This window comes from Paenibacillus sp. SZ31 (genome assembly GCF_012912005.1).
Classification (GTDB): Bacteria; Bacillota; Bacilli; order Paenibacillales; family Paenibacillaceae; genus Paenibacillus.
Map to the genome: position 1 here is coordinate 1 of NZ_JABBEA010000016.1, position 115,343 is coordinate 115,343.

Here is a 115,343-nt window from a genome sequence, read left to right on the forward strand (position 1 = left end):
ACGGAAGTGGCACAAGCTATGCGGCAAATGCAACGTTCGGCATGGGAGCGGCGAACGTGACGCTGTACGCGCAGTGGGCGGTCAACCCGACATACACCGTAACGTATAACGGCAATGGCAGCACGGGAGGAACCGTGCCAACGGATAGCAATCCGTACGAGCAAAGCGCAACGGTAACCGTATTAGGAAACACGGGAAGCTTGGTGAAGACAGGCAACACGTTCGCAGGTTGGAACACGGCGGCTAACGGAAGTGGCACAAGCTATGCGGCAAATGCAACGTTCGGCATGGGAGCGGCGAACGTGACGCTGTACGCGCAGTGGACGGCCAACCCGACATACATCGTAACGTACAACGGGAATGGCAGCACGGGAGGAACCGTGCCAACGGATAGCAATTCGTACACGCAAAATGCAACGGTAACGGTATTAGGAAACACAGGAAGCTTGGAGAAGACGGGCAACACGTTCGCAGGTTGGAACACGGCGGCTAACGGAAGCGGCACAAACTATGCGGCAAATGCAACGTTCGGCATGGGAGCAGCGAACATGACGCTGTACGCGCAGTGGACAGCCAGTCCTGGTGGCAGCGGCAGTGGCAGTAACGGTGGTGGTAGCATCCCAACACCACCAGTTGACAGCAAAGTAATTTCAGAGAATGGTGAGTTATCGCTTCCCGCAGGCAAAGCGGGTAAGGTTAGTTTGGGAGATAAAATCGCAATAGATATTCCGGTAAATGCAACGGTCAAAGAACTGAAATTAACGATTGAAGTATTTAATGGAACTCAAGTTCTTCTAACGGATGAAGACGTTCTCGCTAGTCCGATCTTCGAGATTCTGAAAAATTTCTCAGAGAACTTCAGTAAACCGGTAACACTGACCTTTAAGTTCGATCCGACAAAATTGAGCGGTAATCAAAGAGCAGCCGTGTTCTATTATGATGAAGTGCAGAAGAAATGGGTGGAAGTTGGCGGTATTGTTAGGGGTAATCAGATTACCGTAGAAGTAACCCACTTTACAAAATATGCGGTAATGGTTGTAGGGCAAGCGGCAAGTGCGCCAACACCAGACACAAAACCAACGATTAACTTTGACGATATATCTGCACACTGGGCGAAGGCAAGCATCAAGCAAGCGGTAAGCAGCGGAATCGCCACTGGTTATCAGGACGGCACGTTTAAGCCGGACAAAACCGTGACTCGCGCGGAATTTGCCGTCATGCTGATGAATGCGTTGAAGACGCAAGGAGCGGGAGCGGCGCTGACGTTCACAGATACAGCGAAGATCGGAAGCTGGGCGCAGAAAGCGGTCGCGCAAGCGGTGCAAGCAGGCATTATTAATGGCTATGAGGACGGTACTTTCCGTCCAGCTGGGGAAATTACACGTGCAGAGATGGCAACGATGATTGCGGGTGCTTTGGGTAAATATAGCGAAGCGAATGCCACAGCAACTAGCTTCGCAGACGACAAGGACATTCCAGCGTGGGCAAAAGCTGCGATTGCTTATGTAAAGCAAGCAAGCATCGTGCAAGGGAAAGGCGACAACAAATTTGCCCCTGGGGACTATGCAACAAGAGCAGAGGCCGTAACGGTTCTGTTGAACATGCTGGCTCAAAAGAGCAAGTAAAGTAAAAATCGTCAACCCAAACTGATTTTTAGATGTAAATAACAAGGGTTATCCTTAAAGTGGTAAAATTAACTACTTAGGGATAGGGTAAAGTATTCAACAATCCGAAGACTGAGTAAGGATGCGTTACAGGATATATATCCGATAATTAAAGAAATCGGGAATTTTGAACAAATACCTTGTCACGTAAAAGCGGCTGATATAAGATTGCTTGAATAGGTGAATGTAGCCACATCGTATTAGGTTATTGTACCGTCAGCATTCATCTCATGTGGAGAGTGTTGCGATGTTGGTCAGAAGCTAAACATAAACATAAGGGTTCGAGAATTTATACTTTTCTCTCGAACCCCTTTTTGTCTTTGTTCCAATACCATCCATTAACTACAGTAGTCTATAACTCCCCATCATCCAGACGGTAATTAATATACGTGCACACCCGTACCAAGCACGGATTTGTTTTGTACGGAATTACCGGATAGATATACCTTTTGCAGATCAGGTAGCTGGCTTAGGGTCTCTATATTGGAAATGGCATTGTTCTCGAGATGAAGCTCTTCTACGGCCTGCCATTTACTCATAAATTCGAGAGAAGCCAAGTTGTTGTCTTGCAGAGTGAAGGAACGTAGAGCGGACATGTTGGCAAAGTAAGGCATCATCTGATCAACTTCAGCAACAGAGGTGTTGTTTATGCTGAAATATGGCTGCTCTAAGGTCAAATGTTCAAGCACACTGTTCGTTGCGGCAACCTTTTTTTCGAAATTCAGCCTGCATTCGGAGCACACCAGAGATTTTACCTGCTTCAAACGAAATAAGGCATCGCTTTCTTTGAACAGTGACGAGTCGTAAATGTTTAAGGTCTCTAGGCGGGACAAGCCGTCCAGGGCGGCAAGTTGGGTTATTTCATCGATCTCCCAGAGCGAGAGTTGTTCCAGTTTCGGGAATTTCCTCAGCGCAGTCAAGTTCAACTCGCTACTTCCGCCACGGAGCGTCAGACTGGTTGTAGCCGCGGCCTCTAGCCCGGTGAGAAAGGAGCTTGGTATTTCAACCCGCACTACATTAGGCAATGTCAGCGCCTCTGCATCCTTGTAATAGCCGGACAACGTTAATTCCCGCAAAGAGGACAGGCTATTGATAGCCTTTACCGAACCAAGTTGACTTAGAGAAGCCAGGCGCAGCGTAGTAATAGAGTTTTTGCCGGTCAAGCGCTCCAGACTGGAGAAGTTTATATTTTCGATATCTAACGTTTGTAGAGCAGGCATATTTTGCACAAAGTCGATGGACTTTACATTCGATAAATAGGACAGCTGAAGCTCCTGAAGCTGGGTCAGGGCGTACAGCGGCTGCAAGTCGGTGGCTTCACTGTAATGTATGGACAAGGATGACAGCCCGGTCATGGACGACAACCATCCGAGTTCATCGACAAAGGTGAGCGACAGGGACTTGAGCGGCAGTTTATTCAAGAGAAAGAAATCCGTTACGGACTCATCCACATAGGTAATGGATAAAGAACTTAGATTGGGGAATTCCAGTAGTAGGGCCAATTCCTGATTGCTGCGAAGCTGAGTGGTAAGCTCCGTAATGTTAGACTTGTCGCCAAAGTAGCCCGAAAATGTACTGAAGGATTCGTTAAAAGCGCCTCCATAACTTTTTAATCCGGGCATATGGGCCAGAGTGGTTTGGTCCGTCTGGGAGATTTCATAGGTATTCGTCAGGTCCAATGCCGTTAGTCCCTTAAAAGCTTCAAAATCTCGCTGATCAATCCGCAGGCTATTCAGTTTCTTGTCCTGAGTAATATAATTGATCTTCTCGGCCTGTTCATCGCTGAAGGGATCGGAGAGGCTATATGTAAACTTCCACTGATCATTCTCCGAATGCTCTACGGTTAAATAGCGAATACGAGCCAATTCCTCCTCTGTTGGCAAGGCAGCCCCTTTATCGAAGATATCTCGCAAAAAGGAGAGCAGAACCTCGCTTTCGGGCATCTTTCGCACAGGCAGATTGGCTTCTGTTTTTGAATAGGTGGAGCTGTTGCTATAATAAAAATATGTACCGATGGCGCCAGTTAGGACTAACATCAGTATTAGCATTAGCTTTACGGAGAAAGCCTGCTTCGTCGTTGCCTTGGGAGGCGTTCCGTGGTAATGGTTAATGGTCTGATCCACATAATAGACATGGTTTTGCTTCAATAAAAGCTCTGTTTCACAATAGGGACACTTTAAAACCTCATCCTTCTTGTATTCAATTCTTCCGTTGCAATTGGGGCAGTTTAGCGGAATAAACGCCACGGATGTCCCCTCCTTCATTATGATGGTCATAAGATCATGCTGAACGGTCATCTGATTTCATTATACCTTGTGAATTTACGTTTGATGAGAGAAAGAAGTTTCACATAAAGAAGGAGCAGGGAAATCCTGCTCCTTTTTGGTCTTATTTAACTATGGTGAACTCAAGCAGTTCATGAAGCTGGATGAACTGACTTCTGAGATGGTACATAGGTTTATTGATAAATTGAAGTACAGACGGACGGCACATTAAACATTCATAATAAGTTTACTGCCACCGCCCTTCTTACGGCTTAATATATAGTGACCGACACTCAAAGTCATGTCGAGAGTGTAGCGATGTTGGTTAGAAATTAAATAGAGATGTAAACAGAACAAAGCCCGCTGACCTCTATCTGGTCAGCGGGCTTTGTTCTGTTTATTATTCCCCTGTACTATATTCATCCACTTCGAATGAAAGGATGTTTTTAAAGATCACATAATCCTTACGGCTAGTGAAGGGTCCTTTGTTGTTCTCATGTTTGTCAATTGCGTAGGAGGCTGTTCCTGTGCCAGCCTCTTTGTCTTCGTACCACGCAATGAATTTATTAACTTCTACCATGGAGAGGTCGAATTCTTTTACTAGACCAGTTGTCAAGATAACGGTGAAAATGGCTCTATCCTCGTTACCTGATTCTGGTGTTGGATCTGGGCTTGGAGTGCTTTCGTTTTCAAATGTATACATCTCTACGTTTTTTAAAGTGCCGTTTGCACCAAGGCTAGTTCCGCCTATGATGTACAGATTATTATTAATTACAGCCGAAACAAGTTGTGATCTCGGAGAAGTTAAGCTTCCGAGTGTACTAAACGTATTTGTTTTGGGGTCATAAACATCAAAACTATTCAAAGCACTTAGTTGGGAACCGGAAGAAAACGTCCCACCTCCTAATAAATAAATTTTGTCATTATAAACAGCTATGCCGCTTGAATCTCTGACAGTAGTGTTTTGTTTGAGCGTCCAAGAATCTAAAACTGGATCATATTCATAGATACCGCCTATTGATGAAGTTAAAAGGTTTGCCCCTCCGAACATATAAACTTTGCCATCAACGGATGCAGTAGCAGCAGCATTAGCGGCGATAGGCATTTTGTTTTTTAAGGACCAGGTGTTTGAAATGGGATCATAAGACTCTACAGAAGACAAAGAAGTTGAGGTACCATTAACAAGTGCCCCGCCTCCAAAAACATAAATTTTACCATCTAGCGCTACTGAGCTTGCCCATGATCTTGCCGTTAACAAGTTAGCGGCAGTCGACCAATTGTCGGTAGAAGGATCGTAGACTTCTACTTTATTAGTTCTTAGCACTGAAGTACCGACGTTATAGTATCCACCAATAGCATAGATCTTATTGTCATAGACTACTGCAGTTAATCCAGCACGGGCTGTCGGCATATTTGCCTTAACAGTCCAAGTATCATTTGTAGGGTCATATTCATATGTAGAATTTTGCTTTATACCCGAAGCTGCATGATCTGAGCCTGATGCACCTCCAAAATAATAAATTTTCCCATTAAGTGAAGCTGTTGCTCCACCAGTACGAGGCTCTAATAAGTCAGCTTTAGTGACCCATTCAGAAGCAGCAGAAGCGGATAAAGTTAATAGTACGGATGAGAAAAGTAGAATTAGGCTAAACAAGAAAACTATTTTTTTTTTCAATACTTACATCTCCTTATTATGTATTTTCATGAATTATATTAAATAAAAATCCAATGATTGTCTAAACGTTATTCACCAAATATGTTATTTTGTGTTGAAAGGATAATGAGAGTTTAATTCAATTTACTACAAAAAGGGAACCAGAATGATTATCCATGTTATCCTGTCTTACCAAAGTTTTTGTTGCAATTTTTCAAGAGTGATGAATGAATTCCGAATATTGCAGATTGATGTGAGGGCTGGGCATTCGTTAAGTCAGAGGAAGTAAAGGTCTAACGCAGAGCGCATAATGTCCATTATCTTCAAGAATTATTTTGAACTGGAAATTTTTGCTGACTCTTCACCAAAAGAAGATTTAAGCCGATATAACTTATATAAAAAGTGAATTTCGTGTATGTGAAAATTTAGGATATGACAAAGAATATAACAAGCATACAGGGGCGGGAGTTTAATGAGAAAGCACCAACAAGAGAAGATTCAGAATTTAGTAACAACACTGTATGAGGCGACGGATGAAATCAAACGACAATTTTTGCGAACAAATATCCCAACTGTAGTTGAACTGTTGATTGAATGCCAAAATATGGCTGTTCATATAGGCGAGTTTATAGAGAGTGTAAAAGGTGAAGATACACGAACGGTTGAATTGTTAACCCAGTACCACACAAGTCTTTATCATATTGCCGTGGATATCGAAACTTCTAATGTGAATTTCGTAGAGCAATTAAAAATAGAACTTAGAATGATTGATAATAGCATTCAAAATGAACTCAAGCCAAATAAAATTGAGGTTGTATTTTTCCCTTACAAGGCATCAATGTGGGACTCACTTGAATCGATTTGGCTTGCGGCAAAAGAGGATCCGCAATGTGATGCTTACGTAGTTCCAATCCCTTATTTTGATCGAATTCCCGGTGGTGAGCTAGGAAGAGCGCACTATGAAGGGGATCAATTTCCTGATTATGTACCAATCTTAGATTGGAAAAACTATAACTTAGAGGAACATCGCCCGGATATTAGCTTCATTCATAATGCTTATGACAGTGGTAATGTAATCACTACCGTTCATCCAGATTATTACAGTAATAACTTAAAAAAATACACTGAGTTACTATGTTACTCTCCCTATTTTGTGACATTCGATGAAGTGGAGAAACATCTTGCTCTCTCAGCAGGTCTTGTTTATTCTGACAGAGTATTTGTGCAGTCTGATCGGGTGCGTGATGGTTACGTCAATGCAATCCAAGCATATGAAAAAGAACAAAACTGCGTGGGTGGTTTCGGGAAACTGGATGAAAAGATTGTGGCATCTGGTTCTCCAAAATTTGACAAGATAATAAACTCCAAACCAGACGATTTTACACTACCAGATGAATGGAAGAAGTTGATTGAGAAGTCTGATGGTTCTTGGAAAAAAATAGTGCTCTACAATACCTCAGTGGGTCCTATCCTTAAAGGGAATGAAAAGTATATAGCTAAGTTGCGGTCTGTATTTGACACCTTCCGTAAGCTGGATGATGTCGTTCTTTGGTGGCGGCCTCACCCTTTAAGTGAGGCTACCTACAGCTCAATGCGTCCGTTGCTCTTGGATGAGTACACACAACTTATCAATGAGTACCAGTTGGAGAACTACGGAATTTATGATAATACTGCAGATTTACATAGGGCTTTGAACTTAAGCTCTGCTTTTTATGGAGATGCTACTTCACTAGTGCCGATGTACCAATGCATGCCAAAACCTCTAATGGTTCAAAATGAAGATTTAAGCGATCATCTTTCAATCGGAAGTGTATGCGATACAGAGAAATATTTATATTTTCTAACATTGCATATGAACGGTTTCTTTCGATTGGATAAGAAGACATGGAATGTGGAGCATATGGGGAATTTTGTGAATGAGAAAATGCTGGACTGGAGAGTGTATCACTCTATTCATCAAAGTGGCAATAAACTTTATTTTTCTCCACATTCTGCTGCGGCGATAGCTATATATGATATAACAAAGTCTACTTTTGAATATATTGATTTACCAACACCAAAAGAAATGAACTATAACGTTCATAGTAAATTCTCAAAGATTATTGAATGCGAGGGCTCGCTCTACTTTATTCCATTATACTATCCGGGTATTGTCAAACTCAATATGGAGGATAATAGTACAGAAATTATAGACGAATGGGTGGCTTCTACTAAAGAGATTAGTAATCTAGATATGGGGTATTTTTCTAATGGTGTTTATGATGAAAGACGAGGCTCATTAGTGTTATCTTTTATGAATGCTGATGCAGTAATGGAAATCAATTTAAGTAATAAAACTACCAAATTAAATATTTTAGGAAATGATAAATACGGATATGCGGATATAGTGATAATTAATGGGCACTACTGGCTGCTATCATTGGAGAGTCCACGTTTAGTTAGCTTCAATATAGAAGATGATACAACTCTGGAGTACAAAATAAATCTTGAAGGCATACCTGCAGATAGATTTGGTCAATTCCAAAAACTATTATTTTCCGAAAAAACTTTATATTTGGTACCTGCTGATTCACAACAGATGGTCAAGTTTAACTTAAAAAACTATTCGTACTCTTATGTGGTTGATTTTTGTCCAGGTAGCTTGCTAAGCAGTGATCCACTATCCAAAAATATTCATACTGGATATTATAATGTGTCTTCAAGTGCTACAGATAAAATTTATGTTACTGAAAAGCAAAGTAATCGGTTCATCGAATATGATCCGAATACGGGTTCTCTGCATGAAGAGAACATCACGTTAACAGCTAGTTCAAGTAGCATTCAGAATTTCTCAATGCATATGCAAGGAAACGAGTTTAAGGACACTAACAGTTGTGCATTTTGGGAACATTCCTATTTTGCCACACTTGAAAACCTGCTTGAGATGATTTCGCAGCCGGTTCCCGAGCCATGGTTGTACAAACGACTTGAGCAGCAGGTTAAACTCCGCCTTGCAGAGATCTCACATTCTAATGGAAAAGCGGGGATTGAAATCTATGAAAATTCTAAGAAAGCGGTGCTGGGCTAATGAAATATGATTATTTAATTGTGGGCGGAGGACCATTTGGTGCAGTGTTTGCATACGAGGCGACGAAACAGAATAAAAAATGCCTAGTGATCGATAGGCGTGATCATATTGGGGGCAACATTTATACCGAGCAGGTTGAAGGTATAAATGTACACAAATATGGAGCACATATTTTTCATACTAACGATAAGGAAGTATGGGAATACGTCAATCGTTTTGCGACCTTTAACCGTTATACAAACTCTCCCATAGCCAATTTTAAAGGTGAGATATACAACCTGCCTTTTAATATGAATACCTTCTATCAATTATGGGGAGTTACTGATCCAACAGAAGCAGCTAAAAGAATAGAATCACAGCGCTTGGAGTGCGAAGATCCAAAAAATCTTGAGGAGCAGGCGCTCTCATTAGTTGGGCGTGATATATATGAAAAATTGATTCAAGGGTATACAGAAAAACAATGGGGGCGTAGCTGCAAGGAACTTCCAGCATTCATTATTAAGCGTCTGCCTGTTCGTTTCACTTGGGATAATAACTATTTTAATGATCAGTATCAAGGAATACCTGTTGGAGGATATACGCCGATCATCGAAAAATTGCTTGAAGGCAGCGAAGTTAGATTGAATACGGACTATTTTGCCCAAAGAGAATACTTTGATCGGATTGCCACGAAGATTGTTTATACAGGAATGCTTGATGAATTCTATGGCTACCAATTCGGATCACTTGAATATCGTACGTTGAATTTCGACTCGGAAATTCTGGACAAATCGAATTATCAAGGGAACGCTGTTGTGAATTATACAGATCGGGAAACGCCATTTACCCGTATAATTGAACATAAACATTTTGAATTTGGTACTCAGCCTAAAACAGTCGTTACACGCGAGTATTCAAAAGAGTATGAACAGGGGGATGAACCCTACTATCCGGTTAATGATCAAAAAAATAATAAGAGTTACTTGAGTTATAAGGAGCTTGCAGATCAAGAGGTAAACGTGATCTTTGGCGGTAGACTAGCTGAATATAAGTATTATGATATGTGGCAAATCGTCAGAAATGCGCTGGATACAGTAAGAAATGAACTGAAATAAACTTAGATCAGATCAGCGGTTTAAATTACGATTCCATAAATAGGGCCAGAAACGAGAGCGGGGGATGGAAAGCTTTGAAGATTTCATTGATGGGTTTAGCAGGGATGAAGATACGGGCAGGCGATGGCCTGCAAGAACTGGGATACCCGGAAATGCTGAGTACTCCTGTATTTTATCTCGCACAGCCCGGCGATCAGATAAGGCTCATCGATTTACAGTATAAGTTTAATGTTGCAACGTATACACCCAAGATCGAAGATCGTTGGATTTATACGTATGATTATGCCCCCGAAGAGAGCTGGACGGTTTATCGACAGGATTTGAATGGGGACACTTACAGGCAAGATCATTATACTTTTTCAGGGTGTGTTTATTTTCGAATATGCCTGCGGAAGATGGATGGAACAGAATTTGAAGGCCGTGAGGATATCGATCATATTCTTTCTTTTGAGAGAGAAAAGCCTTACTTGTATGAAATGAAGGCTTGGTTGAAAAACGAAATAGAACGGGTGTCGAAGTGTATTATGGATATACAGGAAAAGGGTGAACTATCCTTTGTGCTGTTGACAGATACACATTATACAGTAAATGGGACTTGGGATGATACATCTGCTTCCATCCAAGGACTGCATAGAGAACTAGGGTTTGATGGAATTATTCACCTTGGTGATTTCACGGACGGTATGACAACACGTGAGGTTAGCCGACATTATGTAGAGCAGGTCTTTAATGATTTAAGAAAATGTGAAATTCCTGTTTGGGCAGCGCTTGGCAATCATGACACAAACTACTTTAAAAATAATCCAGAACCGTTTTCGTTAAAAGAGCAGTGCGAGCTTTATTTAGGCAGAGATGAACCAAGATATACTATTGATTTTGAGTCTCAAAGACTACGTTTCATATTTCTGGATTCTTTCGATCCAAATGAATCATTACGATATGGATACAATACAGCATGCATTCAGTGGCTATCTGAACAATTGAAAAACACACCTGATGATTGGAGAGTTATCGTATTTTCCCATGTTGCGCCTGTTCGCCGATTACAGTACTGGGCAACAGAAATACGTGGCGAAGAAGAACTGATGGCAGTATTACATGATCATTCGGCTAAAATTATGGCTTTCATCAATGGTCATAATCATGCGGATCTAATAGATAATACAGAAGGCGTTCCCATTTTATCGATATTAAATTCAAAATGTGAAGCTTTTACAGAATATAAGTCAGAAGGTTTTATCACTCCTAATCGCAAAATTGGCGATACTTCGCAAGAAGCATTTGACATTATGCTTGTGAACACAGATAAAAGACAGATACGTTTTGTGAGATTTGGCGCGGGTAAAGACAAGATCGTTACACACGGAAGGGCGGAGTGGCTTATATGAAAATATGGGGACATCGTGGGGCCTATTCTTCCGCGCCAGAAAATACGCTTGCTGGTTTTCAAATGGCAGCCCAGATGGGCGCTGACGGAGTAGAACTTGATATTCAGCTTACCAAGGATAAAGAGGTCGTCGTCATTCACGACGAAACCATTGACCGAACGAGCAATGGCCAAGGGAGGGTAAAAGACTTTACCCTATCTGAAATAAAGAAGCTCAACTTCAATAAAAGCGGTCGAACTGAGCCTCTCTTTATGGAAGTGCCGACGCTGGAAGAAGTATTAGAATTATTGAACAGAACAGGAATGACGATCAATATAGAGTTGAAAACAGGTGTCATCTATTACGATGGCATTGAGTCTATTGCGTTAAAATTAGTAGAAAAGTACGGTATGAGCGATAGAATTATATGGTCGTCATTTAACCACTATTCTGTTCAAAAAATAAAGCTGCTTGAGCCAGATTCACAAACCGCATTGTTATGTGGTGGAGGGATATTAGTCACTGGTGAGCAATGCGAAAAGGTTGGAGCTGAAGCGTTACATCCGAGTGTGCATATGTTGCGGTATCCTTCTTTGGTGGAAGATTGCAACAAGAGGGGAATATTAATACGCCCGTGGACAGTAACAAATGATGAGGAAATTAAGCTTGCAGAAAATATTGAGGTAGATTCAGTAATTGTTAACCGAATTGACTGGGCAAAGGATGTTTTAGCATATGGAAAATCAGATGAAATTTAATCATATGAAAACAGGCCCACTTACTAAAGGGGATCTAAGAGCCGTTCAACTCATACAAATTGAAATGTTGACAGAAGTGGATCGAATATGCCGCTCGCACAATATTAATTATGCTATGATCGGCGGCACGATGCTTGGTGCTATACGCCATAAAGGTTATATACCGTGGGACGATGATGCAGATATTGGTCTGCTTCGAGCAGAATATGAGAAATTCCGCCAAGTTTGTGAAACGGATTTGGATCATAGCCGGTTTTACTTTCAAGACATGCGGGCAACTCCCGGTTATCGTTGGGGATATGGGAAAATTAGAAGAAAAGATACGTTCTTCCTCAGGGAAGGACAGGCTCACATGCCATACGAATCCGGGATTTTTATTGATATATTTCCGTTTGATAACGTCCCTGACGGGAAATTGGCTGAGAAGATGCATAATCTTCACTGTACAATAATTCGAAAAGTTTTATGGTCAGAGGTAGGCAAGAAAATAGACAAAAATTTACTCATGCGGGGTGTGTACTTCTTGCTTAGCAAGATACCTCTCAAAATGGTTTCCAGTCATCTATTGCGTTTTGCCGACAAGGGAAATCGTAATAAATGCCAGCGTGTAAGGACGATCACGTTTCCCGCTCCTGATAAGTATAGCGAGGGGATGGGTGAGTGGTTTGAGCAAACCGCGGAGTATTCATTTGAAAATCTTACTCTACTGGGACATCGTAATTATGATGCATACTTAAAGCATAAATTTGGTGAATATATGACACTTCCCCCTGAAAGTGAAAGAAAGTCGCATCCTGTTTCATATTATAGAATTTTGGATGAAACGTAATTTCAGTCAGTAAATCCATTCATAAAATAAGTAAAAGGTAGTGCATCCTATGTTAAGTAGTACATTAAGACAATACTATGAAAACTCTCCGTGGAAAGATTCAGTCTTCTGCTGGTATCCATTTGAAAATGGAGTTACCTATGAAATAGTCACGGATCCAAAGGATTTATCTGTTGAAGCTTTGGTAATGTACAAACAAAAGTTGGATTTGCACGGCCGCTTGCTCTTAGTGTATGAGAATCCCTTTGCTTTGCGATATTGGGCAGGCAAAAGAGCAACAAATACAGGAGTTCCTTATGATACGCTGTTTGGGCGTGGAGATAAGCCACTCCCTAGTAAGGCAGAACTGCAAACACGTTTGAAACTTGCTGGCTTTGAAGGACAAAAGTGGTTTTACCCGTTAACAGATCAATATTTTACAAGGGAGGTATACTCAGAAAACTACCTTCCTGATGAATTTTTAAATCAACGATTTGTTCCGTATGTAAGAGATGATATATCTTTACAATTTGACGAACGTCCACTCTATCGTGAGGTCATTCGCGGTGGAGCGTTTGAATTTATGTGCGGTGCATATTTCGTTGAGGCACGGGTTTGCAAAGATGATGAACCATGCGCAGTGGATTATGCGGCAGTCACGGTTTATCGTGAACCTGCAAAACGCTTTGCCACAACGGTTCGTGGTGACGGTACGGTACATAAGACGCCCCTTCATCCGGACGGCAAAGCAAGTATGCTGAGGACTTTGTGTAATCACGATGAACTGATGGGTCTTGGAGTAAACGTAATTAAGATGAAGATAGAAAACGGTTCGTTAATCATGCCGCGTTTAAACTTGCCTACACTGTGGGATTATTGGGCAAAGAAACTCTCAGATGGAACATTTGATTTCCAGGAGATGATTGCCCAGTTTGACCGAATTCAAGAAGCTATAACGAAGGCTGCAGAGACTGGTAAATGCTTCTGGGAGCTGGTTCCAGCAAATTGTTTTTATGACGAACGAAATGATGAAATGATTTTTATTGATCAGGAATATTACTGGGAAGATGTCTCACCTGAGGTTGCACTTACAAGGGCATTATTGTCACTAGTCTATTCTCCGGCGTTTAGTGCAGATGTACGTAGGGATACCTGGCTTGAAATCTTAAAAAAACGTTATGGTATTTCAGATCGATTTAATCTGTTGTCACACCAAGCTAGTTTCCAAACGTATACAGAAGTATTTGGAAATGAGACGCTCCCGCTTGAGCTTGAAACGGAGCAGTCGATGAAAAGGATAGAAAGAGTGCGCCGTTATAACCGTTTTCTTCCTGTTATTACAAAATTGGATGATATGGGGATAAAACGCTCAGCGATCTATGGATTTGGTAAACGGGGAATGGCTTTGAAGCAGGTTTTTGACGATAATGGGATCGTTGTGACAAATATATTAGATAAAAATCTAAATAATATCGAAGATATCGGCAAGAATCTTGCGTTGAGTAACTCTGAAATTTTAATTGTAAGTCTTTTAGAGGGCGAGGCAATCAAAAAGGATTTGCTTGAGGAATTAACTATACCTATATATACCTTGGGAGAATTAATCGGTGAACAAACTAAATGATTTACAGGCTGTCGAGCTAGATATTCTTAAAGAGTTTGCACGAGTTGCCAAACGTGAGGATTTAACTTGGTTTACTATGTTTGGCACACTTCTGGGTGCAGTACGTCATAATGGATTTATCCCATGGGATGACGATATTGATATTGCCCTGCCACGTAAAGAGTATGAACGTTTAAGACTTTCCCAACATTGGTTTAGTGAACCTTATTTCCTGCAAACACCGCAAAATGACCCTTACGCTGCTCCTCATTTTATAAGACTGCGGCGAAGTGATACGGCTGTTCTTGTAAACTTTCCTAATGGGCACACACGAGGTGGCCATATGGGAGCCTATATCGATATCCTTCCGCTTGATGATATGCCAAATGGTGATGTTGCCAAGGATGTTCAAGATACCGCTCTGAAAATGCAAAAGCAAATGTATGCTTCGGCTGCGCTTGATGAATGTGAGGGTGCTGAGATCTCTGAAGGTAAAGAATATTTCTGTTATGGTGCCGGGGGGATTTCAGGACAATACGATTTTCTTGCAGAGCGGTATGAGCGTTTCTGCTCAAAGTATTCTAACCAGTTATACTATGCAATCCCTGTTCTCGGGGGAGAGTATGGTAAAAGGGTATATGATAAAAAATGGTTTTCTGAAAGTATGGAAATGGATTTTGAGGACTTAAAAATTCCCGTACCCGTAGGCTATAAGGAAACATTAATTGCGTCTTATCCAGGGGGATTATATGAACCGGATTTGAAAGATCGCACCCCTAAACATGGGAAGTCTACTATTATAGATGTAAGTCGGCCTTACACGCATTATGTTCGCCGTTATACTGACATGTTGAATGGAATTGAAGATAAGAAGATTTATATTTTCGGTGCGGGCGATAGCCTTCGGATTTGGATGGAACGTTACAGTAAAGATCTGCAGGTCGTTTGTGCATTCGATAATAGAAAAGATGCATGGGGGAGTTGCGCATATGGTGTTCCTGTTCGTTCTCCTTCAGAATTGCCTGGGCTAATAGATGAGAATTCACGGCTTATTATCGCAAGTGTTTATCACAAAGAAATAGCCAAACAGCTTGAGCGAATGAATGTAAAGGAATACTTCTTTTTCATTGATGGATTAAAATATTGTTTCTGCTAGGGAAGTTAATGTATTCAGGAATTAAACAAATTCTGGAGGAGGTTATTATAAAAAATAAGCAACGGTACCTTTAAATAGAATATGTGGAAAAGGTATTTGAAGTCATTTGCCTTAGCGAGCTAATAATAGAATTGGAGGATTAAAAGTTGCTAGCATCAGAGACTAATAAACAGTGGGACGTAGGGTATATCTCAGGCTCCTTTGATATGTTCCATGTCGGGCATCTGAATTTAATCCGCCAAGCGAGGAAACGGTGCAACAAGCTAATTGTTGGCGTTCTTACAGATGAATTGGTATCCAAAAGTAAAAATAAATGGCCTACTATACCAATTCATGATCGCTTGCAAATAATTGCAGCGCTTAAATATGTGGACGAGGTTGACATCACGACTGAATTACTGCTTCATAAGCGTAATGCATTAGAAAAGTACGGATTCGATGCTATGTTTAGCGGTGATGATCATATTTCCGATGGTTGGGCTTTTGATGAAGATGAACTTAAAATGTTAGGCGTTGACTTAGTTTTCTTTCCGTACACCAAAAAAGTATCTAGCAGCCACTTGCAAGAGATTACATTGCCTCCCAGGGCTGAGCATGCGGGTAAAGTGAAAAAAATCGGTGATGGCATCCAATTTTTATTTCCCTTTGACAAGGTGGATAAGAACGAACGAATTATCATCTACGGAATTGGCAAGGTCGGTGAACAATATTACCGCCAGTTGTCTGAGCTGAATTTCTGCGAAATTGTCGCTTTTGCAGATACTTATGCTAAGCCTGGCGATTGTTTTAATGGACAACGCTGCCTGACAGCTGAGGAGGTACGTTCAATGGAACAGCACTATGATCGCATTGTGATTGCTTCTACAACTTATCATTCGCAAATTATATCACGTTTACGTTCAATAGGAATTGAACCGGGGAGAATTGTATGAAAAAAGTGATAACGTACGGAACTTTTGATTTATTTCATGAAGGCCACCGCAGGTTACTTGAGCGTGCAAAAGCACTTGGTGACTATCTCATCGTAGGTGTTACCACTGAGCAATATGATATTCAGCGTGGAAAAATGAATGTTGTTGATTCTTTGATGCGTCGTATAGACAATGTGAGAAGTTGTGGTTATGCCGATGAAATCATTGTGGAGGATCATGAAAGTCAGAAAATTGGAGACGTTCAAAAGTTCAATATTGATACTTTTGTTGTCGGATCAGATTGGCGTGGCACATTCGATTATTTAAATGAATATTGTGAGGTTGTTTATCTCGAAAGAACAAAAGATGTCTCTAGCACAGAGCTTCGTATTGAAAGGCACAGAAGTATTAGGCTTGGTATCGTTGGTAGCGGTCGTATTGCGGAGAGAACGATGTCGGAAGTGAAGTTTGTAAGTGGTATTACTGCGACCTCCGTATTTAATCCCCGTTTAAGTAGTGCGAAAGCTTTTGCAGAGCGATTTGATCTGGCTACAGCATTTGATAATTACGAGATTTTTCTAAATGAAGTGGATGGGGTTTATATTGCTTCACCTCACGAAACTCATTATGAATATGCACGTCAGGCTTTATTGGCAGGAAAGCATGTTCTTTGCGAAAAACCAATGGTTTTGAGGGGGGACGAAGCTCGTGAGTTGTATGATATAGCGCAGCAGACAGGTCTTGTATTAATGGAAGCCATTAAGACTGCATATGCCCCCAGCTTTCTGAATCTCTTGGCTATTGCCAAAAGTGGACGAATCGGAAAAATTTATGATGTGGAAGCGACATTTACAAAACTTGTACCGAATGACCCGGGTGCTAGGGAGTATCTCCCCACTGTTGGCGGCAGTTTTACGGAACTTGCAAGCTATAATCTTTTGCCGATCTTGAAGTTGCTGGGTACTAAGTTCAATGACCTACGGTTTGATTTTTTCAAAGGTCATAACGGTGTGGATATTTATACAAAAGGATATTTTCGCTTTGATGATGCAATTGCTACAGTTAAAACCGGTATAGGTGTTAAAAGTGAAGGGCAGTTGCTGGTTTCCGGTACGAAAGGATATATACAAGTGAAATCACCTTGGTGGCTGACAAAAACATTCGAGGTATGTTATGAAAACTTCGAGCACAATGAAAGTTTCTCTGCACCGTTTCCCGGCTTTGGGATGCGCTTTGAGCTTGCTGACTTTGTTCGTAATATAAGTGAAATGACAAGACGTAACTATAAACTCACTGCTGAGGAATCAATAACGATGGCGAGCATTATGGAAAAGTTTTTGCAGGTGACAAGGGATCCATCCAATTCATCTAAGTGCTGAGTCGAAAATATAAATTATATTTAAAGGGAGTTAGTAATATGCAAAGTAAAGTAAGTATGGTTATGCCTTGTTATAATAAAGTGAAGTATATAGGGGAAATGTTCGATTCTATTCTAGCACAGGAATGGGACAATATTGAGCTTATACTTGTAAACGATGGTTCTACGGACGGGACACGTGATGTAATAACAGAATATGAGCCTAAGTTCCGAGAGCGAGGATTTGAGGTCATCGTAGAGGATCAAAATAATGCTGGAGTATGTGCTGCTGCGAAAGCTGGACTTGGTCTGGTTACTGGCGATTATGTTTGCATGATTGATAGTGATGATGAACTTGATCCCAAATATGTTTCTTTGATGGCAGGCTGGCTCGATGAACATGCTGACTACGATTACTGTATTTGTGGTGGTGCTCACTATATGGGGAGTGGTAGTAATAAAAAGTTTGAACCAATAAATTTAAACAAAATAAAGGATAAGGAGGATTATTATACTGAGCGATATCTTCTGACGGATATTCGTCCTACCGTGTGGATCTACTTAGTAAGGGCAGAATATCTTAGAAAATGTAATGTAAAGGAAACTTACTTTACAGAGACGAAGGGCTCACATGAGCCAGGTTATATCATTCCGCTCACCATAAATGCGGGCAAGTATAAATACTTTCCTTTACCCTTATATCATTTTAATGCGGCAGATTTAGGACATTCACGTTATGACAATTTTGAGCAACAAAAAAAATTCTATGATGATTATTTTGAGTTATGCGAAATTGCAATAAACCTGTTACCGGATGATGTCGCTACTTTGGAAAGAAAAGAGAATTTAATTAAAACTGCGTTGATTTCAAGAAGCATAAACATAGTTCGTTGTGCTACAAACTTAGCTAATGGTGACCAGTACTTAAATAAATCTTTAGAGGATTTTATTGGAAATGTAAATGAAAGTGGGCTTTTGCCCTATAAAATAACTCTGGAAATTGTTGAAAATTTCGGCTTTAATGTGGTGAGTCGTTTTGTTAGTAATTTCTTGACTGGATACACTCCTGAAAAAGCGGGTGTTCTATCTTCCATTCGAAGCAATCCTGGAAGAGTTATTGCCTATGGGGCTGGAAGAGTAGCTAAACGTATATTACCAGATTTTAAAAATTATAATTTAATTCCCAATGAAATATGGGATATCAAAGCATGTCCGGGTGAACACTTCTATGAAATTCCTCTAAAGCAGCCTGATTTTAATTCACTCACGAAACAGGATTCGATGATTATATTGATGCACAGTAATAAAGATGTTGAATCTAGCTTAGAGCAGACAGAAGTGAATGTATTTTATTTTCAAGATGTCCTTGATGAGTTAGTTCTCGAACGCTTTTCAGAGCAACTAGTTAAGAATAATTGAAAAATATTAGAGGAGCAAACAAAATGCAATCAAAAGTTAGTATGGTTGTTCCATGTTACAATAAGGTTAGATATATCTCTGATATGCTAGATTCGGTTATTAAACAAAATTGGAATAATATTGAAATTGTTTTAGTTAATGATGGAAGTACGGACGGGACTAGAGAAACTATTAGTAAATATAAAAAAAAACTAGAAGCGCGTGGTTATAAGGTTATAATTCTGGATCAGGAAAATCAAGGCGTAGCAGCGGCAATTAAAAATGGATTAGAATTAATTTCAGGTGAATTCGTGTGTTTTCCAGATTGTGACGACTTATTACACACGGAGTATGTTTCAGCTATGGTAAATGCGTTAAAATCATTTCCTGAAGTTAATTGTGTAGTTTGTGATGTAGTGGGAAATGGCCGGGTATCATGGTCTCCTTCAGAAAATGAACTCTCTGTAGTTACGTTGCTCCAAAACGAGCAACGAATATTGTTGAAAAAATTTATTTTAGCTTCATTTTTTCAATCTGCGTGTGTAATGATGATGCGAACATCACTTCTTAGCAAGTTATGTATTGTTCAGAATTTTAAAACCAATGTAAAAACTACTCAAGAACAGCAGATATGGCTACCAATTTTGGCTTCGGAGAAGGCAATCATCCATCTGAATAGGAAACTGTATACCTATATTGAGCGTGATATGTCAATCGAAACCTCAGTTACGGACATAAATGCCATTTACGACTATGCAGAAGATCGATATAAATTGACTCAGAAAATTCTAAATCATTATGTTAGCTCAACAGAAAATCTGAATTATTTTGTTGAATTATCTAATATAGTTAAATATCTAATGATATTGGCTCGAATAAATAAACACGGGTTAGAAGAATATAAACAAATTAATATTGAACAGTATGTAAAGGATGTGAATGAAGGTGGACTCCTGCCCTTTAAATTAACAACGCAAATCGTAGATGAATTTAGTTTCGGCATGGTGTCCTCGGCGGTTAACTATTATTTGACTGAATATACACCCGAAAAAAAGAAGGCAGTACTATTTAATCGAGGAAAGCAAAATCGACTCATAGCCTATGGGGCTGGTAGGATAGCAAATAGATTATTACCAGTATGTATTAAATTGGACTTAGTTCCAAATGAAGTATGGGATATTAAGCTATGTCAGGATGATCATTTCTATGAAATTCCATTAGTAAAACCCAAGTTTGAGTCACTCACGATGAATGATACGGTTATTCTATTTATATACGATAAAAAAGAGGTTGAACAAAATCTGCAAAAAACAGAAGCCAGTGTTTTATATTATCAAGATCTACTAATTGAATTTTTTTGTAAGCTCAATTAAAACTTATGTAGACATATCTTTATTTCTTCACATAAGTTGATAATAAACTTATTATTTTGAGTTACTTTTGAAATGGGAGTGAACTCATGCAACCTAAAGTAAGTATGGTAATCTCATGCTTTAACAAAGTTAACTATATCTCGGATATGCTTGATTCTGTACTTACACAGAAATGGGATAACATTGAGATTATCTTGATTAATGACGGCAGTAATGATGGTACCCGAACTGTAATTGGTAAATATGAGGGGAAGCTCAGAGACCGAGGATATGAAGTTGTCATTGTAGATCAAGAGAATCAGGGAGTAGCAGCGGTGGTTAGAAATGGTCTAAAACTTGTGACAGGTGAGTTTGTCTGTATACCTGATTGTGATGATTTGCTGCATGAGGAATATGTTTCAGCTATGGTAAATGTACTGGAACAATTTCCTGACGTAAATTGCGTTGTTTGTGATGAAATAAGAAATCGTTGGGATGTAGGATTTGCTCCAGTAGTAAACATTTCTACAACCACGTTGGTATCTAATTATAACCAGAATTTATTGGCAAGTTATATTATGAGGAAAATTTCAACCTCTGTCGCAGTACTCATGTTTCGAAGTATATTAATTCATGAATTAGGCTTAATCAAAAATTTTATTACCCATCTAAGTCAGACTCAAGAGGATCAGATATGGATTCCAATCTTATCCTCAGAGAAGTCTATTATTCATCTACACAGACCCTTATACTCATATATTTTGCGGGCAAATTCCATCGTAACATCACAAATCGATATCGAACAGATCAGCAAATACGCAGAAACCAGAAGCTTATTGTCTCAGAATACTTTGAAAAACTGTATGGACTCTATGAATAAATTAGAATTACATCTATTTTTGTTAACTTTATGTAAATATTCTTTTGTTATAAGAAGGATAAGCCGTAATCAGCAGTTAGAAAACTATAAAGAATATTATGTTCATAAATTTGTAGAGGCTGTAAATGAAACTGACTTCCTACCTTGTAAATTAGATGAGTATGTTGATAGAAAAATAGGATTTTCCGTAGCTTTCAATGCGGTTAGTAATTATCTGACACAGTACTCTCCTGAAAAGAAGAATACTTTACCTACTGTTCGTGACACAAAAGGCCGTCTGATTGCTTATGGTGCAGGTTTCGTTGCTAAGAGTGCATTAGAGGATTTTGTGAAGTGTAATGTAGTACCAAATGAGATATGGGATATTAAAGCACAGCAGGGTGATCATCTTTTTGAAATTCCGCTTATGCCACCTGACTTTGATTCACTTAAAATAGAAGATACAGTTATCATATTCTTGTATGGCAATCAGAATGTAGAATATGAACTGCGTAAAACAAATTCAAATATATTTTATTTTCAGGATGTGCTCAATGATTTAAGTGCTGAGTGTTTCGCAGAATTGGTTGTGAAGCAGGAGGAATAATAAGAAAAGACATTCAAATTTCAATCCTAGAGAGTGTGATGACATGAAATTCGTCCTATTTGGCGCGGGCTTGCTGGGTAAGTCATACTATTCGTTGCTAAAAGATAAATACGATATCGCGTACTTTGCTGATAACCATCCTGAAAAACACGGAACAACTTTTCTGGATCTTACAATTATTAGCCCAGAAGAAATTTCTGAGAAGGGTATATCCGTTATTATAACGAGTAGTTATCATCTTGAAATAGCTCAACAGCTATATGAAATGGGGATTAAAGAGTTCTACATTCCCAGTAAATATGGCACCTCTGATCTGACACGTATAGATTTGAGTGAATACGGGCTCATACAGGAAATACCTAATAAAATTTGTGTTATTGGACATCATAACGCTGGTGCTGTTTCAAAAGCATTATTAGAGAGTAACACACATGATGATATTAAAGTTGTGCTTGTGAAAGATTCAAAGAGAAACAACGAGTACTATTACCATTATCTATCGAGTAGTCTAATTATCACACAATATAGTGAGCAATGCGGTAACAAGAAGTCAATAGAATTGTGGCATGGATTCACTATAAAAGCTCTTTACTTTATGAGCCAGGAAAAAAACGAGAGAAGCCTGGCTATGAGCAAACATGATATTTTCAATAATAAAAAAGCAGTTTGTTCAATGTCACACTTATATAGTGTTTTTATGGGTTACTGTCTACACTTGGATTTTAATAAATTCATTATAACGGGTTACCCACGTAACGATATGATCTTCAAATCCGATGGTAAAGAAATGCTGGAAAAACTGACAGGGCCTATAAAACAGTGTAAAATTTTATTCTATGTGCCAACCTACAGAGATTCGCTATACACTAAAAATGGTGAAAGTGCGGCTTTTATTAATGATATGCTTGGGTATGATGAGGAAGTATTCAATGATTTTTTGATTAAAAATGATATTCTCTTTCTATATAAACAACACGCTGTACAGCTTAATCGGAAAATGTTCAAAGGTTCAAAAAACATCATCGAAATTACCGATGATATGTTGCATACCAGTGATATGGATCTTTACGAAATTTTAAATGGTGTGGATGGACTGATTTCAGATTATTCATCCATCATTATAGATTTTCTGCTCACGGATAAACCAATCATTTTGACTCCGTTAGACCTTGATCAATACAGCAAAACAAGGGGATTAATGATGGAGCCGTATGATGCCTGGATGCCGGGGGAAATAGCTCTTGACTATAATCAATTTCAGCAAGCAGTTATTGACTCACTTTACGGTGAGGATAGGTTTAAGAAAGATAGAGAACGTTTAAAGCGCATAACTCATAAATATGCAGATGGAAACTCCTCGGAACGGGTGCTTGCTCTCGCGCGGAACTTGTTAGAACTGGATGGACAAGACACGAAAGTATTGGAGGATTCGGTTTAAATGAAGAAAATAAAGGTACTCCAATTTCCAATAGTTAATCAACGCGGTGGAATAACACATTATGCAATGAGAAACTGGGATTTTATAAATAAAGATAAATTTCAATTTGATTTTGTAACGTTTAGTAAATCCCTTGATTTCGAAGATGAATTAACTACACATGGGTGCAAAGTTTATTATGTATCATGCTATGCGGAGCAAGATCAAGAGCAATTTATATTAGAAATAAGAAGTATTTTATCCGAGGGTTACGATGCGATACATTTGCATACCGGTTATTGGAAAAGTTTCTTAGTTGAAGAAATTGCAATTGAATTGGGAATACCGATTATTATTGTACATGCGCATAACATGATGGTTGATATAAATGATCCGGGTTTAAGACAAAAGGCAATTGAGAGACATGAGAAACAAAAAAAACTGTTTATGCCGAACCATGCTACACATTTTTTGGCCTGTTCTCAGTTAGCAGCTAATTGGCTGTATGGATCTCAAATTCCAAGGGACAACATTCGTATACTAAAAAATGCTATTGATACAGATAAATATGCTTATAATACAGAGGTTCGTGAAGAATATAGGGAGAAATTAGGTCTACAGAACTCCTTTGTTATTGGTCATGTTGGAAGATTTGTCTATCAGAAAAATCATGAAATGTTATTAGAGATTTTCACGAAAGTGAGTAAGGTAATTCCAACTGCAAAGCTAATGTTGATTGGAGATGGTGAGGGGTTTAATTCCGTTAAAGAAGCAGTATTCACTCATGGAATGGAAGATCGTGTGTTGCTACTCGGGCGGCAACCAGATATTGAAGTTTCCAAGTTGATGCAAGCTATGGATATTTTTTGTAATCCTTCTAGATTTGGTGGGCTTGATCTTACGTTAGTTGAAGCACAAACCTCAGGTTTAAAGTGCCTAGTTACTGCCGATATTATGCCTGAATCAAAAATCACAGAAAACCTAGAATTCTTACCGCTAGAAGTTGACGTCTGGTATGATGCCATAATTGAATTATCCAAAGGGTATCCTCGTACCGATTGCAAAGATATTGTAGCAAATGAAGGCTATTCACTCACAAATCAAATTCATGAGCTTGAAAAAATATATTCTGCTCAAGTATGAAAAATGGTACGGTCTACTATTAGCATGCCTTTGTTTTGACGGATTTTCAATTCACGTGCGACAGTGCCTCTGAGAAAGATTTGTGAGTGGTATTCCAATCTAAGCATGTTTTGTTTTTGGCCTGTGATTGATTAATTCAAGTGATCCTCCAATTGAGCGAAATCAGTGCCCTTAGAGTGAGAATCTCAAATTACCTACTCGCATTTTCGTGGGAACTGCGTTGCCAAGACGGATGGTGATCAGCAAAATAAATGTGTAGGCTATGGATTATTTCCAGATTGGTGTAACATACAAAATTCTTGCTTCGGTCAGTCGTGGATGTCAGGAAGGCTCCCGTTGAGTACTAAGAGATTGCTACACCGATTGCAATCTCCATACACAAAGCAGTACGGTCAAATAAGAAACGGCGTGTATCGACGTGTTGTGTATTCAATCAAAGTCGCTACACAGCAGTTCATCTGAACATTCCTAAATATATACAGATGACTTACTTATTTCCTGATAAGTCCTCTGGGCTTGTTCTGACAAATAGGCTTTTAATGGCTCAGGTCTGCTCCAACTCACGACAAATGTTCGAAGGATGCTGTCCCTGCTCTTTTGTAATAGCTCGTGAACTCTTGCCTTGCTGTTTTATACGAATTAGGTCAGGGGCAATTTCTTTATTTTCAGTAAGTGTAGCTCCTCATATTACAATCTGAGACACATAGGGTTAAAGCATTTATTGATATCTAGCTCATGTAAGGTAAAAGTATTCTAGGCAATGAAACTATTGTAAAATGATGACATATTCATATCCACATCATGCCATATAATATGTTAGAAAATGAATTAGAGTAAATTCACATTTGTTCTTTGGATACATTAATTTTATTGTTTTAAGTTCTACTCGACGCATGGAGTGGGTGATGCTGTAGGTTAAACAGAATTTTTAATAAGAGAATAGTTGATTTCGGAGTGGAAAGAGACGCGAGTGAATTCGCGTCTTTCTTTTTTGACTGTTACACGGGATCACTTCAAATTCCTCGCCTGTCCATCAATCTACTGTAAAATGCATTACTGAACTATACAACATTTTATTGCGAATAGGGTCAAATGTGACTTGGTGCTGGACCAGCTTCACTCGTAAAAGCAGCGCTTTGTTGACGCCGATTCGTTCATCGATCGCTCGTTCCAGTTCTTGAAAGTCATAAGCTTGAAGGCATTCAACCTTGTCTTTGATCATATCCAGTGAAATTTCCATATGTGATTCAAACCTCCATTTTGTACAATTGGCAAATGAAATAACTCACCCGAGCTTCATTGTAGATGAGCTTATGGAGAGTAGCAAGTGAAAATGCTCCTGATCTACATATCAGGGGAACGTTCTGGTCGTAGCTGACCAATAACGGTAAAATGAGGTCACGATGCGAAAATCTACTGTAAACTAAGGCTGAAAATCCAATAAAGACGTGATAGAATCGGAAAAGGGCGAAAAGTCTCATCACTCAGTTCATGGTTCCAGATAATAGATGTATCTGGGACGATCTACTGATTCACTGAATATTTTACGGGCAACCACTGCCCTGATGTATAGAGGAGCTTTTGAGATGACAAAGGAAAACTTTTGGCGTGATTTGCCGCGACCATTTTTTATACTGGCACCGATGGAAGATGTGACGGATGTCGTGTTTCGGCATGTCGTAAGTGAAGCGGGCAGACCGGATGTGTTTTTTACGGAGTTTGCGAATACAGAGAGTTATTGTCACCCGGAGGGGCACCATAGTGTGCGCGGGCGGTTGACGTTTACAGCGGATGAACAGCCGATCGTGGCTCATATCTGGGGAGATAAACCAGAATTCTTTCGTGAGATGAGTATCGGTATGGCAAAGGAAGGCTTTAAAGGCATCGATATTAACATGGGGTGTCCTGTAGCGAATGTAGCGGAGAATGGAAAAGGAAGCGGACTGATCTGCCGTCCCGAAATTGCAGCCGATATCATTCAAGCTGCCAAAGCTGGGGGACTACCTGTCAGTGTAAAAACACGGCTCGGTTTCACAGCTGTAGACGAATGGCGCGACTGGTTAACCCATATCTTGCAACAGGACATTGTGAATCTGTCTATTCACTTACGAACGAGAGAAGAAATGAGCAAAGTAGATGCTCACTGGGAACTGATTCCGGAGATTAAAAAACTTCGTGATGAGATAGCGCCCAATACTCTTCTAACGATTAATGGGGATATTACTGACCGTGAGACAGGCCTCAAACTTGTGGAACAATATGGTGTGGATGGCATTATGATTGGACGCGGTATTTTCCAGAATCCGTTTGCTTTTGAGAAGGAGCCGAAGGAACATAGCAGTGAGGAATTGCTTGATCTGCTGCGGCTGCATCTGGATCTCCATGATCAATATTCAGGACAGGAGCCACGTTCGTTCAGCGCGCTTGCTCGTTTCTTTAAAGTCTATGTCCGTGGATTTCGAGGCGCAAGTGAACTTAGAAACAGCTTAATGAACGCCAAGTCGACAAGTGAAGTTCGTACGTTGCTTAATGAATTTGGGAGTAAGGATCAAGATGAGGAACGTGAAGAGGTCTCTCCAAAAGTAATAACTTGATTAACGGCATGACCAAACGATTCGATCTAATCAGAAGCTATTTCTCATGGAATGGAGGATTAGCTTCTTTTTTGTGTCTTTGTAAGGGCTTAATAATGATAGAATAAGAAGAAGCACGATGTACGGATTGGAGAGAGAATGGGTATGTCATTAGTAATGTTGAAGGAATTGATGAACGGAACTGAAATGAACATCACCTCCTTTTTAGATGTAGCAATAGGGTTGACTGAATCAGTACATAGGGCTCATAAGCAAAGTACATTTATGGGTCATTTGAATCCAAGCGGGATTCAAATTCAAATGGATCTGAATGTAGCTATTCTTACTGATCAACGATTGATAGATTACACGTACGTATCTCCCGAACAAACGGGAAAAATCAATCATATGCCGGACAAGCGCAGCGATCTGTATGTCCTGGGAATGATCTTTTATGAGATGTTAACCGGTCATCGGCCGTTCCATGCACAAAGTACAGAAGAATGGATACATGTACATCTTGCCGTTGTGCCCAAGCCTTTAAGCGACTGGCGTTCAAGTCTGGCAGGCTCGCTGGAGTCGATGATTATGAAGCTGTTGTCGAAGAAGCCGGAAGAGCGTTATCAGAGCGCATATGGTTTATTAAGTGACTTGAAGAGATGTGCTACATCGATGAAGGAAACGGGAGAGGTGGTTTCTTTCGAGATCGCACGTGCAGATGAGGCTAGTCGATTCAGGCTTCCTCGGACTCTCTTTGGTCGTGAGAGGGAAGAGAAGGCTCTCCAATATGCATTCGAACAGGCAAGAGCGGGCGCATCTTCGTTTGTCTTTGTTAGTGGAATGGCAGGCAGTGGTAAAACGGTGCTCGTTCGAGAACTTCAGATGGTAGTTAGAATGGCTGGTGGTCGGTTCGTTAGTGGTAAATGTGATGTGCTGAATCGAGATATTCCGTTTTCTTCATTGCTTGAGGCCTTGCGAAGTTTAATTCGGCAGATATGGAGCGAATCCCCTGACAGTGTGGCGAAGCTGAAGAAGAAATTAACAAAGGCATTAGGTACAGGAGCAGCTGTGATTGTGCAGATTCTACCAGAAGCTGCGGAACTGTTTGATGAGATTCCAGCCATAGAACCGCTGCACCCTGCCGAGGCCGCTATTCGCTTTAACCGCCTGGTACCTATTTTTATAAAAGTTTTTGTGGATACACAGCATCCTCTGGTTATTTTCCTGGACGATCTTCAATGGGCAGACCCCGCTACCCTGGATGTTCTTCGCACCATCGTACATGATCAGGCACGACCGGGCTTACTGGTGATCGGTGCATTCCGGGATGAGCTTGCTACAGGAACGCAAATTCATGAAGAAAATCAAGTGGATGCAGTCGCATGGATGAAGGACTCATTGCACTTGCAGGGTGAATCACAATTAACGGTTGATCATATCAAACTCGGGGCTTTGTCCTACATTGAAGTGAGACAATTCGTATCGCATGTTCTTGCGGAGAACTCTAGTCGAATTCGGTCGCTCGCAGAGGTATTATACCACCGAACAGGTGGTAATCCGCTGTACTTGAATCGTCTTCTGGACAACCTTTATCGGGAAAACAAGCTCTATTATAATGAGTTCGAGGCATCCTGGGCCTGGGATCCATCAGTCATCACACAGAAGCCTGTGAACCCGGACATTCTTCATTTGATAGAAGCTCGTATTCATATGCTGTCCCCCGAAAAAATCGAGTTACTAACGATTGGCGCAGCGATCGGACATCGTTTCTGTTCATCAACGCTTTCTTTAGTTAGTGGTTACACTGTGCTGTATGTCCGTCAACTGTTGCATGTGCTAGAGGAAGAGGGATTACTACGCCGAGAACATGATAATGATGAAGCAGACGGGGATGAACGTTATTATACGTTCTTGCATGACCGTATTCAGCAGGTAGCCTACAAGAGAATGTCTGATTCGGACAAAACGAGCTTGCATCTGACGATTGGCCGTGTGATCCGCGATCATCTGTCCAACCAGAGTGAATTTACGATATTTGATATGGTGTATCACTTGAATCTGGGCAATGAGAAGATGATGGATAACGCAGAGAAGAAAGAACTTGCTGAATTCAACTATCAGGCGGGTTTGAAATCTAAGGCGTCAACAGCCTATACGGGGGCTCTGCATTTTTTTGATATCGCTACACGTTTGTCTGGTGATGACTGGAAAGATACAGCCTCGCTTAACTACCGTATCATGGTTGAAGTGTCCGAATGTGAATATATGTGTGGTCATACAGATCGTGCGGAGGAGCTACTTGCAAACTTAATGTCTTGTACCACTAACGTGGTTGAACGTATTCATATTTACTTGATACGTATTGCCATGTATACGTATTTGAAAGAAGACGCAACAGCTGTAGATATTGGGAAGCAGGCACTAGCAGAATTGGACTGGCATTTACCGAACCGGCCTTCCAAAGCATTGGTTATAAAGGAAATCATGATGACACAGAGTGCCCTGTTCAACAGGCGTAATGATGTACCACATCTTCCCATTAATCGGGACCCCCATTATAAAGCATTATCAGATCTGGTTATGGCGATTTCGCTCTCGGTCTACGCACAGAGTCTCGGACTGTCCGCCGTGTTGTTCTCAAGATTTGTTCGTTATGGTCTCAAACATGGCAACAATGAAGCATTCTCCTACATGCTTGCCAGCTATGGTATGGTCGTTTATAAAATGTCTGGTTTCTATACGGGGGCTCAATATGTAGATCATGCATTCTACCTGGCATCTTCCTTTGACAGCGCTGACTTGCGAAGCAGATTATATTATCTTAGAGGTCTAATCCGAATGATGAATCCGGAGGAGGCAGCTAAGCAATTTGAGCAATCCATTCAATATGGGATGGAATCGGCTAATCTAAACTATGTTAGCATTGCGATGATGACGCATATCACCAACTACAATGGCGATCTGAACGCATTGTCTGCTCTGCTAAAACATTATGAAGAGATTTCGCAGCAGCTTGTGGACGGAGTCACGCTTAATATTTTTCGTATTACAAGAGGGTACATTGCACAAATGCAGGATGGGGCCGTGGAGAGCGATGAAGGGGTTACACCCTTAAAGAGAGAGCAATATAGAGAGATTTTGAACAACGAAGTGTATTATACATGCACCTGCAAAATCGAAACGGCTTATCTGTTTGGACGGTATCGGGAAGCCCTTGAATGGGTAGAGAGAGGAGAATGGAATACCTTTCTCCAGACTCGTGTGCATATTCGTAAACAAAGGATATACCACTCGTTAACCCTTGCTGCCATGTATCCAGAAGTATCCGTAGAAGAGCAGAAGGGGATCCGTCTCGTGCTGCGCAAGCACTTGCGTGCGATGAAGCGATGGTCCGGTTATTATGGTAAGGATTCGGCAACCTATGTGCTCCTGACAGCTGAACTCCATCGAATAGAAGGCAATTGGGCTGCTGCTGCCTCGGTATACGAGAAAGCGACCCGGTTAGCCCGAAATGCGGGCGAGGGGCTAATGGAAGCGATATCTTGTGAACGAGCATCCAGTTTCTATCGGCAGTTGGGAAGTGTAAACGGTGCGGAGGCTCTTATTGCCGATGCTTGCGATGCATATTCAAGATGGGGAGCCCATACAAAAGCAAGAATACTGAGAGCAGTGGATCAACATAGGAGACCGGATGTGATTAAGTTCGAAGGGGCAGCAGATCAGGGAATCATGGAAGAGAATATAACAGTGGATACCCTGCGTGAATCTCCGTCTGCTTTTACTGTAGAACATAGGAAAGATATGTCAAACCCGGAATGGGTGAGTTCGCTCGACAATTGTACAACACCGTCGGAATTCCTGGTATTGGCCGTTCGATATTCGGGTTCGGAGAAGGGATATATTCTCTATGGTGATGGTAAGAGGTTTTCTGTGAAGGAAGAAGCGGGTACTGTGAATCATGAAGGGGGCGTTTCATACGCAGAATCCATCGTTCGTTATGTGGTGAAAACAGGTGAACCCGTCATACTTGCGAATGCTGCACGCAGCTCTTATTCGGCGGACCCCTCTATTATTAGAAGTCAGTCTCAATCCGTGTTGTGTATGCTCATTCTTTTTCCTGGAGATGCATCGCCATCGATGCTCTACCTGGAGAACAATCTCTTATCTGATGTCTTCACGGAGGAACGGTTAGAGCTATTGGAGCGAATGATTGCTCGGATGATGTATGTGAAATCGTTGAAGGAGTCTCAGAGACAGCACAATGTCGTGAGTGCTTCAAAGGCACTGGTTGAACCGCTGACCAATCGTGAAAAAGAGATCCTGTACGCGCTGACGGATGGATTGACGAATAAGGAGATTGCCTATCGCTTCGGATTAACAGAAGGCACAGTCAAAAGTTATATACACAATGTATATGGGAAACTGGGAGTGAAAAGAAGAAGTCAGGCAATCGCCCGTGCTGTGGAATTAGAATTAATCCATTACCCATAGGGTCATACCTACGAGAAGTCAGGAATAGAGCCATGAAACGGCTCCATTCCTGACTTTTTTCTACATTATTTGCGGACCCCTAACTTTAGTTAGTGTTTTTTTTTATGGCTTAGTGCCTATACTTATGTCCGAATTCAATAGTGGTATGGAGGAGAAAACGACATGAGTACAAGATTTCGAGCAAGTAGGAAAGTAACATCTATCATCTTAGTAATGTTGATGGTACTAGGCGGATGGAACGGGCTGTTCGATAGAGGGAATCAAGTATCTGCTGCGTCAGGTGTAGAATTCGCAGGAGGAACGGGTACGAGCAATGAGCCTTATCTCATTGAAACGGCTGCCCAGCTCGACGAGGTCAGAAGGCATTTGGGCAACAACATACATTTTAAGCTAATCGCGGATATCGATTTGAGTGGTTATGCGGAAGAAGAAGGCTGGGAGCCAATAGGTAATGTTTACAGTTCGTTTTACGGAAATTTGGACGGCAATGGTTTCAAAATTTCAAATCTTACAATTAATCGACCACAAAGTACTGGTGTTGGGCTTTTCGGAGAAATTAATAGTCCAGGAACAATTACTAATATCGGATTGGAAGATATCGATATTGTGGGTGCAAGAGAAGTAGGAGGCTTGGCAGGGCGCAGCTCAGGAACAATTACCTCTAGTTTTACAACTGGAAGCATAAGAGGTGAAATAGAAGGTGTCGGAGGCTTGGTAGGGTATAATAGTGGGATAATCCGCAATAGCTACAGCAATGTGAGTGTGGAAGCGCGGCAGTACGCAGGAGGTTTGGTGGGGGTAAATTATTCTGCGATCTACAATAGTTACGTCTCAGGAACGGTAAATGCAGACTATTTACCTGGAGGCTTAGTCTCTAATTCTTATCATATAGTCCAAGATAGCTTTTACGACAGTGACACAACTGGGCAAACTGATACGGGCAAAGGAACAGGTAAACAGACTTCAGAGATGAAGAATCCAAGCACGTATGCAAATTGGGATGACGTATATTGGGGATTCGATCCGGATGTGAATGAAGGCTATCCCTATTTGAAAGCTTTCTACCGTGAAGTGAACTACGACGGTAACGGTAACACTGGTGGAGATGCACCAATTGACAGTAAACCGTACTCCAAAAATGCAACGGTTACCGTGAGTGTAGCTACCGATTCTTTAGTCAAAACCGATTACGTTTTCGGGGGATGGAATACGTTAGCGGACGGTAGTGGTACGAGCTATGTGCCTGCAGATACATTCTTGATAACCGAGAATACAACCCTGTATGCACAATGGCTGAGCACCAAAGCTACTTTGACATCTGGGTTTGGAATGGTGAGCACGGGCGAGACAGCGACTGAGACGATTAGGAACATTCCGGGCGATGTGACGTTAGAAGAGTTCAAGGCAGCAATCACACTGGCAGCGAATGCTACGTTCGAGATTTATGAGGCCGATGGAACCACGGTAGCGACGACATTGGCATCGGGCAATAAGGTCATCGTGACGGCTCAGGATGGAGCAACGAAGATTGCATATACTGTGACAGTGAATGCTATTAATGTAATTTCGACTGCAGCGATTAGTGGGGTACCTGCGCCAGTCGCGGGAGAAGTACCAGTTCGGGAGACAACTACAGAGGAATATACCACATCAATTGTTTGGTCTCCGGAGGTTGCTTCCCGATTTGCAGAGGGAGAGACCTACTCGGCAACGCTGACGATAACGCCTGAGAGTGGTTATGTGTTGACGGGAGTGCCTTCGAATTTCTTCACGATAGCGGGGGCAACAGAGGTAACGAATTCAGCGGATTCTGGAGTGGTAACCGCGACATTCCCGACAACCGATACGGTATTTTCCAGTGGATCGGGAACAACAGAAGATCCTTATCTCATTGCAACCGCGGCCGAGCTTAATAAGGTTAGGTATTACTTAGAAGCGAGTTTTAAGCTGACAGCGGATATCGATTTGAGCGGCTATGCGGAAGGCGAAGGCTGGATGCCCATTGGTGATGGGAATGGTGCATTTACAGGAAACTTCGACGGCAATGGTTATACGATTGCGAATTTAATGATTAGTAGGACTAATTCTGACGAACCTGTAGGACTATTCGGATTAATATCAGATGGGACGGTCCGAAATGTCATTCTGGAAAACATCGATGTAGGCGGTGGAACGTATGTTGGTGGACTAGCGGGAGCAAACTCAGGAACGATCACGAACAGCGGGGTCATCACAGGAAGCGTCAGCGGGAACTTTGCAGGCGGATTAGTCGGCGTGAACGGAAGCAGCATTACCAATAGCTTCTTTGCGGGAAGTCTGAGCGGAGCGACAAGATATGTAGGCGGATTAGTCGGCTATAACTATGGCACAATTAATGATAGCTTATCTACTGGAAGCATTAGCGGTCAACATCGGACAGCAGGCGGATTGGCAGGAAGGAATGATGGATCTATCAGCGACAGTTACGCCAATGGAAGCGTGAATGGGGAGCGTTTCGCTGGCGCATTGGTTGGCGAAAACTCGGATAGTACCGTCAACAACAGCTATGCTACGGGTGCCGTAACTGGCGAAGGAAGCTTGGGCGGCTTAGTTGGAACCAATGATTGGGCCACCAATAGCTTTTACGATAGCGAGACAACGGGACAAACGAGTTCGGGGACAAGTGGCGGTACGGGGCTAACGACAGCGAAGATGAAGCTGCAAACCAGCTATGCAGGTTGGGATTTCGTTCAAACATGGGCAATCGATTCCTCGATAAATAATGGGTATCCTTACTTGAGGAGCTCTCAGCTTCATAATGTTACCTATAACGGCAACGGTGAAACCGATGGAGAATTGCCGAGTGCCGAAACCGCCTATGTGCGGGGAACAACGGTAAGCGTTATCGGAAACACCGGCAATTTGGTCAAGACAGGTTATGCATTCGCGGGATGGAATACGCTAGCGGATGGAACCGGCAAGAGCTACTCGGCGGCAGACAGCTTCATGATTACGGAAAGTAAGACGTTATTTGCTAGATGGATCGGCACGAGTGCGACGTTAACCTCTACAATTGGAACGGTTAGCGCGGGCGGAACATTGCAAGAGACAATTACGAATATTCCGAGCACAACGACGTTAGAGGCGCTAAAGGCAGCGATCACGCCGGCAGAGAATGCTACGTTCGAGATTTATGAGGCGGATGGAACAACGGTAGCGACAACATTAGCGACGGGTAATAAAATCATCGTAACTGCTGAGGATGGAATGACCCAGGTTACGTACACCGTGACGGTGATCGCACCTCCAACGCCACCGAGTGGTGGAGGCGGTGGTGGAAGTGCTCCGGCTCCATCGAGTGGTGGGGGCAATAGCGGAAGCACTCCAGCACAGGCTCCAGGGAAAGTAACGTCCACAAACGGCAGCCTCACGCTTCCGGTGGGAACCCTGGGCGAAGTTAGTCTGGAAGATGGATTAACGATCACCGTTCCTGCGGGCGCAGTGAATCAGGAATTAAAAATAACGATGACAAAATTGTTGGATACGACAAATGTTGTCGTGAACCAAGAGGTTTTTGCAAGCCGGGTCTTCGAAGTATTGAAGAACGTACCAGGTAAGTTCACAAAACCTGTCACGTTAACCTTTGCCTTCGATGCGAGTCTGGTGAAGAGCGGCCAACGGGCAGGAATCTTCTATTTCGATGAAGTGAATAAGGTATGGGTAGAAGTGCAGGGCAGCAAGACAAGCGGGAATTCCATCGCTGTCGAGGTGGATCACTTTACGAAGTTCGCTGTGCTCGTTGTGGGCTCCGCGACAGAGCTTCCCGGCACAACACCTGCTGATACGGAAATTAGCGTAAGCGATATCGCAGGACACTGGGCTGAGGCACAGATCAAGCAAGCCATCCAGGATGGAATCGTGAACGGTTATACGGATGGAACGTTCAAGCCAGGTAAAACGATAACCCGTGCGGAATTCACGGTCATGCTGATGAACACATTGAACGCTCAGGAAGCAGGCGCAGAACTGGCGTTCACGGATCAATCGAAGATTGGGACTTGGGCACAGGCAGCGGTAGCACAAGCTGTGCAAGTGGGTATTATTAGCGGATATACGGATGGAACTTTCCAGCCGAATGCGAACATTACACGGGCAGAGATGGCAACGATGATTGGCAAGGCATTCGAGTTGTCCCTGGACGGTTCGGCGGTGACTTCATTTGCCGATGATCAGGCCATTCCAGTCTGGGCGAAACATGCGGTAGCAACGCTGCAAGCACGTGGGGTAGTCCAAGGTACGGGAGCGAACACCTTCAATCCTCGTGCGCAAACGACAAGAGCAGAAGCGGTCGTGATGCTTCTGAATATGTTGAATGTAGCCGAGGGACAAAACGTTCAGTAAGTAGAAGTATACGAAAAGTCAGGAATAGAGCCATGAAACGGCTCTATTCCTGACTTTTTTCTACATTATTTGCGAAACCCTAACTTTAGTTAGGGTTTCTTGCTTCTCAGTCCTGAAGTGCAGCGGACCGGCGTTCCTAGACCATCAGCGGGAATATGTCGGCTGTTCCATCGCGACCGGCTGAGGATTGGCAAGCACCCATAACACCGCTAACTCGGATAATCTGGCAGGTGCTTCGTAATCGGATCCATTGCGAAGCCTGTTTACCAAGTCTGCTGCCTCTTGGAGAAGTGCCGGGGCGAGTGGCGCACCAGTACCCAGGTGAAGAATCAGTGCATCCAGCATCTTGCGATACTCCGCATCCCAGTTTCCACCGCCATTATCCAATACTTCATGGGACACACGTCCTGTGATGCGGATAACCTCTCCTTGTACTGTTTGCGCATGTCCCTGGGCCGGGATAAGATATTCCCACAGCTCTTGGTGTTGCTTGGTCCAAGTGGTTGCCTTTACCTGAATAGGTGCAGTCCCATCGTGTATGATCCGATTCGCTATAGGCTCGACAGCAAATAGTCGGTACAGTTTGATCAGTGCGTCTGAAACGTCATCGACCTTGTCCTTATTGAACTTCTCTCGGACGAATTCAAAATCCTTACCGATCCGCTTCACCGATTCGTTCATATCCGGGGTGAGCGATGCTCCGGCATCCAGCAGAATTGCTGTAATCTCTGCCAGATTGACTATATCGCTATTCCTGCAATTGACTAACCCCTTAGCTAATGGGGTATTTCCCTGTTTATTTTCTACGTTAATAGTAGCGCCATGTTTTACCAACTCTTGAACCACTTTGGTTCGATACCCACTGACCGCTGCATGTAACGGTGTTTCATTTTGATAATCCACAGCGTCCAGATCCGCACCTAATTCAAGGAATAAGGGTACATTTCCTGACCAGTGTGAGGCATGGGCATGTAAAGGCGTACGTTGATATTTGTCGCGTGCATTAATGTCTGCCCCTTGCTCTACCAGCCAGCGGACCAATTCATCCGAAATATGCCGAAAGCTGAGGGCCGTACCTTTGCTGTAGCCCCCGCGGGCATCCCATTCGCATTGCTCAAAGACCTCTTTTACGGTAGTGATATCATTATCTTTAACGAGTTTTTCCATATGAGCAGGTAAGGTTGCTTCCTTCGTAGCCATTACACTCTTCCTCTCCTTTGTGAATAACAACGTATGTTCCAATGGTAGGCTATGGCGATTTAATAGTAAGTAGATAATTTTCTGCAATTTTATCACATAGGGGAATTTAAAACCAATAACTGGGTTTCTTGCATCGTCAATTTGTTTGGCTGTGATATAATTTAGGTGAATGTTGATTTTGGAGATTGGTTGAAAAAGTTAAAATGAACGCCGTAACTTATGCGGTAGTTTTTCGATAATAGGAGGATCTATGTCCTGGAGTAAATTAAAGCAACAACTGGAGAGTTTCCTTAGTCCGGCGTTAGTTGGAAGGGTGGAGTACCGTGCTACCAGCTATCGCTATTCACCTGACAAATCAGGCAATTGTTATATTACTGTAGATAAAAAGAATGTACTCAATATGAGTGATGCAACAACCTCAATCCGATGGTATCAGACGGAGCAGGAGATCAAGAACGACCCGGAGATCATGATCCCTGTGAACGATGAAGAGATTGAAGCTATTCGAAAAGATTCCAAAGGGCCTATTCCCGAGGATCGTCTTCAAGTCATGGCAAGAAGCAGAAAAATCTCTGTACATGCCAAAGAGCTTTTGTTGGCCCAGGCCGCACTCAGTAAATCGAATTTTACCGTTGCAGCAACGACTTATTTATCTACTTCTATAGAAGATAATCTGGAGAGCAATGATATCTTGTTTAATATTTTGGCTTTAATGGACCGACGCGTTGGCAAAAAGCGAATTCTGAACATGTCCGAGCAGGTGAAGTTAAAACATCCAGCTGTGCAGTATTTCTATGAAATACGGCGTAGTACGTTGTGAATTGAATAACTTTTGATATAGCTTTTAACTATAACCAGTTATGGTTTTTAAGTATCTCTTCTAACTCATATCCGCGTGATATGATATGGGTATACAACGAGGGGGTTTTTACATGACTGATAAGTTCCAGATCGTAGGAAGTTTATTGCGGCCGGATGAGCTGCTGAAATATAAAACGCAAATTGAACATAATGATGATATCCAGTATCCATTCTATGAAAATTACGAAGGATATGAGAAGTGCGAGACTGAGGCTATCAAACAAGTGGTCGCTAAGGAAATCGAACATAACCTGTCTATTATTACAGATGGCGAATTCTCCAAATCGATGTGGCATCTGGACTTTGTATGGGGATTTGGCGGAGTGAAGCGTTACATCGCGGATCACGGCTATTTTTTCAGAGATGTGGACGGAACTTCGAAATATGAAACACGCAAAGATATTGGACTGCGCATCACTGATAAATTAAGTGGAAAGAACCATCATTTCATTCAACTGTTCCAACAACTGCAAGACACGGCTGGCGAGCAACAAACGAAACTTTGCGTACCGTCTCCTTCCCATATTTTCGGTGAGCTTTCCTGGTCGGATAACATTGGTGGAACGGATGCTGTATATCAAAACATACAGGAGCTCAAAGAGGGTCTTGTGATCGCGTATAAGGAATTCGTGGAGGAATTCGCTGCAGTTGGCGGTAAAATTCTGCAATTCGATGATTGCTTGTGGGAGCTGTTTGCAGACGATAACCCGAACTCTCCGTTTACAGGGGAGCATATTAATCAAGATGAAGTATCAGGTCTCGCAACTGAATTTATTGATATTAACAATACTGTGATTGACTTCGGACATAGCCTTGGCTTGAAAATGTGGACACATAACTGCCGCGGCAATTATGATTCCCGCAACATGGGCGGTGGATCGTATGCCAAAATTGCGAATCTGTTCCTGAAGCAATTGAAGTATGACCGTTTCTTCCTGGAGTGGGATGATGATCGTGCGGGTTCAATTGAAGCTCTGGAAGTGTTCAAGGATAGACCTGAAACGGAAATTGTACTGGGTCTGTTGTCATCCAAAACGAGTACACTCGATGATGAAGCACGCGTTGTCCGTTTGTTGGACGAAGCGTCCAAAATTATCGATAAGGATCGGCTGCTGCTGTCTCACCAATGCGGCTTTGCATCCTGCGATGGCGGTAACGAATTAAGTGAAGCTCAGCAATGGGCGAAGATTGACCAAGGTCAGAAGATCGCCAAGCAATACTGGAACAACTAATTTGAAATAGCACCATCTTGAATGAATAGAGATGACTCATGGGCCGTTAATGGACCTGTGAGTCATCTTTTTTTATGAGACACGAATGTGATTCATCTCACTTTCATGCCCTGCCAACTACTTTACACTTAATGGAATGTGTATGAGGAGGAGAATGGATGATGATGCCTCAGATGAAGCCACGCGACTATGCGAAGTATCCGTTCATCGTGATCTGGGAAGTGACTCGGGCGTGTGCGTTGAAATGTCTTCATTGTCGTGCAGAAGCCCAGTATAGAGCCGACCCAGGGCAGCTTACAACAGAGCAGGGGAAAAGACTGATCGATGACATTGCGGCAATGGAAGAGCAGCCGTTGTTTGTCTTTACGGGTGGCGATCCGTTAATGCGTCCGGATTTATTTGAACTGGCGGAGTACGCAATTAAGGAGAAGCAGCTTCCTATATCTATGACACCCAGTGCGACACCGAAGGTGACGAGAGCAGCGATTACCAAAGCCAAGGAAGTGGGCTTATCCCGCTGGGCGTTCAGTCTGGACGGGTCAACAGCCGAGATCCATGATCATTTTCGCGGAACCAGAGGTTCTTATGATATGACGATGAAAGGGATCGAGTTCCTGCGAGAAGCTCATATTCCGGTTCAGATCAACACGACCGTTTCCCGGTATAACTTGCACGATTTGGAGGCAATAAGCCACAAGGTGAAAGAGATGGGCGTGGTGCTATGGAGTCTATTTTTCCTCATTCCAACAGGTAGGGGTCAGGAGAAAGACATGATCAGTCCGGAGGAGCACGAGCAGGTCATGAAGTGGATGGTACACATTGCGCATGAGATGCCTTACGGGGTGAAGTCAACGGAAGCACCTCACTATCGCCGGGTGATGATACAGGAGCGTACGTCAGCAGGATTGGAGAAAAGCTCAGTGAAACGTGTGGATATGCTGGGGCGTGCGCCGCAAAGTGTGAATGATGGTGATGGTTTTGTATTCATTAGTCACACGGGGGATGTCTATCCCAGCGGGTTCCTGCCGGTAGTCTGTGGCAATGTGAAGGAACAGTCTTTCATTGATGTATACAGGGAATCCCCGGTGATGCAGACGTTACGAGACAAGTCCCAACTGAAGGGCAAATGCGGAGTCTGTGAATTTAAGACCATGTGCGGTGGCTCAAGGGCAAGGGCGTATGCGATGACGGGAGATTATGTGGCGAGTGATCCTGCGTGCGCTTACATCCCAGCGGCGCTGCGAAAATGATGATACGGTGGGAAGTGTGAAATGGAAAAAGAGCGCAGGAAGCGAGTGGTTATTGCTGGCGGTGGTATAACGGGATTAAGTGCAGCTTATTATGTGGATCAGTTGTGCACTGCGCATAATGTGGATGTAGAAATCGTACTAGTGGAGAAAAGTGATCGATTCGGCGGACATGTGCATACTGGAAAACGGGACGGATTTGTAATCGAACGGGGACCAGACTCTTTTCTCGCGCGCAAAACATCGATCATTGAACTCATGCAGGAACTCGGCATGGAAAATGAAATCGTCGGCACACGACCGGGGGTGTCGCATAGCTATATTGCATATCGGAATCAGCTGCATCCCATTCCAGATGGCTTTATGCTGGGCGTGCCGACAAAGTGGAAGCCGTTCATTACGACAAAGCTCTTGTCGGTACGAGGGAAAGTACGCGCTGCTGCAGATCTTGTTTTGCCACGGAAGCCTGGCGCAGAAGATGAATCCCTGGGGCAACTGTTACGCAGGCGACTTGGAGATGAAGTGCTGGAACAGATTGCGGAGCCGCTGCTGGCAGGCATCTACGCAGGTAATGCGGATGGGCTAAGTGTGCAAGCGACATTTCCCATGCTGCAAGAAACAGAACAAAAGCATCGAAGCCTCATTGTAGGCATGCTTGGTGTGAGAAAGAGCCGAAGCCCGAAGCAGCAGGCCACACCATCGCCCGGAACTGCGAATACGGCGAAGAAGAGTATGTTCCTAAGTGCACGTGGAGGACTGGAAGAGGTCGTAAACCATCTCGAAAAGGCGTTAATTTCCAGAGCACTCATGATGAAAAATACAGAAATATCAGGTGTTGTACAGGAAGAGAACAGTTACGTTGTTCATTTGGAAAATGAGACGATGCTCCATGCAGATGCGATGGTGATCGCTACACCAGCCCATGTCGCAGCAAGGCTACTACCACATGAAACGATAGCTAATCTGCTGCGTTCCATTCCATATGCGTCTGTGATGAACGTCGTGCTTGGTTATCGCGAGCAGGATGTGGGAATCTCTCTTAATGCGTCTGGCTTCGTTGTTCCCCGTAAGGAGGAGCGTACGGTTACTGCGTGCACTTGGACATCGTCCAAATGGGAACATACGGCTCCAAAGGGGCATATCCTTTTACGCGCCTACGTGGGCAAATACGGTCGCGACCATACGAACCAGCAGCTTTCAGATGACGAATTGATATCCAATGTACGTCGTGAATTGCAAGAGATGATGGGCATATCTGCACAGCCGATCTTTACCGAGGTGAACCGTCTGCCGCTTTCCATGCCACAATATCAAGTAGGTCATCTGGAACGGATAGGGGAGCTTGATGCAATGCTGGAGAATCTCATGCCAGCTGTTTATCTCGGCGGTGGCGGTTACCGGGGTATTGGAGTTCCAGACTGTATATCCCAAGGTAAAGATATGGCGAAGAAAGTGTTAAGCAGGTTAATGGATGCCAGGATGTAGGCTAAACATGTTGAATATGACGAATGTGCTGCACATGCAGTTATATGGTTTATCTGACTTAATCATAATCGTCGCGGCTCCCTGGAGTGGCGGCTATTGTGGTTTTTTTTAACATGTCAGTGTGCAGGAAGTAGGGGGTGTGAGTCGGTTCTAAATGTATGGCTGATGTACAATTGTGATAAAATAAAGAGGCCTATTTAAACAATAAATTATACATATATATTTTATATTGAAAGGGGATATCGTCTGTGAACGTAGAAGAGGTTATGCAGGAGCTTGAGGCGCTCGGTAAAGAACGAACGAAAAAAATCTACATCTCCAACGGTGCGCATGAACCGCTATTTGGTGTGGCAACCGGGGCGATGAAACCAATCGCCAAGAGGATCAAAAAGGATCAACCTTTGGCGGAGCAATTATACGCGACAGGTAATTATGATGCGATGTACTTTGCAGGCGTGATTGCCGATCCCAAAGTGATGACGCCCGCCGATTTTGATCGTTGGATCGATGCCGCTTATTTTTACATGATCTCTGACTTCATCGTTGCTGTGACGTTGGCTGAGACAGACATTGCGCAAGAGGTCGCCGATGCGTGGATTGCTAGTGGTGATGAACTGAGGATGTCAGCGGGATGGAGCTGTTACTGCTGGCTGCTTGGAAGCCGGAAGGATACTGAGTTTTCTGAGAATAAACTGATGGAGATGCTCGAACGCGTGAAAAAGACCATTCACGAATCTCCGGAACGAACGAAATATTCGATGAACAACTTCCTATATACCGTCGCGACATCCTATCAGCCCTTGCACGATCAGGCAGTGGAGACGGCCAAGGTCGTTGGCCCTGTTGAAGTAAATAAGGACAAGCCCAAGAGCAAGTTGTTGAATGCCTCCGAGAATATCCAAAAGGCAGTGGATGCAGGGCGGACTGGGTTCAAGCGCAAATATGTAAGGTGTTAGCCACGAGGAGCTTCGATGTATTGTTGGACTATATAATTCTGTTTGTTCACGATAACACCAGTCTAGACAGGAGTTACTTTTTACGTTTAGGGCTTTTTTAAAAGACAATACAATCAAATAGACCGCTACCTTTTTGGGAGACGGTCTATTTGTGTTTATTAGGCGGTAGAACTACAGATCAATGAACACTCTCTATCTACTATTCTTTAATTCTGATGATAGGGTCTTGGTCGTGAAAAGCAATACATACTGCGAGTGAACTTTCATCGGAGAGCACCTGATATGCTTTTGCATATGAAATTACTGTTCTTGCTATTAAGTAAATGGTTGAACCGACTGCGGTCTCATTAATGTCAAATCCATTTATCTCATAAATATCAGCAAATTCTTTTAAGCGTGGACCTTGCAAATCCTCATTCCAATTGCTCGCCCAATCATCATCGTTATCTTCTAATACACTGTATTCCTCACAAATGAAAAATGTACTATCCCAGTTATTATCCAAATCGTATTCAAAGTAGATTGCACGAGCTGTTTGTTTTTGAGCCAGTTTTATTGATTGTTTAAGGCATAATTTTAAATCATTTACATATTCATTTAAGCCTAATTGCTTAATCGAATTAGCTCGGTCAGGTCCAGCTAACGTAGAACAAATATTGAAATACTTCTCTTCAATTTCTTCAAGGTTTTTACTTTTAAGATCTACTTGTAATTCATTCAAATGATCGAAAATGTCCATAGTCGTACCTCCTATACGGAAAATTATGTTCCATGGTTGAGGGCTTTATATAATTGTTCTTCGTAAGCTTTCACACTATCGCTATCCATCTCTTCTACACCTGTAAATACATTTTTTGTGTTGTGATAAAAAGCAAGAGCGAAATCCCTGACGACTGGAACTTCGTGATGTTCTAACACAATCGATTGAAACAGATTGCTTAACATATATTCAGCATTCGAGCCGTCTTTTAGATAATTGAAACTCATAAATTCTTGAAGGACATGATACTTAAATACTTCGAGTTCTTCAGTAGTAGGATTGTATTCCCGAGCAAGCTTTTCTGTTGCTTCGACTTTTTCTGTAGATGATCGATCGCTTATAGCTAGTTCGTTAACGGCTGTCTGCCAATCTATTGCTGCTTGCTCCGTTTGTTCGACGGCACCAGATATATATGGTTCATCTGTTACTACATCTGCATTCTCAATCTGTGATACTGCTGTACTGACTTGTTTAGTTTCCTCTGTTTTGGTCACAGTGCATGCACTTAATAGAGAGGACAAAACAAGAACGGATAAAACTAGTAATGATTTCTTCACAATATTTCCTCCATTGGTATGTAATCTTAGTTAGTCTACCAGACTGAAGGTTATGTTACTATGCTCAGTTAAAATCGTATTCAAAAAATGGATCGCGATCGTAAGGGGGAAATACCATAGATTGATTCTCATTAATCGTCATCATTATATGATATAATTTCTCACTGAGAGTACAGAAATGGAGAGCAAGAATGGCTTGATCCAGCTACTCCATAGCTGCGCTCATTTGTGACCTACTGCTCAGATGAAAACTTCCAAGGGAGCACTGGCTTTTAGGATATAGAGCTGCACGCAGATAAAATTATTTATTATGGGAGTTGTCTAACGAATTATGAATAAAAAAGAAGTCGCGCATATACGCAAGCAATTTAAACTCGATCACGATCTACTGAATATTTACGATATTCTCAACGTGTATATTACGAAGGAAACGAATGAGGTCTATCACTGGGAGCGTCACCCGTTCGAACTGGTGGACAGAGAGAAGCAGGAGCTGTACATGGGCAATTTCAAAAAGCTGCTGACAGGCGATCTGGATCAGAAGTTATTTGAACTGAAGTTCCAGGAAGCGGCGGAGGACCCGGCACAGGTACTGCTTCACCAGGCGCTGGTAACAGGTGATCCGGATGAATGGCAGGACCTGATGTTGCTGCTCGTGGATCGAATGTTGGTGGATACGAAGTTTGAGCGGGATATGGTAGCTACGTTCGTGCGTGGACAGTATTATCTGCCGACCAAGGCTAGAAACGAAGCTACAGAAGAGAGCGAGAAGAATGAGGTATTCGCCCATCCGTTCATTCTGTGCAGCGTAAATTCCACGGAGAAGCAGCGGAAAACGCTCTTGTTTGATTACGTGGAGAGAGAATTCAAATACAACATTATCGTCGATCCGATTATCAAATTAAGCACGCCAGAGCAAGGGTTCCTGTACCCTAGCGTGACGGACAACTACTCTGATGTGAATCGTGTACTGTATTGTACAGGGAAATCCAATTTCCCGGATCCGCATTTTGTTGAAAATGTATTGAACGGAGAAAGATCCGTAACCGCACTGGAAGAACGAGCGATCTTCGAAGATATCGTCAAGGAAGTGGCCGGTGAACAGCTCGACTCAGCCACGATCGCACATGTGTATGAGGAGATCAACCGAGTCATTGAAATTAACGAAGAGTCCCATGAGGAAGAACCTCCGAAGCTGGATTATAAAGATCTGGAACGTGTGCTGACCGCAAGCGGTATAGAGGATCTGACGACGGAGAAAGTGGAACGCGCCTTCGAGACGATCGTGGACAACAAGAATTATGAAATGAAGGCGACAAGTGTTATGCCGAAGTTCACGTCCAAGTCTATCAAGATCGAAACCAAGGTTGCTACGATTTCGGTTAGCCCGCAAGACCTGAGATATGTGAAGCAGGTGAACTATCAAGGCAGACGTTGCATCATGATTGAAGTGGACGAAGATGTCGTGATTGAAGGATTTACCCTTAATACAGAGACGCTTTAGTTTCGTATAACAGTTGGATCTTTATTAAATTAGATACTGAATTCTAATGAAAAAGAACATTTACTATCTGGACATTCTCTTTTCCTGAATTATCTCAATACTTCACTTTGGTAAAGTCGAGTACACTCGGAGGGATTTTTCAATTTGTTAGGTCTTTTGAGTTAGTGATATTTTTGATTATATTCTTTTTTATTTTTAAATGCAGTGGCTGTCATGCTCTCATCTTGCTCCAACAAGAGTATATACCTAGCGAACTACGTTGAAGCTTGACAGCAGCATTACCATTCCAAGCGCTGCTCATAGAAATGAAGATAAGAACGTAAGTGGACTTTCTAACTGATCTTTGTGCTTTTCAAAAAGCAATTCTAAACAAGATAGAGCACACGGTTATGTGCTCTCAGGGGAAAAAAGCATGTACTGACTCTGAATTACTTTCAAATCCTCTTGAACACTTTTGATGACAAAATCGTGAATGTGGGACCGATCTATAATACTACAAGTGAGATATGGATTATTGGCTGTAAACCCAAAAAAATGGTTAATTTACATTTTTGATTGAGAAATCCTTCCAAATGCCAATCAGACTAAGGATTTGGTATCATTGTCAAGTAGATTTTACTTCCGTTTTATTGTCATTTGCTTTTGTTTGTTGAATAGTATGGCATTAGAGGCTTTATAGTTGTTTTCTCTCTCATGATTTCTGCCCTATTAAAATAATGATTTATAGCTGACTTTAATTGATTTATGATAAGATAAATTTAGCTCATGGTGGATTCTCCTTGTGAATGTAGTGTGGAAATTTTGTTTCTACATGAATCCGGCCATGGGCATTTAGTATCTCAGTCACAGTGTACTTGAGTTATAATAAAAAAAGTTGAATGAGATAGATTCCTCTAGGTGATGCTTAAATATAATGAGCTACTAAATCCTAGTTTAAGGATGGGATTGTAATGAAGGCAATTGATTTAATAAAAAAAGGTTACTTTCCTGCTGAACTACCGCCTGTTTTCACAACGGAAGAGTTAGCAAGGAGTCTTGCCGATATTTCCACAAAAATAAAACAAGTAAAAGAGAAAAAAAGTGCCCCAGCTGTTCATTCTATCCGCAAAAATATGTCCAGTCGGCGATTACTTTCAGTGCCAAATCCGCTTCATCAAATACAACTCAGTGAGTGGATTGAAAACAACTGGTCTTTGATTAAGAATGAAATAAGGCAATCGGATATTTCACTCAGTAAACCAGCCTATGATGATTTTCGTGCTAGCGTTCCCTATAACGATGGTTCATCAACTGCATATACAGCTTTAACAGAAATAACTGACGTACGACACGTTGTTTATTTTGATATTCTTGATTACTATCCCTCAATCTCTTATGAAGTACTATCAAGGATTTTTGCTGACTCGGAAAAAGAACTTGAGTTTTTGTTAAGAAGTATGTCAGGAGAAAAAGAAAGAGGTCTCCCTATTGGTCCGGACACTTCATATATTCTTGCCGAGTTTTTAGGTTCTCAGATAGATAAAAAAATGGTGGAGCGATTTAAAGTAAGAACTAAAGCTATATATAGGTATATGGATGACATCTATATATATTTAAGTTCATCTAATAAAAGTTTGCTTTTAGGTGAGAAATTAAGCGAATTACTTAGAGAGTATGATCTAACATTAAATGAAGAAAAGAGTAATTTCTATGCTATAGAAGCAGAACAGTTTGAGCCTATATGGAAACTACAATTGCTGGAGTATATGAAGGAAAAAGATGTTAACAAACAGCGGTTGGCCATCGCATGTTTTTTCCAACTTGCATTTCAAACTTATCATGTTAGTAAGGATAATCTAGTTCTGAAATATGCAGTAGGTCTGGCGCAAAGGTGGGCAGTTTCGCCATTTAATCGCAAATTGCTTCAATCATTCATGTTTCGAATTGCAGCAGTGGCCCCCAGTGTTTTGCCTGAAATGAGCCCTTTTTTTCGATCAGAAAGACTAGAACGGAAGGCAGCAGGTCAATGTCTGAATAGTATTATTAAATATGAAAGCTCTCATCAACATGGGAATGAGGTTTGCTGGGCTCTCTGGTATTGTATAAAGCAAAATTTAAAAGTGACTAGAAGCTCGGCAAAAGTTCTTTCCAAGCTTGATGATCCTTTCGTCGCCTTGTTAGCATTGGATATGTATGATTCAGGTTTGATAACTGAAGGTTTAGATTTTGAACTGTGGAAAACAAGGATGAATCAGGATGCATTGTTTGGTCCTTATTGGATACTTGCTTATGAAACTGCGATTAAAGGTTGGCTTGAATATGACCTCAGCGATTTAAAAAAGGACCCATTTTTTAATCTATTAGCTGATGCTAACGTTAGTTTCTATAGAATGCCGGAAGAGCATGAAGATGAAGATGAAGATGAAGATGAAGATGATGATGAGCAAGAAGATAATGATGAGGGATTGTGGTTCACCGATCTTTTAGACACAATATCAGTATATAAAAAGAAGAAACGATAGGAGATCTCTGTCATGTACCTGGAAGAAGTAACGATTAGAAATTTTCGTGGTATTCAGGAGCTAACGATTCCTTTCAGTAAAGATACAACCGTGATCATTGGTGAGAATAATGTGGGTAAAACCTCAATTCTTGAGGCGATCAGATTAGGAATGAAACTGCCAGGCTCGGGAATGTCGTTCGATCCTTATGACTATCGTGTAGAACCAGGCCGTGTTCATGAGCACCAGGCTGTTGAGATTTGCATTGAATTTACTTATGCTCTCCCTGAGGAATCACCCGTCTATAATACAAAGTTCGAAGGGATTATACAATTTACTCCTGAACAAAAGATTTTTTTACGTGTGAAATCTCTCTATAATCATCACAAGAGAGAATATGCTCTGACAGTGAAGTTCCTTAATCACGATCGTCAGGAACTTAATGATGAAGAGTTTCAAAAAGATAATAAATTACATGAGTTGTATACAACAATCCCCTCTTTTTTCCTATCTGCATTAAGGGATATCAGGGAGCAACTTCACATTAATTCTCCCATTTGGGGAGGAGTACTTCGCGGAATTATTCCGAATGCTGAAAGTATGTTGGAGATACACAAAGATATAAAGAATATGAATGAGAGCATTGTGAGGCTTGATCCCGGGCTTGAGAAAATAAAAGCTAAGTTAGAAACATTAAAAAAGATATTAAACCTGGGAAAAGAACACGATGTTGTATTTCGGGCGATTCCTTTACATCCATGGGAGTTAATTAGTAATTTAAAGCTAGTATTGACTGATTCAAATGAAGATGTCGAAATGCCGTTACAACGTCATGGTCAGGGAACACAGAGTATGGCCGTTTTGTTACTTCTTCAAGCTTATATGCAATTGATTGCACCAGATAATAAAGAAAATCTAGCCTTGCTTGCTTTAGAGGAACCAGAAGCCAATCTCTACCCGCACGCGATCCGATCTCTTAAACATCAGATTAAGCAAATGAAGTGCCAAAAGATTATCACAACACACTCACCGTATTTTGTTCAAATTGCAGATCCTAGTGAACTCCGCTTACTGCGTCGAGTGAATAATCAAACTGTAGTGAAATTTATAAGGGATGAAGTTGTAAGTGAACTTAATGGAGATGTTCTTCATGAGAAAATTAAAAGTCATGCAGATGGAATGCCGCAGATGATGTCTGTAGATAGGTATTTGTGGAATACGCGTATCACCTATAAAGCTCCTATGAGTGTTTCTGAAAAGAGAGATCTGATGGTACTTTGTGGTCAGGAGAACACAGGGGCTATCGAAAAATTATTTTGGGATTCTCAGTTGTTGTTTACAAAGAAAGAGCGCCAAGATATAAGCAGTTATGTCCAAAGATTCCGTGGAGAGATTCTATTCGCTCGTGCTTGGCTACTTGCCGAGGGTCAATCAGAATCTATCGTACTACCAACATTTGCTGAGATTATGGGCAAAAATTTAGACGAGCATGGTATAAGTTTAATAGATTTTCGTAATAATGGGAAGGCTGGATTATTTGTCAAACTCGCAAAGGTACTAGGTTTCCCATGGATACTTCTAAATGATAAAGATGAACAGGGAAGGAATACAGAGGAAGAGATACTTAAAGTATATAAAAAAGATGAAGTGGTTGATTTAATCATCGAATACCCCGGAGTATGTAAAGATTTTGAAGAGTATTTAGGGAATAATGGGTTTATTGATTATATGGAAGAGATCATTAGGGAAAAAGGAATTTATTGTATTCAGAGTGATCATGAAAGTGATGATGAGTACGGCAAGAGAGTTATAACTTTATATCAAAAGCATAAAGTTGAATATGCTTACAGGTTTAAAGAATTACTGATCGAGAAACAGTGCGATGTTTCTAGAATACCCGATAAAATTAAATTCATTATAGAGAGGAGTGTGGAATTGGCTAATGGAAAATGACAAGCTTAAGTATACCAAAGTACAGGAGCAAGTAATTTCTTGGGAAAATGGCCCGCTAATACTTATTGGAGCAGCAGGCTCTGGAAAAACGACCGCATTAGCAGCAAGAGTCGTAGAAAAAATAAAACTCAATGCTGGAACTCATAAAAAAATACTCGTTCTTACTTATACACAAGTGGCATCTAACCATATTAGAAAAATTGTGGCGGAACATGTTGAGAGACTGGAGGAGTACGCATTAATTGGAACATTTCATTCCTTTTGTCGCTCTGTTCTTCGGAGTCATGGAGCACATGTTGGCATCAGTCCAAATTATGTGGAGTATACAGATGACAGTGATATGTTAGCAACTTTAGCAGCACTGCTGGAAGATTCTACGAGAGGCTGGTCTGATGAAATTCGCAACAAGGATCATCAGGACATATTGGATTTTATTAAACTTTCGAAGAGGAAAATGTTGAGTCCCAGCCAATTGAAAATAGGCTATCCATCAGAAAGCTCTGTACAAGAAATGGCCAACGTCTATCTTGCGTATGACGAGGCGCTTTCTATCGATAATGCGATTGATTCCGATACGGTTATCTTTAAAACGTTTGAACTTTTTCGCAACAATCCATTTATTTCTAAATACTACCAAAGCATATATAACACTTTTATTGTTGATGAGTTCCAAAATATAACTGACACCTTCTATACAGTTTTACGAAGGTTAACTAATGATTCTGATACTGATATCGTGGTAGCAATGGATGAAGCCCAGCAAATATATAGATGGGCTATGTCAATGATCAAGCCTAGAATGCGCTTTGAGGAAAACTATAGCGCTAGTCTGCTCATGTTTAATGATAATTTCAGAGTTCCTGCTAATATATTGGAAATCGCAGAGCAGTTAGTCCGAGCTGACCTCAATAGAAGCAATATTACTTCATCAAGCAAACAGAAAGGCAATATAAGAGTACGGAGGTACAGTTCTGTCGAAGATGAGTACAATTGGATTGTAAAAGATATTCAGGAGGTTGTTGAAAAAAAGCCTTCATCATCCATAGCGGTATTAACTCGCTACCGAGATCAGATGGATCCTATTATTCTACACTTAAGAAAAGCAGGAGTACCAGTAAAGGTATATAACAGCGAACTGTTGTTCCAAAGTGAGGTCATGCGCTGGATATATAGCTTTTTGAATTTTACAATAAGAAATGATGATAAGTGGTTTGGAAAGCTGGTTGAATTTACACAGATTTTATTTAATTCAGATATTTCTGAAAAACTAACTACAGATTTAACTATATTGTATTCATCAGTGACTGAAAAGCGATGGAAACCATACGTTCAAACGATTAATAAGTATCTTCCTTCAAATTTACACATTGATTTCGAAATTCAAGAGATCATAAATAATGTGGAAAAGCTCAGTTCATGGTGTGCTAATTTCCTTGAATGGAAAAATGATGGATATAATTCTGATTTTATACACGAGTCGCAATATTTCACTCAAAAACTTTTACAGAATATTGCCTCAAGTCTGTCGGATTTTCTGAGCATTCTTAAAGATGATTATACCGATCCTGGAAAAGAAGAGGGAGTTGTGTGTCAGACTGTTCATAGTGCGTTAGGAAAAGAGTATGATCACGTATATATCCCTCATTTTCGAGAGGGAGTATACCCTGCTTTACTGGAGGATTCAAGCGATTCGTCAAATGTTATGAATGATGAGAGAAAGCACTGTTATGTTGCATTTACGAGGACAAGGAGAGAATTGACCATAACTTATTCAGAGAAAAGTGAAGAAGGTTTTAATTTTAGACCTTCTCGTTTCTTGAAAGAATTGAGTTTGAAGTCAGCTCCTCAATAATAGTCGCAATATATGATTAGTGTTTTTCTATGCAACCAGTGTTATGCCGAAGTTCACGTCCAAGTCCATTAAGATTGAGACCAAGGTTGCTACGATTTCGGTTAGCCCGCAAGACCTGAGATATGTGAAGCAGGTGAATTATCAAGGCAGACGTTGCATCATGATTGAAGTGGACGAGGATGTCGTGATTGAAGGGTTTACCCTTAATACAGAAAAACTTATAAATGAATGATTGATTCTAGACCATGATGATGTAAAATCATCGGACAAGGACGGATGAACGTCCATCTATTGCAAAAAGCCCAAGCCTAAAGCAAGACTGAACTGCTCCCTGTCATAGTAGACCGTAAAAGACTATGATGGGAGCAGTTCAGTATGCCAGGGCATGGGCTTTTTTGCTGTTTCATGATTGACGAAGTAGTTGTTTGATATCCGCTGCCGGACTGGAGCCGAGCTCCTCTTTAAGCAATTCCTCCAGAACCAGATACTGTCGCTGCGCTTCGGTTCTTCGTCCAAGCGACAGATACAACAGGATGATCTCACGATGAATATCTTCCCGAATCGAATCAATCTGGAGGATACGTTCAAAATAATACAGTGCCCGTAACGGCTCGCCTGCCTTCGCGTGATAGTGGGCCGCAGTTTCCATCGTCATGATGAAATCCAGTTCCAGCTGTCTGGACCACGCAAAAGCCCACTCATAATGCCTTCCCTTCAGAAGTTCACCCGTATACAACGTATCCATCCGCTCAAAGAGATCGGTGCGATGTGCCGAGGCCTGACGCATCTGCCGGAACAAAGCCTCAAACTCATACAGATCGCAGTCGATCGATTCGCGGTCGATTCGGATACCGTTCCGGTCCTTGAGAATGATCGGCACGTCACTGTTATCGCCGATGGCACGTCGTACGTAGTACAGTGTGGAATTGATGTTCGTCCAGGCCTTCTGCGGACTGAGGTCCTTCCACAACGTATCGGCTAAGGCGTCGCGGGTAGTTGATTTGGTATAGAGCAAGAATGCCAGCAATTCTTCCGTCTTGGGTGTTCTAAGCTTGATGGGACTGTCTGCTCCGGCTCCGCCGAACACGGTGAATTCACCGAACAGACGAACATTCAGCTTGGGTGCAGGAACAGTCGGTTCGGATGGGGCAACGGACTTGTGAAGCTTTTCCTGCAACCGTTTGATGCTGCGGTTCAGTCGCTCAGCCGTGACCGGCTTGATGACGTAATCGATCACCTCTTTGTCGAAGGCCTGCACTGCATATTCCTCATATCCGGTCACCAGCACAATGGGGAGCGAAGGGTGATACTTACGCAATTCACCAATGAGGTGCATTCCCGAGATGCGGGGCATCGTAATGTCCAGAAATGCCGCATCGAAGCTATTTTCCGCCGCATATTCGCAGGCTTCCTCTGGATCGTGAAATGCGCGAGACACCTCAACTTCTCCACTTTCTGTCAAAATGCGATTCAATCGCTTCAGCGACAAATCTTCATCATCCACGATGATGACTTTTATCATGTTTCATAACCCCCGTTCCCATCTGTGCTTAGACGTTGATTTGGAAGATCAAATGTAATCCGCGTTCCCTCGCCGTCCAAACTTTCCATCTGAAGGTGTCTGCCATACAGCAGGTTCAACCGGCTGGAGATATTCCATAGTCCCACGCCGTTACTGCCATCTGTGGATTGCCGAATTTCATCCATCCGTTCCCTGGTTATGCCAATTCCGTTGTCCTCGATGGAGAAGCGTGTTTCCGTATCATTCAGATTACGAATAGACAACATGACGCGACCACCGTGAATGCTGGACATCAGGCCGTGCCGAATCGCGTTTTCGATCAGGGGTTGTAACGTGAGGGGCGGAATGTCCATGTTCCGGTTCACGTCCGCATCCACGTCGATGATGACCTCCAACCTTGAGCCAAAGCGAGCTTGCTCAATCGCTACATAGGCCTCGATCATCTCCAGTTCGTTCATTAGGCTAGTTTTTGAGTCCAGATGTTTGAAGTGCACACTGCGTCTTAAGTAACTCGATAATTGCAAAATCAATTGTTCTGCCTGATTCGGCGCATCCACGCACAATTCGGCAATGGCGTTCAGGGCGTTATATAGAAAGTGCGGGTTCATCTGTGACCGTAAAAAGGATATCTCGGCATCTCGCGCAGCTTGCACGGATGTTTTCATCCGAGTCAAACCGCCGATCCGTGCCAGCAGTTCCTCCGATTCGAACGGCTTTGATACGAAATCATTGGCGCCTTTCTCCAAGGCCAGCTTCAATTGATTGGCTTTATTACTCGCCGTTAGCATGAGTACAGGCAACTCGGAAGGAGAAAAACGCTCCCTGATTCGTTCCAGCAATTCGTAACCCGACATGTCAGGCATCATGATGTCAGCAATGACAAGATGCACAGTAGGTAGCTTGTCCAGCAGCTCCAGTACGGAAGGGGAGCGTGAAGTGACCGCATAACTGTAACCCTCCAGCTTCAAGAGATTCACAATGGTCTGCAAATTAGCCGAGTCGTCGTCCACAACGATGATCCATTCGTCTTTATTTCCTTTTACAATCGTTGGTTCTTCGAACCGGAACAGCCGTTTACCAGGACTTGTAGGAGCTATGGCGAGTGGCATGACGTTGGATCGCTTCTCTCCTTTGCCATCCGCCAGCGGGAAGGTCAGGATGAACGTGGCACCCATGCCGGGCACCGATTTCGCATGAATAGTTCCGCCATGCAGCTCGACCAACTTACGCGTAATGCTCAGACCAAGACCAGTTCCTCCAGCAACGACTGGCCCGGTATCTGCTTCCTGCTCGAATGGCAGAAAGATATGTTCCAGTTTATCTGTGCCAATGCCGCGTCCGGTATCGATAATACGTAATTCAGCTTTACCTTGGACAACCGCAGCTTCAATGCTTACGGTGCCACGTTCCGTGAACTTGACGGCATTACCGATCAGATTATGCAAAATCTGAATCAGTCGATTGCCGTCTGCATAGATCGGCGGGAAATGGGCCGGGATGCGGTTGATGAGCTCCACCTTTTTCGCGCCAAGCAGGAAGGAGTGCATACGCATAACTGATTCGACAAACGAGTACAGATCGGTCGAAGAGCGGTGGAGCGGGATGTCGCCATGTTTCATTTTCGAATAATCCAGCAATTCATCCACCAGATAGGTTAACCGTCGGCCGCTTCCCGTCACGATCGCTAGATTGTGCGCCTGTTCGTCGGTAAGTGGGCCTTCGGCGCCTTTGAGCAGGCTCTCACTGATATTTACAATCGCGTTCAGCGGTGTTTTAAGCTCATGCGAGGTATTGGACAGGAAGTCGTCCTTCACCTTGTCTAGCAAGAGCAACTGATCTTTGAGGGTACGGACCGTACGATAGGCCTCGAAGAACCGAAGCACCGCCAGAAACAGCATCAGGATGCTGAACAGGACAATGGAAGCCTGTCCAATGTTCATGTTTTCCTTGAGCGAGATTGAGAAGAGATTAATGTCCAGACAGTACAACATGATGCTTAAGAGAGCCGCATACCACAAGAAAGTAGACAGCCGTTCGCCCGTCTCACTGGTTAGGAACTGTGATGCGCATTGATACAGCAACCAGAGCAGCAGCAACGTGTACATAACGACAACATAAGGTGCAGCAATCCCATAGACGGAAATAGGCAGAAGCGCGACCATGCATAAGTAAGCTCCGAAGATGATCAGAATCACTGCCGTGAGCATACCTGACAGGATACCTGTTTTGAATCGATAGAAGTAAAAGGTCAACAGACCCAGACATGCCACGGAGCAGAAATCCTTTAATTTATAGAGTGTGCTAAAGGAGATTTCCGTGCCCACAAGGGACAGCACACGTTCACTGATCATGCCGTTATAGAGGGCATACAGCAGACAGATTAGACCAAGCAGCAGCAGGGAATTATCTCTGTTTCGGTAAAGTGCAGACCCCAGGTAACTGATGAGGAATATGATCGAAATGGTGGCCAGTACAGCCAGTGTGCCGAATTCGATAGCTGTGCTGGTTTGATGTTTTTTCAGCATGGCTGCTTGTTCGCCGAAAAAGAGTGGACCTGGAATGCCAGAGTCCGTGTAATCGTAATTAGCCACCCGAATCAAAATCTCAATGTCACCGCCGTGATAGGGGAAAAAGCCAATCTGGGGGGAGTTGCCTGGGCGGTAACCCGCAGATTTTGCCACGGCATGCCCATCTTCCAGCAGCTTATTGCCATTGATGTAGATTTCGCTGGCAAAACGAATATTCATTTTTTTGATCGCCAGCGTTCCATCAATAGGTGCATTACGCAGCACTAGTCGATACGTGGCGTAGCCATGGGTAGGCAATCGTTCCCCATCCACTTCAAGACGATTCCAGGAGCCGGGAACGGTTGCATAGGTATCGGGTGCTTTCGTTGGACCAGCCTGACTCAGAGGTGTAGATTCGTCAGGAAGCAATCGCTCCCAGTAAAATTCCCACTCCCCGTCCAGCTTGATCCGCTCGTCCTGTTCAGGATTCCAAGCCGAGAGGTCCAGGACACCTTGATGAGCATGAAGCGCCGCAGATTGTGGTTCTCTGATCGTTGACAGGAGCAGTACGGTAATGGCAAGTATAACAGTCAGGACAACGCCTGAAATTTTTAATAACACGAAATGCTGCTCCTTTAGAGTTGGTTCGAAACCTTCGATAGATTCAAACAAAATCTCTTGTATTCTATCGGCATTGTAGCGAATATCTCTGGGGCGCGCAATCATATTTCGACAAATTTCTTCTGTTTATTGCTTGTTTATTGTGATCCATTATAATGCGGAAGCAAGATATGTCGAACGGGCACAGAAAAAGCATCGAAAGACCTATCTTTGCGCGACTATGGGCTGATGGAGTTGAGAAAATGGAGAGAAGCATCACATCTTGGCGTTTACGGCGTCAGATGATTGGCATTTTGGCTGTACTGATTGCTGTGGCGTGTCTGAACGGGTATACGGGGTCATCTGTCGCCAAAGCGGCTGGGACCGGGCAAGTGGCCGTATCGGGAGCTGAAAAAGCGTATCAGTCCGCGGCGCAAGCTGTCTTTTACCTGAAAGCGTATCGCAAGGACGGAACGCTCAAAACGGTAGGTACCGGTTTTCTGATCGGTAATGGTAGAGCACTTACAGCAGCCCATGTTGTGAAGGACGGGGTTTCTTTCGAGGCAGTATTTGAAGATGGTTCCATCCAAAAGATAACAGTTCTGAGCGCTGACACCGAAACCGATGTGGCTATGCTGTCTGTGCAGAATAGTAAAAAACGTCCGGTCCTTACCCTCTTAGGGGACAAGCAGTCTGCAAGATATGGGCAACGATCGTTCGCAATCGGATACCCGCTGAAGGATGGCAAGATCATTACGGAGGGCATCGTGAATGCACCAACCGCTGAGGTGAACGATGTCATTCGCTTGCTGACTTCCGCGCAGGTGTCTGCGGGCATGTCGGGTGGTCCATTGTTAAATGAAGAGGGTCGCGTGATCGGATTAATCTCCGGTTCGTTCCGGACAATGAATGGCATTCATATCTGTGTAACGATCGAAGATATTCGCAAGCTGATGAAGAAGTCGAATACATAACGGGAAAAAAGGGGAATCTCGCATGTTCAAAAAGTTATTACTCTGCCTGCTTGCCGCTTTGCTGACGTTGACGTCTGTGAGCTGGCCACACCTGCCGACCGTTTCCGCAGCTGCGGAATACGCGTATGTTAATATTCCGAACGGCGGTGGTAAGATCATCAATCGGGGAGACATGTCTTCCTGGAACAATAAAATCGACAAGTTTGAGGCGAACAGCTTTGGTATATTTGCTGCCGGTGCGCCGGGTACTTCAATGGAAAAGGAAGATATTGAAACCGTAAGTGCAAGTCATGTTAGAACGAAGGGAGCAGGTTTATTTAAAGCCAAGATTTCGGTAGCGAACAATCCGTCATTAAGACGATTGGCTGAAGGTGGAGACGCCAGAATGCTTCTTAAAATTGGATCGATTGACGTTTTTATCGGTGGTATGAACGTCCGCGTCGATGTTAACGGCAAAGAGAAGTTCAATCAGTTCAATCATGATAAGTCGGCTAATTCGTCATGGATCGCTTTCGGACCCAATGATACGATCGAAATCACATTGTTTGGATTTTTTAAAAGCGCCAGTGACATTGAGCTCTATTTCGCGGATATCACCCCTCCTACATACAACGGCAATACACTGACCCATACCGGGGCAGTTCGATTCAATGCCGATCCGGCAGTACAAAAGAATGAGTTGTTCCTGAAGCAAGGGAGCAACCTCAACCTGGCGCTGAATTTCAGTGAGCCGGTATTTCCGTCGACTGCAGAGGATGCCTCTGACCGGATTGATGGCAAATTCAGCTTCATGCGTACCGAACTGTTCAGTAATCCGGGTGGAGACGGCTTCGATCCGTCCGTTTATTATCTAACGAGCGCAGACAGCGGATACGGTGACTTTGCGCAGGGTGGACTGGATCGGAACAGTCATGCACGCTCCACCTTTAACTTTCGTTATCAGGCTGCGTTAAATGATAGCACAGGCAACATTCCCATTGATCCGAAACGCCTGATCGCGCCCTCCGAGGAGGACCGTCCAACATTACTGGAACGGATGAATGCAGCAGGCTTTAGTGATGGTGCGGGTAATCCCGTTGCCGCTTTTAATGGCATTGGAACAGTTCCTTTTGCCGATAACGCGAACCCGGGCGGTACGTTCCGTACCATTATCGACGCGCGCGTACCACAGTACTCAGCATCTCGCAACGGCGTGCAGCCTGAAGTACTAACGGGACTTGTGCTGAACAAGGGCGACGTTGTTGATTTTACCGTGTACCTTAACGAACAGGTCATCAGCGCGTTTACTCCGACCGAGGATACACGACTCAAGTTTGCCAATGGCTTAACTGCCGCATATGTTGGCGGCCAGAACACGAATACATGGACGTTCCGTATGACGGTACCAGACGGCAAGAGCATCGAAACGTCATTGCTGGAGACAGCTGCTTTGGAGCATGCCAGCAATCCTGGCGACGGGAAGGCTCTGACGGACTACGCGGGTAACGTGCTCACTGAGCCAGTCAAGAAGATTGATTGGGCTGGATTGTCTGTGGACAATACGGCACCTGAAGTGAATTTTGTCTATGAGAATCAGGACGGAGAAATTATTCCCGAAGGACAATACGTGGGAAATGGATCATTCACAATCAATGCGTTCGATCCCGACTTGAACGGCCAGACGAGCAAAGGATTATTCCGGCCAGGCAGTGGTTCAGGGCTCGTGTATTATGTGCTGAACCAGAGTCCGAATGATCCCTTCGCTGGGCAAAACGACAACTTTGCGGCAGTGAAACGGTATTCCCTGACGCAGAAGCAGCCTTCTGATGAACTATATGCATCTGGTTTCCAGGGCGTTGTACTGACTACCGGACAGAATGGCGTGAAAGTAGAACTGCCGGATGACGGCACAGGTTTGAACGGGAACTGGTATTTGCATACATGGACTGCCGATATGAGCTGGGACTCGGCACGTCAGCGGATGCAATACGACAAAGGCAGCAGTGAACGTGCAGCTTTCCTTGCCCAGCACCCGGATGCGACACCTGCTGAGCTGGAGGAGTATTATCGCTCAAGCATTCTGCCGAATCTGTCCGATTACGGCAATACGACGCAGTGGCCTTTGGTCGATTTCAAACAAGATGATTCCAATTGGTCGTACCATGTCGGCCTGTTGAAGATTGACAATGACGATCCAACTGTCGAAGTTGCGAACATCGTGGACAATAACTCCGACAACGTGAAGATTACGGTTAAGGCCGCTGATCCGACTTCTTCTATTAAAAATAACAAGGTGCAATACCAGTTCGTGGCAGCGGGCAAGAGCCCTGTCGCTTCCGGATGGCAGGATGCCGAGCTGAACGCACAAGGTGAAGCTGAGATATCGACATTGAATGATCCGGCGATCTCCAAAGGCGGACAATACGAGCTACATGCCAAAGCCGAGGATGTGGCAGGCCATTCAGCCACCGCCGATCCAAAAGCAGTTGATGTGCTTGTCATCTCAACCAAATTCAAAGCCTATCCGGGGACTTATGCGATCAATGATGGACCCGACTTCACCGTAGCCGGTGTACCGATCGATACGATTGAATATCAATATAGTGAAAGCTCTGAACGTCCTGTGGGCAACAGCAAATGGGTTGCTTTTGAGGATGCACCGAAGGAAACAAAGCTGGGGGATGTACCCGCCGAGCGCTACAGCTTCCCTGCCGACAAAACGTTGAACGGGACCTGGTACGCCCATGTGCGCATCAAGCAGCAGGATACCGGACGTTATTACTACTATTATCAGGAGTACAAATTCGACCATCTGCCACCTGTCACGAAATTCGGTTCGCAGGGTTATCTGTATCCGATGCCAGAGCAGACGGTACAGATTGATGTGTCTGACACATTGGTGGACTTTAGCGGCGTAGCAGCCAAGAACATTCGTTACCAATGGATTAAGGTGGTGGACGGGCAAGACGAGAAGGAACCAGATCCGGAAGGCAAGGGCTGGAGCGTGTCCCCTGCGGATCGTTTGATCACTTTGCAGGTAGACAACAAAAAGGACAACGGTAATTACCGTCTATATGTCCATGCCAGTGATAGCTTGGGTAACAGTAAGCTTTACCACACAAGTGGTCTGTTCTCCGTGTTTTATCTGAGCAGTGAACCACCTGTTGGCAGCGCGCGTTTGATTCGGACGGAAGGTCCAGGAGATGACGGGTATACCGCCATTATGGAACTGACGGTTGATGTGCCGGCACAGGAAGGTTACTTCTATTCCGTTTCCACCAATGGCGGAGACAATTGGAGCACTTGGCTGCCGTACACGAACTATGTCGGCGTTCCTGTTGACACGAATGATTCGGGAGAACTCAAGTCACAGGTTCGGGTCAAATTTAAAGGCTACTACGACAATATCAGCGATATCGTAACACCTGAGATCGACCTTCAGGATGCCCCTGCCTATGGGCTTGCTTCATTGGAGCAGATCATGCCGGTTCGCGGAGGCGAGAAGTTGCAGGATGGTGGGCAGAACGAAGGACAAGAGATCCTGTTCGACCTCGTTGATGGCAAGACCGTGAAGCCAACGAACAGCAACCCGGAAATACCGGAAACGCTGGAGGCGAACAAACGGTTCAACATATACCGCAACGGAAGCTACTCCTTCACCGTGAAGGATGGCAGCAATACAGCAACCGTGTTCATCGTGGTCTCCAACTTCGATGATACGCCGCCAATGGTGAATGTGAAGTATTCCACGATTGCGGCAACGAATGGCACAGTTAAAGTAAGTTTGCAATCGAGTGAACCGATCCGCATCACCAATCTGCCAACGTCGTCCAAAACGTTCCGCGAGAACGGAGAATTCACGTTTGAGTACGAAGATGCGGTTGGCTTTACAGGCAGTGTGACAGCAACGGTGAGCAACATTGATACCACGCCGCCGGAAGCGGATATTGTCATGCACTACAACCATCCCGATCTCAAAGCGTTGATCCGTTACGGTAGTGGTACTGCTGTCGTGGATAGCGCGGGTGATGGGTACAATGCAAACGGAGAATTTACTCATTTCGCAGCACCGACAACAGGTAATGTGATTGCGTCTAATCTGATCGTGGCGCAAGTGCTGCCGAAACAGGGACAAGTTCAGGATTACCAGGTGGTCTCCAATAGCTCAGGGACGAACCAATCCTCATTGGTCATGACTTCAGGCAGTAAAGCACGCTTCTCGCTGGCAGATGCCGCAGGGAATAATGCGAAGCTGGAATCCGAAGCGATTACAACACTCGTTGGATCGATCCCGGCTGTAGAAGAGATCACGATGGTTCGAGTAGACAACGACGGACAGACCATCGATGATAGCAAACTGGTACAGATCGGCGATCAGGCTTACTCCAAAGGCAAAGTGCGTGTAGGTCTTGTGATGCCATCATCTGTAGTAGAAGGCAATACGATCTATGCCGGGGCAACCCCGGTAGCGAGCTTTAGCGCCGACTACGCCAGCAATGGGGAACATTCGATTTTACTTTCAGACGTACTTGGTAACAAGAAACAGGTCAACTTTACGATTGCGGGTCTGGATAACACGGCACCAACGATCCGTCTGAACAAAGCATCCACCACGGTTCTGCAAAACAAACAAGGCTTCGATTTGGTCACGGATCTGGGCGGATACACAGTGAGCGACAATCTCACATCTGCGGAGCAGATTCAGGTGACGGCTGCGGAGTACGTGCTGGAAGGCGGACAATACGTGGAGAAACCGCTGAATCTCACGGTGACGGGTAAACACACGATTCGTTACACGGCGAAGGACCAACTCGGCAATGCAGGCTACGCGCTGCAAACGGTGTTTGTTCGTTCGACAGATGGCATGTTCGTTACAGCCAATGGCATTCCGTTGTCGGATACCGAATCCGAAACAGCAATTGTGAATACAGGTACGGTCACGTTCAATGTGAGCAACTTCCGCACGATCAAGACTACTGGCGGAACCAAGCTGGAGAACGAACTCGGCACGTATGACATTTATTATTTCCCGGGTCTGGTTCGCGAAGGACAGATGAAATATATCGCGACCCGAGTGACTTACAAGGATCTGATCAGCAAAGATTTCAAGGTTACACTGCCCAAAGCAGGATGGTACACCATCATTGTGCAGAATCAGGAGCGCGAACGCGTATACTCCACGCTGCTTGTTAATCGGGCCAATTAGAGAAACGGAAGGGGTTCACCCATGCGACGGAACAAAATCATTCGGATAATCGCAACGTTGATGGCCATGGTCATGCTGATCAGCGTCTTGCCGCTTCACATCGCGGTAGCGGCCGTTTCCTCAGCGGGAACGACATCCATTAAGAACGGGTTTATCAAAGTAACAGTGGACAATGCAAGTGGGCGTTTCAGTATTCGTACTGAAGACGGACAGCCAATCCGCAAAAAGGATAACGGCGTGGATATGATCTTTGGCGAAGATAACCCGGAGACGTCGTTCACGACATTCCGCATTAACGGAACGGATCTGATCTTTGGTAATCCGTACAAAATGGCACCGAACTGGACCTCGGAGGTTACACCTCCGAAGGTCGTTACGGGTAATGACGGTACCCAGAGTCTGGTTACCGTATGGACCGTTCAAGGTATTCGCATTAGCCAAGTGATCACTTTGCTGTTGAAGGAAGACAAGGATCAGGGCGGTAATGCGCGTGTTCAATATGTAGTGGAAAATACGACAAATGCCAAGGTAGAGATCGGGTCACGTGTGTTGCTGGACACGTCGGTTGGTGGCAATGACGGCCCGGCCTTCCAGATCGGGCAGAATTATTCCGTTCCACTTACGGTGGAGCGCAAACTGGTTCACGAGCCAGAAAAGCTCGGTTATGACAAAAACGTGGACGAGCAGGCGTACAATTTGCATAAACTGCCACCGTACTGGGTGATGCGGGACAAGCTTGATCTGAGCAACCCGCTGGCGACAAATGTCATTGCCTATGGATTCAACAACTTGTTCGAGGGCGGTATTAACATCGTTGATGAAATGGTGGTAGGCCATTGGGCCAATCTTGCCGGAACGAAATGGGAATATGAACCGGACGAGAATCTTGATTTCACGCAGGATACAAATGACTACGGTACAGCCGATACGGCCGTGGCTTTCTATTGGGAGCCTGATGCGGTTCAAGCTGGTGGCCAACACTCGTATGAACTGGTGTACGGCTTGGGCGAGATTGTATCCCCGGAGAAGGTATTCGATGTTCGTTTCCTTGATCCAACGCAGAAGCTGGAGACCAATGAGGAAGAGACGGGTTACGTTAATGACGGTGTGTTCGAAGTGAATACGGAGATCGAGAACCTGGAGATGTTCAACACAAACCATAGCCAGATTGATGTGACTCTGACACTGGAGAAAGGTCTGAGCTTTGTAGATGAGAATGGGAAGGAACTCAATGCAACAAGCCAGAAGCTTACCTTCCGCAAGGATGTTCCGCCGGAACAAGCTGCACAGGGCATTGAATTCATTCCGTATAAACCGGGCGAGGTCGTCGCAGCCAAATGGCGAGTGAAGGGTACAGGCAAAGCCTGGCCTTCAACGCGCCAGTATATGGTGACGGTGAGCAGCCCGGAGACAGAGAAAAAGCTGGAGACGGCTGCTCAAGAGAGCGAGGGGCTTCCGGAATCGGAAATTCGTGCAATCTATGAATCGTCAAGAGCAGGTTTTATTTTCCTGCCACCGGTTGGCGAATTAAGAGAGACGTTGGTCTACGCCATGTCACCGGAGGAAGCGTACAGCAAGGACGAGAAGTACATCACGCTGAACGTGTCCAATATTGCTGCCTACAATGTCGGCAATGAAGCAACGTCTACCGCTGCCAACTTTGACATGTATCTGGTGAACGTGAAGAACGGGGATCGTTACAAAGTGCCAGTGACCCGATCTGTAACATCCCAGCCGCTTGGAAACGGGTTCGCGGGAGATTTGAAGCTAGTATATCGTGGCGGGGAAAAGGTGAAGGCGGATGGCACAACGCTCGAAGTGTTGAACGACGCGATCTTGCCACTTGGTGAATATGCCGTGCAAGTGGATTATCGGGACAAGTCCATTCCCGAGATGGCTGAAGCGCTGAGCTTCAAGACAGACCAGACCTTTGCTATAACCGAGAACGAAGAGAACCGGGTTCGCAAAGCCGGAATTCTCGCTGTGTTTAAAACCAAACTGGACCTCAATGCAGGTACTGGTGATAAAGCGACGTTTGCCAGCGTGCTACCGTGGACGTACGGTAACCTGACGGATACGCAGTTCAAAACAAAGTTGGATCAGGACCGGGCGATACTGACAGCTGCCAAACAGGAAATGGTAGCAGCTTCACGCAAGCTGGACCCTGCCCTGGATGTAGCTGGGGCAATCGATACATCGGCTTCGTCGGTATATGCGGTCCAAACGTTCGAAAATGAAGCAGCCTTCGAAGCATTCGAAAAAGGACTTGATGATGATACCGAGCAGGAGGTTGTTCTGGAAGTGCGCGGTAAGATCGTGCAGTCCGGTACGGGTGCAAATGCCCAATACACGGTTCAATCGGATACAGAACCTGCGATTCTCAACAAGAGTGTAGCTTACAGCGGGAAAGACCTCACCATTTCAACAGGGAATTTCCCGCTCGCCAAAGATTTGAGAGCCAATACGGACACGTCATTCTTGCAAACCCTCTTTGTGGGTGGCGACGGTACGCTAAGCGTGGCGAATAGCGGATTCGTGTTCCATTCGGGCGAATGGACCGTTGATTTCTACAACGGATTCGATAAGTCACTCGGCACGGAATCAAAGCTGACGGATGAAGAGCAGGCATGGGAGGAAGGACGCAATCCGGAAGACCCTACCCTGAACGGAACCCTGACTTGGGCTAACGGTATGCTGGGCGATGCGCTCAATCCATACCGCAATCTGCTTGTCTCCTATGTGTACTTTAATAAACACACGTTGTTTTCAACACCTACCTTCTCGCTGAATGGCTTTGGGTTGAAACTCAATGACTTTGTACTGAGGCAGGATGGGGTATCCTTCGGTGGTGCAATGAAGATGTTTATTGTAAACGGGGAAGTAAGCAACGTTATGTTCAACCAAACGGGATTCGTGGGCATCGATTCCTCACTGGCGTTTGAACTGGATAATAAAATCGGTTTGTTCAAACCGGACTCCGAGGATAGCGTAAAAGGCGGTATCAATGTTACGCACTATAAAGACCCGAACAAATACGGCGTCATGAATTCGTACGGCGTTAACTTCGAGGCGAAGCTGGAGAACTTGTTCTCCATTAGTGCGGAGCTTGCCTTTAAACGAGTTCCCGACGGACGAATTATTCCCGACGTCATTGCTTTTGGATCGGACCTTCCTGATCCGGGCATCATGATCAATCCGGCTACCAAAATCTCAAGTATTCGCGGCGCGATCCGTGAACTTGCGATGACGATTGCCGGTGGTACCGAGCGCTTGCCACTGACGCTGGAGGCAGGCATCGATATGGAGCTGGGACAGAAACCGGCTGTTTTCTCAGGTAGTGTAGACCTGACGCTCAAAGCTACCGGATTCAAAGTAGTGGGCAAACTCGGCTTCGGTGAAGGCAGCAAAGTCATCCCGATGCTGACGGAAGCGCTTGTCCAGACCCAATGGGCCAGCCCGATGTTTATCCGAGCCAGGGCACAGATTGATGTCGGTGGATGGGATATCATCGTGGGCAGTGCCAGCTTGTTTATCGGCGAGAACCTGGAGAAGGGACGAGTCGATTTTGAAGGCATGGTCAGCTCCAAAATACAGATACCAAGTTCAGTGCCGGTTGTCGGCGGTTTAGGATTTGGAACTCGTGCAGGGGTTAATAACGATGAACTGTGGGCAGGGATCTCCTTGTTATTCCTCACCCTGGGCATCAAATATTACTGGGGTGGCGGCATTTCATTCATGACCGATGGATCGGCATTGGATAACGAAGCACTCGCACACCTGTCGATTAATGATCCAGAACAGGGTCCGCGCCTGTTACAGATCGGAACGGGAATAGAGACGCTTGCGACCTCATGGGAGAATGAGGAGCCTGAGCGTTACGAGATTCGATACACCGCCGTTGGAGACGGCATTGATATGATCGAGGATAGCTCGCAAAACCTCGGCATTGGTGGCATTCGTACGTCCAATGGAGGGAAAACGCATGAGATCCCGATGAGCGGAGTGACAGGGGATGCGCTCCTTGAATTGGAGTATTTTACAACAACCAGACCTACCCTGACTCTGAAGCGTGACGACGGAAGCACGTATGATATCGTGTACGGAGAAGCAACCGATCGGAATGCAACGGCGTTTGAACAGATTATCAAAGCACCTAAAGAGGGTGATCTGAAGAGCGATGGTACAACAGTGACCAAAAAAGAAGAGCTTCAGGGAACCGATATCCGTCGGATCTATGTGGCGATTCCACAAGACGATGCGAAAACGGGAAGCTGGACGCTGACGTCCAGTCAATCGGTCAAGTCCAAGCTGATGAACATTCCGGTACTTCCGGAACTGTCTTCGACGGAACTTGCGATAGATCCACAGGATGCGGACCAATTCACAGCAACCTGGACCGTGGACAACGCTTCGCCTGGAGATACGGTTGATCTGTATCTGTCTTCGGACCGTTTGCAGGCCACACCTACACCGGACGAATCCATTGATCCAGGGATCATGATTGCCAAAGGCATCGAGATTGAAAGTGCCGATATTGGTGCTGACGGTCGTGCATCCGGCGAGATGACCTTTGACGTGAAACAGATTGCGTACCTCGGCGGAGCAGACCTTCGTGGTTTGCTGCAACAAGGGACATATTATCTGCGTACGGAACTGAAAACGGATATGGCATTCTCTGTCTTGTCTTCACAAGAAGGGTATACGCTCGTAGATCCGTTTGCTCCGAACGCCGTGCCAGTAGTGGAAACGAGAAGCATCGGTAACGGGCAGTTCGAGGTCGCTTTCCCGGCGATCACCAAAACAGCTGATGAAGAAGCGGAGGAGTTCAATTACATCCTGACCGCTTCGGATGAGCAAGGACATCTGTATGATCCGTTCGGCGAAGAAGGATACAGTGAATCCGACTTGAAAGCCACGCTCAAGGATGGCAAGTATCATGTGATCGTGGGTGGATGGAATGCACTGGGTACGCCTAAGCTGGGGGCGGACGGCAAAGTGCAGCGCAATGCAGACGGCACCATTGCCATGGAGGATAAAGAGATACGTCATTCCGGACTGGAGCCGGGCAAATCGTATCGCATCGGCGTTACGGTTGCACGCAAACGGGCATCGGATGAGCAAGCGAATCTTCGTTTATCCACAACGACGTATAGCGGGACGAAGCTGCTTCCTGCCCCTACAGGGCCAGTGCTTTCGCTCGATAACAAACAAGTGGTCAACAACAAATACGAGGTTGTTACAAGTTCGAATCAGGTAACCGTGAACGTGGCTTCGAATCAGTCAAACGTTGTTGTAGAGGCTTCAACGGACGATGGTTCGCTTGGCACCACTGACCTTGCAACAACAGACAAGCTGAAGTTCAACTTTGAGGTAGATGGTGTATACGCAGTCCAGCTCAAAGCTCGCAATACCAGCACAGGGGATATGTCCGTCACAATGCTGTACGTGACGATTGATACGACAGCTCCGATGATCTATCTGGATTCACCTTCACAAGGCGAACGGGCACAGGGAGGCGTTGCGCTCGTACAGGGTACAACGATGACCGATGCCCAAGTGACAGTTACGGATGCCGATAGTGATCAAGAATTGGCACAGTTCAAACCGGACGAGAACGGAGTCTTTAAACATGAGGTGCCGATTGATGCGAACCGCATGAAGACCCGTCTCCGAATTAAAACCGAGGACGCGGCAGGCAATGTGAACTCTGCCGTTGTTGAGGTGCTGAACGGCGACTTCAAGCTGCCGCGCAGACTGAAACTGGTTATGCCGGAAGAACTTGTTGCCGGTGGAGAACAAGCTGCGGTTCAGACTTATGTTGAGTATACGGATGGAACTCGTGAACTCGCAGACAACGACAGCATCACCTACAGTGTGGTTATGGGTGAAGCGAACGCAGCCGTTCAAGATGATGGCCTTCTTGACGGAAAACGTGTCGGAGCTGCTTTAATCCAGGCCGATTATACATGGCAAGGTACGGAGCTTAGCACAACGGATATCGTATCCGTTGTTGCACCGAAGACGGGAGCTGCACCACCGGATTACATGGATACGATCAAAGCATCCACGATCGGAACGGGCAAAAAGGGAGAGACACGTGTCTCGATCAGCGCTGCCGGACACAAAGGCAACATGGTTGGCAGTGAACTGGCATACCGGATTTTCACGGAGCAATCGCAAGTGATGCTGCCAACATTCGAACAGGATATCAGCGGATGGAACACGCTGCCTTCCGATAAAGTCATCAAAGCAAAACCAGGCGAGTGGGTTGTTATCGCCAAACGAACAACGAGTGAGCCAAAACTCACGACAGCATCCTCTGCTGCGGTGAAGGTGAATGAGCGGATATCTTCAAGCGTAGAACCAAGCGAGCCAAGTTCTGGCGGCATCAAACCACCGGCATCCAATGTGCCTGTCGGTCCATTGACGGTGGGTGGCGTAGCCATCGATAGTGCCGTTGGAGGCCGCGACATGAAGATACCTCTGGAACTGGATGCAGTGCAGAAGGATGGATTGTTGCTGGTCGATGTTACGCCAGGCGTCAATGGCCCAACTGTGGTTGCTCGTCCTGTGCGAGAAGCGCTGCTTGATGCAGCCAAGCAAGGACAGCGAATTCGTTTGCACGTTGCGGGCCAACTGGAGCAACTTCGCTTCGAACTGGATGCAGATCTGATTAAACAACTCGCTGCCAAAGACATTTCGATGGATTTGGAAAGCGATTGGGGCAGCTACCGTTTGGATTGGAATGCCATCGATCTGAACGCACTTGAAGCAGCGTTCCCGGCGCAAAAGGCCGAGGATATCAAAGTAAGCTTGAATGTAGGTAAACCGGATCAGGCATACGAACGGCTTGCTGCGAAGCTTGCCAGCGAAGGCCGCACGATTCCAAGAGGAACCCCGGTTACCTTCAACATGACGGCAAGTGACGGTAGCAAGTCAGTCGAGATTGATAAACTTTTGAAAATGACAACCAAAGAACTGTACCTGCCGGTTGGAGAGGACGAGCGCTCCGTATCGACAGTGGTCGTTCTTGAGGCTGATGGCAGCTTGCGGCATGTGCCTACTCGCTTCGAAGTGCGGGAAGGCCGGATGGTTGCCATCGCCAGCAGTATGACCAACAGCGTATACTTGCCAATCCGATATGACGCTTCGTTTAGCGACATGAAGAGTCACTGGGCAAGCGAAGCGGTTCACGATCTGGCATCACGTCTCATCGTGAATGGCGTGTCATCTGCTCGATATGAGCCTTCGCGTAGCATGACTCGGGCAGAGCTTGCTGCACTGATGGTGAGGGCCTTTGGCCTGAAACCAGACACAGGCGTAAGTTCAACATTCGCAGACGTTAAGGCAGCAGATTGGTACAACGATGTGGTACAAACGGCAACTGCCTATGGCCTCATGACGGGCTACAGCGGTAACCGTTTCGGTCCACAGGATGCCATGACACGTGAGCAAGTGATGGTCATGCTGATCCGTGCATACGAGATGGCAGGACATACTGCACCAGCTGTGAGTAGTGCAGCTAGTAACCTTGACGGCTATACCGATGCATCAACGTTGTCTGATTGGGCCAAAGACAGTGCCGCGCAAGCGGTGAAACTGGGTCTGATTCAAGGCAAATCGGCAACGACACTTGAGCCAAAAGCTCCGGTAACGCGTGCCGAGATGGCAACGCTTGTCCGCAGATTACTTGTGGAACTGGATTTGCTGTAAACATGAAGTTGTTGATTTGAACTGGAAAAGCTCGAAAGTCATTGCGACTTTCGGGCTTTTTTGTATCTTTTTTATGAGAAAGGTTATTTCAATATGTTGTACGTGAATTCATACCCACCCCGTAAATTCCAGTATGGACGCTTTTGCAGATTGTGCTTCGGTATGAGCCCCTTTGCGCCAAGTTTTGGGCGATTCTCCCATCAGTTTGGCGAAGCAACGGTTAAAGCTGGAGATGGATCGGAAGCCAACCTGCTCGGAGATGGACAGAATGGAGGCCTCCGTGCTTTTCAATCGCTTGCATGCCTCTTCGACCCGGGTACTATTCAGAAAATCGAGCGGTGTGGTTCCCATAATTTCATGGAACTTGCGGCGAAAATGCGTTGTACTCAGATGACACAGATCAGCGAGATAATCGATGGTCACGGGCATCATATAATTTTTCGTGATAAACTCCAGCACAGGTGAGATGACCAAGTCACCTTGGAGATTCCGTTCCTGATCTTGCGCTGACCAGTTCTCGTTACTCGCATGAACTCGAAGCAGTTCGATATATAGAGACATCAACAAGCCGTACGCGCTCTCCCGATAGTAGGGGGACTGATGCTTCATTTCTTCTACGATTGATGTTGCGAGCATATGAATTTTGGGATGCTGTTCCTTATTCAGAATACAATTGTTTCCCTGAATAGCCCATAGATTCGGTTCAATGTGACTTGAGGCTGTTTTGAGCGAATGGCGAAAGAGCTCTTCAGGTGAAAAGAAGATATAGGCCCACAGGCTGGCGTTATTAGGCGAACTGTATGTGGTATGTGGAAGATAGCGGGGAATGAACGTGATGTCGCCTGCCCGAAAAGGTACAGATTCCCCCTTAATCTCCATGATGCCTCCATCTGAATAACAGATGCCAATCTCCATGTGGTTATGGAAATGAAGATGCTCACTCTTGATATCGGATATTCTCCAGCGGTCTCCACTGAGTAACAGGACAGGAAAATCAATGGGCAGGCTGTAGTGGCGATATTCAATGACAGGTTTCTTCGGTTTGGGCATTTTCGAGGACTCCTATGTATAAATGATTGAAATTGCACAGTTTTGTTGCGAATATGCTTAGATTGAGACTATTTTACTGCGTACAATGGAATAAGTAAAGCGTTTACAAAAATGGACGGACACCTCTCAGGGCGCACTTGGGGGCGTGTGCGCAGGGAGAGGGGAATAACAATGCTTCAAGTGAAATATGACAGGGAACAGATTCTACACGTAATCGAGAACGTTACTAAGAAAACACTGGATATGGATCTGACATGGGATTGGCCCGGCGGTGTGGCTTATTATGGCGTATCGAGAGCCTACCAAACGACAGGTAACCAAGAGATTTTGGACAGGCTGGTGAAATGGGCGGACGAATATATCGAGCTGGGTCTGCCAAGTTGGACGGTAAATACATGTGCCATGGGTCATGTGCTCATCACTTTATATGAAGAAACCGGAGATCAGAAATATTGGGATATTGTCCTTAGCAAAGTCGATTATCTCCAGAACCATGCGCTTCGCTTTGGAGACAATGTGCTTCAGCATACGGTATCCGTTTCCAATGATTTTCCGGAACAGGCTTGGGCGGACACCTTGTTTATGGCGGCATTTTTCCTGCTCCGCGTAGGTAGCAAATTAAAAGATGAAGCCATGATTCAGGATGCGCTGAATCAGTATTACTGGCATATCAAATACCTGCAAGATCCGACCAGCAGTCTCTGGTATCACGGTTATAACAATATTAACAAGGACCACATGTCCGGATTTTACTGGGGAAGAGCAAACGCTTGGGGAGCCTATACGATGTCTCAAGTGAAACCGCAATTGAACGACTGGTATTTGTATCCGCAGTGTATGGATGTAGAATGTGCTCTTCGCGATCAATTGGCGGCTCTCAAGCTGGTGCAGACCGAGAACGGCTTGTGGCGTACGGTTTTGGATGACGAAGAATCGTATGAAGAGGTGTCAGCTTCCGCTGGTATTGCAGCAGCCATGATCAATAATGGCAATCCACTGCATACCAAATATGTGAAAAAGGCATTGGAAGGTATCCTGAACAACATTAGCGAGGATGGGCGCGTGCTTGGTGTATCGGGCGGTACGGCGGTAATGAAGGATCGGGATGGCTATCGCAATATTCCAAAAGATTGGATTCAGGGCTGGGGTCAGGGCCTGGCACTCGCTTTTCTGTCCGATATGTTGAGATAGGGAGGGAACCAAAATGTCCAAACCAACCAAAGGTTCTTTTACACTACCGGGTGAATCCGGATATGAGGCACTGACGCTGGAACTTGCCGATCGCTGGGGTGCCGATGTGATCCGTGACAGTGACGGTACGAAATTGTCCGATGAGATTATCAATGCCGGATATGGCATCTATTCAACCATTTGCATTATTCGGGATCATAATGAGTGGGCATCCCGTAATCTGGATAAGCTGCAGCAATGTTTTCTAATAACGAATCCGAAGGTTGCTGTACAAGATTATGTATCCATCTATCTGATGGAGGACTTCTTCGCTGAACAATTCAGGGTGAATGATTCGAAAGAAGCGTTTAAATATTGGCAAGTTTATGATCGAACGACTGGGGAAGAGGTACCTAGAGGACAGTGGAATTATGAAAGGGAATCTGGCAATGTTGTCATTACTGGTGTTGCTCCTTGGCATAAATATACGGTGAGTTTCATGGTCTATCGGATCTGGGAAGAGATTTCCATGTACAATCACACAACGAATAATTGGGACAAAGAGCATCTGATGCAGATTGACCCGATCTATACAGACACCCAAACCTATTTGCTGGATTGGATGGAAAAGTGGTGCCAAGACCACCCGGAAACAACCGTTGTACGTTTTACGTCCCTATTTTATAACTTCGCCTGGATCTGGGGCAGTGATGAGCGGAATCGCCATCTGTTCTCGGATTGGGGATCATACGATTTCACGGTAAGTTCGAGAGCGCTGGATCTGTTTGCTCAAAAATATGGGTATTCACTCTTAGCCGAAGACTTTGTGAATGGCGGTAAATATCAGGTCACTCATATGCCTGCGGATCAGCGCAAACTGGACTGGATGGCATTTATCAATGATTTTGTCATTGAATTCGGTAAAAAGTTGATTGATATCGTGCACAAGCATGACAAGCTGGCGTATGTCTTCTATGATGACAGCTGGGTAGGCATGGAGCCGTACAATGATCGCTTTGAAGAGTTTGGATTCGACGGCATGATCAAATGTGTGTTCTCCGGTTATGAGGCAAGGATGTGCTCAGGCGTTAAGGTCGATACCCATGAGATTCGATTGCATCCATACTTGTTCCCAGTTGGTTTAGGCGGGCTTCCTACCTTCAAGGAGGGTGGAGATCCTACCCTGGATGCGAAGAAATATTGGATTAATATTCGGCGTGCGCTGCTGCGTGAGTCGATCGACCGGATTGGACTAGGTGGATATTTGCATCTGGTTGAGCCTTACCCGGACTTTGTGGATTATATTGAGAAGATTGCCCATGAATTCAGGGAAATGAAAGAGCTGCATCAAGAGGGAAAACCGTATCAGATCAAGACAAAGGTAGCCATCCTGCATAGCTGGGGCAAGTTAAGATCGTGGACCTTGTCCGGTCATTTTCATGAAACATATATGCATGATCTGATTCATGTGAATGAGGCGTTATCCGGTTTACCAATAGAAGTGAAATTCATTGATTTTGATGATATTCGTCAGGGTGCATTGAAGGATGTGGATGTCGTCATTAATGCGGGTTCCGCTGGTTCTGCCTGGAGTGGTGGAGAGCACTGGAATGACCATCAATGTGTAGATATCTTGACCCAGTGGGTGTACGAAGGCGGTACCTTTATGGGTATCAATCAGCCTTCAGCAATTGAAGGGTACGACAGCTTTTTCAGAATGGCGCATGTGCTTGGGGTAGATGAGGATACAGGTGCAAGAGTTGTTCATGGAAAATGGTCGTATGAGGTTGGGGATGAGCATGGTTTGGTACCGGAAGATGCTAATATCGCATCAAAAGGTAAAGGTAACATATTTCTTACGGATGGGACAGCCAAGGTATTGCACGAGACAGATGGTAACATTACGTTGACCACACACACCTTCGGAAAAGGCCAAGGCATCTACTTGTCTTCGTTCGAATTCAATTGGGAAAATACGAGATTGCTGCAGAATCTGATTCGTTTTGCCGGGAATGAGGTGGGTGAGGCGAAGTATATTCCGGATAACCTGTATACCGAGTGTGCCTACTACCCTGAGAGCAACATATTGGTTGTGATCAATAATAGCGATCAGGTTCAATCTACGACGATTGATACGGAGCATGGAAAACAAACCGTGGAATTAGATCCGTATGACACGGTGATCACCAAGATTGGCGCAATTAAATCAGTGTAGGAACGGATAAGGGTTCTATTTCATAACGAAAAAAGCTCAAGCCTGCGGCGATCAGCCAATGCTTGAGCTTTAGTTGTATTCATTGTCTATTAAAGCCTGTATTCCCGACTGGATTGATGAGTTAAATGCGTATTATACAAGAAAATTTATGGAAATGCAAGAGGAAAAAGATTGCTTTTACGTAGACTATCGTTTATTCTAAAAAAAGGAAGTCTGCTATATTTTAATAGGAGGTATGGAGAATGGAAAATATGATGATGATGAACATGATGATGAATATGTGCATGGAAGAAATGATGTGCAAAATGAAATCCATGAAGATGATGATGGAATGTATGGAAGACAAGAGCATGATGGAAGGCATGGATATGAATAAAATGATGTCCTGCATGCAAGAGTGCGACGAAATGATGACCACTATGATGGGCATGATGAGCAACATGAAGAAAGCATCCATGTAATTCATTGATTACCAAGTTCGAATTGTAAAGCTGGCGGGCTTTACAACTCTGCAGAACAGTTCACTGTATGCAGTTCAAAGAATAGTAAGCCTTTTAATAGGGCGGGTTGAGCAGACGAACTGCAGACCGGCTTTTTTTCTTATTTATATTGAAGAATCTTCCGCGAAACATCAATCCGCATCAGCTTTAATTTGAACCATTGCTCCTGTAAGGATTCCGTCTGGTATCCTTCTGAAGCGACTCGAAGCTTGCTGAAAATATCCACCAGTTGCTTGTTAATTCGGTCATAGCTTATAAGCAATTCACGGAGCAGTATAGCTTTCCGTTCTTCCTCCAGCAACGCATCTTTCTGATCACGAAGCTTTCTGAGAATATCTTCAGCCCATTCCGAGTCTTCTATTGTACGGGCAAAATTATATAAGTCCAAATAATCGTTAACCCAAGTTTGTGTCAAAGAATCCATGGCGTTATTCACTCCAGTCAGCTACGCTTTTCTATATACCGAGTATTATACCCGGAATAATACAATTTACAAGTAGTGAATGAGAATTTATTGGATTTTTTTCCGTTGTAGTCTTATATATGTGATGCATGTGATACATGTTTAATGATATTAATGATTTTATGTTTAGCGTCTTTGGCTTCAGGAATCGGATACAGTACGAAGACGTGATTCATTTTGGGATAAACAAAAGTATGATGCTCAATACCTTGGTCCGTCAGCTTTTTATCAAGCTCCATGTTGTCAGGAAATAAACCTTCATGGGTTCCGATGAAGATGCTAATTTTGCCAAGCCCTTCGAAATCCCCGTAGATTGGACTAATCAGCGGATCGTCCAACGGTTTATCGGCTGCCCAAATCCGACGAATCACATCATACCCTTCCACAGCCAGCATGGGATCTCTGGTCTCATAGTCGAAGATAACGGGATTATCCAGAACCATATCCACACATGGCGATAATAGAATGATGTCTTTCGGCTGAGGAAGAGAATGCATCTTCAGGTAATGTGCAAGACTTAGCGAGATATTTCCTCCTGCTGAATCTCCCATAATGGTTAGCTGTAAGGGACTTTTTATGGATGCAATGATATCTCGATACAGATTTAAAAGTTTGGGATACGTATGCTGATAGTTGAAGTGTGGCAATTTGGGATAGATGGGGGCAATCACTTTGGCATTCAGTGCCTGAGCCATATGATCCATGAACTTCCAATGAAAAGACAGTGGTTGATGCGTATGGGCACCTCCATGGATATAGAGAATCACCCGTTGTTCAGGGGAACCCTGGTCATTTAAAGTAAATACCTGCATGTCTTCATAGGAACGCTCCTTGATAGGCGAAGTTAATTTAACTTTACCTAATTGATAGGGCTTAATGTTCTCAACGCCCATGTGCTCCAGATGTTTCTGCGTAAGTTCACGTGTCGATAGATTTTTCTTGGTATCTAATGTTCCGATGTATTTTTCTAATAGATAGCTCGTTACAGAGCGTCTTTTATTATAAATTTGTATGCTCATTTAAGGTTCGTCCTCTCAGCATTGAAGGTTGCTATGTATAGTATAAAGGTTGAAGTATACTTCAAGGTCAAGGCTGGTATGTAGCAGGTACTGATCGTCACGTTATAGAATGAAACTTATGATCGCATCTATGTTATGATCTTTATATATTCAAAAGTTTGAATAAAGGGGTATAACGTATGAATCAGAGCATACAACAGTTTAAAGCGGATTTTTTCAAAGCCTTGGCTCATCCCATGCGGATTCAGATTCTGGAGTTGCTGAGTGAAGGGGCGAAGAACGTCAACGAGTTGCAAAGTATCCTGGGGTCAGAAGGCTCCGCCGTTTCGCAACAATTGGCTGTATTACGTAGCAAAAATGTTGTACAGGGTCTGAAAGAAGGGACTACGGTCATATATTCTCTGCGAGACCCTTTGATTAAAGACTTGCTGGAGGTTGCCAAACAGATTTTTGACAATCATCTGGTCGATGCCATTTCCATGTTGGAAGATATCCGCAAAGAAACATAAACACGCGAAACAAGAGGAACCGGAAGTAAGTTCAGGTAACTTCTTGTTTTTTTGCATGTAATCAACGTCTCAAGTGTGAGCATTGCGATTGACAGGGTGCTTGCAGGGGCGTAGTGTTCTTATTATATTCAAATATTCAAATATATGAAGAAAAGAAGGTTAAGTCAGATGAAATGGATGGGGAGATATGCGGGGTACAATGGTTCTGCTTTTCGGAAGGATCTGTTATCAGGGTTAATTGTAGGTATTATTGCGATTCCACTCGGTATGGCGTTTGCTATTGCTTCCGGGGTCAAACCGGAGTATGGCTTGTATACAACGGTGATCGCAGGGATTCTCATTTCCTTGCTAGGAGGTTCCAAGTTCCAGATTGGCGGCCCGACAGGGGCATTCATTCCGATCCTCTTCGCCATTGTGATGCAGTATGGATATGAGAATTTATTGATTGCCGGAATCATGGCTGGAGTGATGCTTGTACTAATGGGGTTGTTTAAGCTTGGGGTGTTAATCAAGTTTATTCCACGACCCGTGACCATTGGATTTACGGCAGGTATTGCCGTTATTATTTTCAGTGGGCAGATTGCTAATTTTCTGGGACTAAGCGGGATTGAGAAGCATGAAGATTTCTGGTCCAATATGAAAGAAATCGGGGTGCATATCTCAACCATTAATATATATAGTTTGCTGACAGCAGGCTGTTGTCTGGCTGTTATTCTGCTTGTGCCGAGATTTGCACCGAAGGTGCCTGCATCACTGGTAGGTCTGGTGCTATCGACGGTAGTCGCAGCGTTGTTTTTTGAAGGGCAGGTAACTACGATCGGATCGTCCTTTGGTGCGATACCAAGCTCCTTGCCTCAATTTCATTTGCCTGAGATCACGTGGGAGCGAATCTTAAACTTGGTGCAACCCGCTTTTGTCATCGCCATGTTGGGCGGAATCGAATCGTTGTTGTCTGCTGTTGTTGCCGATGGTATGACCGGAAGTCGCCATAACAGCAATCGGGAGCTTATTGGACAGGGGATTGCTAATATAGTAACACCGTTATTTGGTGGTATTCCTGCAACAGGAGCGATTGCACGTACGGCAACGAATATTAAATCTGGAGCTGTATCACCATTGTCTGGGGTTATTCATGGTGTAGTCGTCCTACTAGTAATTATTCTGTTCGCGCCATATGCTTCCCATATTCCACTTGCCAGTATGGCTCCAGTCCTGATGATGGTGGCCTGGAATATGAGTGAACGGAGATCGTTCATGCATGTCATGAAAACCAAAACGAGCGATTCGCTCGTTTTGCTCATTACCTTTTTACTGACCGTATTTACAAGTTTAACGACAGCTGTAGAGGTTGGGTTGATTCTGGCTGTCCTTTTATTTGTTAAGCGAATGAGTGAGATGTTGAAGGTTGCCAAAGTGCTGCCTGATCCCAATCATAAACATGAGAAAGTCATGGCCCACATGGTCCGCGAAGGACATGATTGTCCACAAATAAGCCTGTATACAATTGAAGGGCCGTTATTCTTTGGTGCCGCAGATAGGTTTGAGAAGTCGGTCATGGATTCGATTCATCGGCGACCAGGTATTTTGCTATTGCGTATGGGCAAGGTGCCCTTTATGGATACGACAGGTGAATCCAATCTGGCCCATATTGTCAAACATATGGAGAGTTCTGGGGGAAGGATTTTACTTTCAGGCATTCAGGCACAACCTTTAGAGATGTTGAAGAGAACAGGTTTGATTGAACGGATTGGTCCTGATCACATGTTTGAACATACGGGTGAAGCTATCAATTTTGCATTAAGGCATCTGGATGATCAGAAATGTAGAGGGTGCAAACATTTTGCATTTCGTGAATGTGCTGCATTGTCGAGCGCTGGAACCGATCCAGAGCGTATCAGCCTGCTGAAATCTGGAAAGCGAGTTAATGCCAATAGTCCTGTATAATCCGCTGAAGAGATCGTGTTAAAATATATATTCTGGAAAATAAATGAAAAATATACTATGTTATAGGTTGATAGGTGAAAGGATTATATCGTTCATCAGATGAGAATAATCATATTAAACCGAAGGAGCAACCATATGTCCATTCAACCGACTGCTTTACGTTCAGTGCTTAACCCCAGGTACCTGGAGTCTGCATTGAGTAATCAATATGACATTGGAACATGGGAAGAATGTTTGTTTTGGCTTAGAGGATTGAATGATACCTACCGGGTTCGCACGTCTACTGGCATGTATATTCTCCGTATCTACCGCACTGAAATTGCGGAGGCAGATGTTCAGTACGAACTATCGCTGTTGTCTCAACTGAAGAACGTTCTAGCTTCTGCGGAACACACCGACATCGGAGAATACATCGAGAAGAAAGATCATACGGGATATACGGTGTTGGAGGCTGCGGAAGGCAAGCGGGTTGCTGTGATGTTTCGGTATATTGAGGGGACAGAGAACAATCTTGAGGATGAAGAGTCCTGTTACGCTTTTGGTCAATCTGCCGCTGAATTGCATAAGGTATTGGATCAGGTGACCGTGGAGCTGCCACGATATGAGCTGGATCTGAAGTTCCTTATTGATGAGCCGCTTGAGGGAATCATCCACTACATCGGTGAGAACAATGAAGCAGCAGCATTTCTTCAAACGTTTGCAAGAACATTAAAAGAGCGCATTGTTGCCGTCTCGAATCAAGGTCTTGACTTCGGCTTGTGTCATGGCGATATGCATGGGAATAATAATGCTTTTCAACAGGATCATCAGTTTATCCATTATGACTTCGAGTGGGCAGCCAAAGGCTGGCGTGCCTATGATTTAGCTCAAGTGAAAGTTCGAAAAAGACAGTCTGATGAGCGAAAAGCAGCATTATGGGATGCGCTAATGGCAGGATATCGTTCAGTCAGAAGTTTCTCTGCCGAAGATGAACAGGCGGTTGATCTCTTTATTATCACTCGCCGATTCTGGGTGATGGGTCTGGATGTTGCTTTTATTGAGAGTGATATGGGTGCGCTGGACTATGGTTCGGATTGGCTGGATAGTTTCGTGGAAGAGTTCCGGGATACGGGTATTGTATCGTAGTGAATGAGGAACATTATTTTAGGTTTAGGCTTGAATGCTTTAAGCCCCTTCCGAGTGAACTTGAACTCGGGAGGGGCTTTTTCAACTTATCTGAAGGTAACATGGTCACGTTTAGCTCGACGATGATGAAGAAGCGGCAGCAGCCGATGCTGCGGCAGCTGCGGTCAAGGCGGCCTGCTGGGCGATAATAATATTCGTGATACTGGTTGAGATCGCTGTCGTAAGCACACCGTTTCGCAGATTCTCCACATGTTGAATGGCTATCAACGCAGAGGAGAACAGGAGCAACTCCTGTTTGTCAATCGACCAAGCACCGAACCCTTTTTGATTCCGTAACCAGTCATTTGTTTCCGCGACTTCATCCACTAATAAGTCTCTGTCAGAAGGCAGTAGGGAAAGGATACCGAGAGAGGGCAGTGTGTATGTTTTATCCATTCGAAGATCCCTTTTGCGAAAAGCTTCATTTAACGCAATCACACGAGCACTTGCTTCCGGGGTATCATCTCCAAGAACGAGTATCTGTGTTAACGCCTGCACACTGTTTCTGGAGGAGAACTCCGGCTTTAATTTACCATAATGTTGTTCCATGCGTGCCACACCGGTATCCACTTCGAGATCGGAGAGGGCTAACATGGCAGCGAAAATGTAGTCATCCTGTCCAGTAAGGAAGCGATGCTCTGCTTTCATGCCGTCATAAAATGATTTGGCCCGCTCGACCGTAGGTTGAAACTGATCAGGCGATACCTGAGTAGCGATCTGATAGGCGGCAATAACCAGATAATCCGAGGTGCGAAATTTGATCTCTTTCATGAGGTCATAGACATGTAGGGTATCTGCCAGCTTCGTGTTCTCATCCGTTGTAAGGGAGAGCATGGTAGCAATACTAATAGCCGAATTACCTCTGAATGCAGAGAAGAGTTTCGTGTTTTGCTTGATCAACTCTTGGTTTTGGCGAATGGCTTCTGCATCAACAACTTTATTCTCCGCTGCATAGAGAAAGGCAGCCAGACGGTGAATCATCCCATGTTGCCATTTGAACGACTTCTTGATGATCTGAGTGTTGGAAACGAATAATTCAACTCGTTCTGCATGATGCTGCTGCATAAGTAGACCTCCATAGTCATTGTTAGTTTATAGAATTCTATTTCATGATTAGATTACCTTCACGCTGCAACATCAGCTCTTCCAACGCCTTGAAGCTGCTGGATTCAGGGTCTACCTCACTGCCAGACAATCGTACTTTCTTTAAGTTAGACAGATTCAATAGCAGACTTGGATCGGAGAACGATGTTTTACATAAATCCAATATCTCCAGGCCGGTTAGGGTAGAAATGAAATCCTACGACTTGGGTTTAAGCTTGGTCACATCAAGGTTTTTCAATGTTTGCATATCCGCCAGATGATGCAGATCCTTCACTTTGGTTTTCTCTGCATAAAGTACTCTTAGGTTGGGACAGACGCCCATTCCCTGAAAACTTTCCACTGCTGAGCCTCTAAGTCGTATTTCTTCGATACCTTGATGCTCATGGAAGGGGCTTAAATTGGTTACAGGGGCAAAGTTGGCATCTAATATCTTTAAATGATGCAACTGGGCTACATATGATATATCGGCCAGTTTTTTGGCCGCAATCAAGTGGATTTCTTCTACATCAGGAACGGCTTTGAACGAATCCAGTGATTGGAATTGGCAGGTCTGAGAACCTAGCAAAACCTTGCGTACACTGGAGACAGGCGCGAAGTCAGGTATGAATTCAACGTCACTAAACGGCAGGGTGATATGCTCTACGTGATCCGGGAGAACGCTTTGGCTCTCGTAATTATGTTTGGAGAAACTGACGTTTTGCAATGAATACAATACAAAGAAGATAACAGATGATCAGGTAAGTTCTGCTCCACGTTGAATAGCTGCAATGATTTCAGATTTTTCATCTGCGATATGACTTCTATGTTTTTCTTGATCTTCGTTTTGCTGGAGAAGGCCAGGGGTGCCACTTCCACAGATAAGAGATTTAACGAACCATTTACACGAGAACGTAGAGGACAGAAAGAACCTGAAGAAGCGGAGCTAAAAGCTTTCTGTAAGAAAGCTACTTCGGAAGCATACACTGCACCTTTATTACCAGATTATCACCTATGAAAATTTAATTCAGAATAATCTGGGGGATAACAGCGATCGGAAGGTTGTTCTGTCATCGGAGTGGCAAGTGTAAATATTTTTTAGTTCAATCTATTATTGCAAAGAAGTGTATCAATATAAAAAAAGACCGCAATTAGCGGTCGTAGGTTAGATTGATCGGTGATCTATGTTTGATCTAATTGAAAGAAATCGTGTAGGCTACGTTAGGGTATGCCGTTGTCGAACCTGGAACACGTTCTACTACAGTGATCAGCGTGCCCGGGCTATAGTAGGCTGAACCGCTGTTATAAATGGTTTTGTTTACGATGGCTGTACCCAGATCAAGTGTCGTATTATTATAGCTCCAGTAATAATGCAGTTGAAGGGCATTAGCTGTGTTTGTCGTAATTTTCACGCTGGTACCGGTCGTTTTGGCGTTAGGAAGAATGTAGGCGTACCCTTGTCCGGCCGAGAGCGCATTGTAATAGGTACCTCCGTAACTTACAATGGCGGGATTAGCGGAAGCCGTTAGGCTAAACAGAAGGGAGATGCCTAGAATAAGTGCAAAAAATGTGCTAATGCGTTTTTTCATAGAATGCCCATCCTCTCAAAATAAAGTGTTTTTATAGTTTAACTCGATGTAAACCAAAAACCTTTTCGAAACGGATTGGAGCCCCTCCTTATTCAGTTTATGTTAGCGCTAAGATTCTTAACGGCTATACTATATACCAATAAAATACAGATGTAAATAGTGGATCAGATTAGATGATTAGGAATATTAAATGAATTAAAGCGATTATTCCCATAGGGTAGATCAATGATCTGGAAAATCCATTTTTAAATTCATTGCGAGGGTGCTTTTCGAAAAAGAAGTGCAATACGGTATGTATGATGAAAAAGATATCCAGGACCCAAAATGTAATGGTTTGATACGAGCTAAAAAGTAGAGAAAGAATGATCGTGTACATGGGTAAATGAATCCAAGTGAAATATCTGTAGGCTTTATCATCTTCCATATCTTTCAACACGATAAACAGTTTCCACTCGGATCGCCTAATGGCATCCATTTCGTGAAGCAGGAAGAGAGATAGGTTAAACAAAAATAAAACTAACAACAAGTCAGGCATGTGAAGCCTCCCATTTTTGAATGTAATCACAAGTAGGTTAATTCTTCATTACAGATCTACGTAACAGTTCTGGCAAAGCATGTAGCACTTGCATTCGTTCCAGCGCACCATCCATATTCCAGTGCTGCCCTACGTGATACACTTTGCCGTTACACACCGCAGGAAGATCACGCCAATAGGGGCTTTCCATCCAACTCATGTCGCGCTCATAAGAAGTAGGGTCAGTGACATCCCCATCTCGAGTTGCAGAAATCATAAAAATACAATTCCCTACATAACGCTCAAAATCACTTTCCGCGATCTCAATAAAAGCCTCGCCTTGCTCTATTAGTGTCGCTACTTCATGAGGAGGTCTGAATCCATTGGCATGGTACAGTGTGTTTGTGAGACCTTGAGAGGCCATGACATAGAGTTTGCCATCATTACTGTCGACAAGAACTGTGGCAGTTTCACCGGGTACGAATGCGTCTTTGCATACATTCCACATATATTCGGCGATAGCGTCATAGCGGATCAGCCAACGTTCCGCTTCTTTTTCTTTGCCGAAAATTTGGCCCAAGGTCCGCAAGCGGCTTTCCAATGTTTGCTCACGATCCAACACAATGGTTGGAGCAATGGTATTCATCTCATCCAGAGAGATGCCATAGTAGTTGGCGACGAGAATAAGGTCGGGCTTCAGCTTTCGAATCTCCTCAGGCTTGGGGGGGAAGCTGATTTCGGTTGTGTTTTGCATTGGAGCGGTATCGATGAATTGGCCTAATAGACTCTTGGGACTACCGACTGGGAACAAATCGAGGGCCATCAAGTCACTTGCGGTATTACGATCCAGATATACAATACGTGATTTGTCCTTGGGGAGTTGCAACAACCTTCCTGTAGAGTCACGGAAAAGAATGTCCTTGTCCGTGTGGCTTTGCTTATACATCGCTGCATACTCTCTAGGAGGCAACCCGGTCTTCTGACGAAAACGTCTGACAAAGTAATAATGATCATTGAATCCAACTTGATGGGCGATGGACTCAATGGTTTCTTCGGTCTGCAAAAGCAATTCCTTGGCTCGATTCAAACGAATCTCGGTTAGATATTCAATCGGAGTTTTGTCTGTCAGTGAGCGAAACAGCTCATTGTATTGCCATAAGGAAACCCCGGATATATCGGATAGTTCCTGCACTTTAATTTTCTCGGCGTAGTGTTCCTGCAAATAGATAAGGGTGCGTTTAACGGCATCTCTGGTATTTTCCAAAGAGGGAGCTTTCGTATTCTGTTCAGAGAGAGACAGCATCAGCATATGGAACATGGGTTGATAGGCATTGCTTTCTGCTTTGTTGATATAGGGGCGTTGACGAATCATATCCTGAATAATGGTGTGCACGCTGGAATAGGAACGATCGGATCGCAACGTACTTTCATCAAAGGCAGGACTTGTGTCGAACCAGACGGACGAAGTCTGAACGTTGATTACATGAAAAGAAAACATATAGACAGCGAACGGCTCATGATCCTGCCTGGTTAGTACAATGTTGCCTCCGGGTCGAATATAAAAACACTGTTCTTCAATGGCAGTAAGCGTCTCTTCCCCCAGATCCAACCTGAAGTTTCCCGAAATGACAATGAGGAGACGATGCTCTTGCGAAGGCAGTATGTTGACGGGTTCCTCCATAAAATCAATCTCGCTAAGCGAGTAGACTTCATGTTCCTGATCGGTATGTAATAGAAGCTTCATGCCACAATCCCCTTACTAATTGATAACAATTCTCATGGAATAGCATAGTGTAAATACTCTCTATTTTCAACCAATTGATAAGCGAGATAGAACATAACTTGGTGTTACATCTGCTAAGTATTGTCTGAAAAGCCCTAGAATTGTCCATTGATGCGTCTATGCTGGATCGTTACTATAGGTAGAAGATAGTGATAATGATTATCATTAAAACAGAGCGAATGGGGAGAACGTCATGTATACTGTTAAACGATGGGGATGGTCTATTGGTGCGGTTCTGGTGCTGAGTATCGGGCTAAGTGCATGTAGTAGCAATGAAGGTGCGTCGGTAAATGAGGGAACAACGCAGCAGACAGCCGTAAAAGAAACGGAAGCCGCTGCGGAGAAACCGGAAACCAAAGAGTACGTGGACTATCTGGGACGTAAGGTAGAGATACCAACTGATCCGCAGAGGATCGTCTATTATGATAATAAAACCTTCGGGGACATGCTGGTACTTGGAGCAGATGCAGTCGGTCAGGATAGCCGATTCGAATCAATATATCAGGATCAAGTCAAGGACATTGAAGATCTTGGTGCGCCGTTGAATCTGGAAAAGCTGGTTGAGCTTGAGCCAGATCTGATCATCACAGGTCTTCACGCTCAAGGGGAGGAGTTGGATCAGATTGCGAAAGTGGCGCCAACGGTCGGAATCGATGTAGATGCTCCATTGGAGCAGCGCCTGCCTATACTTGGTCTTCTGGTGAATAGGGAGGCAGAGGCACAGCAGTGGCTGGAAGATTATGATGCGAAATCGGAGCAAGCCTGGAATGCGTTCAAACAGAGTGCGAACATCGGTCCGGATGAGACGGCAACGATATTTTTAAACACAAATCGTACGCTGTATGTTATGACGACAGGGCTAGCTGCCGATTTATACTCACCTTATGGACTGGATATACCGAATGAGGTGAAAAAGGTAACGATTGATGAAGAAATGCCATGGGCTCAAATATCACTTGAGAGTCTGCCATCATTTTCCGGGGATCACGTATTCCTGATGGCAGCTGGGGCAGGGGAAGATTCCGCTGAGAATGACGAACTGATGAAGTCAGCGATATGGAAGGACCTTCCTGCGGTTAAGAACGGTCATGTGTATGTGGTGGAGCAAAAGTGGAATAAACGTGATGCCTACACGATGCATGAATTTTTGAATGAACTGCCTGCCATGATGAAGCAGCAATAGTTCGGTAATAAGTAGTAGAGTTGAGAGAGCCTCCTGTTGAAGGGGGTTCTTTTTGTATTTTTTGTACTATCGTTCTACTCCACACTTTGAAATGGGCTCAGCTTGTACAATCAGACTTCACCTTATCTGACTGCCATATTCATTAAGCGGTTATCCTATACCTATATGTGTAGTGAATCCGTTTCCTCACATTCCTTGTTGTATTTCTGCGGCACATCTCGTACAATTTGGTGGAGTAATTCTGCATTGCGTTAATGTGAATGTGAAAATTAAAGATTACATCAGGAAGCTGTACACAAGAAAAGGGGAGAATCGTTTGGAATCAAAGCAACTATCTAGAGGGCTAAAGCCCCGCCATGTAGAGCTGATTGCACTCGGAGGTACAATCGGCGTTGGTTTGTTCATGGGATCGGCGAGTACGATCAAATGGGCAGGGCCATCCGTGTTGCTGGCCTATTTACTGGCCGGTATCGTTATCTTTTTTGTCATGCGTATTATGGGTGAAATGTTGATTCAGGAGCCGGTAACCGGTTCGTTTGCTACATTTGCTCACAAATATATTAGTCCGCTTGCCGGATTCCTGACCGCCTGGAGCTACTGGTTCCTATGGGTTACGGTGGGTATGGCGGAAGTTACGGCGATTGGTATCTATGTCGGGTATTGGTTCCCGGATATTCCACAGTGGCTGCCTGCACTTGCTGGGGTGCTCATCATTGCGGCGGCAAATCTGGCGGCCGTGAAGTTCTATGGGGAATTTGAATTCTGGTTTGCGATGATCAAAGTGACGGCTATTGTTGCGATGATCGTGATCGGAACAGGACTCATTTTCTTCGGCTGGGGGAATGGGGGTCAGGCCATTGGTCTGTCGAATCTGTTCAGTCATGGTGGCTTCTTCCCTGGAGGCATCAAAGGTTTCCTCTTCGCGCTGTGTATCGTAACGGCTGCATATCAGGGGGTAGAGATGGTCGGTATTACAGCAGGCGAAGCGGAGAATCCGAAATATACCTTGCGTAAAGCGATCAAAAATATCGTGTGGCGTATTCTTATTTTCTACGTCGGCGCCATATTCGTAATCGTAACCCTGTATCCTTGGAACGAGGTAGGAGAGACGGGAAGCCCGTTTGTGCTCACCTTTGCCAAAGTCGGCATTGTGGCTGCAGCGGGAATCATTAACTTTGTGGTACTCACGGCGGCCATGTCGGGATGTAACAGCGGGATCTACAGTGCGGGACGTATGCTGTATACGCTGGCTGAGAATGGGCAGGCACCTGCCTTTTTCAAAAAGCTGTCCAAAGGCGGAGTTCCCCGCAACAGTATCGTCATTACGATCTCCTTGCTGCTGATTGGGGTTGTGCTGAACTACCTGATGCCGGACTCCAAGCTGTTCCTGTACATCTACAGTGCAAGTGTTCTACCGGGTATGGTTCCATGGTTCGCGCTGGCGTTCAGCCAGTTCCGATTCAGAAAGCGTTGGGGCAACGAGATGGCAGATCATAACTTCAAGTCCAAATGGTTCCCGATCAGCAATTACATTATTATTGTGTATCTGATTCTCGTCATCATCGGTATGGCGTTTAACCCGGATACGCGCTTACCTCTGATTGTTGGAGCTACGTTCATGGCCATCGTGGTGGCTGGATATTTCGCATTTGGCATCGGAAAAAGACAACGGGTAGATGGCGGGGAAGATCGCTAGTCTAATATTCAAAAATCAACTTATATCGTAATATCATACATGCATTCCTTGAAACGATTGGAGAACCTGCGGGTGATTCAGCGTCATTCAGGGAGTGCATTTTTTTTCGCAAAATTCATGCTTGAATCTCCTGTAACTGGAGGTTTTAAGATAGGAGGCAGACAAGGGGGCATACGTTTTATGAGGACAGTAGAATGGATTTATCTTATTTTTAACCTGCTTATGTTCGTGGGGGTAATCGGAATCGGGAGACAGAGTCAACATTTTCGGAAAATGGTATGGAGTGGATTCGCCATATCGGGTGTGCTGTTGATCATCCATGGTGTGGTCGAAGGACTTCGTTGGCCGATGATTCCAGCGTATCTGCTCACGTTGGTTCCACTGGTTGTGTTATTTACAAAGGCAAGACGCCAGCAACAGTCAGGTGCAACCTCGCTGAACAGTAAACGTTCCGAGACGTCATCTTCCACATCCACTGTGGCGGGGAAATTCGGACGTGTTCGAATCATCGCAACGTCTCTCATGGTGGTGGTATACGCTGTTGTGAGCATTGGCTTACCGCTGCTCTTCCCAGTGTTTACGTTTGCCAAGCCAGCAGGTCCTTATGGAATCGGAACGGTATCCTACGACTGGACAGATAACAGCCGGGACGAACTTCTGACGAGTAACGCCGGAGAGAAACGGGAGCTGATGGTGCAGATCTGGTACCCAACGAATCCAGACGCAGAGGGCGCAACAGCCCCTTATGTTAATAAGCCGGAGATCTACGGGCCAGCCTTCAATGAAGTGCTGAAACTGCCAAAGCTTTTATTTTCCAGTCTGAGTCAGGTCAAAACGCATGCGATTCAGGAAGCTCAGTTATCTGATGCCGAAGCCACGTATCCTGTTGTTCTTTTCTCCCATGGTCTGCATGGTTATGAAAATCAGAATACGTTCCAGGTCGAGCAGCTGGTGAGTCAAGGTTACATTGTTGTGGGCATTAATCACACGTATAGCAGTCTGGTATCCGTATTCCCGGATGGACGTGTGGCGCAATTTGAATCCGAAGGAAAAGAAGGCTTTGAGCAGCTGCAGTTCAGTTACATGGACAAGTTGAATGAGACATGGGTGAAGGATGCACAGTTTGTACTGGATGAGGTAGAGAAGTTGGCTGAGGGGGACCCGAGTGGGCGCTTTACTGGACATATGGATCTGGACAAGATCGGCATGTTTGGGCATTCATTCGGCGGAGCAACGACAGTGCAGATGTTAATGGATGATCCACGTGTGAAAGCAGGCATGAATATGGATGGCGTATTGTTTGGCGAGAAGCGTATCCCTGCTGAAGGCGTGGGCAAGCCGTTCCTGATGATGAGTGCATACTCAACCGTTGCAGGCACAAGTGTCATGAGTGACGAGGAAATTGCTGCGATGGGCACGACCCGTCCGGAAGCCGAGAAATATTATGAGGAAGTGTACGAGCGCTATGAGCCGGTAACCGCAGGAGGGAACTTCTGGATGGAGCTGACCAACACCAAACATCTGAGTTTCTCCGACCTCTACCTGATCTCTCCACTGCTCGAATGGACGCAGGGTGTAGATGCGCGCGGGACGCAACATTTGGTCAACGATACAACGATTGATTTCTTCAACCACTACTTGAAAGGGCAACCACTCCATATGGACAAGGAAGTGGGAGAACATGAATCCTATTCATTGAAAAAAGGCTAAACGTAAAAATGGAAGGAGACTGAAATTCAGTCTTCTTCCATTTGTTTTAAACGTAACCGCATGCCCTCCTGCAACAGGTTAATGCCATCTACAATCTGGCTCCATTCGGGATTGATCACCTTGCACAGCTTGTTAAAACGCAAAATACGATCGGTCACGGAGTCCAGCATATATCGGGCCTGTTTACTAAAAAATACTTCAGGTGTTTCAGCATGCTCAGCACTGGCGTACATCAACACAAAGTCCCACACCATGCTTTGCACAGCAGGGCTGTCGATAGCCCACCGTTTGTCCAGCGCTTCGGTAGTGCGAATGCGAATAGCCTCCATTTTTTTCACCCAGACGTCCGCTTCGACTTGTGGCTGATTTGCCATAATGAAGAACGGAACCTCCAACCTAGCCAGATCAGCCCAATAGGCCGGATCATTGATCAGCTCCTGAATTTCCTTCCAGGCCAGTGTTTGTTGAGCCGTCAGTTTCGTATCTTTCATCATGTATTTATCGAAAAAGTGTAGAAACGACACTCTCCAATCCTGCGGAATGCTGTCCAGCAGATGAGATTCATCCACCTTGGCAGCAACGAATTGTTTTCGGCTGCTTGCATTGGCCGTTAGCGATTCTACCAGACTAGAGATATACGTGAGAGACTGTTCCGAGTGCAGTGAAGTGTCTTCTTCATGCTGCTTCGCTTGCTGCAAAACGGAGAGCATGGAATTCATCGTGCCGATCTGGGTTTCCAAGGCTTCAATCTGCAGATCTAACGCCTGTGCTACCGCCAGTTCACCCGACATGAGTTTTCGAATATCCGGTATGCTGAAATTCAAATAACGTAGTGTTGTAATGAGTTCGAGTTGCCACAGGTCTTGCGTTGTATAGAGTCGATGCCCGCCTTCCGTATGACTGGAGGGTTGTAACAGTTCAATCTCATCATAATAACGGATCGTTTTCACCGTGGAGCCGATCAGTTTGGCTGCTTCACCGATGGAATAGGGTTCTTTGTTTGCATTCAACGAGATCACCTCATGTTCTATTATACAATCTCCTGTTAGAGGAGATTCAATGTTAGACAGCTGTCAGAGAATTCGGGCGGGCTTAGTTTAAATTTCACCCATCTCGGTTACAAAGGAAAGAGTGCAACATTTATGAAAACAACTTCTGTGATCACAGTGATCACTGTAAATAACCGAGGAGGAATTGAACATGGCTAATCAAGACCAGCACACCATGCAAGATCCAACGACACAATATCCGAAGGCTACACCGGAGTGGAAACAGCAACAGGATGAGCCGGGGCTCCAGCGTGAGATGACTCCTGTTCCCGATGCGGGTGAGAAAAGTTATAAAGGCAGCGGACGTTTAACGGGACGCAAAGCGGTTGTGACAGGAGCTGACAGTGGAATTGGCCGGGCGGCAGCGATTGCGTTTGCCCGTGAAGGTGCAGATGTCGTTCTGGCTTATTTGCCGGAAGAGGAAGCAGATGCACAGGAAGTCGTGAAGCTGATTGAGGAAGCTGGGCGCAAAGCGATTACGAAGCCAGGTGACCTGAAGGATGAGAAATACTGCGAGGAACTTATTGAATCTGCGGTAAAAGAGCTTGGCGGGATTGATATCCTCGCTAACGTGGCAGGTAAGCAACAGTTTGTGGAGCAGATTGCAGATCTGACCACCGAGCAATTCGATGCGACGTTCAAAACGAATGTCTATTCCATGTTCTGGCTCTGCAAAGCAGCGGTAAAACACATGAAACCGGGTAGCTCCATTATCAACACATCATCGATTCAAGCGTACAAACCTTCGCCAATCCTGCTGGATTATGCGACAACGAAGGCTTCAATTAATACGTTCAGCAAAGCGCTGGCCCAACAAGTGGGTAGCAAAGGGATTCGTGTCAACGTTGTTGCACCAGGCCCGGTATGGACTCCGCTTCAGGTCGTGGGTGGACAGCCAATTGAGAAGCTCGCTGATTTTGGCTCCAACACACCGCTTGGTCGAGCAGGACAACCTGCCGAGATGGCTCCGGCATTTGTGTTCCTGGCAAGCCAGGAATCCAGCTATGTAAGCGGCGAGACACTGAATGCGAATGGCGGTACGGTTAGTCCGTAAACGTTGGATGAAAAGGTCAGTGATCATATTTAATAAAGAACACCATTCCCGATGAAGGTGAATGGTGTTCTTTATTTTTATAGATTTATTCCTTGGGATCATTGTTATCTGTAATGTAGGTCGTATAAAGAGGTGTTGGTTCTAATATCCTTTGCTAATTTAAGTCCTGTAGAACAATAGAACAGTTGTAATTCCATAGCCGGGGGACCATGTTAAAATACAAGAGTTACTACATATTTATATATAAGCGGAACATTTGAATAGACTGGGGTGGCGTATGACAGCAGAACAGATTGTCAGAACCTTTTTTGAAGAAGTAAGATCAGGCCGAAACCCTGATTATGCAAGTAGCGTGATGGCGGAACAGGTACTGGCCCATCAAGTGATATCTGAAGAAGAGGTCACGGTGATTCGAACCCCTTCCGATTATGCGGATCATGTGCGAGAAATGATTGAAGCTTACGGGGAGTTTTCGCTCGAAATTCTGGAGTTGCTGACGCAAGGCGACAAAGTCTATGTGCGCTGGAGACAAACGGGTACCCATGTTGGCGAAGTGGACGGATACAGCCCAACCAACCTGCCAGTGATTGAAATTGCGAGTGCGGTATACCGAGTGGAAAACGAACGAATTGCAGCGTATTGGATACAGATCGACAGGTTGGGCATCGAAAAACAATTGGAACGTAATCGGGGCTGAGTTTCTCAGCTCTTTTTTTAGTTTTCAATTCTTTGTAAGCGTTCTCGTGTTATAATGAACAAAGTTGTATACAAGTATGTAAAACGTTTTCTGTCTTATGACTCCAACATCTGAAAGTGAGGTTCAGTGATGATTAAAGCAACGGAAGATAATCAATATGTTGAACTGACAAGCCCGACAAGCTTACCGAAGGCATCCGGATTCCTTTGGAATGAAAAGATGATGATTCATGTGAATTGCCGGGGGTACGCGGTGGCCCAATTCATGCAGCCCGAACCTGCCAAATATTCGTATGCGCCCAACCTGGAAGCGAAGACGTTTATGCAACCGGAGCAGCCGTACTATGCCCACCATCCGGGACGGTTTGTCTACATTAAAGATGAAGTAAGTGGCGAAATCTTCTCCGCCCCGTATGAACCGGTCCGCAAGCAGGCGGATAGCTATACGTTCGCTGTCGGTAAACACGATATTCATTGGAAAGTCGTCCAAGACGACATTTGCATCGAGATGTCCCTGCGTCTGCCGAAGGAAGATGTCGTGGAGCTGTGGCGTGTGAAGGTAACCAATCTGTCTTCGAGAAAACGCAAGCTGAGTATCTACCCGTATTATACGGTCGGCTATATGTCATGGATGAACCAATCCGGTTCATATGTGGAAGATTTGCAGGGCATTGTCTGTTCGGCGATTACGCCGTATCAGAAATATCAGGATTATAGCAAAATCAAAAACTATAGTGACAAGACCTATCTGCTTGCAGATCACCAGCCGACCGCGTGGGAAGTAAATCATGAGAGCTTTGAAGGCGAAGGCGGACTTCATAATCCTTCCGCCCTTCAGTCGGAGACACTCGCAGGTGGAGATGCACGGTACGAGACACCTGTAGCTGTATTGCAATATAGAGTCGAACTGGAAGCGGGAGCGGAGCAGGCGTATCGATTCATCTTTGGCCCGGCTCATGATGAGACAGAGATTGAAGGCATTCGTCAGCATTATTTTGTGAAGCAGAATGAGGAAGGACAGGATGGTTTCACCGCAGCCGAGCAGGAGTATGCCGGTTATATTGCGGAAGGGCAAGGGAACATCCAGATTGAGACACCGGACAGCTGGCTAGATAATGTCGTGAATCACTGGCTACCTCGCCAGATGTACTATCATGGCAAAACCAATCGTCTGACAACCGATCCGCAGACGCGGAATTATTTGCAGGACAACATGGGTATGAGTTATATTCAGCCGCAGATTGCGCGGGCTGCGTTCTTGACCGCTTTGTCTCAACAGCATATAAGCGGTGCGATGCCAGACGGCATTATTTTGCACCCGGACGCAGAACTGAAATATATTAACCAGGTTCCTCATACCGACCACTGTATCTGGCTTCCGGTCTGTATGAAGACCTATTTGGATGAAACAAATGACTATAGCATTTTGGAGGAACAGGTTGCTTTTACAGACAGTGAACAGAAGGTTACCGTACTGGAACATATGAATCTTGCGATGCGTTGGTTGATCTATGAGCGGGATGCGCGTGGGTTGAACTATATCAATCAGGGTGACTGGTGTGATCCGATGAACATGGTGGGATACAAAGGCAAAGGCGTATCCGGCTGGCTGACCATTGCAACGGCATATGCATTTAATGTGTGGGCAGACATTGGTGAACAGGCGGGGCATGCCGAGGTTGCAGAGGAATTCCGTCTGGAAGCCAATCAGACCAATGCGGTAGCGAATGAGTATCTGTGGGATGGGAACTGGTATGCGCGCGGAATTACGGATGATAACGTTGTGTTTGGTGTAAGCAAAGACGTGGAAGGACGCATCTACATCAATCCTCAGAGCTGGGCACTTATGAGCGGTGCTGCGGATCAGGAGAAACAGGAGAGGTTAATCCGGGCCGTAGAGGAGCAATTGGAGACCCCGTATGGTGTCGAGAAGCTCGCGCCGTCCTTCACCGCCATGCGGGAGGATGTAGGTCGTGTCACGCAGAAACATCCGGGAAGTGCGGAGAACGGAGCCGTGTACAATCACGCGGCGGCTTTCTATATTTATGCGTTGTATCTGGTGGGAGAGAAGGAGAAGGCGTATCGTCTGCTGCGTAAAATGATTCCTGGCCCCGATGCCGAGGATATTCTCCAGCGGGGTCAGCTACCCGTATTTATCCCGAATTATTATCGCGGAGCTTATCATCAATTCCCACGTACAGCCGGGCGCTCCAGTCATCTGTTCAACACTGGCACAGTGCCTTGGGTGTATCGTTGTCTGATCGACGGATTGTTTGGCTTGCAGGGTCACGCAGAAGGGCTTCAAGTTCGTCCGCAGTTGCCAGAAGATTGGAACGAGGCATCGGTTACGCGTTTGTTCCGCGGGGCTGAGCTGCATGTGAACATGAAGAAGGATGCATCTGTCCAGGCGATTGAAGTGCATGTTGACGGTCAACGAATTGCAGGCGACATCATCAAGAACATACAAGCCGGCGTGAAATATGAGGTGCTGGTGAAGCTGCCATTGTAGAAAGAGTGCGGAGTAGCTGATAATCGGTGTGAAGAGTTTTAACAATAATGAAGACAAACTAAAAACTGCCTTTCCTTTATAGAAGGAGGCAGTTTTTGGTTTCAGCATGGTCAGGACTCATTCCATTCTTTGACTCTGTACCAATAGCTATAAATCTCCGAATAACCCAGCTTGGCGTAAAGCTTCAAGGCAGGTGCATTATTTGCAACCACTTGCAGGTAACTGGACGTAGCGCCCTGTTTTTTTGCCCAATGCAGGAGGTGCAGGATCATCTGTTCAGCAAGTCCCCGATTCCAGAAGTTTGCGTCTGTAATGATGTCATACAATCCGATATAGCCACGCTCGATTACACCGAACCCACACGCGACGACTTGCCCGTCGATCAACAGCGAGATGAAACCTACCTGTGTGCGGATATTGTTCAACATTAGTTCGGTCGTTTCCCGTTGCAGATCATTCACCTGATTCAGTCGGCAAAAGTGATCCAGCCACGCTATGGTCAACTGTTCGTCAATCTGTACAGCTTGGTGCACAGGTTCTTTGATATCATCCAGACTCCGAGTCTGGATACGAGTCAGATCGACAACACCATACCCTTTGTCTTGCAAAAGCTGGTCGAGATGATCCGGTTGAATAAACGGTGTGATCTTGAATATGGTACTTAACTGATTAGAAGCATAGATGCGCTCACATTCCTCGATCTTTTCATGCACATCCAGAGTGGAGTAGTGGATCGGTTGAACGGAGTTGGCACGTTTGGTATATCCTTTGGCAAAACGCAGTACCCAGCCGTCATACAGTAAGGTGGACAAGGGCTGCCAGTGGTTAAGCGATAGTTCTTCAATGGTTTTGTATTCTGTATCCGTAGTATGCGTCATATCTAACCTCCGATTTCACGATTAAATAATAATACATAATAATGTATAAAAATACAATCCGAACATATATATCTTCGAACAGTATGCATTATGGTCGGAGATGGTATACAATTTGATTTGATTGAATGATTAACTTCAGGAGCGGAGCGCATTATGTTAACTATAGAATTAAATAATCATAGCATTAATTGTCATATCGAATACGGCAAACGCAAGAAAGTGTCCATCACGATGGATTTGCCTTATATGGTAACGATCAAAGCACCCAATGGTACCGGTGAAGACATGATCCGACAACTTGTAGAGCAGCACGGGGATGTTATTTTGAAGAAATCCGCTCTCATGCAGCAGGCGCTTGACGGTCCTCAAGCCAAGGAATACGAAGATGAGGGCAAGGGGAAGTTTTTGCTTTTTGGCAAGGAGCATGCACTGCATGACTTAATCCCTGTAGAGGGGCTTACAGAAGAGGAGCTACGAGCGAATCTGAAGAAGTTTTATTTTGCCGAGTGTAAACGTATGATTGGGGAGCGCATCGGACGCTATCAGCAAGAGTTGAAGGTGAAGCCGAAGTCAGTAGAGATCGTAGATTCTCCCACCAAGTGGGGCAGTTGCAGCTGGGACAAAAAGCTGACGTTCAATTATCGGCTGGCGATGGCACCACTGGAAGTGATCGATTATGTCATCATTCATGAACTTTGCCATATTCACCACATGAATCATGATCGCTCTTTCTGGCGGCGTATTGGGAGTATCATGCCGGATTACAAAGCGAAAGAAGATTATCTGATGCGCAATGGTCGGGCCATGACGTTGTGAATATAATTTTCAAAACTTTATTGTATTTATTATCAGATATTATGTTTCTCTAGTATAATGGATAGTAAGTCCTATACATTTTAGTTAAAGAGTAGATTAAGAGGTGAGAATTTGATAGTAAAGAATAATATACTTGGCTTGAATATTACTAATAGATTAAAACATACTAATAAATCAATCTCCGAATCAACAAGTAAATTATCTTCTGGTTTACGAATTAATAAGGCAGCAGATGACGCAGCAGGATTGAGTATTTCTGAGAAGATGAGGGCTCAGATTCGTGGCATGAATCAGGCGGAAAGAAATATACAAGATGGGATATCATTAATTCAAACTGCTGAATCAGGACTAGGTAATATACAGGATCCATTATTAATCAGATTAAGAGAACTTGCTGTGCAAGCAGCGAATGGTAGTTTAACAGATTCGGATCGTTTGATTATACAGGAAGAAGTTCGACAGATTAAAGAGGGCATTAATGATATTGCAAATAATACATATTTTAACGGGATTAATTTGTTGAATAATGGATTAAATGAAGTTGTTAATCAGGATGGAGAAATTAAACCAGGCTCAGTAAGTTTCATTACGTATGTAGGAGAAAATATATCCACTCTCGGCAGATCCACTTTGATTGGTAATAGTGGCAATATTCAGAATTCTATTGGAGTCGAAATCTTATCCGGAATTAATGATCAGTTAACTATAAAATTTGACGATACGGCATATTCCATTAATATCAGTGCGGGCGTGTATCGTGGATCATCTACTGCATTATATAATGATATCAACTCAAAGCTAAGGGCTATCGGGGCTCCAGTAGAACTCTCGAATGCTTACAGTCATTGGGATGATACACATATGAGAACGCTATTGACCAGCACAATTTCAGGTAATCACAAGATAGAAGTAGAAGGAACAGCGTTTAATGAAATATTTACGGAAGAGCGTACACTCAGCATTCGATATGAAGTTTTGGGTAGGGAAGCCGACTTTTCTATAGGTTATTCGGTTAAAAGTGGTGTGAATGATACTCTTCATTTTAAGGATTTGGGTATTGACAAGACAATAGTTCTTGCAGAAGGAACGTATAGCAGAGATGAACTTCTTGACCAGTTAAATCACCAGTTTGATAACGTGGGAGCGGATATTTTAGCTAGTTTTTCACCTGCTTTTGGTGTTAATGTAAGTGATGGACCGGGTAACAAACACTACATTCTAAGTTTGACACACAAATCAAGTGGTTCTCCGAACGCAATTCAACTGGTTTCAGGTAACGCACTTAATCCTCTTTTTATGCGTCCAGTGATTCCAGGTGATGTTTGGAATCCCAAAACGAAGAGTTTTCTAACGACAAATCTTGATCTTACTAATGGTATTGTTATTAATGCAGATAGTAACCGATGGGAAATTGGTCTTGAACGTTCAATAAATAAAACATTTATTTTAGATGAAGGTAGTTATTCTTCATCAGAATTTATAGATTATCTGAACAGTGAATTTCAAAAAAAAAGTGCGGGAATTATTGCTGTCGATGATAATGGTATGCTGAAATTTGAAAGAGAAATGAACGGTAGTAGTTACCAGATAACTGATTTGAAGATAACTGATATCAGTGGAAATGAAAATGGTTCAAGTTCTGACCAAACATTTTTAGATTTGCAAGTGGGTGCTAATCAAGGAGCAACTTATAAAGTTCAGCTTGCAGATGTTAGAACGAAATCTATTGGAGTAGAGAGCATTAACCTTTCTTTACAGCACGAAGCCAACAACTCACTCGTTCAGATTGATAAAGCTATTGAGCATGTGTCTTCACACAGAGCTAGATTTGGCGCTTACCAAAACGCCCTTGGACATGTATTGAACAATGTTATGAACGCTTCTTCTAACTTGTCCGCTGCAGAATCCAAGATAAGAGACGCAGATATGGCGAAAGAAATGATGAAAAATACGAAAGAGACTGTTCTTTTACAAGCGACACAAGCTATGCTAGCTCAAGCCAATCAAAAATCATCAGATATATTGCAACTGTTGAGATGAAAAATCAAATGGTCGAGCCGTGACCCTATAATGCCAGACATAAGCTTGTACTTAAAAAGATACATTTCTCCATTATCATTCGTAAAATCCGCGAAGCCTCACTGTTGCAGTGATCGGCTTCGCGGAATTTTGTTGTGTCTGGATATTAAGAATATGATAATTGAACGCCGTATTGCTTGAAAAAATGAGTAACCGCATCCATGTCCATTTGTTGATCGAATAAATGCTCAGGATAATAGATGCCTGGAACCATAGGCTCGTCCGTAGGCAACATCAGTATCTTCTCGGCTTGCACCGCGGCGCCTAGTGCAGTCATGTGGGTCTGACCGAGTGAGTCAGAGACCGTCATCGTTCGTTCAACCTGGTTCCCTTTTGCATCCAGTCCTTTTAGTTGAATGACGAGATGATGTGCACTCCCGGTTCCCGGATTATAGAGCAATTTCCGCCGGAATGGCTGGAATCGTTCACCACTGATCATCTTCCATACACCCGTTTTGACCAATCCGGCGAGTGCATAGGTAGATACTTTACTATCAAACGAAATGCGGAAGCTAGCGGAATCGATATGACTCGTGTGAGGCAAAGTGACATGATCGGGTGTATCCAATCTGTAACATGGCGTAGTGTACCCGTTCGGGAAATGAACTTTAATCGGATCTGTCATGGGGTAGACGAGTCGATGTGTATTGGATTCGGTTATCTGAAAAGGAATACTCATCCGGTCCATGAAGGCTGCCGAATCAGGGCCGGCCTTATCCCGCAGCGACCATAGGGCATGAATGTTTACTTCGACATGTTGCAGAGAGTTAGAAAGTATCATGGCAAAGAGTGACGCCGTTCCTGCCATCCATCCAGAGGATAGCACTACAGGCGCATGAAGTTCTTCCTGCTCTACTGTACGGATCGCTTGATTGAACACCTCAGTCCAGCGTGTTACATCGATAAGTGGAATTTTTCTCCGCACTGCTGATACCAGTAGCCGATCATCCAGATCGTTCACTGCATTAATGATTAACGATATATTCTCTCCTGCGTGAATCAGTGGATCGTCTGCATGGGTATCAACAACAACCGTTTGGACACGATTGGATGGAAAAGGTGCTGCTTTACCCGCAGAACGACCTCCCAATACCAATTCCAGATCAGGATGCCTGTCATGCAAAATGCGGGCAAGCTGTGCACCTACAGCACCATAGCCTCCAGCGATGAGAACTCTTTTTCTAATCATTCGTTAAACCTCCGTTGATATGTTTATGTACTTATATGTTTAAACTCTTAAACATAATAGAGCGAAGAAAAGGAATGCAGTTCACCAGCGCAGTATGCGCTAGCTTTGACATTCCACTTCTACGAGATGAACGAGCTGTTTGAGCAATTCGATCGCGTCGTTGAACTCCAGCTTGTAATACATCTCCGTACCTTTTTTCTGAACCGATAACAGTCCGGATTGACGTAATATTTTCAAATGATGAGAGACCGTAGGGCGTGACATGGGAACATGCTCTGCAATCTGTGATACGTTCATGCTCTCTTGATCAATGAGCAACGATATGATTCGCTGGCGAACGGGGTCTCCCAAACCTTGAAGATAAGGGCTTAGATTCTCGAAAATATCAATAACTTTTTGGTTACCCATCGACTCGTTCATGGCTCACTCCGTTATAATGTTTAATTGTTTAAACGTATTATAAGGCTTAGTTCACTTAAAAATCAAATTTAACATTGCAAGTTGCAGGAAAATAGCTGTTCCGCTTGTCCATTTGAAGTACAATATAAGCAAATATGCACGTACCACGAATCCATTGATAGTATCCGTGGTGGAAGGAGTCCAAGATGGCTGAGAGTAACCATTATTCTGTGCTGGTAGATGAATATATCTCGGAGTTTGCACCTGATGTACAGGTGAGATTACAGGCAATAAGACAGATTATTCGTGAAGCGGCTCCGAACGCCGAAGAGAAGATCAGTTACAAGATGCCCACATATGCACAGCATGGGAATCTGGTTCATTTTGCCGCATACCAGCATCATATTGGGTTTTACCCTGCTCCCAGGGGAATTCAAGCTTTCCAAGAGGAACTCTCCAAGTATAAAGGGGGAAAGGGGTCCGTCCAGTTTCCGCTGGATCAGCCATTGCCCGAGGATCTCATCCGCCGGATTGTGGAGTATCGGGTGAAAGAAAATGTGGAGATCGCACTGGAAAAGAAACGCAAAAATTGAGTGTTGGCGGCTGACAAGCCTACTATGGAAGGAGATACCGGGTGAATAAAGGGTTAATTGTACTTGATGTGCAATATGGGCTCACAAGTCTAAGGGATGTAACTGTTCCAATTGCGAAGATTCAGTCTGTCATCACTATTTTTGAAAAGATGAACTGGCCTATTGTGTTTACCAAACATCTGGACCGGGTCAACGAAGAATCCTCTCTCTATTATGAGAAAAGTGCCAATTTGGAGATTGTTCTCGATACTGGGGAACATCCTATTCTGGAGAAAAGTAAACCGAGTGCGTTTAGTAATACGGAGCTGAAAAAGTGGCTGCTGGATCATCAGATTGAACATGTATTCATTGTTGGATTTAACCTGGAGTATTGTTGTCTGTTTACAGCGATTAATGCTGAACATGAGGGGTTTAAAGTAACCCTGATTGAAGATGCGGCGGGTACAGTAAATACAGCAGAAACGTATGAAATGAAGGGACTAGACATACAGGATTTTATTGGTTCGATTCTGAATTGGTCAGGTTGTATTGAGGTTCTATACATGAATGAATTCAAGGAACAGTATACTTAGATATTTTTGAATTTAATCTGCACTACAGCTTATAAATTGAACTAGACGTTTACACGTGAACGTAGCGATCAGTAGGTTGTTCTGTCATCGAAGTGGCAAGTGTAAATAATCTTTAGTTCGATCTATGTAATAAACAAAAGCTCATATCGTAAACGCTCCTATCATAAACAAAAAAACAGTCGGATGCCTATGCATTCCGACTGTTTTTGTTTTTAGATTCTAGGTTTTACTCTGGTCGTACTTCATTTCACTTTAGTTTATTCCTATGCTCTTGCTTCGCTTCTATTCAAAGGAATACGTAACGTTTGAATTACTTGCTGTAGGGATGAAGTACATAAAGCTTGGATCCACTTGCAAGTAGATGGTCAGGTCGGACACGCCCAGATTGGGAACCGTCAGACTGAACCGACCGTTAGCATCCAGCTTCACCGTTTCAGTGCGAATATGTTTTTCGTCAGGTGAAGGACCGTGGATCTGGAAAGAGAATGTTTTGCCTGCATAAGCGGCGAGTGTTCCCCGTACTTTCAGCGTACGATCTGCTGTATATTCAAACTGCATCAGATGATTATCCAGGTAATCTTCATTGCCTGTATCCGGTTCTTGCGGCTCTGTTCCCGGGTCTTGTGGTTCTGTCCCAGGATTCTGTGGATCGGTTCCAGGGTCTTGTGAAGGGTTGCTAACCGAGAAGAAACGTGTCTGATATGAAATTTCTGCTTTGGACCCGTCTTTCTTTTTCAAACCGGTAATGCGAACGTTGAACGTGTCGCCTGCCTTCAGGGACTTCAAGTTATCCGGGCGGAAAATGACAGCGTAGTTATATCCATAACCATCGGTATTTACATTGAAAAATGCCTTTGCAGGATCACTGCTAACCGGGGTTTTCGCTCCCAGTACCCAAGTTTTCTGATCCGATGAACGCACAATCTCCACCTGTACCTCAGAATTGGAAGGCTTCGCAAAGACGTCCGGATTCAGCTGTGCAGACCAGGCTTGTGACACATTGAATGCCTCAATCGGGAATGCCCCTTTGTTAGGATACAAGTTGTAATTGTAATTGAGTTTTCCAGAACGACTCGTATCCATCACTTGCATGGTGCTGAAGTGGCTCGCATAGTTTTTGTTGTCCCGGGATGCAATCCCGAAACCGACCTTCTTCAGTTGCGGACTCAAAATCCAGCGGCGATGGCCGAGTGCAGCAATGTTGCTGGCATCCGAATCATCCATATAAGCTTCAACGCTTTTGACTGCAAGGTTTCCTTGAGAACCATAAGAAGCGTACAGGTTGGAGCTGGAAGTCGACTTGGCTCCCAGATCAAAAAAGTCTTTCGCCATATCTGCCGGACGAGCTGGGAAGTGAGTCAATTCTCCGGTAGACACAACGACCGCTCCATGTTGGGCTTGACGATTGAGAGCAGCATCCAGAACGAGATCTCCATCCAGACCGGAGAGATAACGATAGAAGTTGGCTGCACCTAGAGCCTGCTCTAATGTGGAATCACTTACTACACCAGCGACGTAAGGTGCCTTGGTCGATGGATTCTGAGTGAATGTGGCAGGTTGGTCCTTGCCACTCATCCATTGCGTCCATTTCTGACTGATTTCTTGCTCACTTCGCTCAGGCAGCAGACTATCGACAGGGGCTGCAGCGATCTGCTGGGTGCCGAGCAGCATGAACAACAGGCCTGCCAGAGGAAGAGAGAGTAACGAGCGGATGTACCTTTTCTGAATAAACATGTTCTAATCTCCTTTTAGTATGAAATGATAATATTATGTATCCGATGTATATTATCGACATTAGAGGGATAATTCGTTAGTTTTATGAATGAAATTGTTTGTTCGAATTCAGCGATTTTTCAGCCAGAGCCATTATAATACTCACGGAATCCTGTATTCGAAAAGGAGTTTTGGCATGTCTAAGATGCTGCATAAGTCGTTTTATCTCATTTTGCTCGTATTTGTTGCGGTGTTTATTGCTTCGTCCCTGTTGGTGCGGGCACAGTACAACTACGCCTTGTATGGAGACAATCCCATTCTGGGCATGCAGCAGTGGAGTATTTTTCTCCCGGTCACTTTTTTGCTTCTTGGTTCAGGTGTCGGGTTATATGCTCTGTGTCTGAAACTGAACAAATACAGCCCAAAGGTTGTTATTCCGATTGTGCTGCTATGTTCTCTGGCCATTCAGATCATCATCATTTTCGTATTTCCGAGAGTACCCACCGATGATTCACAGACCGTGCTCTCACTCGCCATGAACATGCTGTACGATAAGGACTACTCGTCGTTTGAAACGGGTGGTTATCTGCACATGTTCCCGTTCAATTACTCTATCGTGCTGTACCTGAAGACATTGCTGTACCTGTTCCCAGATAACTATCTGGTCATCAAACTGTTTAATATTTTGTTTTCAACATTAACGACGTTCATGATTTATCTTATGTATAAACAAGTGAACGACAGATCCACGGAACGTGATTACGGTGTGTTGATCTTTGCAGCGACGTACCTGCCTTCCCTGTTCCTGAACAACCTGATCTATAACGATGTGATTGCCACTGCATTTCTGATATCATGCCTATACTTCTTAATTCGGTTTGTACGTGAAAAGTCTTGGAAAACAATCGTCATTGCCGCCGTTTTTCTCGCGATGGGCAACTACTTCCGAAGCATCGGCGTGATCGTGCTGATCGCTGCCATCATATATATCCTGCTGAATATGCGGAGCATCGGAATGAAGAAAGTCATCATTTCCATCGGTGTGCTGGGTATGTTGTTTAATGTACCAACCTGGACTCAGAATGCGGTTCTTCAATCCTCCGGTGCCGTGAGCGCACCTGTTGGAGAGAATGCGGCACCGGTCTACATGTGGCTGAATATGGGCATTAATCTGGAGCGTTTTGGTTTCTGGGACAATATGGAGAGTTATCAGATCTATCAGAGGCAGGCCAACTACAATAAGGCCGAAAGCGTAGCATTGTTTAAACAAGAGATTGGCAGCAAGCTGTCCGAAGCAAGTGCAAGTGACTTGGTGAAGATGTATTACAAAAAGGTCATTTGGACCTGGACCGAAGGAACGTACCAGATGGATCGATACGGAATCGGCAATGAAAGTTCCTTGGGTGCCGGAAGAGGAAGGGGAGGCGGAATCGCAGGCTCCTACAGTTATACCAATGCGATAACAGAACTGTTGCAGGGGGATTCGGCTTATCGGACAGGTTTGCTCTGGATTGTATATGTGATGAATTTCTTGATGTACTGTTTTATTCTCATCCGGTTGGTCGGTGGAATTCGTCGTAAACGGGTTGACGAAGTCTCATTGATCCTGGTCATTCTCGGATTCATCGGATTTTATATTCTGTGGGAGATTAAGTCCAGATACATCTACCCTGTATATCCACTGTTGGTGGTGCTGTCCTATATGGGATTCAAAGATACGTATGATCTCATATTCCATCGTAAAGATACCTTGGAGAGATATTCCCTGAGAGAAAGGTGATCATATGCGAAAAAATAAATATTTCACATCGGTTACGCTGCTCCTGCTGCTAGGATGCTTGGTTATGCTGACGGCTTGCGATGTGATAACCGCCCAAAATATTACCAACACCGGTTCTGCACAAGGCATGAACGGTGGCGGCATGCCGACTGGCGGTGGCCTGGGCATGAACGGAGGAACGCCTAGAGGTGGAAGGGGCGGCACGGGCATGAATGACCGTACAGGCAGTCCGGACATGATGTAGGGGATAATGGATGCAGACATGACAGGTAGAGTCCTCTCCGTGAATGGAAACACAATCACGCTGGCGTTACTTGAGGTGGAGGACACCTCATCTCCAAGCATGGAATGGAGGGATACCGGAATGGAAATGAAATTGAGTATAAGTGATGATGTCACTATTACTGAAGGTATGGGCACGCCGCGTTCGGGCAATTCCAGCCCAAGTGCAAATTCGTCCATTCCAGTGTCTGATCTTCAAAAAGAAGACATCGTGATGGTGTGGTATAAGGACAACACCGAGACCGTGGAACGGGTGATGGTTGTCCAGTAAAAGATGATGGAAATATCGTCATTTTGTAATTGCTTACATTTCTTGTATGGGTTATTATGGAAACAACTGTTTTTTGAAGGGAGTGAGCGTCATGAAACGACGGTCTAAGATGGTATGTTCTAACACTACAATGAAGGTAAGCATAAACTGAATAATTCCGGCGGACTATCAGACGAAGGGAGAAACACATCTTGTTCCCCAGTTGGGTCTGAGATCTGCCGATATATAGGGATATAACTGCTCAATTTTTCTGGCGTATGCGAGGTTTATTTGCTTGTGCAAATTTCTCATATACTCAGAATTTTTAAAAGCCGCAGGCATAGCCTGCGGCTTTTTGCGCGCAAAAATAGGCATTCGGTGGCTACAAGCAATGCACATAAAACGATCAAAAAGGAGAAATGCCCATGTTAAAGTTAAAATATTTATTTCAACATAATGACCTTGCCGAGATGATCCTGAAGAATTGGAACTATGATCCCGAGTCACTGGACATGTTTCAGTATTATCGCATATCCTCCAATGCCGTGTATCCGTTCAGAGATCAGGGGGAAGTTCATTTGCTTCGTTTTGCCCCGGTAGAGGAGAAAAATCAAATCAACCTTAGTGCTGAACTGGAGTTCCTGCGTTATCTTCATACGAATCATTATGGAGCCATGGAGGCGGTACCGTCCCATTCAGGGACAGAACTCATAGAGGCTCACGCCCCATGGGGAATGTACTATGCTTCCGTATTCAAGCGAGTACCTGGATCGCAGTTAGGAAGCATTGATTTGAATGACTCCATCCTGTACAGCTATGGTCAGGCATTGGGTGAGCTGCATCATCTATCGCGCGAATTCATGCCTGAGCAGGAGGAGAAGCGACGCTGGGACTATACGGAGGTATTGAATTGGATGCAGGAAATCCTGAAGGATTTTTCAACAGAGACGGCTGCTCTGAACGAGGTGGAGGTTCTCCGAACGTATTTTGCGACTTGGCCGATGACACAGCAAAATTTCGGACTCATCCACTATGATTTTGAACTGGACAACGTTTTCTATGACGAAGGAAGCAAGTCTTGTTATGCCATTGATTTTGATGACTCGATGTATCACTGGTACGCGATGGATGTGGAACAGAGTCTGGATAGTCTGCGTGAGGAAATCCAGCCTGAGCAGTGGGAGCAGAAAAGGCAATTGTTCCTGAACGGGTACTGGTCGAAGGCAGGAGAGCGTTATGATCTGGAGAGTATGTTCCCCGCATGTCGCCGTTTTGCCAATCTATATGGATATGTTCGTTTGCTTCGGTCTGCTGCAGAACAGTGGTTACATGAGCCGGAATGGATGAGTGGATTAAGAGCAAGATTGAGTAGGAAGATGACGGAACAAGCAGAGCAATTCGGAAAGGTATTCGACAGCTGAGATTTGTTCCGAATCTCCCAGGTTAGTCGCAATTCATGAGCACTGAAGTTTGGAATAATTCACGTTAATTCGGTCCCGCGGTCAGATGCAGATGCTCTGTATCGATCGCGGGGCTTTCATTTTGTTCGAACTTTACCGAATAATGAAACGGAAGTGGATATCTTGTAGAAGGGATGGTTGGGACTTTCATTCTTTCCATACGAAAAATGGTATTTTAATGTCGTATTATATATAAATTTGTTAAAAAAACAAATAAAATAGTTATTGATTAAATTTTGGTGGAATGATAAGTTGTAATTAACTTATTTTAGGATAAATTATATATAAAGGAGAATTAGATGGGAAATGTATGTGTCGATCTGCATCATTTAACAGAGCATCAACGAAGAATATGGTATATGGAAATGATATATCCGAATTCAGATGTATGGATGATTACATCCAAAATGAGCATACCGGAACCGATCGATTTCACCTTGTTAGAGCGGTCGATTAACAGGGTTTTGAGGAATAACGAACTGCTTCGAACTCGAATTATACTGGATCAAGGTGAGAACAAACAATACATCCAACCTTATGAGTACAGATCACTCAAGCACATTCAAGAAGACCCAGCCTTGACTGGTGTAACATGGACTGAGTATGTGGGTAACCATCGGATTCATGTACACAGTGAAGATCTATGTCAGTTTTATACGTATGAAGGTCATGGACAATACGGATACATCATTCAGGTTCACCATATCATCTGTGATGGCCTGGGGTTATTCCAGTTGACGAATGAGATTACGGAAACCTACCATGCCGAACTGAAAGATGGTAATGCAAGCAGGATGGAATCTACGATTCACGATTATGAATACTATATAAATAGTGAACAACAATATCTCGCTTCCAAACGCTATGCGAAAGATCAGGCATTTTGGAGAGAGAAGTTTCATACGATTCCCGAATTTATGGAACTGAAAGCACACAATCCCCTTCTAACTCACACCGCAGCCAGAAGAAAAACGATGAATATGGATCACTCCATGTATGTACGTTTGAAAGAGTTCTGTCGTCAGAAGAATGTCAGCGTATTTACCTTTTTTCTCTCAACCCTAGCTATTCTGCTGAATAAACTCACTCACCAAACCGACTTGGTCGTTGGAACCAACTACGCGAACCGCACTAGTAAAACAGACAAAGACATGATTGGCATGTTTGTCACTACCGTACCTGTCAGGATCGGGATAGAACCCTCTGAATCCGTGTTAACCTTGCTGCAACGCATCTCCAATGAACAGAAAGAAATGTTGCGTCATCAGAAATATCCGTATAATCAGCTGATCCGTGATCTGAGAGAGTCGCTCTCGTTACCGGAACTGAACAGATTGTTCGGCATATCACTAGTTTATCGTCCAGAACGCTTTGACAAGATGCAGGGACATAATGTTTACATGGACAACAAGTTTAACGGACACGAGACGAATGATCTGCTTATCAACATTATTGAGAAAATCAATGAGGATCGTATCATATTTCAGATGGATTATCGGACCCAGTTATTCAGTGAAACGTTCATGGACAATTTGCTCGATCAGTTTCTTACGGTTACGGAAGCCATTCTGGAACATTCCGAACAAAGCATTGAACAGATCAGTATTGTAAGCGAAGCCGATAAACAATCGATGTTAATCGAGTTTAATGATACCGAGGCGGTGTATCCGAGCGACAAAACGGTCATCCAGTTGTTTGAAGAACAGGCAGCGGCTACTCCTCGACATACAGCACTTATCCTGGGAGATCATGAGATTAACTATGAACAATTGAATGCCAGAGCTAATGGGTTGGCTACAGTATTGATCAGCAGAGGAATCAAGCAACGAGAACTGGTAGGTATTATTGCAACACACAGTATGGAAATGGTTATTGCGATTCTGGCTGTTATGAAAGCCGGATGTGCTTATATTCCAATTGATCCCGAGTATCCCGATGAACGAATTCAACATATTTTGAAAGATTCTCAAGTAAGGTTTGTTCTGGTTAACGAGCGTATCACTCTGCCGGACAGTCTAGAAGTCATTCACATGCTTGAAGATAGTGAGGGGCAGCTATCAACAGATAATCTGAACTTGACCATAGATATGAAGGATCTGGCTTATGTCATCTACACATCAGGTTCAACAGGAGCACCAAAGGGTGTATTGGTGGAACATAAGGGATTGACGAATTATATATGGTGGGCAAGTCAGACGTATGTTACTGACAGGAAAACGACTTTTTCACTGTATTCATCCATCGCGTTTGATCTGACCATTACCTCCATCTTTACGCCGTTAATTACGGGCAACACGATGATCATATACAACTCGTCTCATAACAAGGCGTTGATTGCTGATGTTGTCCTGGATCCGCGAGTGGATCTGGTCAAGCTGACGCCGGCGCACCTGCAATTGATTCAGGACATGAACATTATGGACAGATCCAATGTCCGAACATTTATTGTGGGCGGCGATAATTTGAGTGCTTCACTGGCTGCGAATATTACCCGGCAAAGCAAACATGAGGTTACCATTTTCAATGAATATGGACCGACAGAGACGGTAGTGGGCTGTATGATCTATGCCTACAATCCACATGTTGACCAAACGGAGTATGTGCCCATCGGCAAGCCCATTCAGAACACATCCATATATGTGCTCGATCATTCATTGCAATACGTTCCTGTCGGTGTTCAGGGTGAATTGTTGGTCGGGGGAGATGGAGTGACCAGAGGCTATCTGAACCAACCCGAATTGACGGGCAGAAAATACGTCGAACACCCGGATCATCCAGGCGAGAGATTGTACCGGACAGGTGATCTATGCAGGTTAAGGGAAGATGGTCAGATGGAATACCTCGGAAGAATGGATGACCAAGTGAAGATTCGCGGGTATCGAATTGAACTGGGTGAGGTCAAGGCAGCTTTCTTGAAGATCCAAGGAATTCGAGATGTAGCTGTAAGCGTCAAGACGGATCAGCAATCCCGTCAGTTATGTGCTCATTACGTGAGCGATGCATATGTGAACCGGAGGATGATACGGGATAATCTGGTATCTCTGTTGCCGGAGTATATGGTTCCCACACATCTGATCAAGGTGTCTTCGATTCCACTTACCATTAACGGCAAGATTGATTACTTGGCGTTATCGATAGAGAAGCCACAATCGGATGAAGAAAATGTGTATGTGGCACCAAGTACTGTCATGGAACAGAAGATATCTACCATCTGGTCTGAGATTCTTGGTCTGGAAGAGGTGGGTGTGACGGACCACTTCTACGAACGGGGTGGTGATTCCCTTAAGTTGATTCAGATCTATACCAGACTTTCCGAGATAGGTTTTGATTTTTCGATTAACGATATGTTTAATTTCCCTACAATCCAATCCTTAAGTTCATATCTGGATCAGATCATGGAAGGAAAGGAAGGCATGATGAGCATGGAACATAACAGGATGAAGAGATCCAAAGTGGATGTATTGAACGGAATTATGGACAAGCCGATCTTCCTGTCTACAGATATTCCCAAAGTTGATCCGGCACTCAAAGGTGTAATGTCATTCAACCAGGAATCCCTGTGGCTGGTTGAACAGTTCGAGGGGAAAAGCACCAAATATAACATTCCCGGACATGTCCTTTTTGAAGGCGCATTCTCGGAAGAGGCTTACATCTATGCATTGAATCAGATTGTGCAGCGGCATGATGTATTGAGAACGTATTTTGTTATCGAGAACAATACACCGGTGCAGCGAATCAGACCTTATGAGCCTTTTGACATCGAGGTCCAGCATACGCTGAGGGATAATTCCCAAGCCAGTCTGAAGCGTGTGATTGAAGAAGAGTCCAGACACCAGTTCAATCTGGAAACCGGACCGATGTATTATTTTGGATTGTATCAGATCCATGCACATCAATATTTTGCCTATTTTAATTTTCATCACATTATCTTCGATGGCTGGTCTCAGGATATTCTGATGGCTGAACTGGGGGCGTACTATAATGCTTATCTGAAGGGAGAAAATGCAGCAACAGAGGATTTGAGTATTCAATATTCCGACTATTCACATTGGCAAAAAGGAAGATGGATGACTGCCGAATTTCCGACAGTTCTTAATTATTGGCGCAACCAGTTGGGAAGTACCGTTAACCGATCGGTGAAAGTATTGCCGTATGACCGGGAGCCTTCGCTGAATAATGGGGATACCGGAGATATTCTGCTCTCAGAAATTCCGATCCAAACCATTGACATGATCAAAAGGGCCGGTATGAAAAACAATGCCAGTCTGTACATTACCATGCTCACCGCCTACAAAATGTTGCTGTACTTTTACTCGGGTGAAACCGAGATCGTTGTTGGCACACCTGTAGCAAACCGTAATCGTGCCGAAGTTCAGAGATTGATCGGATATTTCTCCAACAGTCTTGCTTTGAAGACGACCATGGACCCGGAGCAGTCCATAGACGCCCAGATTGTTTCCGTTAGAAATACGGTATTTGAAGCATTTGATCATCAAGAGATGCCTTTCGGCAAGCTGATTGAACTACTGAATCCGGATCGTGCTTCGGGGCTGACCCCGTTCTTCCAGACATGGTTCGTACTTGATGTCAAAAATACGTACAACATCGAAGGACTGAATATTGCTCAGAATGAAATTTTGTGGGGCCACAGTGGCAAAAGCAAGTGGGATCTGACGTTGAATCTCATCGAGGCTGACCATGTCATGAATGCAGTAGTTGAATACAAAACAGAGTTGTTTGGCAAATCCACCATGAAGAGATTCCTGCATGATTATATGGCTGTAGTGAAGTTGATTGCAGCTGACTCCTCACGGAGTCTTCAAGCTGTACGCCATGATTGGGAGGTGATGGCCCACGAGTACAAGATGGAGTTGCTGAATAGCAGTAAGAGCAAAAAGAAATTCAACAAAATCAAATCTTAGGAGGAATTAACCATGAAGAAGAAATTTGATAAAGGTGCGCAGATGGTCATTCAAAAAGAAATCGTAAAGCAATCGTTTCTGGAGGAAGGTCAAGAGCTGCCATTGGTAATCAAACCAAATCTGGCCGGGTTGGATCTGAATCAGTGGTATCTCAACAATAAGGATATGGTGGAAGAGAAAATTTTGGAATACGGCGGCGTCCTGTTCAGAGGTTTTGATACCACCACACCAGAGAGCTTTTACGGGTTTATCGATGTAAGCTGCCCCGAGCCGCTTAGTTATAAAGAAGGAGCGACACCGAGAACTAAAGTACAGGGCAAGGTGTATACGTCAACGGAATTCCCGAACGAGGAGACCATTGCACCGCATAATGAATTATCCTACGTCATGACCTGGCCCAAAAAAATCTGGTTCTCCAGTATCGTCGTCGCCGATGAAGGAGGAGAAACGCCTATTGTGGATGTACGGAAAGTATATAACCTCATTGATCCGGACATTCGGGATGTTTTTGCAGAGAAAGGCTGGATGTTGGTTCGAAACTACGGCAACGGCTTCGGGCAGACCTGGCAGTATGTTTTCCACACGGAGTCCAAGGAAGAAGTCGAGCAGTATTGCCTGGACAACAACATGTCTTTCCACTGGAATGAGGATGGAACTCTCACAACGAAGCAGGTGAGACCGGCCATCACGATCCACCCGGATACGAATGAGAACCTGTGGTTCAATCACATTGCCTTCTGGCATAGCAGTAGCCTGAACGAGGAAGTTCGCAACTTGATGCTCGAAGAATTCGGAGAAGGTGGCTTGCCATACCAGACGTATTATGGAGACGGAAGTTCAATTGATGCCGATGTGGCTGCTCATATTCGTCAGGCTTATGCCGATGCCACGATTGCCTTTCCATGGCAAGAGGGAGATATTCTCATGCTGGACAATATGCTGGTTGCCCATGCTCGGAACCCATATCAGGGAGATCGAAAAGTATTGGTAGCCATGGGAGAACCCGTGAGTCGTGAAGCCACAATTCAATCGTAAGGTTATTCTGTCATTGAAGTGGCAAGTGTAACATTCTTTAGTTCACCTTATATAGAACTGAAAATACATTAGAAATGCAGGAGGATTGAACATGGAAAATGTAATGCTGGGTTATCCCCTTTCACCACAACAGAAACGACTGCATGAACTGAATAATAATGGATTAACATCACTGGTCCCAAATGTAATTGCTGTTAACATCGAAGGTGAGTGCTCGAATGGTCAGATTGAATTAGCCGTGAAGAGAATAGCCGAGAAATACAGCACACTCCGCACTTCCATAGAAGCTGATCCCAATTATGGGGTGCATCTTCAGAAGGTAGATTCGGAGACCAGAAGCCGATTCCGTACTGCATATTCCGATGAATCCATTCAGGAACAGGATATTCAAGGGTTAATCCAAAAAGAGTTGGGCACATGGACAGATGATTATTCGCTGGAAGCCATTAACGTGGATCTGTCCGAACGTTCCAAAGTATTGATTCTCGCCTTTGATCCACAGTTCTCGGATATTGAACCTGCCGTTATTCTTGAAGACTTGTCACAATTAATTGCGGCTGAGGTGGACCCGGAACTTCTGGAAGAAGAGGTCCCGTATTATGCTGTATCCGAGTGGTTGAATGACCTGCTGACCAATGATGAGCATGCGGAGGAAAGAAGTTTTTGGAACAATAAACGCTTCGATCACATCAACAAGCAATTGTCCATGGCATCTGGTAGCGGTTCCCCGAGTATTACGATGGCAAGTTTCCCTGTGGAAGGGTCACCAGAATTATGGGCTGAACTTGAGAAGGTAGCGGAGAAGGCTGGAAGCACAATAGATAACGTTACGCTCGCCTGCTGGAATCTGACTTTGCATCTGCTGGGCGAGGATAAGGAACTAACGGTTGGCGTACATACGCGTGGCCGACAAGATGAGGATTTGGAGAAGGTTGTCGGTGCATTGAATCGATACGTACCTCTGTATTCCAGCTGGAAAGAGGACGACACGCTGGCTCAGTTTTTACACAGAACGACGAGTGAAGCGAAAGATAGTGCGGAATATGCAGATTATTTTGACTTCAAAATGTTTGGCAGATCGGATTCAAGCCAGTCTGTGTTCTCCTATGGATTTGAGAGTAGGGATGCCTCATCCGTGGTGGAATCGAGTGGTCACACGTTCCGGGTCGTGTATCAGTCGGAACAGATTGAACCGGTTCACCTTGGACTCAACATCCAGCAATATCCTGAACGTAGAGATATCGTTCTTCGTTATAACGAGGAAGTGTACACTCCGACAGAGATTGGATACGTGGCGGATATTTTCACACATATTTGCAACAATGCCTATGTGAATCTGGCTGAACCCGTATCGACCAATATCATCCCTGATCATCTGACAGTTGCATTGCAATCGATTCTTCAAGGAGAGGTTCGGGAATATGCCACCTCGACATTGGTGGAGATGCTGGACGAACAAGCCTTGAAGACGCCAGATCAGATTGCGGTTGTGTCTGGTAACACTTTGCTTACGTTCCGGGAAATCCATGAGAAGTCCAGACAGCTTGCCCACTATCTGCAGCGGACAAGAAGCGTCGGACATGGAGATGTAGTCGGCGTCAGCGTGGAGAGATCTCCTGAGCTGGTCATAGCCCTTCTGTCGGTACTTCGAGCAGGTGCTGCTTATGTACCGCTTGATCCGGATTATCCGAATGAGCGATTGTCCTATATCCGTGAGAATGCCCGCATTGAGACGGTGCTGTTGTTGAATCAAAACAATGAACGGCTCAACTCCCTTTTTGCCAATCCTGTATTCCTTGAAGAAGAAGGTGAGGTAATTGCGAACGAGCCCACGGATGCACCGGCAATCGGAGTAGATGCCAGAGATATCGCCTATATCCTCTATACTTCCGGTTCCACAGGCAGACCCAAAGGGGTCAAAGTGTCACATCAGGCCATCAGCAACCATATGCATTGGATGAACAATG

The 115,343-nt window shown here is 44.3% G+C and carries 74 protein-coding genes and 3 pseudogenes (1 of these 77 running past the window's edge); 55 read left to right on the forward strand and 22 right to left on the reverse strand.

All coding sequences use genetic code 11. The annotated features are described in order from the left end of the window. Positions 1–1,625: S-layer homology domain-containing protein (locus HF638_RS23275; protein ID WP_211175758.1), on the forward strand; the 1,625-nt coding region annotated here is incomplete at its 5' end. 419 nt (positions 1,626–2,044) lie between these two features. Here the strand turns inward: HF638_RS23275 and HF638_RS23280 are convergent. Both HF638_RS23280 and HF638_RS23285 read right to left on the reverse strand, forming a co-directional pair. Further along, positions 2,045–3,910, reverse strand: coding sequence for a leucine-rich repeat domain-containing protein (locus tag HF638_RS23280; protein WP_169482297.1), 1,866 nt, complete (start codon positions 3,908–3,910; stop codon positions 2,045–2,047). 418 nt (positions 3,911–4,328) lie between these two features. Next, positions 4,329–5,603, reverse strand: a complete 1,275-nt coding sequence (locus tag HF638_RS23285) for a Kelch repeat-containing protein (RefSeq protein ID WP_169482298.1) — start codon at positions 5,601–5,603, stop codon at positions 4,329–4,331. 451 nt (positions 5,604–6,054) lie between these two features. Here HF638_RS23285 and HF638_RS23290 point away from each other — a divergent pair, with 451 nt between their 5' ends. The 15 genes and pseudogenes from HF638_RS23290 (at position 6,055) to HF638_RS23355 (ending at position 24,479) form a co-directional block, all read left to right on the forward strand. After that, positions 6,055–8,649 carry a hypothetical protein gene (locus HF638_RS23290; RefSeq protein WP_169482299.1) on the forward strand — a complete coding sequence of 865 codons (2,595 nt, stop codon included), beginning with the start codon at positions 6,055–6,057 and terminating at the stop codon, positions 8,647–8,649. Then, positions 8,649–9,743, forward strand: coding sequence for a UDP-galactopyranose mutase (glf, locus tag HF638_RS23295; RefSeq protein ID WP_169482300.1), 1,095 nt, complete (start codon positions 8,649–8,651; stop codon positions 9,741–9,743). The genes HF638_RS23290 and glf overlap by 1 nt, the downstream gene beginning before the upstream one ends. A gap of 74 nt (positions 9,744–9,817) precedes the next feature. After that, complete coding sequence (locus HF638_RS23300; RefSeq protein ID WP_169482301.1) at positions 9,818–11,131, forward strand: metallophosphoesterase family protein; 1,314 nt, start codon at positions 9,818–9,820, stop codon at positions 11,129–11,131. Beyond that, complete coding sequence (locus HF638_RS23305) at positions 11,128–11,868, forward strand: glycerophosphodiester phosphodiesterase (RefSeq protein ID WP_211175759.1); 741 nt, start codon at positions 11,128–11,130, stop codon at positions 11,866–11,868. The genes HF638_RS23300 and HF638_RS23305 overlap by 4 nt, the downstream gene beginning before the upstream one ends. Beyond that, entirely contained in the window at positions 11,846–12,697 is an 852-nt protein-coding gene (locus HF638_RS23310) for a LicD family protein (RefSeq protein WP_211175760.1), read from the forward strand. The genes HF638_RS23305 and HF638_RS23310 overlap by 23 nt, the downstream gene beginning before the upstream one ends. A 49-nt stretch (positions 12,698–12,746) precedes the next feature. Continuing rightward, a complete protein-coding gene (locus HF638_RS23315) occupies positions 12,747–14,300 on the forward strand; it encodes a hypothetical protein (RefSeq protein ID WP_169482303.1) in 1,554 nt (517 codons plus the stop codon). Beyond that, complete coding sequence (locus HF638_RS23320; RefSeq protein WP_169482304.1) at positions 14,284–15,435, forward strand: LicD family protein; 1,152 nt, start codon at positions 14,284–14,286, stop codon at positions 15,433–15,435. Before HF638_RS23315 ends, HF638_RS23320 begins: the two co-directional genes overlap by 17 nt. A 146-nt stretch (positions 15,436–15,581) precedes the next feature. Then, positions 15,582–16,367, forward strand: a complete 786-nt coding sequence (locus tag HF638_RS23325; protein WP_248278246.1) for an FAD synthase family protein — start codon at positions 15,582–15,584, stop codon at positions 16,365–16,367. Further along, a pseudogene (locus tag HF638_RS29080) lies at positions 16,364–16,735 on the forward strand (adenylyltransferase/cytidyltransferase family protein); the annotation flags it as partial. The gene HF638_RS23325 and the pseudogene HF638_RS29080, both read left to right, overlap by 4 nt. A gap of 30 nt (positions 16,736–16,765) precedes the next feature. After that, positions 16,766–17,725, forward strand: a pseudogene (locus tag HF638_RS23330) (Gfo/Idh/MocA family protein); the annotation flags it as partial. 38 nt (positions 17,726–17,763) lie between these two features. Further along, positions 17,764–19,122 (forward strand): glycosyltransferase family 2 protein, encoded by a 1,359-nt coding sequence (locus HF638_RS23335; protein WP_169482307.1) that lies wholly within the window; start codon positions 17,764–17,766, stop codon positions 19,120–19,122. A gap of 23 nt (positions 19,123–19,145) precedes the next feature. After that, on the forward strand, positions 19,146–20,474 hold the full coding sequence (locus tag HF638_RS23340) for a glycosyltransferase family 2 protein (protein WP_169482309.1): 1,329 nt from the start codon (positions 19,146–19,148) through the stop codon (positions 20,472–20,474). 86 nt (positions 20,475–20,560) lie between these two features. Beyond that, positions 20,561–21,919, forward strand: coding sequence for a glycosyltransferase family 2 protein (locus HF638_RS23345; RefSeq protein ID WP_169482311.1), 1,359 nt, complete (start codon positions 20,561–20,563; stop codon positions 21,917–21,919). A gap of 43 nt (positions 21,920–21,962) precedes the next feature. After that, complete coding sequence (locus HF638_RS23350) at positions 21,963–23,357, forward strand: CDP-glycerol glycerophosphotransferase family protein (RefSeq protein WP_169482314.1); 1,395 nt, start codon at positions 21,963–21,965, stop codon at positions 23,355–23,357. Beyond that, positions 23,358–24,479: a glycosyltransferase gene (locus HF638_RS23355; protein ID WP_169482316.1), complete on the forward strand. Its 1,122-nt coding sequence runs from the start codon at positions 23,358–23,360 to the stop codon at positions 24,477–24,479. A 1,033-nt stretch (positions 24,480–25,512) separates the two neighbouring features. On the opposite strand, the gene HF638_RS23360 is transcribed toward HF638_RS23355, so the two are convergent. Further along, on the reverse strand, positions 25,513–25,719 hold the full coding sequence (locus tag HF638_RS23360) for a DUF2536 family protein (RefSeq protein ID WP_169482318.1): 207 nt from the start codon (positions 25,717–25,719) through the stop codon (positions 25,513–25,515). A gap of 346 nt (positions 25,720–26,065) precedes the next feature. On the opposite strand from HF638_RS23360, the gene HF638_RS23365 reads away from it, so the two are divergent. The 3 genes from HF638_RS23365 (at position 26,066) to HF638_RS23375 (ending at position 35,923) form a co-directional block, all read left to right on the forward strand. Next, positions 26,066–27,073 carry a tRNA dihydrouridine synthase gene (locus tag HF638_RS23365; protein ID WP_169482321.1) on the forward strand — a complete coding sequence of 336 codons (1,008 nt, stop codon included), beginning with the start codon at positions 26,066–26,068 and terminating at the stop codon, positions 27,071–27,073. A 144-nt stretch (positions 27,074–27,217) separates the two neighbouring features. Next, positions 27,218–31,543, forward strand: a complete 4,326-nt coding sequence (locus tag HF638_RS23370) for a BREX system ATP-binding domain-containing protein (RefSeq protein WP_169482323.1) — start codon at positions 27,218–27,220, stop codon at positions 31,541–31,543. Between the two features lie 162 nt (positions 31,544–31,705). Next, a complete protein-coding gene (locus tag HF638_RS23375; RefSeq protein ID WP_169482325.1) occupies positions 31,706–35,923 on the forward strand; it encodes an S-layer homology domain-containing protein in 4,218 nt (1,405 codons plus the stop codon). Positions 35,924–36,067: 144 nt separating this feature from the next. Here HF638_RS23375 and HF638_RS23380 read toward each other — a convergent pair whose 3' ends face one another. Continuing rightward, positions 36,068–37,123 (reverse strand): ankyrin repeat domain-containing protein, encoded by a 1,056-nt coding sequence (locus tag HF638_RS23380; protein WP_169482326.1) that lies wholly within the window; start codon positions 37,121–37,123, stop codon positions 36,068–36,070. A gap of 250 nt (positions 37,124–37,373) precedes the next feature. Here HF638_RS23380 and HF638_RS23385 point away from each other — a divergent pair, with 250 nt between their 5' ends. The 5 genes from HF638_RS23385 (at position 37,374) to HF638_RS23405 (ending at position 42,904) form a co-directional block, all read left to right on the forward strand. Next, complete coding sequence (locus HF638_RS23385) at positions 37,374–37,943, forward strand: SF0329 family protein (protein WP_169482329.1); 570 nt, start codon at positions 37,374–37,376, stop codon at positions 37,941–37,943. A 112-nt stretch (positions 37,944–38,055) separates the two neighbouring features. Continuing rightward, positions 38,056–39,216 (forward strand): cobalamin-independent methionine synthase II family protein, encoded by a 1,161-nt coding sequence (locus tag HF638_RS23390; protein WP_169482331.1) that lies wholly within the window; start codon positions 38,056–38,058, stop codon positions 39,214–39,216. A gap of 161 nt (positions 39,217–39,377) precedes the next feature. Beyond that, entirely contained in the window at positions 39,378–40,466 is a 1,089-nt protein-coding gene (locus HF638_RS23395; protein ID WP_169482425.1) for a TIGR04053 family radical SAM/SPASM domain-containing protein, read from the forward strand. Positions 40,467–40,487: 21 nt separating this feature from the next. Further along, the gene (hemG, locus tag HF638_RS23400; RefSeq protein ID WP_169482332.1) at positions 40,488–41,948 is read left to right on the forward strand and encodes a protoporphyrinogen oxidase; all 1,461 of its coding nucleotides are present in this window, start codon (positions 40,488–40,490) and stop codon (positions 41,946–41,948) included. Positions 41,949–42,196: 248 nt separating this feature from the next. Beyond that, on the forward strand, positions 42,197–42,904 hold the full coding sequence (locus HF638_RS23405) for a DNA alkylation repair protein (protein WP_169482334.1): 708 nt from the start codon (positions 42,197–42,199) through the stop codon (positions 42,902–42,904). Positions 42,905–43,103: 199 nt separating this feature from the next. On the opposite strand, the gene HF638_RS23410 is transcribed toward HF638_RS23405, so the two are convergent. Next, on the reverse strand, positions 43,104–43,643 hold the full coding sequence (locus HF638_RS23410; RefSeq protein WP_169482336.1) for a hypothetical protein: 540 nt from the start codon (positions 43,641–43,643) through the stop codon (positions 43,104–43,106). 23 nt (positions 43,644–43,666) lie between these two features. After that, positions 43,667–44,221 (reverse strand): hypothetical protein, encoded by a 555-nt coding sequence (locus HF638_RS23415; protein ID WP_169482338.1) that lies wholly within the window; start codon positions 44,219–44,221, stop codon positions 43,667–43,669. Between the two features lie 331 nt (positions 44,222–44,552). On the opposite strand from HF638_RS23415, the gene HF638_RS23420 reads away from it, so the two are divergent. The 5 genes and pseudogenes from HF638_RS23420 to HF638_RS23440 all read left to right on the forward strand — a co-directional run. Beyond that, on the forward strand, positions 44,553–45,725 hold the full coding sequence (locus HF638_RS23420; RefSeq protein WP_169482339.1) for a DUF4317 domain-containing protein: 1,173 nt from the start codon (positions 44,553–44,555) through the stop codon (positions 45,723–45,725). Positions 45,726–46,675: 950 nt separating this feature from the next. Further along, the gene (locus tag HF638_RS23425; protein ID WP_169482341.1) at positions 46,676–48,226 is read left to right on the forward strand and encodes an RNA-directed DNA polymerase; all 1,551 of its coding nucleotides are present in this window, start codon (positions 46,676–46,678) and stop codon (positions 48,224–48,226) included. Between the two features lie 12 nt (positions 48,227–48,238). Further along, entirely contained in the window at positions 48,239–50,158 is a 1,920-nt protein-coding gene (locus HF638_RS23430) for an AAA family ATPase (RefSeq protein WP_169482343.1), read from the forward strand. Further along, positions 50,148–52,010 (forward strand): ATP-dependent helicase, encoded by a 1,863-nt coding sequence (locus HF638_RS23435; protein ID WP_169482345.1) that lies wholly within the window; start codon positions 50,148–50,150, stop codon positions 52,008–52,010. Before HF638_RS23430 ends, HF638_RS23435 begins: the two co-directional genes overlap by 11 nt. Positions 52,011–52,041: 31 nt before the next feature. Next, positions 52,042–52,242 (forward strand): annotated as a pseudogene (locus tag HF638_RS23440) (DUF4317 family protein); the annotation flags it as partial. A 171-nt stretch (positions 52,243–52,413) separates the two neighbouring features. On the opposite strand, the gene HF638_RS23445 reads toward HF638_RS23440, so the two are convergent. Then, complete coding sequence (locus tag HF638_RS23445; RefSeq protein ID WP_169482347.1) at positions 52,414–53,532, reverse strand: response regulator; 1,119 nt, start codon at positions 53,530–53,532, stop codon at positions 52,414–52,416. Next, complete coding sequence (locus HF638_RS28930) at positions 53,529–56,660, reverse strand: ATP-binding protein (protein ID WP_169482349.1); 3,132 nt, start codon at positions 56,658–56,660, stop codon at positions 53,529–53,531. Before HF638_RS28930 ends, HF638_RS23445 begins: the two co-directional genes overlap by 4 nt. Before the next feature lie 242 nt (positions 56,661–56,902). On the opposite strand from HF638_RS28930, the gene HF638_RS23455 reads away from it, so the two are divergent. Genes HF638_RS23455 through HF638_RS23465 form a run of 3 tightly spaced genes read left to right on the forward strand, consistent with a single transcriptional unit; the run spans position 56,903 to position 70,511 of the window. After that, positions 56,903–57,613, forward strand: a complete 711-nt coding sequence (locus tag HF638_RS23455) for a S1 family peptidase (RefSeq protein ID WP_169482350.1) — start codon at positions 56,903–56,905, stop codon at positions 57,611–57,613. A gap of 22 nt (positions 57,614–57,635) precedes the next feature. Continuing rightward, a complete protein-coding gene (locus HF638_RS23460; RefSeq protein ID WP_169482352.1) occupies positions 57,636–62,798 on the forward strand; it encodes a hypothetical protein in 5,163 nt (1,720 codons plus the stop codon). Positions 62,799–62,819: 21 nt separating this feature from the next. After that, positions 62,820–70,511, forward strand: coding sequence for an S-layer homology domain-containing protein (locus HF638_RS23465; RefSeq protein ID WP_169482354.1), 7,692 nt, complete (start codon positions 62,820–62,822; stop codon positions 70,509–70,511). Positions 70,512–70,619: 108 nt separating this feature from the next. Here the strand turns inward: HF638_RS23465 and HF638_RS23470 are convergent, their stop codons facing one another. After that, positions 70,620–71,561 carry an AraC family transcriptional regulator gene (locus tag HF638_RS23470; protein WP_169482356.1) on the reverse strand — a complete coding sequence of 314 codons (942 nt, stop codon included), beginning with the start codon at positions 71,559–71,561 and terminating at the stop codon, positions 70,620–70,622. A gap of 171 nt (positions 71,562–71,732) precedes the next feature. Here HF638_RS23470 and HF638_RS23475 point away from each other — a divergent pair, with 171 nt between their 5' ends. From HF638_RS23475 to HF638_RS23485, 3 genes are all read left to right on the forward strand, one after another. After that, positions 71,733–72,752, forward strand: a complete 1,020-nt coding sequence (locus tag HF638_RS23475; RefSeq protein WP_169482357.1) for a glycoside hydrolase family 88/105 protein — start codon at positions 71,733–71,735, stop codon at positions 72,750–72,752. A gap of 13 nt (positions 72,753–72,765) precedes the next feature. Then, on the forward strand, positions 72,766–74,946 hold the full coding sequence (gnpA, locus tag HF638_RS23480) for a 1,3-beta-galactosyl-N-acetylhexosamine phosphorylase (RefSeq protein ID WP_169482359.1): 2,181 nt from the start codon (positions 72,766–72,768) through the stop codon (positions 74,944–74,946). Between the two features lie 242 nt (positions 74,947–75,188). Continuing rightward, positions 75,189–75,407, forward strand: a complete 219-nt coding sequence (locus tag HF638_RS23485; RefSeq protein ID WP_056692804.1) for a hypothetical protein — start codon at positions 75,189–75,191, stop codon at positions 75,405–75,407. 139 nt (positions 75,408–75,546) lie between these two features. Here HF638_RS23485 and HF638_RS23490 read toward each other — a convergent pair whose 3' ends face one another. Continuing rightward, on the reverse strand, positions 75,547–75,870 hold the full coding sequence (locus HF638_RS23490) for a hypothetical protein (protein ID WP_169482361.1): 324 nt from the start codon (positions 75,868–75,870) through the stop codon (positions 75,547–75,549). A gap of 113 nt (positions 75,871–75,983) precedes the next feature. Continuing rightward, positions 75,984–76,928, reverse strand: coding sequence for an alpha/beta hydrolase fold domain-containing protein (locus HF638_RS23495; protein ID WP_169482363.1), 945 nt, complete (start codon positions 76,926–76,928; stop codon positions 75,984–75,986). 179 nt (positions 76,929–77,107) lie between these two features. Here HF638_RS23495 and HF638_RS23500 point away from each other — a divergent pair, with 179 nt between their 5' ends. The 3 genes from HF638_RS23500 (at position 77,108) to HF638_RS23510 (ending at position 80,506) form a co-directional block, all read left to right on the forward strand. Beyond that, complete coding sequence (locus tag HF638_RS23500) at positions 77,108–77,437, forward strand: ArsR/SmtB family transcription factor (protein ID WP_062836296.1); 330 nt, start codon at positions 77,108–77,110, stop codon at positions 77,435–77,437. Positions 77,438–77,605: 168 nt separating this feature from the next. Beyond that, positions 77,606–79,381 (forward strand): SulP family inorganic anion transporter, encoded by a 1,776-nt coding sequence (locus HF638_RS23505; protein ID WP_169482365.1) that lies wholly within the window; start codon positions 77,606–77,608, stop codon positions 79,379–79,381. Between the two features lie 135 nt (positions 79,382–79,516). Then, positions 79,517–80,506: a phosphotransferase enzyme family protein gene (locus HF638_RS23510; protein ID WP_169482366.1), complete on the forward strand. Its 990-nt coding sequence runs from the start codon at positions 79,517–79,519 to the stop codon at positions 80,504–80,506. A 111-nt stretch (positions 80,507–80,617) separates the two neighbouring features. Here HF638_RS23510 and HF638_RS23515 read toward each other — a convergent pair whose 3' ends face one another. The 6 genes from HF638_RS23515 to HF638_RS23535 form a co-directional block, all read right to left on the reverse strand. Further along, positions 80,618–81,610 carry a DUF4003 family protein gene (locus tag HF638_RS23515; RefSeq protein ID WP_169482368.1) on the reverse strand — a complete coding sequence of 331 codons (993 nt, stop codon included), beginning with the start codon at positions 81,608–81,610 and terminating at the stop codon, positions 80,618–80,620. Positions 81,611–81,647: 37 nt separating this feature from the next. After that, positions 81,648–81,812, reverse strand: coding sequence for a hypothetical protein (locus HF638_RS23520; protein ID WP_169482370.1), 165 nt, complete (start codon positions 81,810–81,812; stop codon positions 81,648–81,650). Between the two features lie 33 nt (positions 81,813–81,845). Continuing rightward, positions 81,846–82,139, reverse strand: coding sequence for a leucine-rich repeat domain-containing protein (locus HF638_RS23525; protein WP_169482371.1), 294 nt, complete (start codon positions 82,137–82,139; stop codon positions 81,846–81,848). 679 nt (positions 82,140–82,818) lie between these two features. Next, the gene (locus tag HF638_RS23530) at positions 82,819–83,214 is read right to left on the reverse strand and encodes a hypothetical protein (protein ID WP_169482373.1); all 396 of its coding nucleotides are present in this window, start codon (positions 83,212–83,214) and stop codon (positions 82,819–82,821) included. Between the two features lie 169 nt (positions 83,215–83,383). Continuing rightward, a complete protein-coding gene (locus tag HF638_RS28935) occupies positions 83,384–83,749 on the reverse strand; it encodes a DUF6713 family protein (RefSeq protein ID WP_340400551.1) in 366 nt (121 codons plus the stop codon). A 37-nt stretch (positions 83,750–83,786) separates the two neighbouring features. Continuing rightward, positions 83,787–85,472 (reverse strand): AraC family transcriptional regulator, encoded by a 1,686-nt coding sequence (locus HF638_RS23535; protein ID WP_169482375.1) that lies wholly within the window; start codon positions 85,470–85,472, stop codon positions 83,787–83,789. A 232-nt stretch (positions 85,473–85,704) separates the two neighbouring features. Here HF638_RS23535 and HF638_RS23540 point away from each other — a divergent pair, with 232 nt between their 5' ends. From HF638_RS23540 to HF638_RS23550, 3 genes are all read left to right on the forward strand, one after another. Continuing rightward, positions 85,705–86,694 carry an ABC transporter substrate-binding protein gene (locus HF638_RS23540; RefSeq protein WP_169482377.1) on the forward strand — a complete coding sequence of 330 codons (990 nt, stop codon included), beginning with the start codon at positions 85,705–85,707 and terminating at the stop codon, positions 86,692–86,694. Between the two features lie 316 nt (positions 86,695–87,010). Next, entirely contained in the window at positions 87,011–88,390 is a 1,380-nt protein-coding gene (locus HF638_RS23545) for an amino acid permease (RefSeq protein ID WP_169482379.1), read from the forward strand. Positions 88,391–88,570: 180 nt separating this feature from the next. Continuing rightward, on the forward strand, positions 88,571–90,100 hold the full coding sequence (locus tag HF638_RS23550; protein ID WP_169482381.1) for an alpha/beta hydrolase family protein: 1,530 nt from the start codon (positions 88,571–88,573) through the stop codon (positions 90,098–90,100). A 26-nt stretch (positions 90,101–90,126) separates the two neighbouring features. Here the strand turns inward: HF638_RS23550 and HF638_RS23555 are convergent, their stop codons facing one another. Further along, entirely contained in the window at positions 90,127–91,110 is a 984-nt protein-coding gene (locus HF638_RS23555; protein ID WP_169482382.1) for a MerR family transcriptional regulator, read from the reverse strand. 190 nt (positions 91,111–91,300) lie between these two features. Here HF638_RS23555 and HF638_RS23560 point away from each other — a divergent pair, with 190 nt between their 5' ends. The 3 genes from HF638_RS23560 to HF638_RS23570 all read left to right on the forward strand — a co-directional run bounded on the left by HF638_RS23560 (position 91,301) and on the right by HF638_RS23570 (position 95,408). Continuing rightward, positions 91,301–92,203 (forward strand): SDR family oxidoreductase, encoded by a 903-nt coding sequence (locus HF638_RS23560; protein WP_062836304.1) that lies wholly within the window; start codon positions 91,301–91,303, stop codon positions 92,201–92,203. Positions 92,204–92,480: 277 nt separating this feature from the next. Next, a complete protein-coding gene (locus HF638_RS23565; protein WP_169482384.1) occupies positions 92,481–92,900 on the forward strand; it encodes an ester cyclase in 420 nt (139 codons plus the stop codon). A gap of 129 nt (positions 92,901–93,029) precedes the next feature. Then, complete coding sequence (locus HF638_RS23570) at positions 93,030–95,408, forward strand: GH36-type glycosyl hydrolase domain-containing protein (RefSeq protein ID WP_169482385.1); 2,379 nt, start codon at positions 93,030–93,032, stop codon at positions 95,406–95,408. A 110-nt stretch (positions 95,409–95,518) separates the two neighbouring features. On the opposite strand, the gene HF638_RS23575 is transcribed toward HF638_RS23570, so the two are convergent. Then, complete coding sequence (locus HF638_RS23575; protein ID WP_169482387.1) at positions 95,519–96,286, reverse strand: GNAT family N-acetyltransferase; 768 nt, start codon at positions 96,284–96,286, stop codon at positions 95,519–95,521. A 153-nt stretch (positions 96,287–96,439) separates the two neighbouring features. On the opposite strand from HF638_RS23575, the gene HF638_RS23580 reads away from it, so the two are divergent. Both HF638_RS23580 and HF638_RS28685 read left to right on the forward strand, forming a co-directional pair. Continuing rightward, positions 96,440–97,102: a M48 family metallopeptidase gene (locus tag HF638_RS23580; protein WP_169482389.1), complete on the forward strand. Its 663-nt coding sequence runs from the start codon at positions 96,440–96,442 to the stop codon at positions 97,100–97,102. A gap of 111 nt (positions 97,103–97,213) precedes the next feature. Then, the gene (locus tag HF638_RS28685; RefSeq protein ID WP_169482390.1) at positions 97,214–99,142 is read left to right on the forward strand and encodes a flagellin; all 1,929 of its coding nucleotides are present in this window, start codon (positions 97,214–97,216) and stop codon (positions 99,140–99,142) included. 145 nt (positions 99,143–99,287) lie between these two features. On the opposite strand, the gene HF638_RS23590 is transcribed toward HF638_RS28685, so the two are convergent. Together HF638_RS23590 and HF638_RS23595 are read right to left on the reverse strand one after the other, a co-directional pair. Next, a complete protein-coding gene (locus HF638_RS23590) occupies positions 99,288–100,370 on the reverse strand; it encodes a Rossmann-fold NAD(P)-binding domain-containing protein (protein WP_169482392.1) in 1,083 nt (360 codons plus the stop codon). Between the two features lie 99 nt (positions 100,371–100,469). After that, the gene (locus HF638_RS23595; protein WP_017690570.1) at positions 100,470–100,790 is read right to left on the reverse strand and encodes an ArsR/SmtB family transcription factor; all 321 of its coding nucleotides are present in this window, start codon (positions 100,788–100,790) and stop codon (positions 100,470–100,472) included. Between the two features lie 185 nt (positions 100,791–100,975). Between HF638_RS23595 and HF638_RS23600 the strand changes: the two genes are divergently transcribed. Both HF638_RS23600 and HF638_RS23605 read left to right on the forward strand, forming a co-directional pair. Beyond that, positions 100,976–101,362: an iron chaperone gene (locus HF638_RS23600; protein ID WP_169482394.1), complete on the forward strand. Its 387-nt coding sequence runs from the start codon at positions 100,976–100,978 to the stop codon at positions 101,360–101,362. A 41-nt stretch (positions 101,363–101,403) separates the two neighbouring features. Further along, positions 101,404–101,934 (forward strand): isochorismatase family protein, encoded by a 531-nt coding sequence (locus HF638_RS23605; protein ID WP_169482395.1) that lies wholly within the window; start codon positions 101,404–101,406, stop codon positions 101,932–101,934. 282 nt (positions 101,935–102,216) lie between these two features. Here HF638_RS23605 and HF638_RS23610 read toward each other — a convergent pair whose 3' ends face one another. Next, positions 102,217–103,668, reverse strand: coding sequence for a CAP domain-containing protein (locus HF638_RS23610; RefSeq protein WP_169482397.1), 1,452 nt, complete (start codon positions 103,666–103,668; stop codon positions 102,217–102,219). A gap of 175 nt (positions 103,669–103,843) precedes the next feature. Between HF638_RS23610 and HF638_RS23615 the strand changes: the two genes are divergently transcribed. From HF638_RS23615 to HF638_RS23645, 7 genes are all read left to right on the forward strand, one after another. After that, on the forward strand, positions 103,844–105,427 hold the full coding sequence (locus HF638_RS23615) for a glycosyltransferase family 39 protein (RefSeq protein WP_169482398.1): 1,584 nt from the start codon (positions 103,844–103,846) through the stop codon (positions 105,425–105,427). A gap of 4 nt (positions 105,428–105,431) precedes the next feature. Beyond that, positions 105,432–105,671 carry a hypothetical protein gene (locus HF638_RS23620; protein ID WP_169482296.1) on the forward strand — a complete coding sequence of 80 codons (240 nt, stop codon included), beginning with the start codon at positions 105,432–105,434 and terminating at the stop codon, positions 105,669–105,671. Positions 105,672–105,689: 18 nt separating this feature from the next. Next, complete coding sequence (locus tag HF638_RS23625) at positions 105,690–105,980, forward strand: hypothetical protein (RefSeq protein ID WP_169482400.1); 291 nt, start codon at positions 105,690–105,692, stop codon at positions 105,978–105,980. A 404-nt stretch (positions 105,981–106,384) separates the two neighbouring features. Next, positions 106,385–107,380: a phosphotransferase enzyme family protein gene (locus HF638_RS23630; RefSeq protein WP_169482401.1), complete on the forward strand. Its 996-nt coding sequence runs from the start codon at positions 106,385–106,387 to the stop codon at positions 107,378–107,380. A gap of 338 nt (positions 107,381–107,718) precedes the next feature. Further along, positions 107,719–112,341 carry a non-ribosomal peptide synthetase gene (locus HF638_RS23635; protein WP_169482402.1) on the forward strand — a complete coding sequence of 1,541 codons (4,623 nt, stop codon included), beginning with the start codon at positions 107,719–107,721 and terminating at the stop codon, positions 112,339–112,341. Positions 112,342–112,353: 12 nt separating this feature from the next. Next, positions 112,354–113,376 carry a TauD/TfdA family dioxygenase gene (locus HF638_RS23640; RefSeq protein ID WP_169482403.1) on the forward strand — a complete coding sequence of 341 codons (1,023 nt, stop codon included), beginning with the start codon at positions 112,354–112,356 and terminating at the stop codon, positions 113,374–113,376. A gap of 91 nt (positions 113,377–113,467) precedes the next feature. Then, positions 113,468–115,343, forward strand: the 5' portion of a protein-coding gene (locus tag HF638_RS23645; RefSeq protein ID WP_169482404.1) for an amino acid adenylation domain-containing protein. The gene runs 1,220 nt beyond the window's last position; 1,876 of the gene's 3,096 nt are visible here — the first part of the coding sequence; its start codon is at positions 113,468–113,470; the stop codon falls past the right edge of the window.

Excerpts from the sequence above, each read along its gene's own strand:
- HF638_RS23560 (WP_062836304.1), top strand. The coding sequence starts at position 91,301 with ATGGCTAATCAAGACCAGCACACCATGCAAGATCCAACGACACAATAT.
- HF638_RS23535 (WP_169482375.1), bottom strand. The coding sequence starts at position 85,472 with ATGAAGCTTCTATTACATACCGATCAGGAACATGAAGTCTACTCGCTT.
- HF638_RS23515 (WP_169482368.1), bottom strand. The coding sequence starts at position 81,610 with ATGCAGCAGCATCATGCAGAACGAGTTGAATTATTCGTTTCCAACACT.
- HF638_RS23420 (WP_169482339.1), top strand. The coding sequence starts at position 44,553 with ATGAATAAAAAAGAAGTCGCGCATATACGCAAGCAATTTAAACTCGAT.
- HF638_RS23570 (WP_169482385.1), top strand. The coding sequence starts at position 93,030 with ATGATTAAAGCAACGGAAGATAATCAATATGTTGAACTGACAAGCCCG.
- hemG (WP_169482332.1), top strand. The coding sequence starts at position 40,488 with ATGGAAAAAGAGCGCAGGAAGCGAGTGGTTATTGCTGGCGGTGGTATA.
- HF638_RS23635 (WP_169482402.1), top strand. The coding sequence starts at position 107,719 with ATGGGAAATGTATGTGTCGATCTGCATCATTTAACAGAGCATCAACGA.
- HF638_RS23310 (WP_211175760.1), top strand. The coding sequence starts at position 11,846 with ATGGAAAATCAGATGAAATTTAATCATATGAAAACAGGCCCACTTACT.
- HF638_RS23505 (WP_169482365.1), top strand. The coding sequence starts at position 77,606 with ATGAAATGGATGGGGAGATATGCGGGGTACAATGGTTCTGCTTTTCGG.
- HF638_RS23580 (WP_169482389.1), top strand. The coding sequence starts at position 96,440 with ATGTTAACTATAGAATTAAATAATCATAGCATTAATTGTCATATCGAA.
- HF638_RS23485 (WP_056692804.1), top strand. The coding sequence starts at position 75,189 with ATGGAAAATATGATGATGATGAACATGATGATGAATATGTGCATGGAA.
- HF638_RS23340 (WP_169482309.1), top strand. The coding sequence starts at position 19,146 with ATGCAATCAAAAGTTAGTATGGTTGTTCCATGTTACAATAAGGTTAGA.
- HF638_RS23455 (WP_169482350.1), top strand. The coding sequence starts at position 56,903 with ATGGAGAGAAGCATCACATCTTGGCGTTTACGGCGTCAGATGATTGGC.
- gnpA (WP_169482359.1), top strand. The coding sequence starts at position 72,766 with ATGTCCAAACCAACCAAAGGTTCTTTTACACTACCGGGTGAATCCGGA.
- HF638_RS23550 (WP_169482381.1), top strand. The coding sequence starts at position 88,571 with ATGAGGACAGTAGAATGGATTTATCTTATTTTTAACCTGCTTATGTTC.
- HF638_RS23610 (WP_169482397.1), bottom strand. The coding sequence starts at position 103,668 with ATGTTTATTCAGAAAAGGTACATCCGCTCGTTACTCTCTCTTCCTCTG.
- HF638_RS23345 (WP_169482311.1), top strand. The coding sequence starts at position 20,561 with ATGCAACCTAAAGTAAGTATGGTAATCTCATGCTTTAACAAAGTTAAC.
- HF638_RS23360 (WP_169482318.1), bottom strand. The coding sequence starts at position 25,719 with ATGGAAATTTCACTGGATATGATCAAAGACAAGGTTGAATGCCTTCAA.
- HF638_RS23615 (WP_169482398.1), top strand. The coding sequence starts at position 103,844 with ATGTCTAAGATGCTGCATAAGTCGTTTTATCTCATTTTGCTCGTATTT.
- HF638_RS23465 (WP_169482354.1), top strand. The coding sequence starts at position 62,820 with ATGCGACGGAACAAAATCATTCGGATAATCGCAACGTTGATGGCCATG.
- HF638_RS23355 (WP_169482316.1), top strand. The coding sequence starts at position 23,358 with ATGAAGAAAATAAAGGTACTCCAATTTCCAATAGTTAATCAACGCGGT.
- HF638_RS23600 (WP_169482394.1), top strand. The coding sequence starts at position 100,976 with ATGGCTGAGAGTAACCATTATTCTGTGCTGGTAGATGAATATATCTCG.
- HF638_RS23425 (WP_169482341.1), top strand. The coding sequence starts at position 46,676 with ATGAAGGCAATTGATTTAATAAAAAAAGGTTACTTTCCTGCTGAACTA.
- HF638_RS23315 (WP_169482303.1), top strand. The coding sequence starts at position 12,747 with ATGTTAAGTAGTACATTAAGACAATACTATGAAAACTCTCCGTGGAAA.
- HF638_RS23335 (WP_169482307.1), top strand. The coding sequence starts at position 17,764 with ATGCAAAGTAAAGTAAGTATGGTTATGCCTTGTTATAATAAAGTGAAG.
- HF638_RS23375 (WP_169482325.1), top strand. The coding sequence starts at position 31,706 with ATGAGTACAAGATTTCGAGCAAGTAGGAAAGTAACATCTATCATCTTA.
- HF638_RS23595 (WP_017690570.1), bottom strand. The coding sequence starts at position 100,790 with ATGAACGAGTCGATGGGTAACCAAAAAGTTATTGATATTTTCGAGAAT.
- HF638_RS28935 (WP_340400551.1), bottom strand. The coding sequence starts at position 83,749 with ATGCCTGACTTGTTGTTAGTTTTATTTTTGTTTAACCTATCTCTCTTC.
- HF638_RS23395 (WP_169482425.1), top strand. The coding sequence starts at position 39,378 with ATGATGCCTCAGATGAAGCCACGCGACTATGCGAAGTATCCGTTCATC.
- HF638_RS23530 (WP_169482373.1), bottom strand. The coding sequence starts at position 83,214 with ATGAAAAAACGCATTAGCACATTTTTTGCACTTATTCTAGGCATCTCC.
- HF638_RS23575 (WP_169482387.1), bottom strand. The coding sequence starts at position 96,286 with ATGACGCATACTACGGATACAGAATACAAAACCATTGAAGAACTATCG.
- HF638_RS23490 (WP_169482361.1), bottom strand. The coding sequence starts at position 75,870 with ATGGATTCTTTGACACAAACTTGGGTTAACGATTATTTGGACTTATAT.
- HF638_RS23540 (WP_169482377.1), top strand. The coding sequence starts at position 85,705 with ATGTATACTGTTAAACGATGGGGATGGTCTATTGGTGCGGTTCTGGTG.
- HF638_RS23350 (WP_169482314.1), top strand. The coding sequence starts at position 21,963 with ATGAAATTCGTCCTATTTGGCGCGGGCTTGCTGGGTAAGTCATACTAT.
- HF638_RS23410 (WP_169482336.1), bottom strand. The coding sequence starts at position 43,643 with ATGGACATTTTCGATCATTTGAATGAATTACAAGTAGATCTTAAAAGT.
- HF638_RS23290 (WP_169482299.1), top strand. The coding sequence starts at position 6,055 with ATGAGAAAGCACCAACAAGAGAAGATTCAGAATTTAGTAACAACACTG.
- HF638_RS23445 (WP_169482347.1), bottom strand. The coding sequence starts at position 53,532 with ATGATAAAAGTCATCATCGTGGATGATGAAGATTTGTCGCTGAAGCGA.
- HF638_RS23630 (WP_169482401.1), top strand. The coding sequence starts at position 106,385 with ATGTTAAAGTTAAAATATTTATTTCAACATAATGACCTTGCCGAGATG.
- HF638_RS23305 (WP_211175759.1), top strand. The coding sequence starts at position 11,128 with ATGAAAATATGGGGACATCGTGGGGCCTATTCTTCCGCGCCAGAAAAT.
- HF638_RS23370 (WP_169482323.1), top strand. The coding sequence starts at position 27,218 with ATGTCATTAGTAATGTTGAAGGAATTGATGAACGGAACTGAAATGAAC.
- HF638_RS23475 (WP_169482357.1), top strand. The coding sequence starts at position 71,733 with ATGCTTCAAGTGAAATATGACAGGGAACAGATTCTACACGTAATCGAG.
- HF638_RS23390 (WP_169482331.1), top strand. The coding sequence starts at position 38,056 with ATGACTGATAAGTTCCAGATCGTAGGAAGTTTATTGCGGCCGGATGAG.
- HF638_RS23640 (WP_169482403.1), top strand. The coding sequence starts at position 112,354 with ATGAAGAAGAAATTTGATAAAGGTGCGCAGATGGTCATTCAAAAAGAA.
- HF638_RS23470 (WP_169482356.1), bottom strand. The coding sequence starts at position 71,561 with ATGCCCAAACCGAAGAAACCTGTCATTGAATATCGCCACTACAGCCTG.
- HF638_RS23495 (WP_169482363.1), bottom strand. The coding sequence starts at position 76,928 with ATGAGCATACAAATTTATAATAAAAGACGCTCTGTAACGAGCTATCTA.
- HF638_RS23510 (WP_169482366.1), top strand. The coding sequence starts at position 79,517 with ATGTCCATTCAACCGACTGCTTTACGTTCAGTGCTTAACCCCAGGTAC.
- HF638_RS23500 (WP_062836296.1), top strand. The coding sequence starts at position 77,108 with ATGAATCAGAGCATACAACAGTTTAAAGCGGATTTTTTCAAAGCCTTG.
- HF638_RS23565 (WP_169482384.1), top strand. The coding sequence starts at position 92,481 with ATGACAGCAGAACAGATTGTCAGAACCTTTTTTGAAGAAGTAAGATCA.
- HF638_RS23620 (WP_169482296.1), top strand. The coding sequence starts at position 105,432 with ATGCGAAAAAATAAATATTTCACATCGGTTACGCTGCTCCTGCTGCTA.
- HF638_RS23590 (WP_169482392.1), bottom strand. The coding sequence starts at position 100,370 with ATGATTAGAAAAAGAGTTCTCATCGCTGGAGGCTATGGTGCTGTAGGT.
- HF638_RS23430 (WP_169482343.1), top strand. The coding sequence starts at position 48,239 with ATGTACCTGGAAGAAGTAACGATTAGAAATTTTCGTGGTATTCAGGAG.
- HF638_RS23365 (WP_169482321.1), top strand. The coding sequence starts at position 26,066 with ATGACAAAGGAAAACTTTTGGCGTGATTTGCCGCGACCATTTTTTATA.
- glf (WP_169482300.1), top strand. The coding sequence starts at position 8,649 with ATGAAATATGATTATTTAATTGTGGGCGGAGGACCATTTGGTGCAGTG.
- HF638_RS23435 (WP_169482345.1), top strand. The coding sequence starts at position 50,148 with ATGGAAAATGACAAGCTTAAGTATACCAAAGTACAGGAGCAAGTAATT.
- HF638_RS23385 (WP_169482329.1), top strand. The coding sequence starts at position 37,374 with ATGTCCTGGAGTAAATTAAAGCAACAACTGGAGAGTTTCCTTAGTCCG.
- HF638_RS23625 (WP_169482400.1), top strand. The coding sequence starts at position 105,690 with ATGACAGGTAGAGTCCTCTCCGTGAATGGAAACACAATCACGCTGGCG.
- HF638_RS23380 (WP_169482326.1), bottom strand. The coding sequence starts at position 37,123 with ATGGCTACGAAGGAAGCAACCTTACCTGCTCATATGGAAAAACTCGTT.
- HF638_RS23460 (WP_169482352.1), top strand. The coding sequence starts at position 57,636 with ATGTTCAAAAAGTTATTACTCTGCCTGCTTGCCGCTTTGCTGACGTTG.